This window comes from Chryseobacterium jejuense, assembly GCF_017877355.1.
In the GTDB taxonomy this organism is placed as follows: Bacteria; Bacteroidota; Bacteroidia; order Flavobacteriales; family Weeksellaceae; genus Chryseobacterium; species Chryseobacterium jejuense_A.
The window spans coordinates 285,583-400,925 of sequence record NZ_JAGIPR010000005.1; the positions used below are offsets into that span (position 1 = coordinate 285,583).

General features: G+C 36.7%; 106 protein-coding genes and 1 pseudogene (2 of these 107 only partly in view). 44 read left to right on the forward strand and 63 right to left on the reverse strand.

Annotated features, from left to right (window positions below; genetic code table 11):
* Window positions 1-675, forward strand: partial view of a DUF6268 family outer membrane beta-barrel protein gene (locus J2772_RS12420; RefSeq protein WP_209917076.1) — the 3' portion only. The gene continues 234 nt to the left of window position 1, outside the view; 675 of the gene's 909 nt are visible here — the last part of the coding sequence; the start codon falls outside the window, past its left edge; its stop codon occupies window positions 673-675.
* 85 nt (window positions 676-760) lie between these two features.
* Here J2772_RS12420 and J2772_RS12425 read toward each other — a convergent pair whose 3' ends face one another.
* From J2772_RS12425 to J2772_RS12440, 4 genes are all read right to left on the reverse strand, one after another.
* A complete protein-coding gene (locus J2772_RS12425; RefSeq protein ID WP_209917077.1) occupies window positions 761-1,495 on the reverse strand; it encodes a LytR/AlgR family response regulator transcription factor in 735 nt (244 codons plus the stop codon).
* Entirely contained in the window at window positions 1,485-2,537 is a 1,053-nt protein-coding gene (locus J2772_RS12430) for a sensor histidine kinase (protein ID WP_209917079.1), read from the reverse strand. The genes J2772_RS12425 and J2772_RS12430 overlap by 11 nt, the downstream gene beginning before the upstream one ends.
* 81 nt (window positions 2,538-2,618) lie before the next feature.
* A complete protein-coding gene (locus J2772_RS12435; RefSeq protein ID WP_209917081.1) occupies window positions 2,619-3,215 on the reverse strand; it encodes a porin family protein in 597 nt (198 codons plus the stop codon).
* A 162-nt stretch (window positions 3,216-3,377) separates the two neighbouring features.
* Window positions 3,378-3,611 carry a hypothetical protein gene (locus J2772_RS12440; RefSeq protein WP_209917083.1) on the reverse strand — a complete coding sequence of 78 codons (234 nt, stop codon included), beginning with the start codon at window positions 3,609-3,611 and terminating at the stop codon, window positions 3,378-3,380.
* Window positions 3,612-3,772: 161 nt separating this feature from the next.
* Here J2772_RS12440 and J2772_RS12445 point away from each other — a divergent pair, with 161 nt between their 5' ends.
* The gene (locus tag J2772_RS12445; protein WP_209917085.1) at window positions 3,773-4,120 is read left to right on the forward strand and encodes a hypothetical protein; all 348 of its coding nucleotides are present in this window, start codon (window positions 3,773-3,775) and stop codon (window positions 4,118-4,120) included.
* A gap of 154 nt (window positions 4,121-4,274) precedes the next feature.
* Here the strand turns inward: J2772_RS12445 and J2772_RS12450 are convergent, their stop codons facing one another.
* Together J2772_RS12450 and pepT are read right to left on the reverse strand one after the other, a co-directional pair.
* Complete coding sequence (locus tag J2772_RS12450) at window positions 4,275-4,841, reverse strand: hypothetical protein (protein ID WP_209917087.1); 567 nt, start codon at window positions 4,839-4,841, stop codon at window positions 4,275-4,277.
* A 4-nt stretch (window positions 4,842-4,845) separates the two neighbouring features.
* Window positions 4,846-6,093 (reverse strand): peptidase T, encoded by a 1,248-nt coding sequence (gene pepT, locus J2772_RS12455; RefSeq protein ID WP_209917088.1) that lies wholly within the window; start codon window positions 6,091-6,093, stop codon window positions 4,846-4,848.
* A 189-nt stretch (window positions 6,094-6,282) separates the two neighbouring features.
* On the opposite strand from pepT, the gene J2772_RS12460 reads away from it, so the two are divergent.
* Window positions 6,283-7,131, forward strand: coding sequence for a hydroxymethylglutaryl-CoA lyase (locus tag J2772_RS12460; RefSeq protein WP_209917090.1), 849 nt, complete (start codon window positions 6,283-6,285; stop codon window positions 7,129-7,131).
* 20 nt (window positions 7,132-7,151) lie between these two features.
* Here J2772_RS12460 and J2772_RS12465 read toward each other — a convergent pair whose 3' ends face one another.
* Window positions 7,152-7,886 carry a hypothetical protein gene (locus J2772_RS12465; RefSeq protein ID WP_209917093.1) on the reverse strand — a complete coding sequence of 245 codons (735 nt, stop codon included), beginning with the start codon at window positions 7,884-7,886 and terminating at the stop codon, window positions 7,152-7,154.
* Between the two features lie 87 nt (window positions 7,887-7,973).
* Here J2772_RS12465 and J2772_RS12470 point away from each other — a divergent pair, with 87 nt between their 5' ends.
* Window positions 7,974-8,804 (forward strand): sulfurtransferase, encoded by an 831-nt coding sequence (locus J2772_RS12470; protein ID WP_209917095.1) that lies wholly within the window; start codon window positions 7,974-7,976, stop codon window positions 8,802-8,804.
* Between the two features lie 196 nt (window positions 8,805-9,000).
* Here J2772_RS12470 and J2772_RS12475 read toward each other — a convergent pair whose 3' ends face one another.
* Genes J2772_RS12475 through J2772_RS12490 form a run of 4 tightly spaced genes read right to left on the reverse strand, consistent with a single transcriptional unit; the run spans window position 9,001 to window position 10,901 of the window.
* Window positions 9,001-9,327, reverse strand: a complete 327-nt coding sequence (locus J2772_RS12475) for an SUF system Fe-S cluster assembly protein (protein WP_027372057.1) — start codon at window positions 9,325-9,327, stop codon at window positions 9,001-9,003.
* Window positions 9,328-9,330: 3 nt separating this feature from the next.
* A complete protein-coding gene (locus J2772_RS12480) occupies window positions 9,331-10,032 on the reverse strand; it encodes a 3'-5' exonuclease (protein ID WP_209917097.1) in 702 nt (233 codons plus the stop codon).
* A gap of 15 nt (window positions 10,033-10,047) precedes the next feature.
* Window positions 10,048-10,395 (reverse strand): tRNA-binding protein, encoded by a 348-nt coding sequence (locus J2772_RS12485; protein WP_209917098.1) that lies wholly within the window; start codon window positions 10,393-10,395, stop codon window positions 10,048-10,050.
* On the reverse strand, window positions 10,392-10,901 hold the full coding sequence (locus J2772_RS12490; protein WP_209917100.1) for a hypothetical protein: 510 nt from the start codon (window positions 10,899-10,901) through the stop codon (window positions 10,392-10,394). Before J2772_RS12490 ends, J2772_RS12485 begins: the two co-directional genes overlap by 4 nt.
* A gap of 342 nt (window positions 10,902-11,243) precedes the next feature.
* Between J2772_RS12490 and J2772_RS12495 the strand changes: the two genes are divergently transcribed.
* The 3 genes from J2772_RS12495 to J2772_RS12505 all read left to right on the forward strand — a co-directional run bounded on the left by J2772_RS12495 (window position 11,244) and on the right by J2772_RS12505 (window position 13,512).
* The gene (locus J2772_RS12495) at window positions 11,244-11,750 is read left to right on the forward strand and encodes a Crp/Fnr family transcriptional regulator (protein ID WP_209917102.1); all 507 of its coding nucleotides are present in this window, start codon (window positions 11,244-11,246) and stop codon (window positions 11,748-11,750) included.
* A gap of 73 nt (window positions 11,751-11,823) precedes the next feature.
* Window positions 11,824-12,339, forward strand: coding sequence for a GNAT family N-acetyltransferase (locus tag J2772_RS12500; RefSeq protein ID WP_209917104.1), 516 nt, complete (start codon window positions 11,824-11,826; stop codon window positions 12,337-12,339).
* A gap of 303 nt (window positions 12,340-12,642) precedes the next feature.
* Entirely contained in the window at window positions 12,643-13,512 is an 870-nt protein-coding gene (locus J2772_RS12505; RefSeq protein ID WP_209917106.1) for a RimK family alpha-L-glutamate ligase, read from the forward strand.
* Between the two features lie 162 nt (window positions 13,513-13,674).
* Here the strand turns inward: J2772_RS12505 and J2772_RS12510 are convergent, their stop codons facing one another.
* Window positions 13,675-14,028, reverse strand: a complete 354-nt coding sequence (locus J2772_RS12510; RefSeq protein WP_209917109.1) for a winged helix-turn-helix transcriptional regulator — start codon at window positions 14,026-14,028, stop codon at window positions 13,675-13,677.
* 122 nt (window positions 14,029-14,150) lie between these two features.
* On the opposite strand from J2772_RS12510, the gene J2772_RS12515 reads away from it, so the two are divergent.
* A complete protein-coding gene (locus J2772_RS12515) occupies window positions 14,151-15,098 on the forward strand; it encodes an NADP-dependent oxidoreductase (RefSeq protein ID WP_209917111.1) in 948 nt (315 codons plus the stop codon).
* Between the two features lie 114 nt (window positions 15,099-15,212).
* On the opposite strand, the gene J2772_RS12520 is transcribed toward J2772_RS12515, so the two are convergent.
* Window positions 15,213-16,037 carry a universal stress protein gene (locus tag J2772_RS12520; protein ID WP_209917113.1) on the reverse strand — a complete coding sequence of 275 codons (825 nt, stop codon included), beginning with the start codon at window positions 16,035-16,037 and terminating at the stop codon, window positions 15,213-15,215.
* A gap of 290 nt (window positions 16,038-16,327) precedes the next feature.
* On the opposite strand from J2772_RS12520, the gene J2772_RS12525 reads away from it, so the two are divergent.
* Both J2772_RS12525 and J2772_RS12530 read left to right on the forward strand, forming a co-directional pair.
* Window positions 16,328-17,386 (forward strand): sensor histidine kinase, encoded by a 1,059-nt coding sequence (locus J2772_RS12525; protein ID WP_245365214.1) that lies wholly within the window; start codon window positions 16,328-16,330, stop codon window positions 17,384-17,386.
* Complete coding sequence (locus J2772_RS12530) at window positions 17,383-18,147, forward strand: LytR/AlgR family response regulator transcription factor (protein WP_209917117.1); 765 nt, start codon at window positions 17,383-17,385, stop codon at window positions 18,145-18,147. Before J2772_RS12525 ends, J2772_RS12530 begins: the two co-directional genes overlap by 4 nt.
* A 211-nt stretch (window positions 18,148-18,358) precedes the next feature.
* Here J2772_RS12530 and J2772_RS12535 read toward each other — a convergent pair whose 3' ends face one another.
* On the reverse strand, window positions 18,359-18,949 hold the full coding sequence (locus tag J2772_RS12535) for a porin family protein (RefSeq protein ID WP_209917119.1): 591 nt from the start codon (window positions 18,947-18,949) through the stop codon (window positions 18,359-18,361).
* A gap of 304 nt (window positions 18,950-19,253) precedes the next feature.
* Between J2772_RS12535 and J2772_RS12540 the strand changes: the two genes are divergently transcribed.
* The 7 genes from J2772_RS12540 (at window position 19,254) to J2772_RS12570 (ending at window position 28,896) form a co-directional block, all read left to right on the forward strand.
* The gene (locus J2772_RS12540; protein ID WP_209917122.1) at window positions 19,254-20,372 is read left to right on the forward strand and encodes an efflux RND transporter periplasmic adaptor subunit; all 1,119 of its coding nucleotides are present in this window, start codon (window positions 19,254-19,256) and stop codon (window positions 20,370-20,372) included.
* A 29-nt stretch (window positions 20,373-20,401) separates the two neighbouring features.
* Window positions 20,402-23,560 (forward strand): efflux RND transporter permease subunit, encoded by a 3,159-nt coding sequence (locus J2772_RS12545; protein ID WP_209917123.1) that lies wholly within the window; start codon window positions 20,402-20,404, stop codon window positions 23,558-23,560.
* Complete coding sequence (locus J2772_RS12550; RefSeq protein WP_209917125.1) at window positions 23,547-24,959, forward strand: efflux transporter outer membrane subunit; 1,413 nt, start codon at window positions 23,547-23,549, stop codon at window positions 24,957-24,959. Before J2772_RS12545 ends, J2772_RS12550 begins: the two co-directional genes overlap by 14 nt.
* A gap of 290 nt (window positions 24,960-25,249) precedes the next feature.
* Window positions 25,250-25,825 carry a DUF4840 domain-containing protein gene (locus tag J2772_RS12555; protein WP_209917127.1) on the forward strand — a complete coding sequence of 192 codons (576 nt, stop codon included), beginning with the start codon at window positions 25,250-25,252 and terminating at the stop codon, window positions 25,823-25,825.
* Between the two features lie 94 nt (window positions 25,826-25,919).
* A complete protein-coding gene (locus J2772_RS12560; RefSeq protein WP_209917129.1) occupies window positions 25,920-26,486 on the forward strand; it encodes an RNA polymerase sigma factor in 567 nt (188 codons plus the stop codon).
* The gene (locus J2772_RS12565) at window positions 26,479-27,888 is read left to right on the forward strand and encodes a porin family protein (RefSeq protein WP_209917131.1); all 1,410 of its coding nucleotides are present in this window, start codon (window positions 26,479-26,481) and stop codon (window positions 27,886-27,888) included. The genes J2772_RS12560 and J2772_RS12565 overlap by 8 nt, the downstream gene beginning before the upstream one ends.
* A gap of 42 nt (window positions 27,889-27,930) precedes the next feature.
* Window positions 27,931-28,896 (forward strand): T9SS type A sorting domain-containing protein, encoded by a 966-nt coding sequence (locus tag J2772_RS12570; RefSeq protein WP_209917133.1) that lies wholly within the window; start codon window positions 27,931-27,933, stop codon window positions 28,894-28,896.
* Between the two features lie 156 nt (window positions 28,897-29,052).
* Here the strand turns inward: J2772_RS12570 and J2772_RS12575 are convergent, their stop codons facing one another.
* From J2772_RS12575 to J2772_RS12615, 9 genes and pseudogenes are all read right to left on the reverse strand, one after another.
* Window positions 29,053-29,628 carry a Crp/Fnr family transcriptional regulator gene (locus J2772_RS12575; protein WP_209917134.1) on the reverse strand — a complete coding sequence of 192 codons (576 nt, stop codon included), beginning with the start codon at window positions 29,626-29,628 and terminating at the stop codon, window positions 29,053-29,055.
* Between the two features lie 10 nt (window positions 29,629-29,638).
* The gene (locus J2772_RS12580; RefSeq protein ID WP_209917136.1) at window positions 29,639-30,322 is read right to left on the reverse strand and encodes a siderophore-interacting protein; all 684 of its coding nucleotides are present in this window, start codon (window positions 30,320-30,322) and stop codon (window positions 29,639-29,641) included.
* Between the two features lie 44 nt (window positions 30,323-30,366).
* The gene (locus tag J2772_RS12585) at window positions 30,367-31,920 is read right to left on the reverse strand and encodes an MDR family MFS transporter (protein ID WP_317194505.1); all 1,554 of its coding nucleotides are present in this window, start codon (window positions 31,918-31,920) and stop codon (window positions 30,367-30,369) included.
* Between the two features lie 6 nt (window positions 31,921-31,926).
* Window positions 31,927-32,985, reverse strand: a complete 1,059-nt coding sequence (locus J2772_RS12590; protein ID WP_245365215.1) for an HlyD family secretion protein — start codon at window positions 32,983-32,985, stop codon at window positions 31,927-31,929.
* Between the two features lie 8 nt (window positions 32,986-32,993).
* A complete protein-coding gene (locus J2772_RS12595) occupies window positions 32,994-34,331 on the reverse strand; it encodes a TolC family protein (protein ID WP_209917138.1) in 1,338 nt (445 codons plus the stop codon).
* A 72-nt stretch (window positions 34,332-34,403) separates the two neighbouring features.
* Window positions 34,404-34,841 (reverse strand): universal stress protein, encoded by a 438-nt coding sequence (locus J2772_RS12600; protein ID WP_209917140.1) that lies wholly within the window; start codon window positions 34,839-34,841, stop codon window positions 34,404-34,406.
* Window positions 34,842-34,916: 75 nt separating this feature from the next.
* A complete protein-coding gene (locus J2772_RS12605) occupies window positions 34,917-35,678 on the reverse strand; it encodes a siderophore-interacting protein (protein WP_209917142.1) in 762 nt (253 codons plus the stop codon).
* A 12-nt stretch (window positions 35,679-35,690) separates the two neighbouring features.
* Window positions 35,691-36,364: pseudogene (gene ribB / locus J2772_RS12610) on the reverse strand (3,4-dihydroxy-2-butanone-4-phosphate synthase).
* 154 nt (window positions 36,365-36,518) lie between these two features.
* The gene (locus J2772_RS12615; RefSeq protein WP_209917144.1) at window positions 36,519-38,123 is read right to left on the reverse strand and encodes a Na+/H+ antiporter; all 1,605 of its coding nucleotides are present in this window, start codon (window positions 38,121-38,123) and stop codon (window positions 36,519-36,521) included.
* Between the two features lie 152 nt (window positions 38,124-38,275).
* Between J2772_RS12615 and J2772_RS12620 the strand changes: the two genes are divergently transcribed.
* The 3 genes from J2772_RS12620 (at window position 38,276) to J2772_RS12630 (ending at window position 44,573) form a co-directional block, all read left to right on the forward strand.
* Entirely contained in the window at window positions 38,276-39,235 is a 960-nt protein-coding gene (locus tag J2772_RS12620; protein WP_209917146.1) for a hypothetical protein, read from the forward strand.
* Between the two features lie 119 nt (window positions 39,236-39,354).
* The gene (locus tag J2772_RS12625) at window positions 39,355-40,890 is read left to right on the forward strand and encodes a YifB family Mg chelatase-like AAA ATPase (RefSeq protein ID WP_209917147.1); all 1,536 of its coding nucleotides are present in this window, start codon (window positions 39,355-39,357) and stop codon (window positions 40,888-40,890) included.
* A 572-nt stretch (window positions 40,891-41,462) separates the two neighbouring features.
* Entirely contained in the window at window positions 41,463-44,573 is a 3,111-nt protein-coding gene (locus tag J2772_RS12630; RefSeq protein WP_209917149.1) for a non-ribosomal peptide synthetase, read from the forward strand.
* 77 nt (window positions 44,574-44,650) lie between these two features.
* Here J2772_RS12630 and J2772_RS12635 read toward each other — a convergent pair whose 3' ends face one another.
* Window positions 44,651-45,871, reverse strand: a complete 1,221-nt coding sequence (locus J2772_RS12635) for a spondin domain-containing protein (protein ID WP_209917151.1) — start codon at window positions 45,869-45,871, stop codon at window positions 44,651-44,653.
* A 214-nt stretch (window positions 45,872-46,085) separates the two neighbouring features.
* Between J2772_RS12635 and J2772_RS12640 the strand changes: the two genes are divergently transcribed.
* Window positions 46,086-46,367 carry a hypothetical protein gene (locus J2772_RS12640; RefSeq protein WP_209917153.1) on the forward strand — a complete coding sequence of 94 codons (282 nt, stop codon included), beginning with the start codon at window positions 46,086-46,088 and terminating at the stop codon, window positions 46,365-46,367.
* A gap of 15 nt (window positions 46,368-46,382) precedes the next feature.
* Here J2772_RS12640 and J2772_RS24190 read toward each other — a convergent pair whose 3' ends face one another.
* Together J2772_RS24190 and J2772_RS12650 are read right to left on the reverse strand one after the other, a co-directional pair.
* A complete protein-coding gene (locus J2772_RS24190; protein WP_317194508.1) occupies window positions 46,383-46,646 on the reverse strand; it encodes a YdeI/OmpD-associated family protein in 264 nt (87 codons plus the stop codon).
* Between the two features lie 93 nt (window positions 46,647-46,739).
* Window positions 46,740-48,947, reverse strand: coding sequence for a S46 family peptidase (locus J2772_RS12650; protein ID WP_209917155.1), 2,208 nt, complete (start codon window positions 48,945-48,947; stop codon window positions 46,740-46,742).
* Between the two features lie 86 nt (window positions 48,948-49,033).
* Between J2772_RS12650 and J2772_RS12655 the strand changes: the two genes are divergently transcribed.
* Window positions 49,034-49,468: an META domain-containing protein gene (locus J2772_RS12655; protein ID WP_209917157.1), complete on the forward strand. Its 435-nt coding sequence runs from the start codon at window positions 49,034-49,036 to the stop codon at window positions 49,466-49,468.
* Window positions 49,469-49,557: 89 nt separating this feature from the next.
* Here J2772_RS12655 and J2772_RS12660 read toward each other — a convergent pair whose 3' ends face one another.
* From J2772_RS12660 to J2772_RS12675, 4 genes are all read right to left on the reverse strand, one after another.
* Window positions 49,558-49,971: a hypothetical protein gene (locus tag J2772_RS12660; protein ID WP_209917159.1), complete on the reverse strand. Its 414-nt coding sequence runs from the start codon at window positions 49,969-49,971 to the stop codon at window positions 49,558-49,560.
* A 6-nt stretch (window positions 49,972-49,977) separates the two neighbouring features.
* Entirely contained in the window at window positions 49,978-52,527 is a 2,550-nt protein-coding gene (locus J2772_RS12665; protein WP_209917162.1) for a beta strand repeat-containing protein, read from the reverse strand.
* Between the two features lie 5 nt (window positions 52,528-52,532).
* Window positions 52,533-53,012 carry a T9SS type A sorting domain-containing protein gene (locus J2772_RS12670; RefSeq protein WP_209917163.1) on the reverse strand — a complete coding sequence of 160 codons (480 nt, stop codon included), beginning with the start codon at window positions 53,010-53,012 and terminating at the stop codon, window positions 52,533-52,535.
* A 148-nt stretch (window positions 53,013-53,160) separates the two neighbouring features.
* Entirely contained in the window at window positions 53,161-53,868 is a 708-nt protein-coding gene (locus J2772_RS12675) for a LytR/AlgR family response regulator transcription factor (protein WP_245365216.1), read from the reverse strand.
* Window positions 53,869-54,059: 191 nt separating this feature from the next.
* Here J2772_RS12675 and hflX point away from each other — a divergent pair, with 191 nt between their 5' ends.
* From hflX to J2772_RS12720, 9 genes are all read left to right on the forward strand, one after another.
* Window positions 54,060-55,283, forward strand: a complete 1,224-nt coding sequence (gene hflX, locus J2772_RS12680) for a GTPase HflX (RefSeq protein ID WP_209917177.1) — start codon at window positions 54,060-54,062, stop codon at window positions 55,281-55,283.
* Window positions 55,283-55,912 (forward strand): DUF4919 domain-containing protein, encoded by a 630-nt coding sequence (locus J2772_RS12685; protein WP_209917179.1) that lies wholly within the window; start codon window positions 55,283-55,285, stop codon window positions 55,910-55,912. The genes hflX and J2772_RS12685 overlap by 1 nt, the downstream gene beginning before the upstream one ends.
* Before the next feature lie 23 nt (window positions 55,913-55,935).
* The gene (locus J2772_RS12690; RefSeq protein WP_209917181.1) at window positions 55,936-57,222 is read left to right on the forward strand and encodes a cation:proton antiporter; all 1,287 of its coding nucleotides are present in this window, start codon (window positions 55,936-55,938) and stop codon (window positions 57,220-57,222) included.
* An 18-nt stretch (window positions 57,223-57,240) separates the two neighbouring features.
* Window positions 57,241-57,957 carry a DNA alkylation repair protein gene (locus J2772_RS12695; RefSeq protein WP_209917183.1) on the forward strand — a complete coding sequence of 239 codons (717 nt, stop codon included), beginning with the start codon at window positions 57,241-57,243 and terminating at the stop codon, window positions 57,955-57,957.
* A 114-nt stretch (window positions 57,958-58,071) separates the two neighbouring features.
* Window positions 58,072-58,740 (forward strand): hypothetical protein, encoded by a 669-nt coding sequence (locus J2772_RS12700; protein WP_209917185.1) that lies wholly within the window; start codon window positions 58,072-58,074, stop codon window positions 58,738-58,740.
* Window positions 58,741-58,757: 17 nt separating this feature from the next.
* A complete protein-coding gene (locus tag J2772_RS12705; protein WP_209917187.1) occupies window positions 58,758-60,770 on the forward strand; it encodes a hypothetical protein in 2,013 nt (670 codons plus the stop codon).
* The gene (locus tag J2772_RS12710) at window positions 60,770-62,008 is read left to right on the forward strand and encodes a hypothetical protein (protein WP_209917189.1); all 1,239 of its coding nucleotides are present in this window, start codon (window positions 60,770-60,772) and stop codon (window positions 62,006-62,008) included. Before J2772_RS12705 ends, J2772_RS12710 begins: the two co-directional genes overlap by 1 nt.
* 19 nt (window positions 62,009-62,027) lie before the next feature.
* On the forward strand, window positions 62,028-62,366 hold the full coding sequence (locus tag J2772_RS12715; protein ID WP_209917191.1) for a DUF6122 family protein: 339 nt from the start codon (window positions 62,028-62,030) through the stop codon (window positions 62,364-62,366).
* 66 nt (window positions 62,367-62,432) lie between these two features.
* Window positions 62,433-63,503 carry a calcium:proton antiporter gene (locus tag J2772_RS12720; protein ID WP_209917193.1) on the forward strand — a complete coding sequence of 357 codons (1,071 nt, stop codon included), beginning with the start codon at window positions 62,433-62,435 and terminating at the stop codon, window positions 63,501-63,503.
* A gap of 35 nt (window positions 63,504-63,538) precedes the next feature.
* Here J2772_RS12720 and J2772_RS12725 read toward each other — a convergent pair whose 3' ends face one another.
* Window positions 63,539-63,919, reverse strand: coding sequence for a group III truncated hemoglobin (locus J2772_RS12725; RefSeq protein WP_209917195.1), 381 nt, complete (start codon window positions 63,917-63,919; stop codon window positions 63,539-63,541).
* Window positions 63,920-64,064: 145 nt separating this feature from the next.
* Between J2772_RS12725 and J2772_RS12730 the strand changes: the two genes are divergently transcribed.
* The 3 genes from J2772_RS12730 to J2772_RS12740 all read left to right on the forward strand — a co-directional run bounded on the left by J2772_RS12730 (window position 64,065) and on the right by J2772_RS12740 (window position 66,135).
* Complete coding sequence (locus J2772_RS12730) at window positions 64,065-65,036, forward strand: ion channel (RefSeq protein ID WP_209917198.1); 972 nt, start codon at window positions 64,065-64,067, stop codon at window positions 65,034-65,036.
* Window positions 65,037-65,525 (forward strand): YkgJ family cysteine cluster protein, encoded by a 489-nt coding sequence (locus J2772_RS12735; protein WP_209917200.1) that lies wholly within the window; start codon window positions 65,037-65,039, stop codon window positions 65,523-65,525.
* A 292-nt stretch (window positions 65,526-65,817) separates the two neighbouring features.
* The gene (locus tag J2772_RS12740) at window positions 65,818-66,135 is read left to right on the forward strand and encodes a hypothetical protein (RefSeq protein WP_209917202.1); all 318 of its coding nucleotides are present in this window, start codon (window positions 65,818-65,820) and stop codon (window positions 66,133-66,135) included.
* 44 nt (window positions 66,136-66,179) lie between these two features.
* Here J2772_RS12740 and J2772_RS12745 read toward each other — a convergent pair whose 3' ends face one another.
* From J2772_RS12745 to J2772_RS12760, 4 genes are all read right to left on the reverse strand, one after another.
* Window positions 66,180-66,548 (reverse strand): iron chaperone, encoded by a 369-nt coding sequence (locus J2772_RS12745; RefSeq protein WP_209917204.1) that lies wholly within the window; start codon window positions 66,546-66,548, stop codon window positions 66,180-66,182.
* A 133-nt stretch (window positions 66,549-66,681) separates the two neighbouring features.
* Entirely contained in the window at window positions 66,682-68,040 is a 1,359-nt protein-coding gene (gene gdhA, locus J2772_RS12750; RefSeq protein WP_045491849.1) for an NADP-specific glutamate dehydrogenase, read from the reverse strand.
* Window positions 68,041-68,230: 190 nt separating this feature from the next.
* Window positions 68,231-69,340 (reverse strand): DNA-processing protein DprA, encoded by a 1,110-nt coding sequence (dprA, locus tag J2772_RS12755; protein ID WP_209917206.1) that lies wholly within the window; start codon window positions 69,338-69,340, stop codon window positions 68,231-68,233.
* A gap of 34 nt (window positions 69,341-69,374) precedes the next feature.
* Window positions 69,375-70,142: a rhomboid family intramembrane serine protease gene (locus J2772_RS12760; protein WP_209917208.1), complete on the reverse strand. Its 768-nt coding sequence runs from the start codon at window positions 70,140-70,142 to the stop codon at window positions 69,375-69,377.
* A 249-nt stretch (window positions 70,143-70,391) separates the two neighbouring features.
* On the opposite strand from J2772_RS12760, the gene J2772_RS12765 reads away from it, so the two are divergent.
* Both J2772_RS12765 and J2772_RS12770 read left to right on the forward strand, forming a co-directional pair.
* On the forward strand, window positions 70,392-71,318 hold the full coding sequence (locus J2772_RS12765; RefSeq protein ID WP_209917210.1) for a DUF3078 domain-containing protein: 927 nt from the start codon (window positions 70,392-70,394) through the stop codon (window positions 71,316-71,318).
* 408 nt (window positions 71,319-71,726) lie between these two features.
* Entirely contained in the window at window positions 71,727-72,650 is a 924-nt protein-coding gene (locus J2772_RS12770; RefSeq protein ID WP_209917212.1) for a DUF3078 domain-containing protein, read from the forward strand.
* A 71-nt stretch (window positions 72,651-72,721) separates the two neighbouring features.
* Here the strand turns inward: J2772_RS12770 and sufD are convergent, their stop codons facing one another.
* From sufD to J2772_RS12795, 5 genes are all read right to left on the reverse strand, one after another.
* A complete protein-coding gene (sufD, locus tag J2772_RS12775; RefSeq protein ID WP_209917341.1) occupies window positions 72,722-74,029 on the reverse strand; it encodes a Fe-S cluster assembly protein SufD in 1,308 nt (435 codons plus the stop codon).
* Window positions 74,030-74,193: 164 nt separating this feature from the next.
* Entirely contained in the window at window positions 74,194-74,937 is a 744-nt protein-coding gene (sufC, locus tag J2772_RS12780; RefSeq protein ID WP_209917214.1) for a Fe-S cluster assembly ATPase SufC, read from the reverse strand.
* An 18-nt stretch (window positions 74,938-74,955) separates the two neighbouring features.
* Complete coding sequence (locus J2772_RS12785; protein ID WP_209917216.1) at window positions 74,956-75,462, reverse strand: GNAT family N-acetyltransferase; 507 nt, start codon at window positions 75,460-75,462, stop codon at window positions 74,956-74,958.
* 6 nt (window positions 75,463-75,468) lie between these two features.
* Window positions 75,469-76,917, reverse strand: coding sequence for a Fe-S cluster assembly protein SufB (gene sufB / locus J2772_RS12790; protein ID WP_209917218.1), 1,449 nt, complete (start codon window positions 76,915-76,917; stop codon window positions 75,469-75,471).
* A gap of 67 nt (window positions 76,918-76,984) precedes the next feature.
* The gene (locus J2772_RS12795; RefSeq protein ID WP_027372006.1) at window positions 76,985-77,314 is read right to left on the reverse strand and encodes a HesB/IscA family protein; all 330 of its coding nucleotides are present in this window, start codon (window positions 77,312-77,314) and stop codon (window positions 76,985-76,987) included.
* A 146-nt stretch (window positions 77,315-77,460) separates the two neighbouring features.
* Between J2772_RS12795 and J2772_RS12800 the strand changes: the two genes are divergently transcribed.
* A complete protein-coding gene (locus tag J2772_RS12800; RefSeq protein WP_209917220.1) occupies window positions 77,461-78,306 on the forward strand; it encodes a GLPGLI family protein in 846 nt (281 codons plus the stop codon).
* 149 nt (window positions 78,307-78,455) lie between these two features.
* Here the strand turns inward: J2772_RS12800 and J2772_RS12805 are convergent, their stop codons facing one another.
* The 13 genes from J2772_RS12805 to J2772_RS12865 form a co-directional block, all read right to left on the reverse strand.
* Window positions 78,456-79,319, reverse strand: coding sequence for a neutral zinc metallopeptidase (locus J2772_RS12805; protein ID WP_209917222.1), 864 nt, complete (start codon window positions 79,317-79,319; stop codon window positions 78,456-78,458).
* Window positions 79,320-79,434: 115 nt separating this feature from the next.
* Window positions 79,435-80,307: a hypothetical protein gene (locus tag J2772_RS12810; protein ID WP_209917224.1), complete on the reverse strand. Its 873-nt coding sequence runs from the start codon at window positions 80,305-80,307 to the stop codon at window positions 79,435-79,437.
* A gap of 149 nt (window positions 80,308-80,456) precedes the next feature.
* The gene (locus tag J2772_RS12815; RefSeq protein ID WP_209917226.1) at window positions 80,457-82,535 is read right to left on the reverse strand and encodes an LTA synthase family protein; all 2,079 of its coding nucleotides are present in this window, start codon (window positions 82,533-82,535) and stop codon (window positions 80,457-80,459) included.
* A gap of 213 nt (window positions 82,536-82,748) precedes the next feature.
* Window positions 82,749-83,267: a 6,7-dimethyl-8-ribityllumazine synthase gene (ribH, locus tag J2772_RS12820; RefSeq protein WP_209917228.1), complete on the reverse strand. Its 519-nt coding sequence runs from the start codon at window positions 83,265-83,267 to the stop codon at window positions 82,749-82,751.
* Between the two features lie 3 nt (window positions 83,268-83,270).
* Window positions 83,271-83,978, reverse strand: a complete 708-nt coding sequence (locus J2772_RS12825) for a tetratricopeptide repeat protein (RefSeq protein WP_209917230.1) — start codon at window positions 83,976-83,978, stop codon at window positions 83,271-83,273.
* 205 nt (window positions 83,979-84,183) lie between these two features.
* Complete coding sequence (locus tag J2772_RS12830; protein ID WP_209917232.1) at window positions 84,184-84,720, reverse strand: adenine phosphoribosyltransferase; 537 nt, start codon at window positions 84,718-84,720, stop codon at window positions 84,184-84,186.
* The gene (locus tag J2772_RS12835; protein ID WP_209917234.1) at window positions 84,721-85,926 is read right to left on the reverse strand and encodes a hypothetical protein; all 1,206 of its coding nucleotides are present in this window, start codon (window positions 85,924-85,926) and stop codon (window positions 84,721-84,723) included.
* Window positions 85,927-86,096: 170 nt separating this feature from the next.
* Window positions 86,097-87,428 carry a hypothetical protein gene (locus J2772_RS12840; protein WP_045491796.1) on the reverse strand — a complete coding sequence of 444 codons (1,332 nt, stop codon included), beginning with the start codon at window positions 87,426-87,428 and terminating at the stop codon, window positions 86,097-86,099.
* An 8-nt stretch (window positions 87,429-87,436) separates the two neighbouring features.
* Complete coding sequence (locus tag J2772_RS12845; protein WP_045491793.1) at window positions 87,437-88,123, reverse strand: c-type cytochrome; 687 nt, start codon at window positions 88,121-88,123, stop codon at window positions 87,437-87,439.
* Window position 88,124: 1 nt separating this feature from the next.
* Window positions 88,125-88,646 (reverse strand): DUF3341 domain-containing protein, encoded by a 522-nt coding sequence (locus J2772_RS12850; protein ID WP_045491790.1) that lies wholly within the window; start codon window positions 88,644-88,646, stop codon window positions 88,125-88,127.
* Window positions 88,633-90,030 carry an NrfD/PsrC family molybdoenzyme membrane anchor subunit gene (gene nrfD, locus J2772_RS12855; RefSeq protein WP_045491788.1) on the reverse strand — a complete coding sequence of 466 codons (1,398 nt, stop codon included), beginning with the start codon at window positions 90,028-90,030 and terminating at the stop codon, window positions 88,633-88,635. The genes J2772_RS12850 and nrfD overlap by 14 nt, the downstream gene beginning before the upstream one ends.
* 25 nt (window positions 90,031-90,055) lie before the next feature.
* Complete coding sequence (locus J2772_RS12860; RefSeq protein ID WP_209917237.1) at window positions 90,056-93,115, reverse strand: TAT-variant-translocated molybdopterin oxidoreductase; 3,060 nt, start codon at window positions 93,113-93,115, stop codon at window positions 90,056-90,058.
* Window positions 93,116-93,138: 23 nt separating this feature from the next.
* Window positions 93,139-94,497 carry a c-type cytochrome gene (locus tag J2772_RS12865; RefSeq protein ID WP_209917239.1) on the reverse strand — a complete coding sequence of 453 codons (1,359 nt, stop codon included), beginning with the start codon at window positions 94,495-94,497 and terminating at the stop codon, window positions 93,139-93,141.
* A 184-nt stretch (window positions 94,498-94,681) separates the two neighbouring features.
* Between J2772_RS12865 and J2772_RS12870 the strand changes: the two genes are divergently transcribed.
* Window positions 94,682-95,239: an SPOR domain-containing protein gene (locus J2772_RS12870; RefSeq protein WP_209917240.1), complete on the forward strand. Its 558-nt coding sequence runs from the start codon at window positions 94,682-94,684 to the stop codon at window positions 95,237-95,239.
* A 48-nt stretch (window positions 95,240-95,287) separates the two neighbouring features.
* Here the strand turns inward: J2772_RS12870 and J2772_RS12875 are convergent, their stop codons facing one another.
* The 6 genes from J2772_RS12875 to J2772_RS12900 all read right to left on the reverse strand — a co-directional run bounded on the left by J2772_RS12875 (window position 95,288) and on the right by J2772_RS12900 (window position 103,458).
* A complete protein-coding gene (locus J2772_RS12875; RefSeq protein WP_317194507.1) occupies window positions 95,288-96,565 on the reverse strand; it encodes a DUF6080 domain-containing protein in 1,278 nt (425 codons plus the stop codon).
* Window positions 96,566-96,642: 77 nt separating this feature from the next.
* Window positions 96,643-97,503, reverse strand: coding sequence for a T9SS-dependent choice-of-anchor J family protein (locus J2772_RS12880; RefSeq protein ID WP_209917241.1), 861 nt, complete (start codon window positions 97,501-97,503; stop codon window positions 96,643-96,645).
* Window positions 97,504-97,586: 83 nt separating this feature from the next.
* Window positions 97,587-99,128, reverse strand: coding sequence for a protein adenylyltransferase SelO (locus J2772_RS12885; protein WP_209917242.1), 1,542 nt, complete (start codon window positions 99,126-99,128; stop codon window positions 97,587-97,589).
* 75 nt (window positions 99,129-99,203) lie between these two features.
* Window positions 99,204-101,579, reverse strand: coding sequence for a transglycosylase domain-containing protein (locus J2772_RS12890; RefSeq protein ID WP_209917244.1), 2,376 nt, complete (start codon window positions 101,577-101,579; stop codon window positions 99,204-99,206).
* 6 nt (window positions 101,580-101,585) lie between these two features.
* Window positions 101,586-102,050, reverse strand: a complete 465-nt coding sequence (locus J2772_RS12895) for a gliding motility lipoprotein GldH (RefSeq protein WP_209917246.1) — start codon at window positions 102,048-102,050, stop codon at window positions 101,586-101,588.
* The gene (locus J2772_RS12900) at window positions 102,043-103,458 is read right to left on the reverse strand and encodes a stage 0 sporulation family protein (RefSeq protein ID WP_209917248.1); all 1,416 of its coding nucleotides are present in this window, start codon (window positions 103,456-103,458) and stop codon (window positions 102,043-102,045) included. Before J2772_RS12900 ends, J2772_RS12895 begins: the two co-directional genes overlap by 8 nt.
* A gap of 467 nt (window positions 103,459-103,925) precedes the next feature.
* Here J2772_RS12900 and J2772_RS12905 point away from each other — a divergent pair, with 467 nt between their 5' ends.
* The 5 genes from J2772_RS12905 (at window position 103,926) to J2772_RS12925 (ending at window position 109,900) form a co-directional block, all read left to right on the forward strand.
* Window positions 103,926-105,167: an OmpP1/FadL family transporter gene (locus J2772_RS12905; protein WP_209917250.1), complete on the forward strand. Its 1,242-nt coding sequence runs from the start codon at window positions 103,926-103,928 to the stop codon at window positions 105,165-105,167.
* A gap of 11 nt (window positions 105,168-105,178) precedes the next feature.
* On the forward strand, window positions 105,179-106,735 hold the full coding sequence (locus tag J2772_RS12910) for a G-D-S-L family lipolytic protein (protein WP_209917252.1): 1,557 nt from the start codon (window positions 105,179-105,181) through the stop codon (window positions 106,733-106,735).
* Between the two features lie 86 nt (window positions 106,736-106,821).
* On the forward strand, window positions 106,822-107,760 hold the full coding sequence (locus J2772_RS12915) for a ribose-phosphate pyrophosphokinase (RefSeq protein ID WP_209917254.1): 939 nt from the start codon (window positions 106,822-106,824) through the stop codon (window positions 107,758-107,760).
* 56 nt (window positions 107,761-107,816) lie between these two features.
* Entirely contained in the window at window positions 107,817-108,470 is a 654-nt protein-coding gene (locus J2772_RS12920) for a 50S ribosomal protein L25/general stress protein Ctc (protein WP_209917256.1), read from the forward strand.
* Window positions 108,471-108,679: 209 nt separating this feature from the next.
* Window positions 108,680-109,900, forward strand: a complete 1,221-nt coding sequence (locus tag J2772_RS12925) for a cysteine desulfurase (RefSeq protein WP_209917258.1) — start codon at window positions 108,680-108,682, stop codon at window positions 109,898-109,900.
* A 91-nt stretch (window positions 109,901-109,991) separates the two neighbouring features.
* Here J2772_RS12925 and hemE read toward each other — a convergent pair whose 3' ends face one another.
* The 4 genes from hemE to hemA all read right to left on the reverse strand — a co-directional run bounded on the left by hemE (window position 109,992) and on the right by hemA (window position 113,990).
* A complete protein-coding gene (hemE, locus tag J2772_RS12930; protein ID WP_209917259.1) occupies window positions 109,992-111,023 on the reverse strand; it encodes a uroporphyrinogen decarboxylase in 1,032 nt (343 codons plus the stop codon).
* A gap of 46 nt (window positions 111,024-111,069) precedes the next feature.
* Window positions 111,070-111,753: a uroporphyrinogen-III synthase gene (locus tag J2772_RS12935; protein ID WP_209917261.1), complete on the reverse strand. Its 684-nt coding sequence runs from the start codon at window positions 111,751-111,753 to the stop codon at window positions 111,070-111,072.
* Window positions 111,754-111,820: 67 nt separating this feature from the next.
* On the reverse strand, window positions 111,821-112,729 hold the full coding sequence (gene hemC / locus J2772_RS12940) for a hydroxymethylbilane synthase (RefSeq protein ID WP_209917263.1): 909 nt from the start codon (window positions 112,727-112,729) through the stop codon (window positions 111,821-111,823).
* On the reverse strand, window positions 112,716-113,990 hold the full coding sequence (gene hemA / locus J2772_RS12945) for a glutamyl-tRNA reductase (protein ID WP_209917265.1): 1,275 nt from the start codon (window positions 113,988-113,990) through the stop codon (window positions 112,716-112,718). The genes hemC and hemA overlap by 14 nt, the downstream gene beginning before the upstream one ends.
* 352 nt (window positions 113,991-114,342) lie before the next feature.
* Between hemA and J2772_RS12950 the strand changes: the two genes are divergently transcribed.
* On the forward strand, window positions 114,343-115,343 hold the 5' portion of the coding sequence (locus J2772_RS12950; protein WP_045491741.1) for a rod shape-determining protein. Its footprint extends 25 nt past the window's final position; only the first 1,001 of its 1,026 coding nucleotides appear in the window; its start codon is at window positions 114,343-114,345; its stop codon lies off the right edge, out of view.

A 115,343-nucleotide genomic window follows, 5' to 3' on the forward strand; every position in this document is an offset into this window, starting at 1 on the left:
TCTATGCTACTGAGCGGCTCCTATGCAAAAATGTCACACAAAAATTATGAAACTCCGTTATTTCCGGATCAGATGCTGAATGCTCAGGTTGGATTGCAGCATGTAAGACCTTTAGGGAAGAAATGGAGTATGATGATGATGGCTTCAGTTGGAGTATATACTGACATGGAAAAGGTAAGTTTTGATGATGTTCTGGGACAAGGAGGGGTTGTATTTATCAGACATTTTAACCCTAATCTCGCTTTGGGGGTCGGGCCGGTGCTTACGACAGCATTTGGGACTCCAATGGTTCTGCCATGGATCTATTTCGATTGGAAAACCAAAGGAAAGGTTAAGTTCAGAATTAATTTCCCAGAAGGTGCTGAAGCCGGATATCAGTTTTCAGATACTTTTACTTTAAAAGCTGTGGTTAACCTTAGTGGAATGACCGTAGAAAGAAACAAGGATGGGAAATCTATTATGTTTGGTTATCAGCAGATCACAGCGGGCCTTAAGCCGGAAATAAAGATCAGTGATAAGCTGAGCTTAGGGATCACAGGAGGATCAACCCTGGTGAGAAGTTTCACAGAAAGTGAGCGAAAGATTAAAAGCATTTTTAAAGAGAAAAAAATTGCAGATCCTAAGTTTTCCAGTACATTCTATGCCGCTGTATCCTTACGCTGGAATCTACCCTAAAATATGAGAAAAGAAGCCGGAATATATTTATTTGATCTATTTTTTAACTTGAATAATTCCCCCAACACCTTCCGGCTTCTTTCTTTTATTTACTAATTAACTTCTTATAAACTACCTGATTAAGCAATTCCTCTTTTCGGGTACGGGAAATAGGAAGCTCGGTTTTATTGATAAACAGTCTTCCGCCAGAGATCATATCAATATGGATGATATTAATTAAGAATGATTTATGAATCCTGAAAAAATGCTCGGAAGGCAACGATTCTTCAATCGCTTTCATAGTCTGATGAATAACCAGCGATTTATCCTTAAAATGCAGCTTGGTATAGTTCTGCATACTTTCAATATATAAAATATCCACCCAGGAAACTTTGATGAAGGAATCGGATTGTCTTACATACAGAAAAGGATCATCCAAAGGGGTGTTTTTCTTTAATTTTTCATTGATGATAAACTGTTGCTGCGCTTTATTTACCGCCTGATAAAAACGGTTAAAGGCAATAGGTTTTAAAAGATAATCCACCACCTGAAGACGGAATCCTTCCAGTGCATATTCAGAATAGGCTGTTGTAAAGATGCATAAAGGTGGATTTTCAAGCTGTTCCAGAAAATCAATACCATTCAGATAGGGCATGTTAATATCCAGGAAAAGAAGATCTATTTCGCTTTCCTTTACTTTAGCATCTGCTTCCAGAGCTGTAGCGCAGGTTCCTTCCACAGATAAAAAATCAATCTGGTCTGCCAATTCCTTAAGGTGGAATCTTGCCAGAGGTTCATCATCTACGATCAGACATTTCATTTTGGGAATATTATTGATCATTTTCAGATAGTTTTAAGGTTAAAGTTACTTTATAAACAAGATTATCAGACTCAATTTTAAGATCATAAGCATTGGGATACTGCAATTTCAGACGTTTCTGTACGTTTTGCAGCCCAATACCTCCGTCTTTCTTTTTATGAACAGCCATTTCCGAGTATGAATTTTCAACATAAAAGAAAAGGTTATTATTTTCTTCCTTACAAAAGATTTTCACGTAACCAGTTTGCCCCGGAAGCCTACAGACATATTTGAAGGCATTTTCAATAAAAGGAACGAGTAACAGAGGAGCAATGGAAGCCTTTGTGTTATTGATTTTGAGAGTTGCATCTACATTAAGCTCATTTCCCCATCTTAGTTTTTCTACCTCAACCAGATTTTGGAGATATTCAATCTCTTTGTCAAGAGGAACAAGGTTTTGATTGCAATGATAGAGCTGGTATCGTAAAATATCTGAAAATTTCATTAATAAAAAATCAGCAAGTTCTGTATCTGTTTTCATGAGAATATGAATGTGATTCAGAATATTAAATACTACATGTGGATTAATCTGGTCCTGAAGCAGTTTGAGCTGGTTTTCCAGATGGGCTTGCTGAAGGAGGATATGATCCCGTTCTATTCTTTTATGTTCAAGATAGAACTTAATACCACAGGCAGCTCCGCTTATCATAAAAGCAGCAGGAAGAGCCATATAAAACCCCTGCCATAAAATGGGTAAATGATCGTAGACATTGGTAGGTAAGTCAACTTTAGGAGCCACCTGAAGATAGGTGAAAATAAAAGAATAAATAATACTCAGAATTAAAACGTTCACTGTGGCCTGTATCAGGAAGGTCTTCATTCTTTTTGTCCTTAAAGCCTTGGGAAGAAGATTATGGGTCAGGTGATACGTAAAAATAACAGAACTTATTACAATGGCTATGGTCTGAAGCAGAGCAATAAACCGATCTGTATTTGCCTGAAAATTAATCCATATGGCAACAGCAAAAACACACCAGAAGATGAGAGAGAATATGTATTCTTTGAAAACAAAGGGTTTAGTCATAGGAGAAGTCTGAAGAGAGTTTATAAAAAATTAGAAACTGCAGATTCACAGTTTCTAATCAGTCAAAGATAATTCAAGTTTTTAGAATAAGAAATAACCGATTCCAAGACTAAAGCTGTGAGGTTTCGATTTAAACTCCTTACTGATGTTGGAAAGCCCGTGTTCATACCTAAGATCTATCGTGAAGTTTTTATAATCTAATCCTATTCCTCCAGTAACTCCGATATTGGACTTATCAAACTTATTAAAACCTTCCTGTAGTGATTCGGGAATTGATAACTTGTTGTTAAAAGCATAGCTGTACACGCCACCAGCAAATGCTCTTACATTGAAATCATCGGTTTTAATGAATTTGTATCCTATCACTACAGGAATATCAATTGCATTCCATGTTAGTTTTGCAGAATTCCCGCCATTTGCTTCGTAGGATGTTTTTCTTTTGTTGAATAGTGTTTCTCCTTGTACATACAGGCTTCCAATATCCAGTCTTGCCATTACCCCTGCCTGATAGCCGAAGCCGTATTTCCCTTCCAAGGAAGAAGATTCCGTTGAGGTTTTTGTAAAATTTGTTCCGCCTTTGATTCCAAAGTGGATAGCTGTTGTCTGCTGAGCCTGTGTTTCCATAGAGCATGTCATGCATAGTAATAATGAGCAGAATGCTAAAAATTGTTGTTTCATAAGTTGATTACTGTTATAAATTTGATGCAAAGCAAAGAATCCTGAAGGACGATGGGAATTTTATTTGATGAGTGGCAGAGATGCTTTGACGAGAATACGGTTTTGGATGAAAAAAAAACGGAAGCCATTATGGCTTCCGATAAATTGTTTTTCGATTTAAGTTTAATAAGGCTGTTCTGTACAGTCGTTCGGAGGAATACATCCGCCGCCAGTGCCACCGCCGCCACCGCCAACAGCAATGCATTGTCCCGGACTTCCGTCTTCATACATTTCACAAGCTTTCCCCCAGGCACACTGGCAGTCATTCTGGCAATTATAAGAATCTCCTCCCATATGACAGTTGTCTGTTCCGTTTCCAAGAATCGTTGAAAGATCCTTTCTCAAAAGTTTTTTCATTTGTTTCATAGTTTAGTCTGGTATTAAATGTTATCGTTTAGGATTGTGCATGCTTTGTAAATATAATAAAATAGTCTTAAATAATTGTAAATGAGTTGTATGTAAAAGATTTCTATGTAAAAAGAGAAAAAATAATAACTTTAAACCTTAAAAACAGCAATATGAAAGAAAAGAAAAATTTCCTAAGTACTTTTATTGTAATAGCATTGGTTATTTCAGGTTATCTAGGATTAAAAGTCTTTCAGAAATATAGTTTTAATAAGGAATATGAGAGCACATATAATGGAATTGTCACTAAACAGAAGCAAGGTTCCAGAGGATTTTATGATTTATATTTGTCTAATGAAAGTATTATCTATTTAGCTTTCTATGATGGATGGGATAGAGAAACATCATTAGTAGGTGATTCATTAAGTAAGGATAAAAATTCGAGAGAGATAAGAGTATTTAAAAAAGATAAAAGTGCTCAATATCAATATTATAAATCTATGGATATGATTTCTGATTGAAAGATAAGTCTACTTTTTTCACAGTGAGTTTATTTTTCATAAGATCATGTTCAAGAGTTAATTTTCAGTATTGTTTGTGTTTTGTTTCTTGATTCATCTTTGCAATTCAGGAAATGAGAAAAAGAAAACCCGCCATTATAGCGGGTTGTTTGTATTATTTTTTAAAACTTAATGCTAAGGGGAGGGAAACTGTAGATGAGACCGGTTTCCCATTAGTTTCTGCAGGTTTCCACTTTCCTTTTTCTCTGATACGATAAAAGGCAGCTTCAATAAATGAATTTACATCTTCATTATTTCCTTTGGCCTGAGCATTAAGAGCATTCCCTTTAGAGTCTACTACAAAGTTTAATGTTGCTTTATAAGAATCCGAAGCATAGTTTAAGAAAACAAGATCAACGGCATCATACAATGACTTTTGAAAAGCTGTTTTTCCAGCTTCATATTCCGCTTCTTTCGTCAATTTAGTTTTTACAGGCGGATCATTGACTAATATTTTCTTATCGTCTTCAGAAATTTTCTCAAGCGCATTTTTATAAGATGTTATTTTGTCTTCCGTAAGAAGCCACTCTAGCTTAGTTCGCAGATCGTTAGGCTTAGGGTATTTGTTGTACAATGCCGTTTTCTTTCTTTCATATTTGGAATCAGCCTTCTGAAATGCAGATACCTGAGCACTTCCGAAAGCAAATGATACTATGAAGGCTAATGCTAAGAGTCTTTTCATCTTATTAAGCTTTTACAATATTAATAATCACTTCTGTAGCTTTCTCCATGCTTTCCAGCGCTACATATTCGTATGGCCCGTGGAAGTTGATTCCTCCTGCGAAGATATTAGGACAAGGAAGGCCCATATAAGAAAGCTGAGCACCATCTGTACCCCCTCTGATCGCTTTGATCTTAGGTTCAATTCCTGCTTCAGTCATTGCTTTTGCAGCAAGATCTACGATGTGCATTTTGCCTTCAAACTGCTGCTTCATGTTTCTGTATTGTTCTTTAATCTCTACTTCAGCAGTTCCTTCACCATGTTTTTGGTTGAATTCAGCCACTTTTTCTTCCATGAATTTTTTTCTTGCTTCAAATTTATCAGCATCGTGGTCACGGATGATGTATTGAAGTTTTGCTTCAGAAATATCAGCTGTAATGTCCATTAAATGATAGAATCCTTCAAAACCCTTAGTGGTTGCAGGAGTTTCATTAGCCGGTAAGATTTGAGCGAACTCAGCAGCCAATAAAGCAGCGTTAATCATTTTACCATAAGCATATCCCGGGTGTACACTTAATCCATGGATTTTGACAACAGCACCAGCAGCGTTAAAGTTCTCGTATTCAAGTTCTCCAACTTCGCCACCATCCATTGTATAAGCCCATTCAGCACCAAACTTAGCAACATCAAACTTGTGTGCACCTCTTCCGATTTCTTCATCAGGGGTAAATCCTACAGCAATTCTTCCGTGCTTAATTTCAGGGTGAGCGATAAGATATTCAGCAGCCGTTACAATTTCTGCGCAACCTGCTTTATCATCAGCTCCAAGAAGGGTAGTTCCGTCCGTAGTAATTAGGGTCTGACCGATATATTTTTTTAAACTTTCAAATCTTGAAGGAGATAAAGTGAATCCCGTAGTCTGGTTTAATAGAAGGTCATTTCCGTCATAATTTTCCCAAACCTGAGGTTTTACATTTTCTCCGCTGAAGTCAGGTGATGTATCATAATGTGAAATGAATCCGATGGTTGGTCTGTCATCATTTTCAAGGTTAGAAGGAACATAGCCCATAATATAACCGTGCTCATCAATTGAAACATTTTCTAAACCGATTGTTTTCAGTTCTTCGGTAATGTAATTAGCAATATCCCACTGGCGCTCAGTAGAAGGAGTAGCTTCACTTTCTGCATCACTCGTTGAATATATTTTTACATAACTAAGAAAACGGTTCAGTAATTTCTCTTTCCATAAAGGATTGAATTCTATTGTACTCATCAGATTTATCATAAATTTTAACAAAGTTAGCAAATTTGATGCTCAGAATACATTATTTGCAGGTGAATATCAGTGATTGAAATTATAAATCAGATATAAAACTTTGAAAATCAAAATAATGTTAGATTTGTATGTAGAGTATACTAAGTAGTTTAGTTTTATTATATTTGAGAAAATCAAAAAGTAAAAATGTTTCTTACCGAATGTCCTAGAGATGCAATGCAGGGATGGGGAGAGTTTATCCCTACTGATAAAAAGATAGATTATATCAACTCCTTAATGGATGTTGGGTTCGATGTGTTGGATTGCCTGAGCTTTGTTTCTCCAAAAGCAATTCCCCAGATGGCTGACTCTGATGAGGTGGCTGAGAATATTGATAAGTCCCGTTCCAAGACCAAGGTTTCCGCTATTATTGGAAACTATAGGGGTGCTGAAAAAGCATTAAGACATCAGTCTGTGGATATTCTGGGATTCCCTTTCTCTATTTCTGAAACATTTCAGCATAGAAATACTAATAAGAGTCAGGAAGAGGCTTTTGATGAGATCATTAAAATGCTGGAATTGGTAAAAGGTGAAGGAAAGCAACTGAATATTTATTTCTCTATGGCCTTTGGAAATCCATATGGAGAAATGTGGAAGTGGGAAGATGTAGACCAGTGGGCCCAAAGATTTTCGGATATCGGGGTGAAAGACATCCTACTTTCTGATACAACCGGAGTGGCAACACCCGAAACCATTACACTTCTATTTGAAAAAATTCCTTCAAAATATCCTGAAATTAATTTCGGGGGACACTTTCATAATCGTTATGAAGAATCTTATTCAAAACTGAAAGCAGCTTATGACAAAGGATGCAGAAGATTTGATAGCGCTATCAAAGGAATTGGTGGATGCCCTATGGCTAAAGATGATCTGGTAGGAAATATGCCTACAGAACAGGTCATCAACTTCATGAGTGTTGAAAAAGCAGAGCATAAGCTGAATCTTTTAAATTTTGAAAGTTCTTACAATAAGGCTAAGGATATTTTTCATTTTTAAGACCAAGAAAATCATTTAAATTATATAGAATCACTGTCCGGACTGGATGGTGATTCTTCGTCTTCATAACGGGGATTTTTCATATCATCCAGCTCTTCTGTTGTATATTGATGGAACTCTTCAAAATTTGTGGTTTTTGAAATGTACAGAATAACACTTTTACGATATTTAAATTTGATGATAAGCCCATCTTCAGGAGCTGGTTGCAGTTGCTCAGTATCCATGAAGATCTTGCTTTCTTTTTTAAACGAATTGATAACCGGAAGTTCCCCATCATATCTTTTTTTGTACAGGACGTCTCCATTGCTGGAAATGATGAATAAAATACTGCTGCTAGAGTCTTCATTTTCCACTAAAAAGGCAAGATCTGCCTTGCCTGTTTCACTTTTCCCGGTAAAATTACCAAAGGCAAATACTTTGGGTGCCCTGTCTTTAATATTTGTTAGATGGAATCTCTCAGAGCGGTCTTCGGAATCGTAAAATTTATTGTTGATGAATGCCTGAACGATTCCTCTTCTGTATTCCTCAGGAATTTCATTATATTCATGTATTTTAAACGTGATGGTTTCCAGATAATCAAAATTCTCAATAATGATGGCTGGGCTGGCGTAATCTGTTTGTGGAGCATCTTCCGGAGTAAAATAACGCTGCCAGTTATATAAAAATGAGAAAGCTATCAAGAGAAGTACTGCTACCGCAGATAATATGATCCATTTTTTATTTGATTTTTTAGGGAGTTCCGGATTAGAATTCATATTTGTATTTTTTAATTACTTAAATTTATACAAAAATAATTCTCAGGGAAACAATTTTTAACCTGAATCATAACTTAATTACCTATTATGAAAACCCATCCGATTACGAAGAATATTGATGTTTTCCAGAATACGATTGTTTTAGATGCCAGAACTGGAAAAGATGCAAAGCAAAACTACTTAGAAAAACATATTAAAGGGGCAAGGTTCATTGATCTGGATAAAGATCTTGCTGAAATAGGAGAAAATGCCGCCTTTGGCGGAAGACACCCGCTTCCAGCCCCGGAAAAATTCACCGAAACGCTTTCCAATCTTGGGATTGCTGAAAATTCCCATATTGTTGTTTATGACGATAAGAATGGTTCAAATGCAGCAGCCAGAGCATGGTGGATGTTAAGATCTTTTGGATTTGAAAACGTGCAGGTTCTTGATGGCGGAATACAGGCTGCGGAAAAGAATAATATGGAATTTTCATCAGGAGAAGAGGTCTTTGAAAAAGCTCCACTGATTAAAAAAGAAAATTGGGATCTACCTGTTTCAAATCTGGAAGAGGTTGAAAATGAATTGAAAAGCAATTCTTCTACAGTCATTGATGTAAGAGATGCTTATCGATACAGAGGAGAATCTGAACCTATTGATCTGGTTGCCGGGCATATTCCTGGTGCCATCAATATTCCTTTTTCTGAAAACCTGGATGAAAACGGATTGTTCCTGAGTCCTGAAATTTTAAAAGAAAAATATATCCAATTATTACAAAATAAACCTGAAACCCTCATTATTCACTGTGGGTCAGGAGTTACGGCATGTCATACCATCTTAGCATTGGCTCATGCAGGATTTAAAATTCCAAATCTTTATGTAGGTTCATGGAGTGAATGGAGCAGGAGAGAAGGCAAAGAAGTAGCGAAAGAATTGTAAGAATAGCCTCAGGCTGGGGTTTCAATGATAGAAAAAAGGATGTCACAGTATGACATCCTTTTATATTTTCAGTTCTATATTACCTTTTGCTCAGTTGTAGTAATGAAATAACTATACATTCCCAAGAAAGCTGGTATTATTGCTCCTGAGTAATAGGGGTAATATTAATTTTATCTGTATAGAAAATGCTTAAGACTTATAGCATTCCAAGTTCAAATTTTGCCTCTTCGCTCATCATATCCTTATTCCAGCTCGGCTCAAAGGTAAGTTCTAGGTCAACACTTTTTACATGCTCTACTTCTGCTACTTTATCCTTTACTTCCTGAGGCAGTGTTTCTGCTACGGGGCAGTTGGGAGTGGTAAGAGTCATTATAATTTTTACGTCAGCATCATCGGAGATCTGTACATCATAAATTAGCCCTAATTCGTAAATATCTACCGGAATTTCGGGGTCATATACGGTTTTTAGCACGCTGATGATTTCTTCACCAATGTCTGCAATTTGATCGTCTGTAAATTTCATTTTTTAATCTAAATTGATATTCCTTTTCAACAAATCTTCCTGACGCATACGCCGGAAAATATTTGCCAAAGTTAAGACATCTTTTTCACAATAGTCAACAATTCGCTGCAAGTCTTTTTCTATGTAGTAAATTGATGAAACCATTGAGCCGTCGATATCATCCTTTGGAGTAGGAATACCAAAGACATGAGCCAATAATTCTAATGATACAAAACTTTTATAATCCCCGAATTTCCATAGTTCCATAGTATCTATATGAGGAATCTCCCAGGGCTTTTTTCCAAACATCTGGAATGGGGCAGGAGGCTGCATTCCGTTGATGAGATAACGCCTTGCAATCCATGGGAAATCAAATTCTTTTCCGTTGTGAGCACAGAGAATCACATTATAAAGCCTCGGACTGTTGAAAATCTCTCCAAATTCCTGAAGCATCTTTTTCTCATCATGTCCGGAGAAACTTTTAATCTTTAAGGTTTCATTCTTTTCCACCATTCCGATGGTGATGCAGATGATCTTTCCGAATTCTGCCATGATTCCGGCTCTGTCATAAAACTCTGCTGCGGAAACATCCTCTTTTCTCTGAAATCTTGTTTTCTTATCCCAAAGATGTTGATCAGTTTCAGATAAATCGTCCCAGGAGCCTGACTGTGGAACAGTTTCAATATCAAGGAATAAGACTCTTTCTAATGGTATGTTCTGTATCATTGTGTTTTTTATTTGCTATCCTACCTGCATCCCGTTTTTTGTGGGTAATGAAGGGGCTAAAAGGGTCACGTCATTTTTGTCTTCTCCATATAATCCTAAGACCAGACATTCACTGAAGAAATTGGCAATCTGTTTTTTAGGAAAGTTGACGACGGCCAGAATCTGTTTTCCTACCAATTCTTCTTTCTGGTAAAGTGAAGTGATCTGTGCGGATGATTTTCTGATTCCCAGTTCACCAAAGTCTATTTCCAGTTGATAGGAAGGATTTCTTGCCTTTTCAAAATCATTTACTGAAATAATTGTTCCGCATCTGATGTCTATTTTTTCAAAATCTGCCCAGGTTATGTCTGGTTTTACGTTCATGGTAATGTGTTAATTAAATGTTCTACTTCTATTTTCTGCTCTGCATATTTTTGTTGTAATTCTGAACCTTCGCCCATTCTTTTATAATATTCCAGGGCTTTTCCACCGAAGAACTTTTTATGAAAATCGGAAACGTCAGGAATCTGTGGGAAAACTTTATGAAAAAGCATTTCATAGTAGGCCTGAAACTCTCTTTCATTTTTGTCTTCTATCACATGTCCCGGAGCTTTTTGCCTTACATGAAGCATTTCGTGGGCCACCATATTCAGAACAAGGTTCAGATCAAAATCAAATAAATTTTTGGGAATCATTACGGTTTGAGGTCCTCCCAATTCCCCTTCTGCGGTAAGAAGCATAGAAGTAGGAGAAAGCTCTTCCCTGAATCCAAATCCTGCAAAATTTTCATGTTCCAGATCAAAAGAATGGATCAGATATTTTGCGGCATCCAGAATCTGATTATGTTCTTTATAGGCTTCAAGGTGGAGATTAACCTGCTCAAAATTCATTTGAAGTATGTTTTATAACAAATGTATTAAAATATTGAGAATTAAAAAGTATGTTTTGAAGAGGAACGTTGTCAAAAAAACTGAGATTTTGTATTGATTAAATTCTTCTCTTTTAATTGTACGCCTCCAAATAAAAAAATCTGTGTCTGTGCTTATTCATGCATTTTTCTGAAATTTATTTAAAAAATTATCCAAAAAATAAAATATCTTTTAGGCACCCATTCAACAAATGCTTAACTTGACTATTTTATGCCTATGGAAGAATTACTTATACAAAAGTTTAAAGAAAAAATAAACTCTTATTACCCTATTTCGGAGACCTCATTTGAAAAGCTTTTAACAATGGCAACGATCATAAACTTAAAAAGAAATGAGGTGCTCGTTCAACAGGGTTTTGTGGCACATCAATTTTGCTTCTTGTATTCGGGTTATATTATATCATATGTCAATAATGATATGGGGAAAACATACAACAAAAATATTGCAGTGAATTATGATTTTATTACCTCAACCGTTTCCTGTATTTTGAACCAGCCATCAAAGTTTACAATCAAAGCTGTAACGGATTGTGTACTTCTGAGTCTTCCTTATAAAGAATTCAGAAAAATATTTTTCCAAATAGATGATCTTAAATTGTTTTATTTGCATTACCTCGAAAAAAACTGGATTATAGATAAAGAAGAAAGAGAAGTTTCTATTATAATGGAGGCTGCTCAGATACGATATGAAAAATTATTGCAGAGCTATCCCAATATTGAAAAGTTTGTACCTTTACAGGACATAGCATCCCACTTAGGCATTACACCTACTCAACTTAGCAGAATACGCAAACAATTAAAATTAAAATAGTCGTCTCAACATATGTAAAAAGCCATCTGAACTAGGTATTGTAATTTAGCAATAAAAATAAAATTACAATCTTATGGATATGATAGTAAAAAGTAAAAAATTAGATTTTAAGGACATTTACGAAATTATCAACGATGCTTCTTCAGCATATAAAGGTATTATACCGGAAGACCGATGGAAAGAGCCTTATATGACGGAAGACGAGTTGCAAAACCAAATTGCTGATGGGGTTGAGTTTTGGTGTTACTTCCAAAATAATACTATTATTGGAGTAATGGGCATTCAGCATAAATTGAATGTAACCTTAATTCGTCATGCATATGTAAGGACAATAGCCCGAAACAAAGGAATTGGGAGTAAGTTGTTAAAACATTTATCACTACTTACTGAGAAGCCAATCTTAATAGGAACGTGGGCCGACGCTACATGGGCAATCAGATTTTATTTAAACAATGGGTTTAAGCAATCATCACATATGGAAAAAGAATATTTGCTAAGAAAATATTGGAATATACCTCATCGACAAATTGAAACATCGGTAGTTTTAACAAGCCCTGATTTCGTTATCAGGAGATTGGATGAGCAATAGCCTGTAAATATAAAAACTGATTTTTTGATTATAAGAATGAATAATGTATTTCTTTTGTACAGGGTCTATTAGCTGGTGCTGTAAAGTGTATATCTAATAATTTATTTCTCTATTTCGAATAATATAGCTCTAAAACACTATTCTGATAAAATCTTCCTTCACGAATTCGAGCTGATAATAAGACTTCATGCTTTCATATAATGATTATTTTTAACTGTGTCTATTAAATAGAAATAATTGTGTCTGTGCTTATTCATGCATTCTCCCGAAATTTATATGAGAAATTATTCAAAAAAACAGAACATGAAAATCACAGTAGTAGGCTATAAAAAAGAAGCGAAATTTTCGCAGGGAGTGACTAATGATGAAGATACAGACCTGATCAACTTTTTAAAAGATAAAGGGTTGGACGTTGTTCCCAGTATTTGGAACGATAAAAATGTAGACTGGAGCTGTTTTAATGTGGTTGTTATCAAGTCTCCATGGGATTATCATAACCATTTGCAGGCATTTCTGAACTGGCTGGATCATCTTGAAACATTAGGCGTTAAGGTTTTAAATCCTGTAGAAATTATCAAATGGAATTCGGATAAACACTACCTGAAAGATATTGCAGATAAGCAACTACCAGTCATTGCATCAGAATATCTTGAAAAAGGATCTTCCTTTGAGAATCGTTTCTTTGATCTTTTGAACGCTGATAAACTGGTGGTAAAGCCATGTGTAAGTGCCGGAGCACAAAATACAGTCACCATAAGCAGAGATCATTTTGAGGAACGGGCTAAAGAAATAGACCAGCTTCTGAAAGATCAGAATTATTTGATGCAGCCTTTTGTAGAAGAAATCAAAAATGGAGAATGGTCATTCCTGTTTTTCAACGGAAAATACAGCCATTGTTCACTAAAAACGCCTAAAGAAGGAGATTTCAGAGTGCAGCATTATCATGGTGGAAGTATCAGCTATCCAACACCTGATCCGTTTCATATAGAACAGGCAGGTACTTATCTGAAAAGCTTACCTCAACCCACACTATATGCAAGAGTAGACGGAGTGCTGATTGATAATATCTTCAATCTTATGGAACTGGAACTGATAGAACCATATCTGTTCCTGAACGGAGATAATACCTTATTAGAAAACTATTATCAGGCTTTAACCGAAATGATTTCATAAATGCTTATTGCCTTATAAAAGAGGTTGTTTCAAAAGTCATATATTTTGGCTTTTGTCATTTTGACGAAGGACGAATCTCATTAAAATCAATCATTTTGAGATTCTTCATTACATTTAGAATGATACTTTTTAGACAGCCTTTTCATTTTAATGTTTAAATAATCAGGCTTCGGCTTTTATTCTCTCTTTTTCTATCTGAGCCTCACCCCATTGTTTCAGATAATCAATAAAAGGCATCAGTTCAAGACCCGTCTCTGTTAAAGAATATTCCACTTTTGGAGGAACTTCGTGATAAACTTCCCGGTGTACAAGTCCGTCATCTTCCAGTTCCCGTACCGTTTGTGTAAGCATTTTTGGGGTGATGTCTGATAAAGCTTTTCTCAGTTCACCATAGCGCATCACACTTTGGGTATGAAGATACCATAAAATCCGGCCTTTATACTTTCCGCCAATGCGTTTGAATGCATAATCAACAGGGCAGGATGGCTCATTGGTTACTTTTTTTACTTTTAACATTTTTTCAATAAATTGATAATCAATAATAGTATATTTTAGGTATGTAGGTTACAAAAAAGTACATACTTGCTGTAAAGATACAATGAGATTACATTTGTTCCTTAATTTTAAAAAATAAAAATATGAAAGCTGTTATTATAAACGAAGCAGGAAGTGTAGAAAATCTTAAGTTCACAGAAATAGAAAAACCAACAATAGGTGACAATGAGGTTCTGGTAAAGGTGATGTCAGTAGGCATCAATCCGGTTGATGTAAAAGCAAGAGCATACGAGGGTGTTTTAAACTGGATCTTTGAAGAGAAACGATCTGTTATTTTAGGCTGGGATATTTCAGGAGAAATTGTGGAAACCGGAAAGAATGTAATAGATTTCAAAGCAGGTGATGAAGTATTTGGAATGGTCAACTTCTTTGGAAACGGAAGTGCCTATGCAGAATATGTTGCTGCCCCGGCGTCTCATTTGGCATTAAAGCCTCAAAATATCACTCATCCACAGGCTGCGGCAGCCTCAATGGCGGCAGTTACCGCATACCAGGCATTGGTAGATGTTGCTCACATTAAAAAAGGACATAAAGTAGTCATTCATGCTGCTTCAGGAGGAGTGGGGCATTTTGCCGTTCAGATTGCCAAACATATTGGGGCTTATGTGATAGGCGTTTCTTCAGCTAAAAATAGGGATTTTGTTCTTTCATTAGGCGCTGATGAACATATTGATTATACTACCGAAAATTTTAAAGATAAAATACAGGGTGTTGATATCGGGATAGATACCATTCAGGGTGAAACTTTATTGAACTCTGTGGAAATTGTACATCAGGGTGGAATCATTGTAACCCTTCCATCTCCGGAAATTCCTGAAGAAGTAAAAGATATGGCCAGCCAGAAAGGAATTAGTATTGAGTTTATGATGGTTGAATCCAAGACAGAAACCATAAAAGCAATTGCAGATTTATTGGATGCAGGAAGTCTAAAGCCTGCTGTTTATAAAACATTTGCGTTTGAAGATATCAGAAAAGCACATCTTGAAGTGGAGACCAATCGTGTAGTTGGAAAGGTAGTGGTTACTCTTTAAAAAAACAGGACCGGAAAGCAATTTCCGGTCCTGTTAAACAAGATTAAGTGTAAAATTTAACCTTTAAAAGGCCAAAAAGGATAATTCAAATATGTGATTTTTATTGATTGAGTCTTAATCTATGTTTAGGGGGATTGATAGTAATGGAACTTTATTTTTATAGGCCATGATGGCTGTTTTACTTCGGTGGAAAAGAGATTCTACAAGATTATAACGGTAAGGAACCATGGTGAGCAGGTCCGCATTGGTCAGTTTTACTTCCTCTTCAATAGCTTTGATGATTTCAATAGACTGTATCATCTTGAAACTGTATTTAATATCATCAAGATCATACCCGGAATTCAGATCAATATCATGGATAACCTCCACAAAATCCTCTACACTTTCGCTTACATTAAAAACCTCAATTTCTGCATTCAACTCATGAATGAAAGAATAAATATCATCCATCGCAGACCAGGTGATAGATTTATGAGTATCATAGGCAAAGAGAATCTTTCGTATTCCTGTATATTCTGTATGCCCCGGGATAATTAATATCGGTTTCTTAATTCTGTGAATAGCCTTGATGACATTATTTCCCAAAAGCCTCTGTTCAGGAGTTTTTTCTGCCATTCCCATAACAATAAGATCGCTGTTGGTGGCTTGTATACAGTTGTTAAGTTCCTCAATAAAACTTCCTGAAGCCAGATGATACTCTGTTTTTATGCCATATAGATGGGCTATTTCAATAGATTTATCAGTAAGCTTTTGTTGGTTTTTAAGCGTCTGTTCATAGAAAAAATCAGCAGAAACCTGAGCATTCAGAGCATGGATAGAAATGCTTTGCAAATTGAACAGAATGATATTATAATGGTTTTCCTTAGCCATAGAAGCCGCATAATGAATTGCATTTTCAGCTTCCTGGGAAAAATCTGTGCAGACAATTGTTGTTTTCATTGTACCGATTTTGATACTACAAAACTAAGATAGGGAAAGGATGTATTTTATTAAAAATAGGGTGATGTTGCATAAAATGATGATGAAATGTATTTTTCAGGTGATGAAACGTCAGGCTTCATTTGAACTCGCCTATTTTACGTTTCAGGGATGGTTTTGGCGGTCTCGTTGAAAATCGCGGGGACTCTTCTAAAATCTATTTCTATATTTACATTCACAAAGTCCCGGATATGAATAGGATTTCTACCATTAGAAAAAATTTAATACGAAGCAAAAAGATCCTTTCCGCAATGAAAAGGAGGCTGGTAATCTGGGCGGTAGCAGTAATTACCTTCTGTGGGTTTTCTTACCTCATTGATCCCTTTGATCCTGTTTGGCAGAGCTATTGGGAAACTCCATTGAAGATGTTCATTGAAGATGCTTTATGGATATTCTTTTTTTCCATTATTATTTCAGAGGTGAGTATTTTTATTGATTCTACTCTCAATAAGTTACTTCCATGGAAAGGCAGAACAGTTAAACGATTGCTTATTCAGGGATTTCTTCAGATTGTAGGAAGTGTCTTGATTGTGATGATTATCAATGCCATTGTGGACTGCACTTCAGACAATTTGCCGGAAATGGATTCCCGAAAAGAATATACTTTACTGGGACAGTGGGTTGCCACCAACATCGTGATATCCCTTATTATAAGCGGTTTTAATACCGTAGATTATTTACTGCAAAACTGGAAAAGAACTGCTGTAGAAGCAGCTCAGCATAAAATAAGAGCCTCCAAGCATAAACAGGCAGCCATGGTAGCCGAACTTCAGGCTCTCAAATTACAGATAGATCCTCATTTTATCTTTAATAATCTGAGCGTTCTTTCTGAACTTATTCTGGAAGATCAGCAGCTGGGATATGAATACTCCGAAAAATTTGCACGGGTATACAGATACCTGCTTGTTAACTCCAAGAAAGACATCATTGCCGTAGAAGAAGAACTGAAATTTTTAGACTCGTATATTTTTCTGATAGAAAAAAGAATTGGGGAAGGAGTGGTATTTAAAATTGATATTCAGGAAGAATACAGATCCATGTACACCCTTCCATTATCCCTGCAGTTATTAGTGGAAAATGCGATCAAGCACAATCAGACCTCAAAAGCAAATCCATTGGAAATTCACGTTTATACAAATTCTGAAGGCGAATTGGTGGTTTCCAATACCTTTTTACCATTGATTAATAAACCCGATTCTTCAGGGGTTGGGCTTACCAACATCATTGCGAGATATGAAATTCTGGGATATACAAAACCGATTATAGAAAAAACTGAAGATAAATTTATTGTAAAACTTCCATTGATATGAAGATTAATAAAATTTTAATAGTTGAGGATGAAAGGCCCAATGCAGACAGGCTAAAGAGACTATTGCAAAAGCTCAGACCTCATATTGAGATCCTTTCCGTAGAAGATTCAATAACCTCCACAGTCAACTGGTTGGAAAACAATGTCGTTCCGGATATTATTATGATGGATGTTCGTCTTGCAGATGGATTAAGCTTTGAAATTTTTAACAAGCATGAGATTAAAAGTGCTGTAATTTTTACAACTGCGTACGATGAATATGCAGTACAGGCCTTTAAATACAATAGTGTAGACTATCTTTTAAAACCAATAGAAGAAGATGAGTTGGATGCTGCACTAAAGCGCTATGAAACCTTTATGGAAGCTGTTCCGGTTGTTGGGTCAGCTATTGAAGGGTTACTGAACTATATCCAGCCTAAAGATTACAGAAAACGTTTCCTGATTGCTCATCGTGACGGATATAAAACAGTGCTGGCAGAAGATATTTTATATTTTTATACAGAACTGGGAATCAGTAAAGCAATGCTGAATACAGGTATTGTAGAAAATATTCCCCAAACACTGGAAGAGCTGGAAAAACAATTGGATCCGAAATTCTTTTTCCGTGCCAACAGACAATTTATTATTCATATAGATTCTGTAAAACAGATCTTTAATCATTTTAATGGAAAACTGAAATTAGAATTGAGAAAACAACCTGAAATGGAAGTGATTGTAAGCCGGGAAAAGGCTTCTGTTTTCAAATCCTGGATGGATTATTAATGAAAGAAAGCTGGAGGCCGGAAGAGGAAAGTTATTGAAGTCTGAAGACAAAAGAAAATCATTTTAATTATTTAGGAGTTTTTATAATGATCAGAAGTTCTTTGCACAATAGTAACTTCCAGCCTCCCTCTTCCAGCCCTATATATACCAAAACCCCCTCACGAATTGCTCATGAAGGGATCTGATATAAAGAAAAAGCTATGATTTAAGATTATAAAGGAATAGCATATCCTAAAGAGAGTGCAAAACCTCTGTTTTTCACATCTATGCCCTTCTCATCCGAGATATTATTTAATCCTAAATTATATCTTCCATCTACAATTACTTTTCCCGGTCCTGCAGGAATCGCTACTCCAGCTCCCATCTGCAATCCGAAATCTATTGATTTTGTTTTACCGTATGCAGCCTTCACTTTATCATTTTTTCCCATAAGGATTCCTATAGATGGCCCCGCATTCACGTATACCGGACCGAAGCTGTATTTCGCCAACACCGGAACTTCTATATAATTGAAGTTGTAGGTTTCACTTCCCAAACTGTTTTTAAACTTTGTCCCTTTGCTGATAAAATTAACCTCAGGCTGTACAGAAAAGTTTTTAATACCTGTCTGGATATTTACCCCTAAACCAGCCTGGAAAGATGTCTTTGATTTCTCACCATTTACATTCTTAATAGATTGGTTAGCAATATTGATTCCAGCCTTTGGAATTAATTCTATCCCTGACTCCTTTTTTGGATTTGTGTTTTGAGCTTGTACTCCTAATCCTAATACGATCGCTGTGATTGCTAAAAACTTTTTCATTTGATAAAATTTAAATTATTGACTTATTTTTTGATGTTTTGATACTGCGAAATTAGACCGGGAAATAACCTGAGCCGGTAATTTTAAAACTGAAACGTATAAATTGAAACGTCAACCGTATTTTTGAAATATTAAAACGGAAAAAACCTTTTTTATCCATCTGAATGGTGGGAATAACCGCTTTTCTTTTCATTTTTAGTATCGTACGTTTCACCTGCGATTAACTACGTTTCACCTGATTTTTAGCTAAACTTCCTTATTATATGAACTTATTTTGCTCCTGTAAAATTTAAAAACAAATGTTATGAACTACAGAAAAGGATATCTGGCACTTTCACTTACGGCTGCAGCAATACTGTACTCCTGCGGTTCAGGAAATGGTCAGGAAAATGCCCAGCAGATGCAGGCTCTTCCTACTGACTTTATTCAAGTGACAACCGGGAATGAAGACGTTGCAACCGGTTACCCCGGAAGTATAGAGGGGCAGGATAATGTGGAAATAAAAGCCCAGGTAACAGGATATCTGGAAGCTGTATATATAAAAGAAGGACAGTTTGTCAGCAAAGGGCAAACGCTGTTTAGAATTAACCCATCCGTGTACAATGAACAGGTAAATACCAATGAAGCAGCGTTGAAATCTGCTTTGGCAGCTCAGGAAACGGCAAGGTTGGAAGTTGAGAAATTGAAACCTCTCGTAGAAGGAAAAGTAGTTTCTGATATGCAGCTGAAAACTGCTCAGGCTAATTTAAAGGCAGCCTCAGCACAAGTGGCTCAGGCTCAGTCTTCGTTAGGTTCTTCAAAGATCAATGCGAACTTTACTTACATCAAAGCTCCGGTAAGCGGATATATAGGAAGAATCCCAAATAGGGTAGGAAACCTCATCAGCCCTTCGGATGCATCACCATTAACAACGCTTTCCAACATCAGCAGTGTAAATGTATATTTCTCAATGAACGAGGCGGATTTTATCGCCCACAGCAGAACAGCAACTTCAGGAGAAAATGCTGAAAATGTAGAACTTATTTTAGCAGATGGTTCCACCTATGGATTCAAAGGGAGATTGGAGAATGCCAGTGGGAACTTTGACAGAAATACAGGAAGTATTCAGATGAAAGCAGTTTTCCAGAATCCGGATAAATTATTAAGATCAGGAGGAACAGGAAGAGTAATGATTCACAATGCGTTGGATGGCGTGGTGAAGCTTCCTAAAACCTCTGTAAAAGATATTCAGGATAAATTTTTCATTTATAAACTGGAAGGTAAAGATAAAGTGAAAATGATGCAGATTGAAGTATCCGGAAGCACTTCTCAGGATTACTTTGTGAAAACAGGAGTGAAAGCAGGAGACAAGATCGCTGTCAACAGGATAGATGCTCTTACAGATGGAGCGCTGGTTGTGGCTAAAGTAACTCCTTCGAAATAATTTTATAATCATTCTTAGAAAATTCGAAAATGTTAAAAAAGATAATAGACCGTCCGGTACTGGCAACGGTAATATCCCTTATCATTGTCATTTTGGGGATCATTGGATTAAACCAGCTGGCAGTGACCAGATTTCCGGACATTTCTCCACCTACCATTACGGTTTCAGGGTCTTATCCGGGAGGAAACAGTGAAACGGTAATCCGTTCTGTAGTAACCCCTCTGGAAGAACAGATCAACGGGGTGGAAGACATGAGCTACATGAAATCCACCGCAAGTAATGACGGAACTTTTACCATTTCTGTGATATTCAAACAGGGGGTAAATGCCGATCAGGCTGCAGTAAACGTACAGAACAGAGTACAACAGGCTACGCCAATACTGCCTCAGGAAGTGGTAAGAATGGGGCTGACTACCTCAAAACAGCAGAACAGTATGGTATTGATTTTCAATATTTATACTGAAGATAATAAACAATATGATGAAACCTTTCTTCAGAACTTTGCCAATATCAACCTTATCCCACAGATCAAAAGGGTAAAAGGAGTAGGACAGGCACAGATCTTCGGAATCAAGGATTATTCTATGAGGATATGGCTTAATCCGCAGAAGATGGCTTCCTACGGATTGGAACCCTCCGACATTTCCAATGCTATTGCAGATCACAGTTTAGAATCTGCTCCCGGTAAATTGGGTGAGGAATCAAATGCCGCTTTAGAATATGTAATCCGATACAAAGGAAAAAAGAATAAGCCGGAACAATATGAAAACATGGTCGTTAAAAATGACGGAACCAATGTGATCAGGCTTAAAGATGTAGCCAGAATAGAATTTGGGTCCATCAATAATACCGGAGATAACCTCTCCAATGGTAAAAGTGCGGTTACGGTTGCCATTATGCAGACAACGGGGTCTAACGCCAATGAAATTGAAATAGGAGTCAATAAAGCGATTGACCAGCTATCAAAATCTTTCCCGCCGGGTATTAAATATACCAAGGTGATGAGTACCAAAGAAAGATTGGATGAAGCAACAGGCCAGGTGAAATCTACGCTGATAGAAGCATTTATCCTTGTATTTATTGTGGTATTTGTCTTTTTACAGGATTTCAGATCTACCATTATTCCAGCCATTGCTGTTCCGGTAGCTATTATCGGTACCTTCTTCTTCCTTTTGGTATTAGGATTTACGATTAACGTGTTGACACTATTTGCCCTAGTATTGGCGATCGGTATTGTTGTAGATGATGCGATTGTAGTGGTAGAAGCCGTCCACAGTAATATGGAAGGAACAAACCTTTCGGGGAGAGATGCTACGCACAAAGCGATGAGTGAAATTACAGGAGCTGTTATTTCCATTACATTGGTAATGTCAGCTGTGTTTATTCCGATTGGGTTTATGTCTGGTTCTGCAGGATTATTCTATAAGCAATTTGCTTATACACTAGCCATTGCGATTATTATTTCTGCGGTAAATGCCCTTACTTTAACACCTGCTTTATGTGCGGTATTTTTGAAAAACCACCATGGAGAAGAAAGTGGAAAACCAAAAGGATTCGGACAGAGATTCGCTGTTGCCTTTAATGCAGGTTTCAATAATATGACAGAACGTTATGCGAAAGGAGTAAGATTTTTAATCGGGAAAAAATGGATTGCAGCAGGATTGGTAGTGGGAATTATAGGACTTTCAGCATGGCTGATGTCAAGTACAACCAAGAGTTTTGTTCCGATGGAAGATGACGGATTCTTCATCTATTCATTGAGTATGCCACCAGGAACCGGATTAACAAAAACAACAGAAGTTTCCAATAAGATCAATGCAATCCTAAAAACGGTAGACGCTGTTCAGGAAAATACATCCATTACAGGATATAACCTGTTAAGTAACAGTGCCGGTCCGGCATATGCGATGGGGTTTGTTAAATTAAAACCTAAAAAAGAAAGAGGAGCCGTTCAGGATATTGATGAGATCATGAATATTGTCAACGGAAAACTGTCTGTTATCAAAGAAGGAAGCGTCATGAGTTTCAGAATGCCACCGGTAGAAGGATATGGAGTAACCAATGATGCCGAGATCGTCCTTCAGGACCGTATGGGTAGAGACCCTCAGGTTCTTAAGTCTAAAGCAGATGATGTGATCGGACAATTGATGCAGGTACCGGAAGTAGCTTATGCATACACTATGTTTAGAGCAGACTATCCTCAGCTTGAACTTGAAGTGAATGAAGATAAGGCGAAGCAGCTGGGAGTAAGTATTGCCAATTTATTAGGAACGGTACAGACTTATTTCTCAGGAGATCAGTCTCAGAATTTCTCCAGATTCGGGAAGTTCTATAGAGTAAATATTAAAGCTGACGGTGTTTTCAGGATGGATGAGCAGGCGTTCAATGATATTTTTGTGAAAAATAATAAAGGAGAAATGGTTCCTGCCAATACCTTAATTACTTTGAAAAAAGTATATGGTCCGGAATCCGTTCAGCGATATAACCTTTATAATTCATTGAATATTAACGTAGTGCCGAAACCGGGAATCAGTAACGGAGCTTTAATGGATAAAATTGAACCAACCTTGAATAAACTTCCATCTGACTACAGTTTTGAATGGACCGGATTAAGTTTGGAAGAAAAATCAGCTGGCAGCCAGACTGCTGTGATCCTTGGATTGTGTTTACTTTTCGTTTATCTGCTTCTTGCAGCACAATATGAAAGTTATATTCTCCCTTTAGCAGTAATGCTTTCCATCCCAACGGGAATTGTGGGTGCATTCCTCGGAATTAAAGCGATTGGATTGGATAATAATATCTATGTACAGGTAGGATTGATTATGCTTATTGGGTTATTGGCGAAAAACGCGATCCTTATTGTAGAATTTGCTGTCCAGAGACGAAAATCAGGACTTTCTATTCTGGATTCCGCATTGGAAGGAGCAAAAGCAAGGTTACGTCCGATCATCATGACATCATTGGCCTTTATTGCGGGGATGATTCCATTGATGATCTCAACAGGAGGAATGGCCTCAGGAAACAAATCTATTAGTGTGAGTGCTGCCATAGGAATGTTGAGTGGAGTGGTATTAGGAGTATTTGTAATTCCTGTCCTGTATATGTTCTTCCAATATCTGGATGAGAAATTTTCATCCAAAAAGAAGTATCCTGTAATACAAAATCAATTGACAAATGAGAATATTTAATATAAAGAATTTCCTTATCTCAGGCGCAATAGCATCAGTGCTGGTGTCTTGCGCCGTGGGAAAACCCTATGAAAGAACAGATCTTCAGATACCGGAAACTTATAAATCTGTACAGGTAACAGGAGATACGGTTGTGCTTCCATGGAAAACGTTCTTTAAGGATCCTAAACTGATCGGTTTAATAGATAAAGCTTTAACCAGAAATAATGAAGTAAATGTTGCGCTAAAGAATATAGAGCAGTTAGACCTGATCTACAAGCAGGCTAAATTATCTCTTCTTCCAACACTCGATCTCAGTGCAGGGGCCAGCAGAAGCTGGGCTTCTACCAATACCCTGAACGGATCACTTAATGAGCAGTTTGCAGGAACAACACATATGGATGATTTCAGTGCCAGCCTGAGACTTTCGTGGGAAGTTGATATCTGGGGTAAAGCCAAAATGCAGAAAGAATCTGCCGCTGCAGAATACTTTGCCCAAAAAGAAAATTTAAACGCTGTAAAAAGCAGAATCATTGTTCAGGTAGCGCAGGCTTATTATAATCTGATAAGCTTAGATGAACAGATGAAAATCGCAGAACAGAATATTGAGCTAAGTAATAATACCCTTAAAATGATGAATCTTCAGTTTAAGGCAGGGCAGATCAATTCATTGGCTGTACAGCAATCGGAAGCGCAGAAGAAAACTGCTGAACTTTTGATTCCTTTGGCTAAGCAGAATATATCTATTCAGGAAAATGCTTTGAGTATTCTTTGTGGAGAATATCCAACCAAAGTTGAAAGATCAGGAACCCTGAAGATGATGATCCCTGAAAATAAACTTTCAGAAGGGCTTCCGGCACAATTATTAAGCAGGAGACCGGATCTGAAAATGGCAGAATTCAATGTCATCAGCCTGAATTCAAAAACAGGACTGGCTAAAGCTGCCATGTATCCAAGCATCAGCCTGAGCCCACAGATTGGGGTTAATTCCAATAAATTCAGTTCATGGTTTGATATTCCAGGATCCATTACGAAGGCTTTAGCAGCTAATCTTGCAGCTCCTGTTTTTCAGAAAAAACAGTTGAAAACAGCCTATGAAACGGCATTAATTGAACAGGAAAAGGCGGCTGTCAACTTTAAACAGTCTGTAATGACAGCTGTAGGAGAAGTTTCTGATGCTATGGCAAGAACTCAGGGGACCTCAGAAAGATTACAGCTTTTGGAACAGAGAACAACCATTTTAGACAAAGGAATTGGCGATGCTCTGAAACTGTATAAAAGCGGAATGGCAACCTATCTTGAAGTGATTACGGCTCAGAACAACAAGCTTCAGAATGATCTGGAAGCCATTAATGTAACATTGGAAAGATTAAATGCTGAAGTTGATCTTTACCGCGCATTGGGTGGTGGAGTACAGTAAAAAATAATTGGAAAATAGTAAAAATGAAGGAAGTTGCATCAGGCAGCTTCCTTTTTTTGTTATAAGATACTGAAGGTTCTAAAATTAAATCGCCGAAATATGAAATTAAAAACAATTGTCATTTTTTATTGAATAAATATTTATTTGAATTGATTTTTTTTGTACATAAAATCAATGAGTTATGAAAAATGTTGATTTTTTTTTGAAAAAAGCATGCAAGATTTCCGAAAAAGGAGATTTATATCAATGAGTACTCAAAATAATTAATGTTTAATGAAAAAAATAATGCAATGAAAAAATTTACAGTATCTCAATTTTTAACAGCTATTTTACTTGTATTAACAGGTTTTACTCTGTATTCATGTAGTGTTGATGGTCCGGAAATCCGTCCTGTAAAACTGGAGGATGTTAATGGAAACTATAAAGGAAGACTGATTACGATACAGGGAGAGGACAGAACTGAAAAAATAAAGAATTTTAAAGCAAAAAAAGATACGATTATGTTTTCAGAATTTCCCGTGGATGAAATTGTGAAAACCGTAATAAAAGACCCGTTAAAAGCAGAGGAGGCTATTAAAGCAATAGGAAAGGTGAAGTATGAAATTAAATACACTGCTTCCGTAAATACCGTCAACAATGTGGTAGAATTATCTTTCGCCCCTAAACCATTGGAGATTCAGATTCCTGTGGATGGAGTAACCAAAAAGACAGAGGTAGGATTGATCGCTAAGCAGAAAGGGTTTTATGTAGGGATGGATGGTTCATTGCGATTTGCTTTGACTGCAGAAAAGATTACCGTAGACGGTACAGTACTTGCCCCTTATGAAACGATTAATTATAATTTTCCATTTTGTGTAAAATATTAATTAATGGTTATTACTATAAATAGATTGTATTTATACGATGCAATCTATTTTTGCTTTAAAATTTTAATCAAAATATCGTATACTGGAGCAGTACATGGGAGAAAGTAAAGAACAGATTTTGGTAAACCGCCTTCTGCAGAAGGAGGAAGCCGCCTGGAAAGAGCTTTTTGGAGCTTATTCAGGTAATCTGGCCTATGTATGCTCCCGCTATATAGCAGAAAAGGAAGATGTACATGATGTCCTTCAGAATAGCTTTATCAAGATGTTCCGTTCCATAGAATCATTTGAATACAGGGGAGATGGCTCTCTTAGAGCGTGGATTACCCGTATTGCGGTGAATGAATCCCTAAAGCATATCAGGCAGAAAGGAGATCTTAAATCTTCTGTTGAGGTAGATGACCTTCCCGATATTCCCCAGGAAGAAGAACCTGATTTTGAGGAAATTCCGAAAGAAGATATTATGAGATTAATTCAGTCTCTTCCAGGCGGATACAGAACAGTTTTCAACCTGTATGTGTTTGAACAGAAAAGTCATAAAGAAATTGCATCACTGCTCGGAATTGCAGAAAATTCTTCAGCATCACAGTTTCACCGTGCAAAAGGGCTGCTGGTTCAGAAAATAAAGGAATTTAAAATGTCAAAAAAAGCACAATATGAATAACGAATGGCTCAATAACCTGCGAAGCAGAATGGAGAACCATGAAGAAGAGGTTCCGGAAGGATTGTGGGATGACATCAGGGACGAACTGTTCTCAGAAGAAGAGGAAAATAAATGGGCGGCAGGCTTTATTCCTGTAATTGATACTGAAAATGAAGAAAAAAAGATAAATGCAGTAAGTTCTGGGAGTAAATTTTGGTTTTATCGTATCGGTGGTGTTGCCGCCGCAGCCGTTTTGATTTTTATGATGATGAAAATAGTGCCGGAAGAGAATCAGAATACACTTTCACGGAATCCTTCAGATTCTCATAAAAATAATAAAAGAACAGATACAAATCTACCTTTGAAGAAAGTGGAACAAGAAGATAGTAAAAAGGTTTTGGAAAATTCAAAGGCAGATATTTCTTTAGCTCAGAATGATTTTAATACAATATATCCTTCGGTTAAAGATATAAAACTGACAAAGTCTGAAAAGGCAGGAGGAAAAGAACCCGGAAATGATGGGAAAGTTCAGGATGTTATACAAGTTCCTGGATTAGAGCAGTCTATCTTGATTCCAGAAGAGAGTAAAACCAAAGAAATGCCTTTGGTTAATAATAACATAAAGAATGAAGAGGCTGAAAAAGCAGCAAATAAGATAGAAAAAGAATTATCTGAAAAATATGCAGATCATACTAAGACTAAGAATGTAAAATCTAAGTCTGAAAAGAAATGGATGCTAAGTATGCTTACCGGAAATGCATCATCCAATTCTGCAGAACAGCAGTTTCATGGTTATGCTTCTGTCAGCGGGAAACCCATGAATTTTGAACAGGTCTGGAGTGCTTCTGAATATGTAGATGATCCTTTGACTCAAATCCTATTGGCCAACCAGAGTAAACCGGTAGAAGCCAGAATCAGACATAAAGTTCCGGTAACATTCGGATTGTCGGTGTATTATAATCTGGGAAAAAGGTGGGGAATCGGAACCGGGCTGAATTATACCAAACTGGCTTCTGAGCTTCATTCCGGAAGCAATGATAATTATATTAAAGGAGAGCAGAAAGTTCACTATATCGGAATTCCTGTTCAGGTTAATTATAATGTCATCCAGAAAGGGAGGTTTACGGGGTATGTTACAGGAGGGGCGTTGGTAGAAAAGCCTATATCAGGAAGTATTACAACAAGTTATGTAGTAAATGATGAGGTAAAAAAAACTTCGAAGGAGAATTTGGATCATAAACCGCTGTCGTTTTCGGTGAATACTGCAGTAGGGCTTCAGATGAAGGTGGTAAATAGATTAGGGATTTATGCAGAGCCGGGGATTGGATATCATTTCAAAGATGAGAACTCTCCCAATACCATTTATAAGGAAAAACCCCTGCATTTTAATATAAAATTCGGGATCAGATTGTTGATTGATTAATGCTGATGACTTTTAAATAGAAATCAACTTAAATGTCAATATATGAAAACAAAACTGATTTTTTTAACATTTTTATTGTTTAACCTTCTGATTATAAAGGCGCAATGTGATCCTGTAATAACCAGTCCCAGATTAGGTGCTGTGTTTGCGGATAAGATCTTGTTCTGTGAGAATGAAGATGAGATACTTTCCACTACACAAGCGTTTGCTTCTTATCAATGGTACAAGCAGGAATGGACTTGGCAGACTCCTAATAACAATCCATGGGAGGCAATTCCTGGAGCTACCTCACAGCAGTTAACCATCAATGGAGGTGACCAGCTGTATTATTTTAAGGTAGCAGTTACACAGGGAGATTGTACGGCAGAAAGTCCGGCAGTGATGGCAGATGGATATGTGTATGGTCTTCCTGCAATGATGTCCACTTTTGTTCCGGGAACTTATGAGATTGTAGACGGTGGAATAGTGCATGTATGCAATGAGGCTCCTGTGAAATTTGATAATGTATTTCCTGTAGTATACGGCCCTCATACATGGTTTAAATGTGTTCCGACAACTACGGCACCATTTACGGGAGATCCTTGTGTGATTCCCAATGTGACGGGAGATACCTATACCACTTCTGAAGCTGGAGAATATGGTTTCTATGCATGTACAGAATATTGTCCTAATCAGTGTCAAATGTTAGACCCCTTTGCTTTCGTAAAATTAGAATATGATAATTGGGACTTCTGTCAGGAATTAGGAACAGGAGAAGTAGCAAAGCCTAAAGAAAATAAATTAAATATATATCCAAATCCTACAGCACAATTCCTTTATATCGGAAAAGAATCAGAGGAATATAAAGAGGTTGCCATTATGGATATGTCCGGAAAATTGGTTCTTAAGAAAGATAACCATCAATACAGACAGGCCATTGATGTAAGCCATTTGGTCCCTGGAAATTATATCATCGTTTCCAAAAGCATTAAAGGAGAGGTCTATAGAAATAAATTGATAAAAAAATAAAGGATTAAATAATCTTTTCGTTAGTTTTTAATAGTGGTTAAATCGGCACAATCTGTTTTGTGCCGATTTTATTTTGTACCAGTTTATATTGATACACAAAACCAGACCCAATTATGAGTCTGGTAAAAAAAATTAAAGATGTTAGTTGGTTATTTTTTATTTATAGAGTCTTCCTTTCAGTCTGCTTAAAGATTCCTGTGAAATACCCAGATAATTAGCGACCATTCTGTTAGATAACCTTTGTACTACAGCTGGGTTCTGCTCCAGCAGCTGTTTGTATCTTTCGGTGGCATCCATGGTTAAAAAGCTCATCAGATGGCGGGTATTATTCACGTAAGCGTTTTCCAGATAATAGATGTAAAACTTTTCCCAACCCGGAACCCTGCTCAGAAGACTTTGAAAATCCCTGAAGTAGATATAAAGAAGTTCGGAACTTTCCAGAGCCTGAATATATTCTTCAGAACCTTCGCCAGTGATTAACCCAACAAGGTTACTGGCAAAATTATTTTCAAAAGCAATATATCTTGTCGCCTCTGTACCATCCGCCTGCAGAAAATAAATTCTGAGGCAGCCTTTCACTACAAAATAGATTCTGGAAGAATGTTCCTTTTCATTCAGAAGAATCTCTTCCTTCTTGATCTGAAAATACTTAAAATAAGACAAAACGATTTCCATTCCTTCTTCATCAATTGAAGTGACCTGAGAAATTCTTTCAGCCAATAATGAATACATAATAGAAATATTAATGATTGTAATTTGCAATTCTGATCTGGTTTTCAGTAGCTTCCCACTCCTTTTTGAAATATTGTGAGAATAACAGATTGACTTCGTGTTCACAGAAAAGCAGGATAGTAAAGTTCTCGTTCTCTTTTATAAGTTCTTTTCTAAAAAGATGAAGTACCCGCTCAGGGCTGAAAGGATAAATAATGTGATAGTTGAGCGGGTAGCTTCCATCAATATCCGGGAAAAATTCTCCCGTATTTTTGCTGTAAATAAAGCTGTTGACCGTACTTGTAAAAGGCAGGCTTCTGTTGAACTGATAGAAAAATGCCTGTGCATCAGTATTGCCGATAAGGTAATAGTTTTCAGTATGTAAGCCCTGCATAATGATTTCTTCCGGATCAAGGTACTGGATGATTTTTCTTGGGGATAGATTTTCCAGCCATTCCTCGTTATTTTTCCGTGTATAAATAATCATTTCTACGGTATTTCGTACTACATCATAATTCCATAAAGTAGATCTGATGATCAGAGTATTTCCCTGTTCTTCATCTCCCGTTAATAGAGGAATAATGTATCCCGGATTTCTATCCATATCCAACTCTATATAAAAAGGAACTTTGAGTTTAATATGCCATGCTGTAGAGGTGAGCTTTTTCAACGAAATTATTTCGCCGTTGTTGATATTGGTTAATTCTGATTTCATTTTGTGGCCGTTTTGGAGTGATATATTGTTTTTAAAATCAAATATTAATGGGCATCTGCCGGGATTTCTACCTTTTTCTTTTTAAATCCTTGCAGCAGCACAAACGGAATACAGCAAAGCATTGCAATTCCAAGATATTGGTAAGCATCTGTGAATCCCATCAGCATCGCCTGCTTGTTGATAACTTTATCTATGGCATGTAAAGCCATTTCAGAAGCATCAGAATGAGAGAAACCTTTAGCCATAAAGCCTGAAATATAATCCTGAGTTCTTTCCCAATAAGCAGATCCGTACTCATTAATGTTTTCCAAGAGATAATTTCTGTGCTGCCCCTTTCCGATATGCACAGATGTGGCAAGCCCTGCAATTCCGAAAGAACCACCTAATTGACGCATCATATTGTATAATCCGGCTCCCTGTCCGATTTCCGAACCTTTCAAATCTTTAATAGCCAAAGTAATTAACGGGACAAATAAAAGTCCTATTCCGATTCCTCTAAAGTAAAGCGGGAAGTAGAAATCTGTATTTCCTGAAGCGAGAGTAGCCTTGCTCATAATCATCGGGAAAATAAAGAAGCAGAGGAATCCGGCAATCACAAATAGCTGTGGTGGAACTCCTTTTTTCAATAGTTTTCCTACCGTTGGCATCAGTGCAATGGTAAAGATCTGTCCCGGGAGCAGTAGAAATCCTGTCTGTTGTGCCGAAAAGCCCAGTAAACTCTGGCAGAACTGCGGAAATATAAATACCGATCCATACAAGCCGATTCCAAAAAGGAATGAGGTAACCATTCCCGCAGAGAAACTTCTGTATCTGAATAATTTAAGATTCACAACAGGATGTTCCGTTGTAGTTTCCCGCCAGATAAATAATAAAATACCGATGACTGAAGTAACGCAAAGCACAGTGATATAATTGGTGGCGAACCAGTCTTTTTCTTCTCCTTTTTCAAGCACAGTCTGTAAACTTCCCACGGCAATGGTTAGCAATAAAATTCCCCACCAGTCAACGGGTTTTCCTGTACTTTCTTTAGGCGTCTCTCTTACATACTGATAGGTAAGAATAGCCGCTAAAATTCCCAAAGGAAGATTGATATAAAATACCCACGGCCATGAGAAATGATCCGTAAGATAACCTCCCAGAGCAGGAGCCACTGTTGGCCCAACTACAGCACCAAAACCAAAAATCGCTGTTGCTGTACCTCGTTCTTCAGGTGGCCAGGTTTCCAGCAAAATAGCCTGTGCAGTAGAAATTAAACCTCCTCCGGCCAATCCCTGCAGAATCCTGAAAGCAACAAGCTCAACCAATGTATGTGAGTTACCACAAAGCATAGAAGCAATAGTAAAAACAATTATGGAAAACAAGAAATAATTCTTTCTTCCAAAGCGGTTTCCCAGCCATCCGGACATCGGCAAAATAATCACATTGGCAACAGCATAACCAGTGGAAACCCATGCTACATCTTCTAATATCGCACCCATATTTCCCTGAATATGAGGGATTGCAACGTTCACAATGGTGGTATCCAAAAATTCAAGCATACATGACAATACCATCGTAAACGTGATCACCCATTTTCTAAATCCTTTCTCAGCCATCATGTTGAGTTATTTAGTTAATACACTTACCTCCACATTCATCCCCGGACGAATTTTTTTAAGCAGTTCCGGTGTAGCGTTGATTTTTATTTTCACAGGAATACGTTGTACAACTTTCACGAAGTTACCTGTCGCATTATCAGGTGGTAACAGAGACATTTTTGCTCCTGTAGTACCCGCAAAGTTGTGTACAATCCCTTGTATAGGCTCATTTGGGTAGGCATCAACAATGATTTCAGCTTTTTGCCCCGCACGGATGTGCTGCATCTGAGTTTCTTTGAAATTCGCGGTTACATACAGATTGTTTTCATCTACAACAGCAAATAAGGTCTGTCCGGCCTGAAGCAATTGTCCCATTTGTACACGGCGTTTCGTTACAATTCCTGAAACAGGAGCTTTAATCGTTGTGTAGGAGAGAAGAAGTTTAGCATAATCTACATCTACCTGTTGCTGGCCTGTTGCTGTATTCGTTACAACCAGTTCTGATTGGCTGTTTCCAATCTGAGCAATCGCTGTTTTGTACTGTTCTTCTGCAGATTGTAGCGCTGCCTCTGCAATTTGACGTTCTGCTTTAGCCTTATCAAAAGTTTGTTGCGGAATAGATCCGTTTTTAATCAATGCTTCATAACGATCATAATCCTGATTAGCTTGCCATAATTTAGCTCTCGCTTCATCTACTTTTGCTTTAAATCCCAATGATGCAGAATGAGTGGTTGAAACTTGGGTTTGAGAAACGCCAATTTTTGAGCCTGCTGTTTTTTGAGCCGCAATAGCCTGTTCCAGTTTCAGTCGGTATTCATGGTCTTCTAGTTTAACCAGAACCTGTCCCTTGCTTACACGTTGGTTATCCTCAAATCCAATAGAATCAATATAACCGCCTACACGGGTTACCACGGCGCTTAGATCGCCGTCTATCTGTGCATCATCTGTATCTTCATGGCTTTGGTGGTAAAAATATTGCTTAATTCCGAAAATACTTCCGGCGACAATCACGATCAGAAGAATGATGGGAACAATGTATTTTTTTTGTTTAGAGGGAGTAGCTTCCATAGTATTGTTAGTGTTCATAGTTGTTATTATTGAGTAATCGTTGAAATTTTTCCTGAAACCTTTAGAAGATTATACCATGCCATAGAAGCGTCGGCACGAGCGATCTCTAAATCTGTCAGCGCCTGATAAAGTTTTGCATCTGCATCAATACGGTCTGTGACGGTGGTTACATTGTTTTTGTAACGGTCTGCCTGCATACGGTCATTTTCAGTAGCCTCTTCAATAGAGGAATGAAGAAGATTAACTTTATTTAAGGATCTGATATACAGTTGATAAGCCTGATTTACTTCAGTTCGGATTTTATCTGCCCAGATGTTCTTTTCTATTGAAGTCTGCCTCTGATTGATCTGAATTTCAGATAGTTTGTTCTTATTCGTCCATAAGGTGGAAAAGTCCCATGAAACCGTTGCCCCTAAAGAAAACGGAGCGATAAAAGTTCCATTGGAAGGAATGAAAGTAGACCCTGCATGGTTGTAACCCATTCCTGCACCCACGGATAATTTGGGGAGTTCATCTGCTTTCAGAGCTTTAAATGAAAAATCATGAACCTTGGATTGAAGGGTGTTTTGTTCCAGTTCCTTTCTTTGAGAGAAAGCCATATCCAGATATTGTTCCAATGAAAAAGGAGTTTCTTCTTTTAAAAGCACCGAATCTGTCTGCAAGTCAAGGCTGTCCGGAAGCCCGAGAAGGACATTCATATTATAGCATACAATTTTGCGGTTGGCCTCAAGATCAGAGGCTGTAATCTCTATTCCGGATCTTTGAAGTTTAAATCGCAAGACATCATTTTTAGTAACAATGCCATGACGGTAAAACTGTTCCGCCTGCTGGATAAGATTATCTACTGCTGTGAGATTCTGCTGTACAATTTTTTGGCTTTGAGAGATTTTGTACAGATCAAAATACATTTGAACGGCAGTGTAGATTACCTCATCCTCAGTAAGAGTCACATTGGTTTTCGCAATTTCAGAAAGGAGTAGGGTAGACTGCCTTGCATACTTCAGCTTAAAACCATTGAAAATAGTTTCATTAAGAGAAGCATTTCCTACATAAGATTCGGCCCTTTTAGGAAGTACCCAGTCAAGAGATCCCAGTTTTATATGGTTGGCGACATTTTCAGTATGAGAAAATGCTCCGCTGACGCTTCCTATGGGAAGAGCTTGATCTTTTGCCTGGTTGTATTTATTGATGGCAAGGTCTACAGAACCCCTTTTCAGTTTCAGGGCATTGCTGTTAGAAAGAGCCATTTCTACCGTTTGATTTAAGGTCAGCAAACGGGTTTGTGCATATCCGGGAATACTCAGTGCTGTACCAAGACATAGCAGGAGTGATTTCCAGAGAAGTGGGTTAATTAATGTTTTCATTTGTTTTTAAGACATAGCTCCGCCAGGCAGGCGGTGAGCTTGCTTTAAGAGGTTAGTTATGATGAATAAGATTTAGTGTGTTTCGTGGTTGTACGGAAGAACCAATACCGGAGTGGTAGAGTGGCGGATGATATATTCTGCGGTACTGCCACTGATGAGGTGGTCTAACCCGGTCCTTCCATGGGTGCCTACAATTAATAGGTCTGCACTGTTGTTAGTTATGAATTGAATGATCTGCTCCTGCGGATCCCCATTGAGTATTGTAGTTGAATGTTCTATCAAACTATATTTTTCGGTAACCTGTTTTATTTTAGCCATTTGCCTTTCCATTGAGTCATCATTTTCTATAAAGGTATTTGCCAAGGAGGCATTAATAATGGCTGTGTTGTTTCTTACAAGCAGCAGCTTCACCGTAGCATTAAAAAAGACAGCGAGTTCAAAGCCCCGGGAAGCAATTCGTGGAGAAAAAATGCTTTCATCCAGGGCAATGACAATAGATTGAATGTTCATAGTTTATATTTAAATCGTGTTGCAAAATTCCGTTATCGGAGGAGTAAAAACTTTGATCTGGGTTAAAAAACAACTTTATGATGACTGTTTTTTATGCAATCCGGCTTGGTCTTCCGATTCACCAGCTTTCCAATAAGATACGGCATGCAAGGCACGGGAGTCCAGAGAAGGGTCCGTTCTGAAATAATCGCGCAGTTCTTTTACGGTAGAATATTCTGCAGCTACATATACATATTTTCTCTGCTCATTTTCCAGGAATTTAAATTCTTTGGCTTTCTCTGCAAGTCGGCTTCCTTTTTCCGGTGTCGGATTATAAAGCCACTCAATATCTACATTGGCAGCAGAGCAGCAGAGTATTTCATCTTCTTTTCCGAAGGTTTCCATAATTATTTTAGCATTCACTCCTTCAGGAAGTTGTTCCGCAATTGCACTGATGACGGGTAGGGCGGTAGCATCACCTACCAGCAGATAAGAATCTGCGTCAGGAACTAAAGGTCTTGTGCTTTCTTTCATTCCTATGCCTAAAAAATCACCCTCCTGTACTTGTAATGCCCATGCTGATGCAGGGCCATTGTCTCCATGTGCTACGAAATCAATGCTCAGTTCCCTGTTTTCAATATCAATTTTCCTGTTGGTATAGGTTCTTACGATTTCCTGTGTATCTGGCTCATCTGTAGGTATAAATATCTTGTTATTTGAACCTGATTTTACATTAGAAAGTATTTCTGCTTGATTATCACTAATATTGAAAATAACCCTGATAAAATGGGGGGTAATATATTCTTTATGTTTCACATGAAACACTGAACGGATTTTTTTTGTTTCGGTTGAATTCATTGTGGCTAAATTTTATTGTAGAACATTTTCTTTTAATAAGTTATATGAAGTGTTCGTTTTTCTGTATTGTATGATATCTTCTATAGATAAAATCATCAAATCATGCTTTAATGCAAAAACTACAATCTGTGGAAATCTGGACATCGTTCCATCATCATTCATCAGTTCACATAAAACTGACATAGGTTTTAATCCAGCCAAGCGCATGAGATCTATACTTCCTTCCGTATGTCCGTTTCTGCCCAATACACCATCGTTGTGAGCCCTTAAGGGAAATATATGTCCGGGACGAACCAGATCTCCGGTTGGGCATTTTCAGCAAAAGCTGCTTTTACTGCTGCAATTCGATCTGCTGCTGATAAACCCGTTGTAGCTCCTTTTTTTGCATCTATTGAAACTGTAAAAGGGGTTTGATATGGACTCGAATTATCAGTTACCATATAGGGAAGCTGTAGCTCATCAGCTTTTTCATGGGTGAGACATAGGCAAACGACTCCGCTGCAATATCGGATCATTTGAATCATATCTTCCTCATTCATGTGTTCTGCAGAGAAAATAAGATCGCCTTCATTTTCACGGTCTTCATTGTCGATCAGTAAAACGCCTTTTCCTGTCTGCAATTCCTGGATTGCGTTTTCAACTCTTTCTTTGGAATTTTCGCCAAATATTTTTAACATATTTTCCATAAGTAAATATTTAAATTGTATATAATAACCAATTGGTTATCTGTTTTCTTTTAGTAGTATGATATTTGTGTTTGTTAGTCTGTATTTCAAATTGGTGATGCAAAGTTGGGCATGCCTGAAATGAAAAACTTTGACTTAGGTTAAAAAAGTAAGATCAATCCTTATTTTTATATTCCAGTGTTTCCATTTCATGATAAACGGTAGTGGCCCAAAAGTCTAACTCCCACTCTTTTTTGCGGATCACTTCAAGTGAATATTCACCTTTGTAATAATTTTTAATAAGCTCCTTCCGCTGGAATTCTATAAGCTGAAGTTCCACATTGAAATAAGTTTTTCTCCATTCTATACGGCCGACAGGCTCAGAATTTCCGGTTTGATACAACTCCGTTTCTTCTTTTTTCAATTTTTCGATCATTCCGGAAACAATTCCTTCAGTGATTGAACGATCTCCTTTCTTATGCTCTAAAAAGGAAAGTGACTGGTCAATTAAAAGCATATTCAGTTCTTTTTCATTTTTTTCTTCCTCTTCAGCAGGCTTGATAAGCTTTATCAGATTGGGCAAGGTCAAACCCTGGATGAGCAAAGTAAAAATAATGACCACAAATGTGATAAAGAGAATGGTGCTTCTCTGGGCAATTAAAACTCCATCATTATCCTCTAAAGGCATTGCAAGGGCGGCAGCTAATGATACAACGCCCCTCATTCCGGACCACGATAAGATGATATATTCCTTTTTGGCCTGTGAAAAGAAACTTGTTTCTTTTTTGATTTTATCCCCTGAAAATAAAGGAAATGTAAAGATGGCAAATAGCCTGATAACGATCAGAACTCCAAAAATAAGAAGACCATACAGAATTAAAACAGGAAGTTCGGAATGAGGAATATCCGCGATAATCTGGGGAAGCTGCATTCCAAGAATAAGGAATACCAATCCATTCAGCACAAAGACGATAACGTCCCAAAAGTGGCTCATCTGTATTCTGCTGTTAGCACTAAAAAGAGAAAAGGAATTCCATGAAAGGAACATTCCCAGGACTACAACAGCCAGTACTCCGGAGCATTCCAGACGCTCAGCCATGCTATAAGTGGCAAATGGTAATAAAATAATCACAAAGGTTTCTGCATTACTGTTTCCGTTCAAAAATCTGTGCAGTTTCAGGAATACATATCCTATCACAAGACCAACGATAATGCCACCTAAGCTGATGGTTACAAATTGAAATCCTGCATTCCAGAAAGAAAAAGAGCCACTTATGATTGCAATTAATGCACATTTATAGGCAATAAGGGCTGATGCATCATTCAATAAACTTTCTCCTTCAAGGATGGTAACCAGTTTTTTAGGTAATGGAAGCCCTTTGGTAATACTGGTTGCCGCTACAGCGTCCGGTGGTGAAATAATGGCTCCTAAAATAAAAGCCAGTGGCCACGAAAAACCGGGAATAATACTGTGAGCAATACATGCAATGATGGTAGTGGTTAAGAAAACCAAACCTACCGCAAGAAGTGATATTTTGGAAAATTCTTTTTTAAATTCGGGAATAGAAGTATTCCAGGCAGCATCAAACAAAATAGGAGGTAAAACAACATAAAAGATCATCTCCGGACTCATGTCTATAGAAGGAACCAGCTTTGTAAGACTTAAAATAAGACCTGCGGATAAAAGTAAAAGGGGAAGTGCTAGTTTAAGCCTTTCTTTTACCGAAATAATGATTATCAGAATAATAGAGATCCAGATGATTTTTTCAAGTTCTGCCATGCATTTTTTATTATGCTGCAAAATTAGAGTGCTGCAAAATGAAAAACTTTGATCTGAGTCAAAAAACGATTCAAGAGGAGCGGCTTTTGGGTATTAGGATAATTTTATATTTTTCCCCAACATTTTCACGATATTTATCAAAATATTTAATGATGAAATTGAATAAAATACTTTTCTCTTTAATGCTAATCTGTGCCATGTTGGTTCATGCTCAAAAGAATGTAGAAAATATTGACGGAGTTTATAAAGGAAAGGGAGCCGTTTTCATTATCAATAAAAATAAAACGTTTCTGATTATGGCTTATGCAACGCTGATAAAAGGGACATGGAATATTGAAAAAGACCTTATCTATCTGAAACCTAAAAACCCGGAAGATAAATTCTTTGTATATGCCCGTAAAAATCCTGATATTAAAATAGGGATGCGGATTAATTTTTCAGGAGACGGTATTGGAAACAGTAATATTGTTGTTGGTGAATTTCCGAATAAAATGCAGGCCCTTTTTAATGATGATGCCAATTGCCTGGATTATCCTAATGTTCATGTTTTTAAAGAAAAATGGTCTTCTGTTACATTGTTGGAAGACCAGAACGAAGAAAATTGGAAAGTATCAGATATTCCAAGGGTAATGTATAGTTTTCCAACAGGGGATTATAATGATTTTATAGTACAACATATGCAGGATAGCCTGTACCACAATGATTTTGTTTTTAAAATTACCAAAAAAGGATTGTCGGATGTGAATAGCGGTTCAGGAGATGTCCTTAAAAAATCTACAATAAAAGATGAGTTTTCTAATGAAAAAGAGTTAGAGTTTATAAACCAGTCTTTTGATATGGCCTTTGCAGCAGATTATAAATTAGTGAACAATGCCTATAATACGAATGATGATATGAATGGTAAAATAGATCTGAATTATTATAAATATGATAAATTAAAGAATGTTTATGTAAATCCTGCTGTATCAGCTAAAGAACTTAACTATAAAAGCAAAGACTATCATTATAATGATGTGCTGATGAAGTTTGATAGGATTACAGGAACTTCAAAACCATGGATTGCAGTAAAAAAATTACCGAAACCTTTGTTTATTGCAAACTGTAATAACTAATATCTACCTTCATTTACCTTAAAATCATTTTCAAAATCTTTTTTTCTATAGGAAATTATCAGTATAACTATCAGATTTTTAAAATAGTATATTAATTATATTTACTTCAAAAACACACCATGCTGATCAAAATTTATGGCAGCGCCATTCATGGCGTTGCAGCCCAAACAATAATTATTGAAGTAAATGTAGATACCGGCGGAGTAGGATATCATTTAGTGGGACTTCCTGATAATGCTATCAAAGAAAGTAGTTACAGGATTTCTGCTGCATTGAAAAATGTAGGATATAAAATCCCCGGAAAGAAAATCACCATTAATATGGCTCCCGCAGATCTGAGAAAAGAAGGTTCTGCCTATGATCTGAGTATAGCTATTGGAATTTTAGCCGCATCAGATCAGATTCTGGCCGAAGAAATTCAAAACTATATCATTATGGGGGAGCTTTCGTTGGACGGCAGCCTGCAGCCAATCAAAGGAGTTTTACCCATCGCAATTCAAGCCCGTGAAGAAGGTTTTAAAGGAATTATTCTTCCTATTCAAAATGCAAGAGAAGCAGCCATTGTTAGTGATCTTGATGTGTATGGAGTGGAAAATATAAAACAGGTTATTGATTTTTTTAATGAAGGAAGACCTATTGAGAAGGTGATATTGGATACTAAAAAAGAGTTCCATGAAAGGATTAATGATTTCCCGTTTGATTTCTCAGAAGTTAAAGGGCAGGAAACTGCAAAAAGAGCTATGGAAGTAGCTGCTGCTGGTGGTCACAATATCATTCTGATTGGTCCTCCCGGAAGTGGAAAAACAATGTTGGCAAAAAGGGTTCCTAGTATCTTACCTCCATTAACCTTGAAAGAGGCGCTGGAAACTACAAAAATACATTCTGTAGCAGGAAAAATAGGAACAGAAGCTTCATTGATGACCGTTCGTCCTTTCAGGTCCCCGCATCACACAATTTCAGACGTTGCACTTGTTGGTGGGGGAAGTTATCCCCAGCCGGGAGAAATTTCATTGGCTCATAATGGCGTTTTATTTCTGGATGAAATGCCGGAATTCAAACGAACGGTGCTCGAGGTGATGAGACAGCCTTTGGAAGATCGGGAAGTAACAATTTCAAGAGCTAGATTTACAGTTAACTATCCTGCAAGTTTTATGCTGGTTGCTTCGATGAATCCAAGTCCGAGCGGTTTTTTCCCGGATGACCCCAACAATACCTCCTCGGTTTATGAAATGCAGCGGTATATGAATAAGCTTTCTGGGCCGCTTTTAGACCGGATTGATATTCATATCGAAGTTCAGAAAGTAGAATTTGAACAGCTTTCAGAAAAGAGAAAAGGAGAAAAAAGTAAGGACATCCGGGAGAGGGTTTTGACAGCAAGAGAGATTCAGAATGAACGCTATAAAAATCTTAATATCAGCAGCAATGCCCAGATCGGACCAAAGGAAATCGAAGCTTTCTGTGAATTGGATGCAACCTCTTTCAATCTTATTAAATTGGCTATGGAAAAACTAAACCTTTCTGCCAGAGCATATGACAGGATTCTTAAAGTTGCCCGTACCATTGCTGATCTTGAGGAATCCGAAAAAATTCTTTCCCATCATATTTCTGAAGCCATACAGTATAGGAGTTTAGATCGTGAGTTTTGGAATGCTTAGTGATATTTCATTTGTATTATTAATTTTATAAAATCTGTTTAGTGTGCTTTTTCTTTTAAAGCAAGACTTTGTTGTGAATTTCTGTTGCTTTATTTGCGGTTTTTTGAATGTATTTTATTATAATTCAGTATGTTTTTATATTTATTGAATTTTTAATGGGGTATAATCTTATAATTATGTAACATTTTATATGATTTATTATGTTAAATTTGATTGATGAATTATCATTCATATTTTGTTATGGGTTTTAAATTATTAATTAATGATTTTGTTATAAAATCATATATAGAAGAATAAGACATTCTTTTGAGGGTAATAAGTAAGGCTCAGCCTTACTTACAGTTCTGTTCACTGAGCAGATCATCTGAACTTTCTCTGCAATTGCCATTTACAAGGCTGTTGTCATTACAAGTTGAAATCATCATTTTACCTATTTTTTTACTCTATTATCTTATTTGTTTTTTAGTTGAATAATAAGGTAATATTTACATTAACAATTGGTTATCTATGGATGGTGTTTGTTAGAGGGGTCATGAGAAAAAGTAAACTTTTAACCAAATTATATCATTATAATGTCAAACTCAACACGAACATTAGAAACCCAATCATTGGGGGCGTCTGTATTGCTGTCTTCCAAAGACAGGGAAAAACTTTTAAATGACTTCAATAAAACTGGATGGAATTACAAACAGGAAGAAACACTGGTGTCTCTTTTTAGAAAACAGGTTGAGCTTCACCCTGATCACATTGCAGTTGTATACAGGGATCAGGTACTCACTTATCAAGAATTGGATCAGAAAAGTAATCAGCTTGCCAATCGATTAATAGATAAAGGAATAAAAGAAAATATGTTTGTTCCTATATGGCTTAACCGCTCTCTGGAGTGGGTTGTGGCTGTTCTAGGAATTGTAAAAACGGGAGCCGCTTATGTCCCGATAGATCCTGCATATCCGGTAAAAAGGGTAGAATATATTCTTTCAGATACCGCTGCTCAAATAATGATTACCAACCAACATCTAGGTTCACTCTTATCAAAAAATGAAAAAACTGAAATATTTCAGTTGAATGCGGTGAAGTATCTTGATTCTTTCTCTCCGCAGCAACCGAATGTTGAAAAAATACATCAGAATGCACTGGCGTATACAATTTATACATCAGGCTCAACAGGAAAACCTAAAGGAGTAATGGTTGCCCATCTTGCCATTCAGCATTTGGTAACATGGCATAATCATTACTTTCATGTAGATCATACTTCGAAGGTAAGTCTTGTTGCCGGGCTGGCATTCGATATTTCTGTGTGGGAAACATGGTCCGGGCTTACTTCCGGGGCTGTACTTTTTATTGCTGAGAATGAAGAAAGAACGGATGTCTCTGCTTTGGTGGAATACTTCCGTAAAAATAATATTACCCATGGTTTTGTACCCACAGTCCTTGTTCCTTCTTTTATAGATAAGACCAGAAATCATAATGATTTATCACTCAAATATCTTTTCACAGCAGGTGAAAAACTAAAACCGATACTTACTACAGAATTAAGCTATGAACTCATAGATTATTATGGTCCTACTGAATGTACAGTATATGCTACGTTTAGGAAAGTTAAAGATGTAGAAGGCAAATATGTATCATCTATAGGCAGGCCTATAGCGAATGCCCAAGCCTATATTTTAGGTGAAAACAGGGAACTGTTGCCAGTAGGAGCTATTGGAGAATTATATATAGGCGGAGAACTGTTGGCTAAAGGTTACCTTAATAATGAAACGCTTAGCACTGAAAAATTTATTGCTAATCCTTTTAAAGATGAAGAAAAACTGTACCGTACCGGAGATCTCGCCAAGTGGCTTCCCGATGGAGAAATTGAATTTTTAGGCAGAATAGATAATCAGATAAAAATCCGCGGATTCCGAGTGGAATTGGGAGAGATAGAACGCACCCTGAGCCAACAGGAAAATGTGCAGGAGGTTACCGTTATTGCAAAAGATACAGTAGGCAATAATAAATATCTTATTGCCTTTATTGTGCTTAAACCAGGTTCTGAAAAGGATATTGCTGTTGTCAGAAATCTGTTGAAAGAAGAATTACCGGGGTATATGATCCCCGCCCAGATTATTTTTATAGACAAAATTCCCCTTACAGCTAATGGAAAAACAGATGCCATTTCTTTAAAAGATCTTGCGGATAAAGAAGCTAAAGATTTGATTTCCTTTGAACCGCCAACCAATGAGACAGAGCGGACTATTGTAGATATCTGGTCATCAGAACTGGAACGTCCTGTCATCAATATTACAGATAATTTCTTTGATATTGGCGGAAATTCCCTGTTGGTTGCTGTTGTAGCAGTAGCATTGGAGAGAAGACTTGATGTGAAAGTATATTTGAGGGATATCTATCAGTATCCTGTATTACAACAGCTATCAGAGGTTTTGATTACCAGATCTAGAGAAGCAAGAGAAGCAGTTCCGGTGGAAGATGTGGAACCTTATGTAGAGCTTCAGCAGGATGTGTATCTCGCTCCGGGAACTGTATTTGCAGGGGGATTTGATCCTAAGCAATTGGAAAATCCATCAGCTATATTTTTAACCGGAGTTACAGGGTTTGTAGGGATTCATCTTTTACAGGAGCTTTTAGATACAACAGAGGCTGATATTTATTGTCTGGTAAGAGCTCAGGATGATTTTCATGCTAAAGAAAAAATTGACCGTTGTTATAAGCAGTTTGTTATTCCTCAAAAAGAAGAACAGAGGACAAGAATCATTCCTGTGATGGGTGATCTTGCACAGCCATTATTGGGCCTATCAGAGGAAACATTTAAAATGCTGGCGCAAAAAACAGACTTGATTTACCACTCCGGAAGCTCAGTAAATTTTATAGAACCTTATTCTTATATGAAAGAACCTAATGTTGAAGGATTGAGGGAGATAATAAAACTAGCTGGGGCGGAAAGAACAAAGTGTCTGGCGCTGCTGTCCACAATATCTGTATATAGCTGGGGGCATATATTCACAGGAAAAACAGTTATGCTGGAATCTGATGATATTGCTCAGAATCTGATGTCGGTAAGCAAAGATATTGGCTATGTAAGGAGCAAGTGGGTAATGGAAGCTGTTGCAGATCTGGCTGCGAAAGAAGGGTTGCCGCTCATTACCTACAGATTAGGATATGCGATGTGCCATAGTGAAACAGGAGCAAGTGCTCCTTATCAATGGTGGTCGGGGTTAGTTAAAAATTGTGTGGAATTCCAGTCTTATCCGGCATTAACCGAATTGAGAGAAGGTTTAATTACGGTAGATTATATGACCCGGTCTATGGCTTACATCACAAGGAATAAAGAAGCGATAGGGAAGAAGTTCAACCTAATTGCCAGCCCGGAAACGAATCTTACTTTAGAGGAGTTCTTCGGGCTAATGAAGAAATATTATCCATTTACATTGAAAAGTCTTCCTTACAAAGAATGGAGAAAACAATGGGAAGATGATAGTAAAAACCGACTGTATCCGCTAACCAGCCTTTTCAGAGATAATATGCATGAAGGATTGTCTACAGTGGAGCTTTATCAAAATACTTATATCTGGGATTGTTCCAATGTAATTCAATTTTTGAAAGGATCAGGTATTAAAGAACCTGTATTTGATAAAAAGATATTGGATGTGTATTTACAATATCTCGGAATTTCAGATTTGTAACTTTTTGAAATATAGGCATAAACATAAAGAAACCAGACTAAATTTTCGTCTGGTTTTTTAATTCCTATTACAAAAGTTTAATTCACAGTCACTTTAATCACATTCTGCACAGCCGGAACAGGATATTGAGTTCCAACCTTTGAAATAACCATCGTCTCACTTTGTGGAGTTCCACCAAATAAAGCCTGATGGTTTCCCGCTCCTGGATACTGATCTACTCCTGTACCGGAATCAAATAAAGCTGTTTTTGAACTAAGATCACCCTTTATAGTAGCATCAATATCTGTCTCATTCGCGTAGAACCAATCATTGGAAAAACCAAACATGGTGACATAAGTAATTTTGTCGCCTGGATCTGCCCTGAAGCTGGTCATGACCTTGTTTCCCGGTGGAACAGGAGCATTTCCTGCAACGTAGATTCCTTTAATGCCTGGAAAAGATTTTAAACTGTTTTGAAGTTTACTTACATTTCCAAATTGTGCAATTTCCTTTAATCCCATTCCGTTATCCATTTTTCCTAATTCATAGACTGGGTTTTTATCTCCACGATAAATGACTACCAAAGCAGGAGAAAGACCTGTCATAATCCCTGTATTAGTGCTAAGCTTTGCTTTCATCTTATCAATATTTCCCATCTGAGCTATATCTGTAATTTCCGGATTGGATAAAGAGTTAGGAGTAAAGAATGGGACACTGTTAAGTAGCTGAGAGCCGTTGTAATTGGAAACAGCCCAAACTCCGGGAGAAAAAGGTGTTTCATTGGCTGTTCCACCTGAAGTATTGGTGATGGTTAGTGTAAACTCAGAAATCATCTCATTGTAGTTAAGATTAAGTTTCATCAGTTGTGAGGCGTTCACATTGGGAACCTGAGCGATGGGTTTGCTTTCCGCCTGGCCGGTATTGTCCTTTGTTCCGTTATCCCATAGTACTACGCTTGAAGAAACATCTCCCGTAATAGCTTTTCCACTGGTATCAAAAAGTTTGATTCCCGGTTGCTGAGAAGCAAAGAACCAATCTTTAGAGGCTCCGTACATAGTAGCAAACATAAGAGCCTGTGCTTTTCCCGCACTAAATGTTATGGATACAGATTGTCCGGGTAAAATAACGGGTACTGCTCCGGTTCCTTGAAAGCTTCCGCTTTCTACAAAGTCTTTAGGAGTAACAATATTTTCAAAGGTAATAGTTCTTTGAAGAGAATTGTCCATCATATTGTTGTCTGAATCGTTGCATGATAAAAGGGTAAATGCAGCCATGATTCCTGTAGCGAATGCTGTGATTTTAAAAAAGATTTTTTTCATAAAATAATTTTTTATAGTTATAACTTGCTGTTAAACATATAGTCGGACACTTTTTAAAATCCTGACAAAAAAAGATCAACTATTTTTTACAATGATGAAAATGAGTAGGGTTTGTAGAGGTTTTTACTTTATAAAATAATACGTCGAGTTCTGTCGCTACAGATAAAGATCTTTGACTAGGATAAAGAAAAATTGATAATCAAAAGAATAGCAAATGAATAATTTTATGGTATTAGCTAAGGACTTTGTGGCCAATGAAAGTGTAGTGATAGATCTTAAATCATCTGGAGTTGAGGATAAGTTGAATTCACTGGTTTTTCAGAATCAAAAAGGACAGTCTGCTCAATTTCTATGGCAGCCTGATAATGTAAAAATGAAAGGGTATTTTAAAGAGATAATTAATGACCTTGGGGTAAAGGTTGCTCATTATGATGGTTTTCTGACAATAACCAATGGCGGGGGAAGTCAATTTTTGGAAGCTGAAGTAAAAGAGTAATGGGAAATAAGAGGTTTATATTCCCTTTTTTCCTTCCAAAATCATCTGAATCATTTTAATCTTTCTGTTTTCTCTTGTTTCAGGCTTTTTAGCTTCTTCAATCCGGCGGATATATTTCTTTTTGTGAGTATAGCTCATTTTATCGAATAGTCCTTTTTCATCCGGATTTTCATTAAAGACGGATACAATATCATCAGCAATCTCAACAATTCGCTCTTCCTTATCTTCTATAAGAGAAACGGTAACCTCCGTTTTGCTTGATGATAGCTGTGAATAAATATAGGCTGAGAATTCATGAGCATTATTTTAATATTCAAAAATAAAAAAACCGTGAAAATTACTTTCACGGTTTCAAAAATATATCAGATAAGATTATTTTTTCTTTGTTTTCTTAGGTGTTGTAGTAGTACCTGAGTTTTTAGTTTTTGTATCAGCCGGAGTATTTGCATCTCTTACAAGCTTTAATTCATCAACTAATCTTCTTGCACCCGCAAATTTATCAATGGTCCAAAGAACGAAACGAACGTCAACATTGATCGTTTTTTGCCATTCTTGTTCAAATACGATATCACCGCTTAATGCTTCACTGTTTCCGTCAAAAGCAATACCGATAAGGTTTCCGTCTCCATCAATTACCGGAGAACCAGAGTTACCTCCTGTAATGTCATTGTTAGAAAGGAAGTTTACAGGCATATATCCTTTTGCATCAGCATACTGTCCGAAATCCTTAAGGTTATAAAGATCGATCACTCTTTGAGGTAGATCAAACTCTTCATCACCTTTCTTGTATTTTCCAACAAGACCAGACATATCTGTATAATAGTTATCAGTAACTCCGAAGTAGTTTCTGTCTTCTCTGATAGGAAGTTTATCTACAGTACCATAAGTTAATCTCATCGTAGAGTTTGCATCTGGGTAGAATTTCTTCTCAGGCATAGCTTTTACTAAACCAGCTAAGAATAGACGACTGTTTTTTGCGAAATTATCATCTATTTTAACAAATCTTTCAGTACTTATTTTCTGATCTGCAACAATACCGTTTGCTGCTTTCCAAAGTGGATCTGCATCAAGTTTTAATGCATCAGGGTTTAGTAAGAAGTTGGTAGCAGATGTTTTGTTTGCAAAAATAGAAGAATATGCAAGGTTAGAAACTGTTTTAGCATCTAATCCTAAGATTGTAGCAGAAGCTACTTCACTATTTTTTACTCTTGCCTGATAAAGGCTGGTCATTGCAGCAAGCATTTCACCTTCTAAAGAAGGACTGAAGTTTTCATAAGCAGCCTTAATAGCAGCTTCAGTTTTAGCTTTCATTGCTAATCTTCCTTGCATATCCTGAGCAGCATAAGCTTTTAAAACAGAACCTACCTGTAAAGCAAGAGATATATATTTAGCGTTTCTCGAGAACTGAGAAGCATAGTTTCTTTCAACATTTCTGTCAGAAACTTGCTTATAATAAGCTTCGATATCAAGTAAAATACCATCATAAGCTTCATTTCCTGGCATTGCAGACCATTTTTTATAAATGTCTTCAATTTTTTGTTTGTCAGAGATTGTTCCGTTTTTGTTAACAGCATCAATTGTTCCCTGTCTGTTTTTCCAGTAGTTAGCTACAGAAGCATATTGAGAAGCATAGTTAAGCTGAGTAGCTTTATCTTTATCCATGTACTTCTTCATTACGTCCATTGCCGTTTTAGAAGCTTCAACCCAAGCCGGATAGTCTTTGTTTACCATCTGCTGAATTCCGTAAGAAGTCAAATAACGGTTTGTTCTACCTGGGTATCCAAGGATCATTGAGAAATCACCAGGCTTAATTCCTTTAAGAGAAACCGGTAAGAAATGCTTAGGCTTCATAGGAACGTTGCTTGGAGAGTATTCAGCAGGATTTCCTGCAGCATCAGCATATACTCTGAAAACCGTGAAGTCTGCAGTGTGTCTTGGCCACTCCCAGTTATCAGTATCACCACCGAATTTTCCTAATGATGAAGGTGGAGCACCTACTAATCTTACGTCTTTATAATCTTGGTATACGAAATAGTAGAACTCGTTTCCGTTGAAGAAATCTTTTACCACTACAGTATATTTTCCGTTTTCAGAGTTTTCTGTTTGGATGGCTTTCGTTTCAGCATCAATTATAGCTTTTCTCTCTGCTCCGGTCATGTTGTTGTTTAGCTTGGATGTGATTCTCTGAGTGGCATCATCCATTCTCACTAAAAATCTTACATAAAGATCCTTTGCATTGAATTCGTCTTTCTGTTTCATGGCCCAGAAACCATTTTTCAGATAATCTTTTTCAGGAGTAGAAGCAGCAGCAACAGCTCCATAACCACAATGGTGGTTCGTGAATAAAAGTCCTTTATCAGAAACAATTTCCCCAGTACAGAAACCGCCAAAACTTACGATAGCATCTTTTAAACTGGAATTGTTAACTGAATAAATTTCTTCAGGCGAAAGATGTAGACCCTCTTTTTGCATATCAACACCGTTAAGTCTTTTGATGAGCATAAGCAGCCACATCCCCTCATCCGCCCTCATCTGAGCAAAGCTCAGCAAGAAAGTGAATAGTAGAAATAGTCTTTTCATTTTATAAAATAATTTTTGTGTTGCTAATTTACTAATTTTTATGAGATTCTGTCTCGGATTGGTACGAAAATGGGATGATAATCAGCATGAAAAAAATACTATTCCCCCTTTTTACCATTTTATTCTTAGGACTTCTTTTCAATTGCTCTGCAGTGCCGGATAAAAACCCTAGCATTCAAAGGCAATGGATGCTGGTTTCTTTAGATGGATTTTCTAAGGATCAGTTAATGGCTCATAAAGCTGAAATTAATCTGACCGGAAAGATGGAAAAAGGTAAGATTCAAGGGAATGCATACATGGGTTGTAATCAGATGTCTTTTACTTCTGAATTTAAAAATGGTGGAACACTGAAGGTTTCCCAGGGAGTAAGCACCATGAAAGCCTGTCAGGATATGAATCTGGAAACCTCTTTTCAGAAGAAATTTGAAACCATGACAAAATATGCTGTAGAAGGGCACTTTCTGACGTTGTCTGACAATCAGGGAAACATAATGAAATTTGTAGCTGCCGATTGGGATTAATCATCTCGATGTTGAAATATAAAAGTCCGCCTATGAGCGGACTTCTTTTGTTTGAAAAATCTAGTGAGGTTACTAGTTTTTTAGGGCTATTAGTTTTTAGGAATTGTCTTTTTTATTTCTTCTAAAGTTGCGGTATTGGGTAGTCCGGTAATTGTTTTTGTGTTCTTAGAATATATGGTGTTTCGAGATGCCTGTCTGTTGGGAATTGTTCTTTTTATTTCTTCGAGTGTTGCTGTGTTGGGAAGAGGTACTCCTGAATTGTTAGACGCTTTAGGTTTTTGTTCCTGTTTTTTTACTTCCAGCCCTTGGTCAGAGGTTAATCCTGTATGAACTGTTTGCTTTTCTATTTTTTCTTTGGAGTCCTGCATCAGTTTTGCTTCTTGTTCTTTAATCTGTTTCAAAGCCTGTGTCTGATCTTCCACAAGAGTGATCTGCTTATTTTCCTGAGCATAAATAATAGTGCTTAAGAATAATAATGGGATGATGATATATGCTGTTTTCATAATGGTTTATTTTATGTTGACTAATACTTGAATTTTTCCAACTTCTTTTTGGTTATAATCCTGAAGAGCTTTTCCGATGACCTGTCCTATTTTTACCTTTTTAGGATTGGCTTTCATGGCAATGCCGGCTTGGGATGAGGTAACCAGAAGATCGCCTCTTTTTATTCTTCCGTTCTCAAGACATACCTTGGTTGGGATAACCCCAATAACCCCCATAGGAACTTTATTGGAAATGTCGGTATCAATATGTTCCTCTGTTAAAAGTACTCCAGGTTTGGTTGCGTATACACCGGCAACAAGGGTGGAATAAGGGGTTGAAGATTTTTCTACAGTTCTGTCAGAGTTTGTGGAAATAACCAGTATATCACCAGCTTCATATTCAGAAATGACTCCTTCTACATCAAATGCTTCTGCTACGTCTGCACCGCTATTTTGTGTTCCTCCGTTGAAGAATCCTGTTCCGGATTTATTGATACGGGCAACATTAACTGATGCACTTTGATAGACAGCAATATTTCCAGATGGCCCCTGATGATTGATAAGCAGAGTAGAGCCTGTGCCAGTTGTGGTTACATGTACTACTGGCTGACCATTACTATTGTTGAAGTTGGCAAATCTACCCGCTTTACCAGTACCAAAGTTGGGGATAAAACCTGAGATAGCATTTCCAGTTCCATCACACGAAGCTTCAATACCATCACCACTTCCACCTGCATTAGCCGTAATCCCATTTCCGTTTCCTTCTGATAATGCTAATAACGCAGGACCGTTCCCGGCAGGATTGCTGGAATAAAATACTCCACCATATCCTCCTGTACCCGAAGACAGACCAAAAACACCTGCAGTTCCGAAATTAGCAAACTGTGAATTGACTTCACCTTTTACTGCAGCGGAGGTTCCTGTTATCCTGTCAACTTTGAAATTTCCTGCAATACCATTTCCTACAGTTTTTACCGTTACTACGTCACTTGTATTATTTTCATTGAAAATTTCAAATCTACCGGCTCTACCGGTTGCAAAAGTAGGCACCCATGCATAAAGTGCATTTCCTGCACCATCAATATTGGTTTCAACACCGTTTCCATCTTTTCCTGCATTGGCAGTGATAGCATTTCCGTTTCCATCGGTTAAAGCGATAAGTGATGCTCCGTTTCCGGTAGGATTACTTGCATAGAATAACCCAGCCCGTCCTCCTGTACCTGAAGAGACTCCAAAGATGGCGGCGGCCCCAAAGTTTCCGAAAATAGTATTTACTTCTCCTCTTACAGCAGCTCCAACACTATTGTTATTATCGAGTAGGAAAGAGGCTGCATTTCCTTTGGTATTATCGGGGATGTTTCCATTTCCATTAGATAGTACTTCAAAAGTATTAGCGTCAGTATTTGTTTGATTAAAATTTTCAAATCTACCAGCCCGTCCTGTGCTGTTATTTAAACCTACCTGCCCATAAACCCCAACACCTGTTCCTGCAGTATTGGTAGCTACAAATCCTCTTACTCCATATCCACCACCATCATTTCTGCCTACCACAGCTCCGGCAATATCACTGGTTGTCCTACCAACAATAGCTTCACCGGCTCCAGTATTATCACCTACAATACCTGCGGAAGTTTGGGCTGAGGTACTTCCGTGTATCGCAAAACCGCTTCCTGTAGAGCTGTTTACCCCAGCTCCATTTCCTGATGTTGTAACATTTACAACTGTTCCGTTTCCTACGGTAGAAACACTAAGTGCATTATTGTTATTGGCATTATTGAATATCGAAATACTGGCAGGGATTCCATTGTTACTAGTTGCTGTAAGCCCTGTTCCTGTATTACTGTTAGCATATACTCCCGTTCCGTTAGCGCTTGCATTTCCGTATACTCCCAATCCATTAGGGGTTACTCCATACACTCCCCATCCGCTTCCTGCCTGGCTTCCCCAAACACCAACGCCTAAACCGCCCGTTCCATTATTGATCCCGCGAACCCCAGAGGAAAATCCGCCAGGGGCTGTATTGCTTACAATCCCTCTCATAGCAGCAATACTTGAGGTGGTTGTATTGTTGACTCCTTCCAATGAAGTTCCGTCTCCATCATTTGTTAATGAGAATAGAGTAGAAGCATTATTTACGGTATTGGAATATGGAATGGTAAAGCTGCCTCCACCACCTCCTGCAGATTTTGCATACATGGCATAAGGAACACTTAATAGCTGACTGGTTCCTGCTATCGTATAGTTTGTTCCACCTGAAGGATCCGTTTCTGTTTTTAAATAATAGTTTCCCAAAGTCCAATCAATGGAAGAAAATACTCCTGAAAGAACTGTTCCTGTTCCTATTTCCATAGTGATAAGGCCGTTGGCATTTGTATTTCCGGTAAGGCGTTCCGAGTAGACAAGCGTGCCTGCAGGAGATCCCTGTAATAAACTTACTTTAATGGCAATTCCTTGATTGCTTAGCAGTTGTCCGGATCCGTTTCTTACAACTGCTTGATAACTCATTTTTTCAGGAGCCTGTGAAAGCCCCATAAAGAGACCTGACAGAATCCAGAACATTAATAATATTTTTTTCATGGTGATTATTTTTTGATGATTTTAAAAGTTTTTAGGTTTTCTCCATGCTGATTAATCCTGATGATATACATTGCAGAAGGGATGTCGGAGAAATTGAGTTCAGATTTGGACTGTAAGATCACATCTTTTCGGATTAATTTACCCTGCGCATCAAATAGCTGGTATTCTGCTTCTTTGAAATTATTGGTAGTAAAATCCAGGTATAGATAATCCTTGAAAGGATTAGGATACAGTAAAATATCTTTCAGGTCTGATGTTGCTGTTTCACGAGTGGTAAGTGTAACGATTTCATAAGGCTGTTGAACACCTTCCAGAATTTGGCTTCCGGCTCCTTTATAAAGATAGGCCACTTGCCCGATGCTGTAAGAAACAGAGCCATTGCCTCCTGAAACATCCATTCCGGTTGCGAGAATTGCAGATTGAGCTTTCAGGGATGAAAAGGAAAAGGCAAACAAGAAGAGAAAATAAATAGATGTTTTTTTCATGGATAACGGTTTTTAAGGTGATGAATTCAAATTTTCCCATAAGAAATTTGGGAAGACTAAATTACTGCCTATCATGACCTGATAACCGAAAAATAGACCAACGGCAGAAATAATCGACCAATGGCGTTTTGTGAATTATTGTTGAATTTTAAGGTTCAAAGAAAGACAGATTATTTTTATATGTTCTGCCTATGGGAAGCTTGATATGATGGATCAGCTCTATTTCATGACAACTTTTTCCACGAATGAGATGTTTGGGTACAGCATAGCTTCTGTGGATTCTTACAAAAGAATCAAAAAAGTTTTTGTGAAGAAGATTCCCCAAAGAATCAAGAATACAGTGTTTTTTTTCAAGAGTGATGATTCGGGTGTAATCTTTGAGTGCCTCCAGATAAAGAATATCTGCCTTTCTGATCTGAGAAATGTTCCCACTTTCTTTGATATTAATGCATTCTTGTCCCAGTATAGCATCATAGCATTCACATTTTTCTTTTATTTTAAAAAAGTCTAGAAGCCTCTGCATGGAATAATGAAAACGTTCTGAAGTGAGGGGCTTTGTGATAAAATCCAGTGTATTGATCTCAAAAACACAGGCTGCCAGTTCCGGATGGGAGCTTATAAAGATACAAGCAGGAATTTTATGAGCTAATTTTCGGAACTCCAAGCCACTCATGCCTTTTAGATTGGTTTCGGTGATAAGAAGGTCAATGGGAAGTTCGAGATATGGAATTGCCTTTTCCGCCGAATCAAAAGAAGCGACAATTTCTATATTTTCATACTGTTTAATATAATGCTGAAGAACCAGCCTGTCCAGTTCATCATCATCAATAATCATACATTTAATATTGGTAATCATGATCTTCTGGAGATTTTTTTAAGTTAAATATTTAAAAATCAGAAAACTATTACATAAAGTTATTGCTTTTTTACAAAACAATCTGGCATAATCTTAAATTTATATTAAAAAATATTATTAACTAAAATTTGATTTTGTTTTTTTTCTGAAAAATATTATCTTGTAAAAATCATAAACATAGACAGAACTTAATGTTAGAAAAAAAAGAACATAATTATGAGAAAGCGGTCTTGGTAGGGATTATTACTCAAAATCAAGATGAAGAAAAACTGGTGGAGTACATGGATGAACTTGAGTTTTTAGCTTTCACGGCCGGAGCAACCGTACAAAAACGCTTTACCCAAAAATTAACACAACCTGATTCCAAAACCTTTATTGGGAGTGGAAAAGCACTCGAAATAAAAGAATATGTAAAAGAAAATGAAATTGGAACCGTAATTTTTGACGATGAACTTTCTCCTTCACAGCTTAAAAACCTGGAGAGAGAAATGGAGGTTAAAATTTTGGACCGTACCAATCTTATTCTCGATATTTTTGCACAGCGGGCACAAACTTCCTATGCAAGAACTCAGGTAGAATTAGCTCAATATCAATATCTCTTACCTCGATTGACCAGAATGTGGACTCACTTGGAACGTCAGAAAGGAGGTATCGGGATGAGAGGTCCCGGAGAAACGGAAATTGAGACTGACCGTCGTATTATTCGTGACAGAATTACTTTATTGAAAGATAAATTAAAGACGATTGACAAGCAAATGGCTACCCAGCGTAATAACCGTGGGAAAGTAGTTCGCGCTGCTTTAGTAGGGTACACCAATGTTGGAAAGTCTACTTTGATGAATTCCCTTTCAAAATCTGAAGTTTTTGCTGAAAATAAGTTGTTTGCAACCCTTGATACTACTGTAAGAAAAGTAGTGATTGGAAACCTGCCGTTCCTGCTTACTGATACAGTAGGATTTATCAGAAAACTACCAACTCAGTTAGTGGAGTCATTTAAATCTACGTTAGATGAGGTTCGTGAAGCAGACCTTTTGATTCATGTAGTGGATATTTCCCATGAAAGTTTTGAAGATCATATCGCTTCTGTTAATCAGATCTTAATGGATATCAATGCCCATCAGAAGCCAATGATCATGGTATTCAATAAAATTGATGATTTCAGCTATGAGAAGAAGGATGAGGATGATTTAACACCAAGTTCAAAGAAGAATATTTCTCTGGATGAATGGAAAAAAACCTGGATGGCTAAGTCAAAATACCCAACTGTTTTCATTTCTGCTTTAACGAAGGAAAACTTCCCGGAAATGAAAAAGATGATCTATGATGAGGTAATGAATATCCATATTTCCAGATTCCCATACAACGATTTCCTCTTCGAGTACTTTGATGACGATGAGGAAGAAAATAACAATTAATGAAATATCATTTTTTCCTTTTATTCACTTTGTTTTCGGTTTTTGGGTTCAGCCAGAAATCGAAAGTGGATTTTAAAGCCATTGAAAAGAGCCTCAAAAGTTCCGACTCTCCGTACAATTATGAGAAACTTCTTTTCAAGTACAAAGGGTATCCAAAATCTCTGGATAGTATAGAAGCACAATATCTTTACTATGGAAGGAGTTTCAAAGAGGGTAAAATAAGTACTTCAGATGAGGGTTTCAAAAGTTTAGCGGAAGCTTTTAAGCAAAACAATTCTGAAGAGTGTATCAAGCAGGGAAAGGTTCTGTATGATAAAGACCCTACGAATCTGGATATTCTGCTCATTCTGCTCAGAGCTTATGATTCTTTAAAAGATGGAAATAATTTCATGCATCACCTAAGCCAGTTTCGTGCTTTGGCAGATGGAATTAAGAGTTCTGGAGACGGCAAGTCTGAGAAAACGGCGTACCTCGTAAATTCGGTGGGGGATGAATACATTCTGCTGAATATTCTGAATATAGGAAATGATTATACCAGAGGATCGAAACCTTCGAAGGACGGCATGTTCGATATCTGGGAAAAAGGAGGTCAGAAAATATACATCAAGGTCCTTTACTTAGACTTGTAAATTAATTTAAAAAAGAACACTTAGTGGAATTATATTATTCATTTTCAGCATTAATTGTATTAGCATCCATATTTGCCTATCTTAATTACAGATTTTTAAAACTTCCGAGTACCATAGGGATCATGGTGATTGCCATTGTGGTTTCCATTTTTCTGGTATTATTCGGAGAAACGATACTTCCAAGAACTTTCGGGCATCTTAATAATTTAATGGAAAGCATTGACTTTACAGAAATTCTGATGGGAGCCATGCTTAATTTCCTTCTTTTTGCAGGGGGAATTCACATTAATATAAATGATCTTAAAGAACAATTTAGGCCCGTACTGATATTTTCCACTGTAGGAGTCGTAATTTCTACATTTGTAGTAGGTTTTGGGATGTTTTACCTACTTCCGTATGTCGGTATTCAGCTTCCATTTATTTATTGTCTTGTTTTTGGAGCCCTGATTTCACCTACCGATCCGGTGGCTGTTCTGAGTGTCCTGAAACAGGCCAAAGTTTCCAAATCACTGGAAACAAAAGTAGCTGGTGAATCTCTTTTCAATGATGGTATGGCGGTTGTGGTCTTTACAGTAGTACTGCAGCTTGCCGTTGGAAAAGAAGTAGATCTTGGAGTAGAAAGTATTGGATTGCTATTGCTTCATGAAGCAGGTGGAGGTCTTTTACTGGGAGTGTTGCTAGGTTGGGTTACTTCCAGATTGATGCGTGAAGTGGATGATTATATTATTTCCGTACTGGTAACACTTTCTGTGGTGATGGGTGGCTATCTTATTGCAAGACAGATGCATATTTCAGGACCATTAACGATGGTAGCCGCAGGATTATTTATGGGGAACTTTAACATGAACTTCAAAATGAAATCTGTTACCCAGGACTATCTTATCAAATTCTGGGAGCTGATTGACGAAATTCTGAATGCTGTATTATTCCTGTTTATCGGATTTGAACTTTTAATGATTAAGGATCTGAAACACTTTATGATTCCTGGCTTACTGGCTATTCTTGTAGTTCTGTTGGCAAGATTTATTTCCATCTGGGGACCTACGAAGTTTACTTCTCTGAGAAGGAGTTTCAGCCCGCAAACTGTAAAAGTATTGGTTTGGGGAGGAATCCGTGGTGGTGTTTCCATTGCATTGGCGATGTCTATTCCTAAAAGTGAGTATAGTGAAACGATCTTAAGTATTACCTATTGTGTAGTAGTATTCTCCATTATTGTTCAGGGGCTTACCATAGCGAAGGTTGCGAATCCTAAACAGATTGTGAAAGAAGAAGAGGAGCAGGAAAGTAGTGCTTTAGAGCATAAAGCTTAGTTTTAAAATCAGATTTTCATGAGTATTGTTAAAGAAATACAGGAAGCTCTTGCAGTGTTGTCCATTCCTGAAAAAGCAGAATTCTTTCCAAAGTTTTTCAAAACAGGAAAAGGAGAATACGGTGAGGGAGATCTGTTTCTGGGTGTAAAAGTTCCCGATCAGAGGTCTGTTGCTAAAGAATATTACTCAAAAATCAGTTTAAAAGAACTGGGTGAAGTACTTTCTTCAAAATACCATGAGCATCGGCTGACGGCTCTTTTTATGCTGATCTCAAAGTTTGAAAAAACAAAAGATATAGCGGTAAAAGATGAAATTATAGATTTTTATCTTAATCATTTACAGTATATTAACAATTGGGATCTGGTAGATTCCAGTTGCTATAAAATTCTTGGCAGATATGCTTATGAAAATAAGAAAGAAAACCTGTTGAGAGATCTTTCGGAAGCGGAAGAGATGTGGCATAAGAGAATTGCCGTGGTAGGAACTATGCACTACATCAAAAAAGGCTCTTTTGACCTTACCAAGGAATTTGTAACCAGAAATCTGAAACATCCCCATGACCTGATGCACAAAGCGAATGGCTGGCTGCTGCGTGAAATGGGGAATAAAAATGAACAAGAGCTTATTGGCTATCTAAATGAATACTATAAAGAAATGCCAAGGACTTGTCTGCGCTATGCTATCGAAAAGCTGGATGAGGATCTTCGGCAGGATTATCTGAAAGGACGTATTTAAAATATAATTTTCTGTCTGAAAAAGTACCGGAAAATAGCTATTTATGCTCGAAATATCAAAGATTATAAGGATTTAAGGTCAGAATTGAGTAATTTTGTGGTTTTAAACCCAATCATGAAAAATTTTCTTAGATTATTTCTTCTATTTATTCCTTTGTTACTCCTTACAAGTTGTTTTGATATTCTTGATAAAGTGAATATAAAAACTGACGGTACCGGAGAATATACTATTATTCTTAACGCCAGCAAGAGCAAAACAAGACTGGCTTCAATCTCCAAGATGGAAACCATCAACGGTAAAAAAGTTCCCAAAAAAGCTGAAATTGAAAACAAGATCAATGAAGCTGCCAAAATTTTTAAAGGAACCCCAGGAATCAGCAATGTGAAAACCTCCATGGATTTTGACAATTATATCATCAAACTGAGCTGTAATTTCAAGAAAATTGAAAACATCAATGCAGGCCTGGAAAAACTGAAAGCTCAGAAAATATTGGGTAAAATGATTCCAACGCAAGTTTACAGTCATAATCTTGAGAAAAAGACATTAACGAGAAATAAAGTCAATACCTTCAAAGCAGATTATGATAAGATGAGTAAAGCAGATAAGGAGGTTTTCAATGATGCAAGCTATACTTCCATCATGCAATTCGAAAGTGCTGTGAAATCACAAACCAATAGCACTTACGTACTTTCTCCCAACAAAAAAGCACTTAAATTGGAGGCGGATATTCTGGATCTTATCCTTCAGAAAAAACAAATACAAAACACAATTCTTTTTCAATAAAGTTCTAAACTATAGTCATGAAATCTATCTTAATAAAAACACAGAAAATTATTTTCTTACTCTTTGGCTTTACCTTGGTTTTTGCCCAAAACAGCATGAAAATCCCGTCTGATGCCATATTTTATATGGAAGTCAACGGAAAACAGCTTAATAATAAAATCAACTGGAATAAACTGAATCCTTTGCTGCATGAACTCAGCAAAAAAGACAAAGAAAAACCTTCATGGACGGATTATTCCAAGACAGGAATTAAATATGATGCTGTTCAGTATCACTATGCAAGTTTTAATGACTCCATTAAGACCTACAATACCCATTTTATCATTGATAATAAGGAAAAGTTCGAGCAGTTCGTTAATTCTATGAAGAAAAAGGGGCAGGAAGTTTTCAACAGAAAGAACTATTCTTATGTAGATATCGATGATGATATTTTTGTAGCCTGGAATGGAAGTCGTGCTGTTCTCAGCATGATTAGCTATACCAGACCTTATAAAGATGATCTTTGGGCCGCAGAGGCCGTTACAGATAGTACTGCCGTTGCTGCTGCCGATTCTGCTGTTGCAGTAGATGTTTATGCTGATGAGCCGGAAAAACCTTTTGATTATAAAGAGGAAATCAAAAATTTGAAAGACGACATTAAATATCTGAAAGAAAGTATCAAAGATAACAACAACGAGATCGCAAGAATTCAGAAAGATATCAAATACCTTCAAAAACATCATCAATATCCTAAAGAAAAAGAAAGTGTTGAGATTCCTGAAAGTGAGGGAGAAATGCCTAATGAAGCTTATGATGATGAAGAAGAAAAAGCCTTCCAGAAAGAACAGGACTCTATTCGCAGAGAAAACTTTAAGATCGTTCAAAAGGATGCTGAAGACAGGTTTAACCAATACTTCAGCTCAAATTTAGAAATTGAAGTACCTAAAGAAATGCTGCCATTCAGAGATGGTAATTCTGATGTTTTTGTCTACACAGATTATGGAAGGATTGTAAATGAAGGAATCTATGGCAAAATGACAAAGTATTATACTTATGGACAGCTCTTCAAAAATATGTACAATTCCAACCATTCATACAATCTGTATTTTGATAAAGACAAAGTAAGACTGGTTAATAATTATCAGCATAAAAATTCTGAAATTCAGAAGAGTATGTCTGCTATTTATAAAGGGAAGAAAAACAGAAAACTGCTGGAACTTATCAATGAAAAAAGCGTTGGCTACTATGCAATGAATGTAAATGGAGCCAAATGTTTTGACATGATGTACAGTCTTCTTCAGAATTCCGGAGTCAGTGAGTATAAAAAAGAAATGGAACTCATCATGGAAACCATGAAAATTATTCTTGATGAAGAAGCCATTACCAAAATAGCACCAGGAAACGGAATTTTTGTTTTAAATGAGCTGAAATCTAAAAAAGTAGAATACACAGATTATGAATATGATGCTGATTTCAATGAAAAAGAAGTAAAGAAAACCAAGGAGATTGCTGTTCCTAACTTCACATTTGCTTTTGCAACGGAGAATGAAGGTTATTGGAACCGCATTTTTGATATGTTGGCAACCAATAAAAAACTGTCTAAAAGATTCTCTAAAAAGGGGAGCTTATATACTTTTAAAGAAGAGAAGGATGGGGGATATATAGACCAGTTGTTTTTTACGGTAAAAGATGGAGTGGTCTATCTGATGAGCTCTGCAGATAATATGTTATCAGTGAACCAATCTGATATTTCCAGAAAATGGGCGAAAGATTCCGCTAAATATCCTTTATCAGGAAGATTGGATATTCAGAAACTTTTAGCAGGTCTGGATAAAGAATTTAAAAGTCCTAAAGAAAGAAAAGCATTGGATGCCATCAGAAAAAATGTTGGAGAATTATATTATAAAACTGAAGTGAAAGGAGAAAGCATCCAGACGGAAATGGATTATAATATTAAGGATTCCTCGGAGAACAGCCTAATGTATTTCTTCGATGTATTCGATCAGGTTTTTAAAACAAAAGAAACAGAAAAGAAGGAACCAATACTATAATGAAAAAAAAGAAGATTATTGTCCCGTTACTTTTATTGCTCGTTGTTGCTATGTATTTTGTGGTTTTTCATAAAGACAAGAACCTCAGATATATTCCTCAGAACGCAGATGCAATTGTTTTAATTGATAGTAAGAAACTTACGGGACAATACCTCTTCAGCATAGCAACGCAGCCTTCACAGTGGTTTGAAGGTAAAACAAAAAGTAAAAGTTCCGGGTCATTTAAAGATTCGGGAATCAGAATTCCGGATTTTTTACAGATTTTTCATGTTAAAGACACTCAATTGTCTGAATGGTATAGCGTTTTAGAACTTAAAAATCCACAGCAATTTATTGCTTTTTTAAAGAAGAAAAAGTTTATTGATAAAGGAAATAACAGCTTTCAGAAAGATCAAATTTTCCTTATGATAGAAGGGAATCACTGCATTGCAGGAACTTCTGATCTTGCTTTTGAAACGATTAAGAAGCAACTTCTTAATACCTCTGCCAACCCTGTTCGGAATGCGGGTGAGTTTATTCAAAATACATTGGGAAGTATTTCATTCATTTCAGGACAGAAAGTTCAAAATTTTTCTATTGAATTAAGTGATGATGAAATTGAGATCAAAAATAATTCAAATCAGGAAGTTTTTAATTCAATCGCTTCAAAACTTCAGAAAGGGAATCAGTTTCTGGAATTGGAATTAGACCAGCAGAATTTCAAAAATTTCACTCGTTTTTTCAATAAGAGTATAGCAGATTCTACCCATGCTATTTCTTTAAAAGCCATTGCAAATCTTGAGCAGGTTAATGATACCATTATCAGCTATGAATACGATGATAATTTTAATGAAGTTGAAAAAAAGACCTTTCAGAAGATTACGCAACCTAATTATAGTATTGATATTCAAAGTAAAGATGTTGAAAAAACCTGGGCCTATTTCCAATCTAAAAAGTGGATTAATGGAGAAAACCAATTCACAGCAATTCCTTTTCAACCCAACGAAATTATTCGAAATAATAACGGAGTTGTCATAAAATCAACCAGAAAGTCTGTAATAGAATCCCCTCAGTTAAAAGAAAATTACATTTTGTTCAGAAATAATACTCTGCTGTATTCTTCTTTGAAAACGCTGAGTAACACAGAGAAAAGAATCCTTTCTGATATTGATTATGTGTTGTATGGAAATAAGTCAGATAATTATTGGCTGAAAATAAAAGCGAAGAAAGGAGATTTACCCTTAATTTTACGATGGTAACTGATAAATATATCGATTAATGGCTCCGTCGGAAATTGCTTTACTCAAAACATGTACACATTATTTTTTACATTTTGTATTTCCAGTTTTTATTGCGCTGGTCTTTTATCCTAAAAACTGGAAGAAAGTATATCTTATATTATTGGCGACAATGCTGGTAGATCTGGATCATCTTTTTGCCAATCCTATTTTTGATCCCTCAAGAGAAAGCATAGGGTTTCATTTTTTACATTCCTATTATGCCATTGCGGTGTATTTTTTGATGCTATTTTTTAGAGGAAATATCAGAATTATAGGAATTGGATTATTATTCCATATGTTGACAGATTATCAGGACTTTAACCTATGGCCTCATTAAAATATTATTAATATTTTCTTTTGATATTGAAAACATTATAGATTTTTTGTATTTTGTAGTCACTTTATGAAACTTAAAGAACTTTTACACTACACCTATATTTTTCCTGTCTTTGCGGTAGGTTACTACTTCTCAGGACTGATGGGAAGTGGCGTTGTTTATGATGTTATTGCTGGAATTTTACTCATTGGAAGTGTTTTATCGGCAGTCCACCATGCAGAAATGGTTGCTCATAAAGTAGGAGAGCCTTTCGGAACTATTATCCTTGCTCTGTGTATCACCATTATTGAAGTAGCGTTAATCATCTCACTGATGGTTGCCGGCGGGGATCAGGCGATCACGCTGGCCAGAGATACCGTTTTTGCCGCCGTAATGCTGATCCTGAACGGAATTCTAGGAATTTGTATTTTGGTAGGTGGTGTAAAATACCACGAACAGTTCTTTGCAACAACTTCAGCAACTACTTATTTGGTAAGTATTGTTTCCATTTTAGTGCTTACCCTTGTGCTTCCTAACTTTACTTCAAGTGTTAACGGACCTTTTTATAACGAAGCACAACTTGTATTTATTTCTATTGCATGTCTTGTGATCTATGGGGTCTTCCTGATGGTACAGACTGTAAGACACAGAAGTTATTTCATTGTTCCTGATGAACATACTCAAGAACATTATATTCCTACTTTAACAAAAACTCTAATAAGCTTTAGCTTCCTGGTTGTTTGCCTGGTCATTGTTGTTTTAATGGCAAAAGAACTCTCAGATACAATTGAAGGGATGGTGCAGAGTGTAGGAGCTCCGAAATCTTTGGTAGGGGTTATTATTGCAGCGGTTGTTCTTCTTCCGGAAGGAGTAGCTGCTATTAGGGCTGCTAGAAGCAATCAGATACAATCCAGCTTAAATCTGGCTTTGGGATCTGCTTTAGCCAGTATTGGATTAACGATTCCTGCAGTTTCTGTAGTGTGCATTATGTATGATATTCCATTGGTGTTGGGACTGGATAAGAAAGATGTGATTCTTCTTTCTCTCTCTGTTTTTATCGTAATGCTTTCCTTAAGCCGTGGAAAAACAAATATTTTATACGGAACTGTACTATTGGTGAATCTGGCAGCATATATTTTTACTGTAATTGTCCCTTAACTAAGAGGAACTCGTAATTCGAATTCCGGATTTTACTAAAGCCTTCTCGCCAATTCCATTTTAAAGGCCATCAGTTTGGCTATATTTTCAGATTTGTAAATAGCCATATCAGCATTTTCACCTACGAAATTTTCTTCTATGGTTGTTCTCCATAGTTCAAGCCATTTGTTGAAATGTTTTTGCTCCATAGCCTGTATTTCATTGATCGGAAAATGTACTCCCATAGGATTTCCTTTGTAAGTCATCTGTCCGAAAAGAATAGATTCCCAAAAAGAATACATCTTGGGAAGGTGTTTGTCCCAGTCTACTTTAGCAATATCATTGAAGAAGAAACTAATGGTTTCGTCCTTTACTACTTTGGTATAAAATGAATTGACAAGGTGTTCAATATCCTCTCTTGATTCAAGCTTTTTCATATTCCAAATTTACTGTAAAATCAAATTGGATAAGTAAAGGATTCAATTGATAAAATTCATGAAAACAATATTTTATCTTTGTATCCGGAAACAGGAAAAGATGAATGCTCAATAACTAAGCTATTCAAAAAACAAATGATATAAGATGACACGAGGTTTCAGAAAAAAGATCCGCCAGAAAAACACGGAGAACAGTGGCTTTGGAAGCAATGCCTCAGGAAGATTCATCAATAAGGATGGTCTTCCCAATGTAAAGAGAACAGGGGTGAATGTTTTCAATAGCCTGAGCTGGTACCATACCATGCTGAATTTATCTTCATTTCGATTTATTTCCTATCTCGTCATTGCCTATATTCTGATAAATCTTGTATTTGCAATGATTTACTATCTGATTGGAGTGGGACATCTTACAGGAATAGATAAGAGCGATCCATTGAATGAGTTTATTGATGTCTTTTTCTTCAGCTCGCAGACCTTTACTACTGTAGGATATGGAAGAATTGCTCCTGTAGGTTTTTTAGCTAGTTTAGTCGCTACTTTTGAAGCGTTTCTGGGATTGCTTACCTTTGCCATTGCAACAGGTCTTTTTTACGGAAGATTTTCAAGACCGAGGGCTTATTTAAGATTTTCTGATATCGCAGTGATTGCGCCTTTTGAAGAGGGGAGAGCTTTAATGTTCAGATTAGCACCTTATAAAAACAATGCACTCACAGATGCTGATGTCATTGTATCTACGGCCATTGAAGTAATTGAAAATGATGTTCCTAAAAGCAATTTTTATAGGCTGGAAACACAGTTAGGTAAGATCAATACTTTGGCCCTGAACTGGACTGTGGTTCATAAAATAAATGAAAGTTCACCATTTTACGGATTCTCTGAAGATGATTTTAAAAGTACGGACATTGAGATTATTGTTCAGATACGGGCATTTGATGAAGTGTTCTCCAATACAGTAGTTCAGAGGTCTTCATATGTGACTGGTGAGATTGTGTACGGAGCGAAATTTGTTACCATGTATTATCCTGATAAAAATAATCTTGCTACCGTTTTGGATCTAGATAAGATCAATGAATATCAAAACGCTGATCTTCCGGTTCAGGCAGGAAATAAAGAATAAATGAATTTAGATTTTTATAAAAAACAAGCTTTACAAAAGCAGAAAGAACATAAAAAGTTTCTGGACGGATTAAAGAAGAAACCGCCCAAAAACCTCGATTATATCGTGCAGGAAACCCATGATGAAGTTTTTGATGAAATAGACTGTTTACAGTGCGCTAATTGCTGTAAAACAACAGGCCCGCTGTATACTGAAAAGGATATTGAACGTATCGCTAAGCATCTGCGTATGAAATCAGCCGATTTTGAAGCTAAATTTTTAAGAGTGGATGAAGATAATGATAAGGTGTTGCAGAATCTTCCTTGCTTCTTCCTGAACAGTGATAATACGTGTTCCATCTATGAAGTAAGACCAAAAGCCTGTAGAGAATATCCACATACAGACCGTAAAAAGATATACCAGATCAATAATCTCATGTTGAAAAATACCGTTATTTGTCCGGCTGCTTTCGAATTTGTAGAAAAGATGATGAAGAATATAACGAAGTAAATTTTAAGATAAAAACTAGAGAGATTAGAAATGGATGCCTTGGCTGGAAATAGCCTACCTAACATTCCTTGTCAGGGTTCTAAACCTTGACAAGGGTTTGAAAGAAGATATAAAAGCTCTTTTATCAATATAAACTTCCATCTTTCAGTTTGGATTTTTTAGCTCAATTCGGATGGAAAAACTTTTGTAAATTCTTCTTAAATAATTATAAAGTACGTTAAATAAGTTACTTACGCATAATTTTTATAAATGATACTCCGTTTAGTTTAAACAATCATTTAAATATTACATTATGAAAAAGTTATTTTTAACGGCAGCGTTTACATTAGTCGGAGTAATCGCAGTATCGGCTCAAACCCAAACCCAGAAGCCAGCTGAAAGCACTACTAATAATCAGACAACAACAACTCAAACACAGCCGCAAACATCGGAAACCAAAACAGATTGGAATTCTACCACTTCCACAACAAGTGGACAAAATACCACAGCAACGGAAGCTTCAACAGCAACTCCGGCAGCTGAAGCCACTGCAAGTGCAGGAACTACAATGGAAGCCACTAAACCTGCAGAAGCAACAAAAGAAGAAAAAAAATCTAAAAAGAAAAAGTGATAGTACTTTAGCAAACACTAGTCTGAATCCTGAAATATTGTATTTCAGGATTTTTTTTGCTCTATTTCTTGGGTCCTGAATGTTACAATTTCGTGAATAAGATCTAATGGGATATCTTCCTCTATAGGAAACTGTACTGCGCCTTTGGAAAACTTATAGTTTCTTTCTTCAAAATCTTTTTCAAAATTTTTGATTCCCTCAGCGCCGGGATAAAATCCAATATGCTTTTTATATCCTGCAAAATAGACTAAAGGCTTTCCTTTGTACTTAAAAGCAGGCATCTGATATCCAATATATTCCTCAAGATCCGAAGCTTGGGAATGGATGGCTTTTCTCAGTTCAAGAAGCTTTTCCTGAACCTTGATAGGGAATAAAAGGATGTAATCATCAATATTTTTGAAGGTGTTTTTCATGCCTATAAAAATAAAAAAAAGCGCTGCACATGGCAACGCTTTCTCCTTTCACTTTTTACTTTTTTCCCATTATCCCGGGAACAGGCTATATCAAAAAAGGTCGGGAGTTTTTCCCAACCTTTATTATTTTTTGTTACACCACTCCTTGAGCTAACATTGCTTCTGCTACTTTTACGAAGCCTGCAATATTTGCACCTTTTACGTAGTTTACATAACCGTCTTCGTCTTTTCCGTAGTCTCTACAAGCTTTGTGAATACCAATCATGATTTCCTTTAATCTTGCGTCAACTTCTTCAGAAGTCCAGTTAAGACGGATAGAGTTCTGAGTCATTTCTAATCCTGAAGTAGCAACACCTCCAGCGTTGGAAGCTTTACCAGGAGAGAATAATACTTTATTGTCTAAGAAATAGTTGATAGCGTCTAATGTAGAAGGCATGTTAGCAGCTTCAGTTACACAAAGACATCCGTTTTCAACTAGTTTTCTTGCATCATCTAAATCTAATTCGTTTTGAGTTGCAGAAGGGAATGCTACGTCACACTTCACTTCCCAAGGACGTTTTCCAGCGTGGAATTCAGCAGATGGATATTTTTTAGCATAGTCTTCAGCTCTGTTGTTTCCAGAAGCTCTAAGTTCTAATAAATAATCAATTTTTTCTCCGCTGATACCATCTTTATCATAAACATATCCGTCAGGTCCGGAAAGCGTTACAACTTTTGCTCCAAGCTCAGTTGCTTTTTTGATAACTCCCCAAGCTACGTTTCCGAAACCTGATACAGTTACTGTTTTTCCTTGGAAATTTTGTCCGATTGTTTTAAGCATCTGCTCAGCGAAGTATACCACTCCATATCCTGTAGCTTCAGGACGGATTAATGAACCTCCGTAAGCAAGACCTTTTCCTGTAAGAACTCCTGTAAATTCGTTTCTGATTTTCTTGTATTGTCCGAATAGGTAACCAATTTCTCTTGCTCCTACACCAATGTCTCCTGCAGGTACATCTGTTTCAGGACCGATATGCTTACATAATTCTGTCATGAAAGCCTGGCAGAAACGCATTACTTCCATATCAGATTTTCCTTGTGGATCGAAATCTGAACCTCCTTTACCACCACCCATTGGAAGAGTAGTTAAAGAGTTTTTGAACACTTGTTCGAAAGCTAAGAATTTAAGAACGGATAAGTTTACAGTAGGGTGGAAACGGATTCCTCCTTTGTATGGACCAATAGCAGAGTTCATTTGGATTCTGAAACCTCTGTTAACCTGAATCTCTCCTTTATCGTCAACCCATGGAACTCTGAAGATAATAATTCTTTCAGCTTCAGCCATTCTTTCAAGCAGCTTCATTCCGTTATATTCTTTTCTCGTAGCAATGAATGGAATTACAGTTACGGCAACTTCTTTTACAGCCTGTAAGAATTCCGGTTCGTTAGGATTTTTTGCTTCAATTTTTGCAATAAACTCTTGGATTTTCTGGTCAATATTATATTGTTCCATATATTAAGGTTGAATATTATTGTCAACAAATTTAATTTTTTTTTCAAGATTCACAACACTCTATTTTAAGATTGTTAAAAATTAAATAATAATGTTTTGAAATATTATTAAATTGATAATTTGTGATTAAAATTTATTAAAAATTAAATGTTATGTATGAAATAATGCAGTATTAAGAAATCGTTAATTCTTAATTTGCGATAAATTGCCTCCCGGAAAATGATTTTACTTTCCCTAAAAGTTCTAATTCTAAAATTATAGGTAAAATTTTGTGTGAAGGAAGGTCAGTTTCCTGTGCAAGATCGTCTAGAGAAATTTGAGGATTCTGTTTGATGAATTGATAAATAGTTTTTTGATTATCAGTTAATTGTATTGTTGTTTCACTGTAGGGGAAAAGCTCAGCAATTTTTTCTTTTGGATTATTGAAGCCAAGCATACTTATCAGATCTTGGATGGTTGAAATGGCTGTCGCTTTGTTATGCAAAACCAATTGATTACATCCCTGGCTAAGAACATCGGTTATTTTTCCAGGAAGTGCAAAAACATCTCTGTTATAATCATTGGCAAAAGCAGCTGTGCTTACAGATCCTCCTCCAAATCCTGTTTCCACTACAATAGTTGCAGGAGAAAGTCCAGCCACAATTCTATTTCTCTGAATAAAGTTTTCCCGATCCGGTTTTCTTGTTGAACAAAATTCTGTTAATAAAATACCACCTTCCTGAAGAATCTTCTCTGACAGTTTTCTGTTTTTAGCAGGATATAAAAATTCGAAACCATGAGCAAGAACAGCAATGGTAGGTTTTTGATTTTGGATAGATTGTTCGTGAACTTCTTTGTCTACCCCTAATGCAAGGCCGCTTACAGAAACATATTGGGAAGATTGAGTCGCTTCAAAAAAGTCTCCGATAAACTGTTTCCCGTAAGAAGTCATATTTCGGGTTCCAACCATGCTTATTTTTTGAAGTGAATCGTCAATGTTTCCTTTTTGGTAGAGGATAGAAGGTGCATCTGTGCATTCATTCAGAAGAGCTGGAATCTCATTAAGATGTCTTATTCTGATTCGGATATTGTTTTTTTGGCAAAACTTAATTTCTTTTTCTGCAAACTTCAGATGGTTCTCATTTCCAATATCAGCAACTGTTTTTTGCCCAATTCCCTCTAGTTTTTTGTATTCTTTTTTTGCTTTTTTCCATGCATTTTCTGCACTTCCAAACGTTCTTACAAGTTTATGGAAATTGATGTCACCAATCTGGCTGCTTTCGCGTAAAGCGATAGCATATAAATATTCTTCGGAGATCATGTGTGTTTTTTATCAAATGTAATGAAATAAGTTTTTATTTTCTTCTTAATTCATCCAAATGATTCCAAATGTCGTCTCTTTTTTTGTAAGGAAGTTCCATGAAGTCTTCCGGGTGATTTTCTTTGTATTCCTGCCATAGTTTATCATCTTTTTCACTGTAGTAATTAGGATATTCCCAGATGAATTTTTTCTTTTTCTCACCTACATTTTTAAAAGCAAACGCGATGATACTGCCTACAGCGGCTCCGGAAAGGTGAGCCTGCCATGAGATTTTGCTAGGCTCCTGCATATTATAAAACAGTTCTTCGGGTAGCATGCCCCATACTAAACTTCCATAATATAAAACAACGAGTAAAGAAATGGTGAGAAGCTTCATATTCCATTTAAAAACCCCGCTGAAGAAGAGGAAAAAGGCCAGAACATAAACTACACCACTGGCTCCGATGGTACAGGTGTACATATATTCACCGGTCATGATGTCAATAGGAGGAAGGAGCCACACCAAAAGCCCTGTTGCTATCCATCCGATGAAAAAAACTTTATTAGCCACCAATGGATAGAATTGATACAACAGAAACATCAATGCTGCTATAGGAATAGAATTTCCTATAATATGGTCTGTATTTCCATGTAAAAGCGGAGAGGTGAGAATTCCGAGTAGTCCCTCGGGAACAAGGGGAATAATGGCTCCGAAGCAACTTCCAAAAAAGCCATGCATTTGTAAAAAAAAACCGAACCACATTGCAGATAGCATCAGCAAAGGATATAAAATTGCTCTTTTGGAAATTACATTTTTAAACATGGAGATTGTACGTCAAATCAAAAGCCAATGATAAATTTCGGAAAATTTGTCGATGAAACCTCTTATACACGCCTGATTTTAAGACAAAAGGTATCAAATTTAATTTTTGAACCTATTATTTTGGCATTGATTGTATTGAAGTGTTTTGATGTCAGCAGGTTAAAATCCAAAAAAAGTATATTGTTTAAGGGAAAATTTGCCGTTAAAAAAAATATATTAATATTTTTGCATTGAAAATTATTTAGAGTAATGAAGAAGTTTTTATTGATTCTTTCCATGTTTATTGGGATTGATGCAAGTGCACAAGAAGAATTAAAAAAAGATTCCGTTGTGGTAGACACAGTAAAAAACTGGTCAGTGTTAGGGAAAAACACTTTAATGATTAATCAGGCTGCCTTTTCGAATTGGGTAGGAGGTGGAGCCAATAATGTAGGTTGGCTTGCCGGTGTCAACTACAATATCACCTATGAAAAAGAGAATGATCTTTGGGAAAATATTGTTATTCTTGGATACGGACAGAATGACACCAAAGGGCAAGGAATAAGAAAAACCCAGGATGTTATTAATGTTTCTACCAATTACGGGCGAAAGTTTTCCAAAAGTTGGTATTTATCCTTAGGGGCGGGTTTACAGTCTCAGTTTGCTGCAGGATATGAAGACGGAAATAATCCGGAAGCCAAGAAAACTTCGAACTTTATGGCGCCAGGTTACATTAACGTCGGTATGGGTATCACTTATAGGCCTAATGATGATCTGACGGTAACCCTGCGTCCTACCAACGCCAGATGGATTCTTGTAATGGATAAAGAACTTCAATTTGCTGGAAGTTATGGTTTGAAAAGGGACGGAGATTCTTCATTATTACAGTTCGGTTTTTTGGGAACAGCCATATATAAGCTGAAAATAATGGAAGATATTTATTTAACAAATACTGCTTCTGTTTTTTCCAATTATCTAGATCATCCGGACAGGCTGGCTCTTGCCTATGGGGCAATTTTGAATTTAAAAGTGAATAAATATATTTCTTCTAATATTACCCTAGATCTGCTATATGACCATAATCAAATTGCAAAAACTCAGTTAAAACAAACGTTGGGAATTGGTTTTGCTTATACCCTGGACAATGGCGTGAAGCGATCTGAGCGCAAAGACAGCCAATGGTGGATTAAAAAATAAGGTGACTATATAACAATTTTACACCACTGTCATTGACTACGTCGAATCTTCGATTTCTGACGAAGGAAGAATCTCATAATATGGCTTAGATTCTTCATTTCACTTCGTTACATTCAGAATGACAGAATTATAATAATAAGATAACCGCATTAGTGTAAAATTGTATATAATTACCAAAAATAAACTATCAGGAGAATTTAATTTTAAAAGCGTTTCAATAATGAAGCGTTTTTTTATTTTAAAGATTCCGGACTTAAGTTACTTTAAGTTTGCTAGGTATAAATGGTTATTTAAAGGTTTTATTTTCATTGTTTTATAATGATGGAAACGCGTGAATTCAATTCATTTTAAGGTGAGTTTTATCTTGGCGTAAATTATTATTTATACATTTGTAGTAAATCGTTAATTATGAAAAAAGTTTTATTGATCGCTTCTGTTTCTTTTGGAGTTTTGACTATGGCTCAGGAAGCGAAAGCTGATGCTCCTGCAACAGACACAGTTAAAGCCTGGTCTATTCAAGGACAAAACACTTTAATGCTTAATCAAGCTGCTTTCTCCAATTGGGTTGGGGGTGGAGCCAATAACGTCGGATGGCTTGCCGGTGTCAATTACAACCTTACTTATGAAAAAGATAAAGATCTTTGGGAAAACATCATTATTCTTGGTTACGGACAAAACAATACGCAAGGTACTGGAGTAAGAAAAACTCAGGACGTTATTAACTTGTCTACAAACTATGGTAGAGAGTTTGCTAAACATTGGTATATCTCTGGAGGTGTTGGTCTTCAGACTCAATTTGCTCCAGGTTATGAAGATGGTAACAATCCCGATGCAAAGAAAATCTCAAACTTTATGGCACCAGGTTATCTAAGCGTTGGAGCGGGGGTTACTTATCGTCCAAATGATAATTTGACAGTGACATTACGTCCCGCGAATGCCAGATGGACTTTTGTGTTAGATGAAGACCTTCAAAAAGCAGGAACTTACGGACTTAAAAATGATGGAGATTCTTCTCTTTTCCAATTCGGTTTCTTGGGAACAGCAATGTATAAGCTGAAAATTATGGAGAATATCACTTTGCTTAACACGGCTTCGGTGTTCTCAAATTATCTGGATCACCCGGAAAGATTAGTGCTTGGATATAGCGGAGTGCTAAGTATGAAGATCAATAAATATATTTCTACCAATGTAACTTTGGATCTATTATATGATCACAATCAGATTTGGAAAACTCAGTTGAAACAGACGTTAGGAGTAGGTTTGGCGTATAATTTTGATAACGGAAAGAAACGTTCAGAAAATAAAGACAACCAAAGCTGGTTTAAAAAATAATTTCAAAGAGATAAAACAATAAAAAAGCACTTCAAAATGAAGTGCTTTTTATGTATCAAATATATATAAGATTAAAATTCTATATCTACTTCAAGTTTCTCAGCTAAAAGCTTTGAAATCTTCTCTTTTAGAGGCTCAATATCGATGTTTTGCATCGCATCATTAGCAAATGCGTATAGAAGTAACGCCTGAGCTTCTTTTTTAGAGATTCCTCTAGCTCTTAGATAGAACAAGGCATCTTCATTAAGCTGGCCTACTGTACATCCGTGAGAACATTTTACATCATCTGCAAAAATCTCTAACTGAGGTTTAGTATCAATACTTGCTCCTTCACTTAGCAAAACGTTATTGTTCTGCTGGTAAGCATTGGTTTTCTGAGCGATTTTATCAACAAAAACTTTTCCATTGAAAACTCCGTGGGCATTACCATCGAAGATTCCTTTATAGTTCTGGTAACTTTCACAGTTAGGGAAATTGTGGTGAACCGCTGTATGATGGTCTACCAACTGATCTTTTCCGATAATTGTAATTCCGTTCATGAATGAATTGATATTCGATCCATTCTGAATAAAATCAAGGTTGTTTCTTACCAGTTTTCCTCCGAAAGAGAAGGTATTTACAGTGGTTAAACTGTCTTTCTCCTGTCTTGCAAAGGTATTGTCTACAAGGTAAGAAGTATTATTATCGTTCTGAAGCTTGTGCCAGTCTGCTTTTGCATTTGGATACGTAAAAATCTCTGTTACAGAGTTGGTGAACACATAAGTATCATCAAAATTGTGGTGGCTTTCAATAACCTCAACCTTAGCTCCTTCTTCTACAATTAATAAATTTCTTGTATTGTAAAATGTATTTTCTTCCTGATTCTGAGAAATGTAGAAAACATGAATTGGCTTTTCAATCACTACATTTTTAGGAACTTTCAAAAAGAAACCATACTTGCAGTATGCAAGATTTAAGTTTGTGAAAGCTAAATCTTTGGAAGCAATTGTATTGAAATACTTTTCAAATACCTCTTTATGTTTGTCATCATTCAATGCATAATTGAATGAAAGGAACTCTACATTTTCAATAGAAACTTTTGAAAGTTCTTTGTGAAGTTTACCGTTTACGAATACAATCCAATCAAAATTTTCTTCTCCAAGGTGCAGTTCATCAAACTGTTCTTTAGTGATGTTGTGGTTTTCTTTCGGGAAGAAGTTATAGCTTTTTTCCGTGATCTCCTTTAGATTGGTATATTTATATTCTTCGTCTTTTTTTGTCGGAAAACCTATTTTTTCGAACTTCTGAAGAGCAGCTTTTCTATTGTCATCCAGAAATCTGTGACGAAGGCTCTCCAAAAACTCATTATGGTTTTCGATGATTTGTTCTTTTAATGCCATTACTGGTATATCTGTGGTTTGCACCATTTTTTCTTTTTATTTTGAACTAAAAATATTGCTATTCCGAGGAACAGGGAATCCAATTTTTAATATTAGAGATTCTTCTTTTTGCTACGTTTCTGAATGACCGCGAAAATTTTTAATCTCTGAAGTACTCCTTCTTATTAGTTAAGAAGCCAGTCGTACCCTTTTTCTTCAAGCTCTAATGCTAAAGATTTATCACCTGTTTTGATGATTTTTCCATCAGCAAGAACGTGAACGAAGTCAGGTTGAATATAGTTAAGCAATCTTTGATAGTGTGTAATCAAAAGAACTGCGTTTCCTTCGTTTTTAAAATGATTTACCCCATCAGCAACAATTCTTAATGCATCGATGTCTAATCCTGAATCTGTTTCGTCAAGGATTGCCAATTTAGGGTTAAGCATCATCATTTGGAAGATCTCATTTCTTTTCTTTTCACCTCCGGAGAATCCTTCGTTCAGCGATCTTGAAAGGAAATCTTTTTTGATTCCTAATTTTTCAGATTTTTCACGGATTAATGCAAGCATTTCTTTTGCAGGCATTTCTTCCAATCCATTTGCTTTTCTTGTTTCGTTTAAAGCTGCTTTGATGAAGTTCGTTACAGAAACTCCCGGAATTTCCACTGGATACTGGAAAGATAGGAAGATTCCTTTGTGTGCTCTGTCTTCCGGAGCATCTTCAATGATGTCTTCTCCTTGGAAAAGAATCTCTCCACCTGTCACTTCGTAATCCTCTTTTCCTGCGATTACAGAAGAAAGAGTAGACTTACCAGCTCCGTTTGGCCCCATAATAGCGTGAACTTCTCCTGGTTTTATTTCAAGGTTAATCCCTTTTAATATTTCTGCGCCATCTTCAATTTTGGCGTGAAGGTTTTTAATTTCTAACATTTTATTTGCTTAAACAAATTATTTTTGAATTCTATATACTAAACTTTCAGGCTGACCAGGAACATCATTTAGGGTCCCGACTTTGATCATACCTGCCTTTTCCAAAACTTTAACAGAAGCTAAATTACTGGGGCGGACAATAGCAAATATCTCTTCTTTATTATCCTCATTCAACCCAAAATCTATAGCTTTCTTTGTGAATTCTGTAGCGTATCCTTTCCCCCATGCCTGGGAAGCAAAACGATAGCCTAAATTCAATTTTTCTTCTTCTCCGTAGAGTCTGTAGCTCAATCCGCCATAACCTATTATATTTTCAGGATTGTCTTTTTCAACAATCGCCCAGCTTCCAAAATGATAGGTTTCCCAATGATCAAGCATTCTGGTAAATGTACTTTCTGCTTTTTCAAAACTCATAGGTCCGCTTGGGTTATGAATATTGGTTTCAGGGTCATGATTAATTTCAAAGAATCTCTCAAAATCTTCTTTTGCGGGTTTTCTTAAAATTAATCTTTCTGTAGCTACCATATCTTTTTATCCTACTGATCCTTCTAATGAAATTTCTAGTAATTTCTGTGCTTCAATAGCAAATTCCATTGGAAGCTTATTGAGAACTTCTTTACTGAAACCGTTTACGATCAAAGCAATGGCTCTTTCCGTATCAATACCTCTTTGGTTACAGTAGAAAATCTGATCTTCTCCAATTTTTGAAGTGGTTGCTTCGTGCTCCAATTGAGCAGTAGGATCTTTAATTTCGATGTAAGGGAATGTATGTGCTCCACATTCATTACCCATCAACAAAGAGTCACACTGGGAGAAATTTCTTGCTCCTTTTGCAGAAGGCATTACTTTTACAAGCCCTCTGTATGAGTTTTGAGATTTTCCAGCAGAGATTCCTTTTGAAATGATCGTTGACTTGGTGTTTTTTCCAATGTGGATCATTTTTGTTCCTGTATCTGCATATTGGTGATTGTTGGTTACAGCAATAGAGTAGAACTCTCCGATTGAGTTATCACCTTTAAGGATACAAGAAGGATATTTCCATGTTACAGCAGAACCTGTTTCAACCTGTGTCCATGAGATTTTTGCGTTTCTCTCACAAAGACCTCTTTTCGTTACAAAGTTGAATACTCCCCCTTTTCCTTCTTCATTACCCGGGTACCAGTTTTGTACCGTTGAATATTTAATCTCAGCATTATCTAATGCAATCAGTTCTACTACTGCCGCGTGAAGCTGGTTTTCGTCTCTTGATGGAGCTGTACATCCTTCAAGGTAAGAAACATAACTTCCTTCATCTGCAATGACAAGTGTTCTTTCAAACTGTCCTGTTCCTGCCTGATTGATACGGAAATAAGTGGAAAGTTCCATTGGACATCTTACGCCTTTAGGAATATAACAGAAACTTCCGTCAGAGAATACTGCGGAGTTCAGTGCTGCATAGAAATTATCTCCTCTAGGAACTACTTTTCCAAGATATTTTCTTACTAAATCTGGGTGATTTTTAATAGCTTCAGAGATGGAACAGAAAATAATTCCTTTTTCTGCCAATGTATCCTGGAAAGTAGTTTTCACAGAAACTGAATCTATTACAATATCTACAGCAACTCCTGAAAGTCTTTTTTGTTCCTCAATATTAATTCCTAGCTTTTCGAAAGTTTTTAATAATTCAGGATCTACCTGATCAAGGCTTTCCAATTCAGGTTTTGCCTTTGGAGCTGCGTAGTAACGGATAGCTTGAAAATCCGGTTTTTCATATTTGATATTAGCCCAAGTAGGTTCTACCATTTTCAACCAGATTTTGAAAGATTCCAAACGCCATTCAGTCATCCATTCCGGCTCTTCTTTTTTAGCAGAGATGGCACGGACGATATCCTCATTTAAACCAATTGGGAAATCTTCATAATCAATTTTGGTTTCCCAACCGAATTCATATTTTTTATTTTCTAGATCGACTCTTAAATCGTCTTCAGTATATTTACTCATTATAATTTTTTAGATTTCAGATTTAGACTTCATATTTTTCTGATGTCTAGGATCTTATGTCTTTTCTCTAAAGACTAAATGATTCTCCACATCCACATGTTCTGGATGCGTTCGGGTTGTTAAAAACAAACCCTTTTCCGTTCAATCCTCCTGAATATTCAAGAGTGGTTCCTGCTAAATAAAGGATGGACTTTTTATCGATAATAATTTTAATGTTATTATCTTCGAAAATCTGATCTGTGTCTGTTTTTTGGTTATCAAACTTTAAAACATACTCTAAACCAGAGCATCCGCCGCTTTTTACCCCAACTCTTATATAATCTTCAGCAGGGTTAAAACCATCTTCTGTCATAAGTTGGATGGCTTTCTCCTTTGCATAGTCTGATACTTTTATCATTGTATTTATTTAGAATGATTTAATGACGCAAAAATACGAACAAAAATCAGGATATAAAAATCAGCATTTTTATTTTATCGATTTTTATCATTGATGAGTTTAACCTTGGTAATGTTTTGAAATCCAAAACATAAATTGACTCGAATATGAAAAGAATAGGCATTATTGCTCTGGCACTGTTTATACAGCAGGTTTCTGCACAAACTAACCGATTTGTATATCAGGTAACGATGAAGCCGGATGCTGAAAATAAAGCAGATACTAAAACTGAAAATGCATATCTTGATATTTCTCAGGACAAATCGATTTTTTATTCTGAAAACAGGATCAAAAGAGATTCTATCATGCAGAAAGCCTTTCAGGGTGGCGGCGGAAGAGGAAGTATCAATAGGGATCAGATGGAAGGTCTGAGAACCAATATCAATTATTCCGTAGAAAAAGATAAAACCAATCAGAAAACTTATTTTAAAGATCGAATAGGACGAGATATTTATTCTTATGAAGAAGATAGGCCTTTAAACTGGAAAATTTCTTCGGAAACAACAAAAATAGGGGAGTATAAGGTTCAGAAAGCAGAAACAGATTTTGCGGGAAGAAAATGGACTGCATGGTTTACGACAGATCTGCCTTATCAGGATGGACCGTATAAATTTGGTGGTCTTCCGGGGCTGATTGTAAAAGTTGAGGATGATAAAGGAGATTATTCTTTTGATCTGATGAAGAACTATAAGATTGGGGAACTGCCTGCATTAAATCAGTTTGGAAATACTTTAAAAGTAAAAAGAAGTGATTTTGTAAAACAACAGCAAAAGTTTAAAACTGATCCGATGTCATTTATGAACCAGGGGTCTGGTCTGGCCACTACCATGAGAATAGGCGGCGGAAGAGGCCCGGGAGGAGGAAATCAGGATCCTGCTGAGATGAGAAAACGAATGGAAGAAAGGGTGAAAGAAGAAGCCAAAAAGAACAGTAACCCGATTGAACTACAATAAATAAGAATGTATTCTAAATAAACCTAACAGGTTGTTAGGTTTAAAATTAGCATAAAAACGGGAAGATAAGCTTTATTCAATCCAATTGAAATAAAAAATAAACGCCAGTGAACAGATATTCACTGACGTTTATTTTATAATGTTTATTGTTATTTCAAAAGCTGATTGAAAGTATCTCCCTGTCTGATATCTCCAGTGTTATATCCTTTCATAAACCATTCTTTACGCTGTGCAGATGACCCATGAGTAAAGCTTTCCTGATTCACATATCCTTGTGATCTTTTTTGGATATTATCATCACCTACAGCTTGTGCCGCATCTATAGCAGACTGGATATCTCCCGGTTCCAGAATTTTTCTAGAGTCATCCGTGCGTTTTGCCCAAACTCCGGCATAGAAATCTGCCTGTAATTCTGTAGCTACGGATACCCTGTTCATTTCTGCTTCGGAATATCTTCCGCTTCTTCTCAAGGCATCTACTTTTTGGGTGGTTCCTAAAAGAGTTTGTACGTGATGGCCCATTTCATGAGCAAGAACATAGGCTACTGTAAATTCAGTTACTTTTGCTCCGAATCTTTGTTGAAGCTCACTGAAAAATTCCATGTCCATATAGATTTTCTGATCAGCCGGACAATAAAAAGGCCCCATAGCAGATTGTGCAGTACCACATCCAGAATTGGTAGTGCTTTCGAAAAGTACAATTCTAGGTTCAGAAAAAGTCATACCATTTTCTTTAAAGATCTGATCCCAGGTTAGGGTATTCCATCCGGACATCATATCAACCATTTCCCCGATTTGTTTTTCCTGTGCAGTAAGCTCTCTTTTTTCTCCTGTGTTTCCTGAAGACTGTATGCTGCCGGAATTCAAAATACCGGAAGGATCACCTCCTAAAAAGAAAACAATGGCTGCTATAATTAAAGTTCCGAGCCCGCCGCCTACAATCATACCACCACCTCCGCCTCCGGAGCCACGGCGATCATCAACGTTACCGCCTCTGTCGTCTGTCCATCTCATAATAATATCTTTTTTTGTGTCGTAAATTTATAAAATTAAACCTTACAATAACTAAAATGTTATGACAGGAAAATTTTTATCAGGATAATTATCAAACTTTTGGATCAGATTTTTTCTATTCTTCATTAAACTTTTCTCTGAGAACTTTTTTATAATATTCTTTATTATGCCCATTGATATGTTCCAGGTAGTTGTATTTCTCCTGAAAATATTGTTTTTGGCAGTTTTGTGGTAGGTATTTGTTAATATTATCATTATCTGTATGTTCAACAATAGGGTAAGTAGGAAGTTCTGTCTGCAATAAAGATCTGTTTTTTGCTAAAACTTCAATGACACTATAATGTAAAGATGTTGTACAGCTGAATCTGGAAATATCTGTTTCTATATATTTTTTGAAATAATAATTAATGGCTTCTTTTTTAAAGGCTGTTTCTCTTCGGTCAAGTGTAGAGAATATTGTATAAAGCCAGTTATATTTGATATAATTTTTTAACCTTCTGATTGACATTTTATCTTCCGGAGAAACAACAATGTTAGGTAATTGGACTTTCTTTAAAACATCCAGAAAGAGTAACTCTGTTACATTTTTTAATTCACCAATATTTTTCTTCTGACCTATTAGCTCATAAGTATTGATTTTGCCGAAAGTATCCACATTTAATGTTTCAGTAAGGTACTTGTGAAGTGCGGCTTTATCTCCGGAGTAAATCATTTCATCATTTTTACCCATGGTTGTCTTGAGCTTATCTGTAGGGTCAAGAAATAAATTAATATACCTAAACTTATTGTCTGATATTTTTATCTCAATTCTATTAGTCTCAGTAAACTCTTTCTTATCCCGATTATTGAGGGTTACTTCGTTTTTGCCATTTTTTATAATGATAGCTCTGCCCGTGTTATTGGTAATGATAAGCGTCTGGGCTCTTACTGCTGAAAATAAAAATAAGAGGATGAAAAACATCCTCTTATGTATAAATGAATACTTCATATTTTAAAGTATAAAATTCAATCATTACTTAAATTCTGTTTTTTTTATTCACAGTTTTTAAATTCTCTTCCTGAATTTTTTGATTAATGCTCTCCTCCTTCAAATATAATTAAAATATCTACTGGGGAAGGGTTTTATTAAGCCTGTTCTTATCGGTTAAGCTGTTTGGTTTTCAGCCAATAAGAAGTTGACTGGTACGCTGAAATAGCATCATCTACCAGCTTTTGATCTGTGTTTTTAAGCAGCTTTTCATCATAATAAAGCTTAAATTCCGGAGCAAGATCACTTTTTTCCAGTTCCAGAGAGTATTGTTTTGCTTTTTTAACCGGAGAAATAATGGTTAAACGATTGTCCTTTACAAAACCAAGATCCTGATAAGTGGCAATATACGCCTTAGGCTGGAATTCTGGTTTGAAAACATCCTGACCTAGGAATTTTGATTGATAATTGAAATTCAGTAATCCGAAAAGGGTAGGCATCACATCAATCTGAGACATCAGAGTATCAAACTTTTGTGGCTGAATAAATCCTTCTGAAAAGATCATGGCAGGAATTCTGTACTTGTCCATCGGAAGCTCTGTTTTTCCGGCGCTGGATGCACAGTGGTCTGCAATAATAACAAAGACTGTGTTTTTATACCAATCCTGCTTTTTTGCCATATTGAAAAACAGTTTCAACGAGTAGTCTGTATATTTTACACCACCTTCACGGGATTTTGAAGTTCCTGGAATATCAATTCTTCCATCAGGATAAGTGAAAGGTCTGTGGTTGGAAACGGTCATCCAATGGTTGAAGAACGGTTTTCCTGATTTAGCTTCAGCATTCATAACCTGAATGGCTTTTCTGGCCATATCTTCATCTGCAACACCCCAAACATTGGCAAAGGTAATTTCTTCCGGTTTAAAGTTGTTTCTGTCTACAATATCATATCCGTTTCCACCGAAAAAGTCCTGCATATTATCAAAATAGCTGTATCCGCCATATAAGAATTTAACATCATATCCTTTTGATTTGAATACATTTCCTGTAGTGAATTTATTCTTGTTGTCATTCCTTTTGATGATACTTTCTCCAGCGGTAGGAGGAATACAAAGTGTTAAAGCTTCCAGTCCGCGAACCGTTCTGTTTCCTGTAGCATAAAGGTTAGTAAACATCAGAGATTTATCTGCAAGGCTATCCAGAAATGGAGTAATTTTTTGTGTATTTCCATAATGTTCAAGGAAGTCTGCAGAAAGACTTTCAATAGAGATCAATACTACATTTTTCTTGAGTTCCGGTTGCTCTGCTACAATGTTTCTTGATAAAGTATGTTGTGGATATTGGCTTAGGAAATTCTTCTCTGCCTGTTGTTGATTAAGCTGTGAATAAAACTGGAAATAATCAAGTTCATTATGGGTGAAAGCCCAGTAAAACTTAGGAAGTCCATTGGCTTCGATTTCATCAGCAAAAACATTGTCAGATTTGATTTGCATTAATGATGGAAGAGTCAACAAGCTGATGCCACAAAGTACAGCAAAAGACCCCAGTAAAATCAATTTCTGTTTAAAGTTAGGAAGCTCTAGTAATTCATCTTTAGTCTTTTTGTAGATAAACCAGGTAATGGTTAATGTAACAAGCATTATACCTGAAAACAGAGGAATAACAGGATAGCTTTCCATGATATTTCCAATAACTTCATTGGTGTAGATTAAGTAATCTACTGCAATAAAGTTATAACGCACTCCGAATTCATTATAGAAGAAGTATTCACTTACCCCATTGAAGATGATCAACAGTACATATAGTAATAATGTGATGAAATATAAAATATTTCGGATTTTAATCCTTTGAGTTGGAAGGAAAAGCATGATCCCAAACAGGAAAGTTTTTATTCCTACAAAAGAAAGAGCTACTTCTGTTACAGAGCCTCCGTATTGCTTGAAAATATTGTTTGGAATAAGCCAGATATAAAAGAAAAAGGCAACCAATGTTCCAAAAATAATATATCCGTATGGTTTTTTATATTTAGAGTTGGAAAGGAATAAAAAGTAGAGTGCAAGAATGGCACTGGCGAGGATAAAAACAAAAATATCGTTGATAAGACCTACAAACAGTACTTTAATGATCTCAAAAAATCCGAAACTGGCTGTGGTGATAGGATGGAAAAAGAATATTGTCCTTACGAGCAGGGAAATAATCAGATAAAAAACTCCTAAATATAGGAAAGGTTTTATTTTTTTTAGAAACATGGATTTATGGTCTATACGATTTTCACAAAGATAGTTGTTGTATACAACTTTTGGGTGAAAAAAAGCAAAACCTGATATTTATTAATAAGATTTTAAGAATTTAAAGATGTAATTTAAACAAATGTTTAATGAATTTGTCTTTGTCCTGAAATTTTCCAATAAAAAAGGACTATTAAAAAATAGTCCTGATATATTGTTAAAATAGGGCAACGATTAAGAATGTCCAAAACCGATGTTTCCTTTTTTATCAGATAATTTCTTTTTGAAATCAATCATTCTTAAGGCTGTTACTGCTGCTTCTACACCTTTATTTCCAAGGTCGCCACCGCTTCTTGCGATGGATTGCTCTTTGGTATCATCTGTCAGAACACAGAAGATGGTAGGAGTATCAGTCATGATATTACAGTCTTTGATTCCCTGTGCTACAGCTGAACAAACATAATCGAAATGAGGCGTTTCTCCACGAATTACACATCCAATAGAGATTATAGCATCATATTTTTTTTCTTTGCAAAGCTGCATACTTGCATAGTTTAATTCAAAGGCTCCCGGAACGGGGAAAAGTTTGATGTTTTCTGGTTTTACTCCTTCTTTTTCAAGAATTTCCAAAGCTGCATCACGAAGATTGTACGTTACAAAATCATTCCACTCAGAAAAAACAATGCCGATAGAAAAATCTTCGGCATTCGTTATATGAAGTGGCTTGTAATCGGAAAGATTAACTGTTGCCATTTTTTAGTAATATTTAGTCATTTCAATGTAAGAATCAGACATTCCGTTGTCATAATCCTGATATTTCTCATCAATTGAAGAGAAGTATTTTTTAGCTTCTGCATTTTTCTTTAATCCTAATGCTAGGATACCTGCTTTTCTTGTGAAGAAGTAAGTTGTATAAGGATCATCAGAAGCAGTAGCTGCTTTGTCTAATAATGATAAAGCTTCATCATTTTTATTCAATCCTGATTTTGCATCAGCCATAGCTCCATATTTCATTGCCATCAGCGTTTTGTTGTCAGAAGAGAATTTATCTAATAGATCGTAAGCTTCTTGGAATTTACCTTCTTTGAACTTCAATAAACCAGCGTTGTAAGCAGATAGCTGACCGATGCTTGTACCTGAATATTCGTTAGCCGTTCCGATGAACCCCGGGTTTGCAGCAGACTTTCCTCCTAAAGCTTCAGCATTTTTATTTTCTGTAAGGTTTTTCTGAGCAGCAAGGAAGCTTTTTACAGCTTCAACATTTTTAGGAGCAACTACAAATTGCTTATATCCGAAGAATCCTAAAACTCCTAAAACTAAAACTCCAAATACAATCCCTAAAGGTTTTGAATATTTTTCAAGAAATCTCTCAGTGTTTAAGGCCTCTCTGTCAAGATCTTTGAAGAACTCAACCGTTTCTTTACCTTCTTGCTCATTCTGAGCATTCTTTCCCAATTTTGCCATAAGTTTTTAAAAATTGAATTGCAAATTTAATTGTTTCTTAGAGATTTACAAAATACTTTATGGGTATTATTATTTAAATCTTGAGAATTTGTTCTTATTTATCATAAAAAACTTCGACTCTGCTCTGCGTGACATTTCTAAACCTATAGTTTTTCTAGTAGTTGTCATGCTGAGCAGAGTCGAAGCATATTTCGTATTCTGAATTTTAATATTCTAAAATGTGGTAGACCTCTGCACCAAACTTTTTTAGTTTTTCATCTCCATTCAGTCCTTTTAAACCAATCAGGAAGCTGAATTGAGAAACGGTTGCTCCTTGTTTTTCTACCAACTTAGCGGCTGCCTCTGTTGTTCCTCCTGTTGCTAGAAGATCGTCATGGATTAAAATCCTTTGTCCTGGTTTTATCTGCCCTTCTCGGGTTTCAATAATGGCACTTCCATATTCCAAGTCATATTTTTCTGAAATGACAGGTGGTGGAAGTTTTCCTGCTTTTCTGATTAAGATAAAAGGAACTTCCAGTGCTACGGCAATCGCAATTCCAAAAAGATAACCACGACTTTCTATTCCGCATACTGCATCTACTTTTCCTTTACTGTTGGCTGCAAGGTCTGTAATTACATCTTCATAAAGTTTTGGATCTAAAAAAATAGGTGAAATATCCTTAAACTGAATCCCTGGGATAGGAAAGTCCGGAATATTTTCAATTGTATCTTCTAGTCTTTTGATTAATTCTGCTGAAGCCATTTATGGGTTGATTTTATAGCTGGAAATTTTCCAGTCTCCGTTTACATTTTTAAGTCCGAAAGTTACTTTTAGTGAAGTAGTCTTTCCATTTTTATCCGTTACATCATAAGTAGCGTTTACACTTGCCCCATTAGCATTATTTGCACTTGTGGTAATGTTTTTAACGCTTACATTTTTTACTGCTCCAAAACCTGAATTTGGATTTGAGAAAGATTCATAGCTTCCCCAGCTTGGGTTATTGGATGTATCATAAGCTGCTTTTAGGTTCTGAGAACTTACGCTGCTTAGAAATTTACTTACTGTATTTTTTGGATCTGCAGTTGGCTGTTTTGGAGCGGCTGGTGCTGCAGGAGTTGTTGTACCAGGGTCTGTAGTTGTAGATGGAGTAGTAGTGGCTGGGTTATTAGGGTCTACTACTGCACTTGGTTGCTGTTGTACTGCTGTTGTATCTGTTTTTGGAACGGCAGGAACTTTAAGAGCTGCTGCATTTACATCCAAGCCAATTTTAGACATTTTGAATGTCTTTGCTGTTGTTTTTACAGAAACGGTGATATCAATTTTATTGTCTACTACTTTTGAAGCAGGAATAGAAGAGAATTTAAGGTTGAATCCTTTAAAGTTGTTATCCTGCATCAGGTTTTTAGCTGTTGAGAGTCTTACCCCATTGCTGAAAACTTCTAATGTAGCTTCCAAACCAGCCCCTGTAAATGACACTGGTTTTCCAGCAGCATCTACTAATCTTGGAACAATCTGGATTGCTGTTGGTGCACCATTTCCGTCATCTCCTGTTGGTCTTGTAACAATAGATAATGCTCCTGCTTTTACGTCATTAGGATCACTTTCCTTGGCTTTATCATCACCAAAGATATTCATTTCACCTAATGAAGGTGGATTAGTACTGGCCCATTCAATTCCGTTTTTCTGTGCAACTTCGTCTGCCAGGGTCATAATCTCAGGAACTTTTTTCCCGTTAATCAGTTTTCCAAGAGCTTTTAGCTCATTCACATCCCCATCAGCTTCCACGCCAAATGTTTTAAGGATATAAAGAGCCTCATTAAACTTAATCTGTTTAATGGTAGGCAAGCTGGAAGTCATATCATTGATACTTGACTGCAGCGTTTTAGTATTCGTAGCATCTACATGATCTTTCTTACATGCTGTAAAAAGCAACAGACTGAAAACAAGTAGAAAAGAAAACTTTTTCATTTTTATTTGGTTTGTTGCAAATTTACTAAAACCTTTATTAATACTAGATTTTATTTTTTGATTTGTTTTCCTGAGCATGATTATAACCATAATTCCTGAAAGATTGTGCATAAAAAAAGACTGATCGTTTTAACAATCAGTCTTTTATGGTTTTATTTTATGACAAGTCCTTAGAAAGGATACTCATAAATTTCAGATTCGTGTAAGTAAGGGTTTCCTGTAGGGATCAACTTCAGTTTAGATAAAGCTGAAAGTACAGTAAACATAAATAGTCCAGCTACAAATAGAACTGCTCCTAGGATTAACAAGAATACTTCAGGAGTGTTCCAGAATGGTCCTACCGTTCCTGGCATTACCATGTTGAAGTAATCTAAAAGGTGTCCTAAGATAACGACTACTGCCATTGTGGTAACCACTTTATAGTTTCTCTTGATGCTGCTACTTACTAATACCAATAGTGGTAATAAGAAGTTAATAATCAGCATTGGTAAGAATGTAGTTCCATAGTGTTGGAATCTTCCAAAGAAGTAGTTAACCTCTTCCGGAACGTTTGCATACCAGTAAAGCATGAACTGAGCGAACCATGTATATGTCCAAAGCATACTTGTAGCGAAAAGGAAAACTCCTAAATCGTGTAAGTGGTTGTCATTGAACTGTGGTAAGAAACCATTTTTCTTAAGATAAACACTTAATAGAATGATTACAGCAATACCACTTGAAAGGCAGCTAACCATTGAATACCAGATATACATTGTAGAATACCAGTGAGGGTCAATAGACATCAACCAGTCCCAAGCCCAAGCAGCAGAAGCAAATCCGAAGAATGCAATATATCCTACTGCCCATCTGTAAAGCATTTGATACTCAACTTTAGATTTAGTATCATCCACTTTTTTAGACTGAGCTTTAAGTTTCCATGCGAAGAAAGAAGCACCTACTACATAAATGATCGTTCTGATAGCATAGAAAGGTATGTTTAAGAATCTTTTCTTTTCGAATAAAATTACGTCAAAGTGTGCCGATTCAGGATTCGTTAATTCCGGATCCATCCAGTGGAATAGGTGGCCATTGTGAGTGATATTTAAAATCATCATAATAACCAGAATAGCACCTCCGTAAGGAATATAAGAAGCGATAGCTTCCATTACTCTTGTAATAATAATTGGCCAACCTGCGTGGGCAGCATGCTGAATACAGTAAAAAAACAATACAGCACAACTTACTCCAAAGAAGAACACAGCTACAAAGTGTAACGATGCTAAAGGCTGGTTGTGAACTTGCATAGTAGCATGCTCTAAGTGAGCAGCATGATCCTGCGGTCCAACCATTTCACTTGAGTGTGTAGGAGCATCATGTCCAGAAGCATGAACAGCTTCCATCATATGTTCTATTTGCTCAGTAGAAAGTCCTTTGTTCATAAAGAAACCAATACCAAACAGAACTAAACCTACAACAAGAAGTATGATAGAAGTTGATTTTAATTTTGGTGAAAAACTATACATTTCTTTTCTTATTTTTTAGTTTCGGTAGTCGTTTCAGTTGCTGGTGCCGCCGCTGTAGCTGCTGCCGGTGCTGCTGCTCCTTTTTTGAAAGCACTCATCACATACATAGCCACTCTCCATCTATCTCCTGCGTTTAATTGTCCCGCATAAGATCCCATGGCATTTCTACCGTTTGTTAATACATAATGAACAGACCCTACTGTAAGCTCTCTATCAGCATAGTTAGGCACTCCAGAGAATGCTCCTGTTTGTACAATTGGTCCTTGTCCATCACCTCCTGTTCCGTGACATGCAGCACAAGTGTGGTCGAACAATACTTTTCCTCTTTCAAGATCCTTAGCTGCATTAGCTGGGTTTAGAGGAGAAGCTGTTAGTTTTTTAGAAGCATCATAACCTGCGTTGTACTCGTCAACATTCTTTGGTTTTAATCCTTCTTCAAAAACTCCATCTTTATTTTGAGCAACTGATCCTTCTACTGGAGAAAGACCTGTTGCACCATTATTTCTAACAAAAGCCGGAATTTCATTTTCATGATCTGAATACGCATCCTGAGCCTTCATCAATGGATCATAAGCTACCGGAAAATACATGTCCGGGAAATATACCAACGGAGTGTTCTCCTTTGGTCCGCAAGAGTTAAGTAAAACTGTTGTTAAACCTAAAACTGCTGCAATTCTTAATACGTTCTTTTTCATTTTAAGCGTCTTTAACAGTTATTTCTTCAACTCCAGTTTCAATTAGCAACTGCTTTACAGATTCTACATCTTCAGTTACGAATTCCATCATGAATTTATCGTCAGTAGTTCTTGGGTCTGGATTCTGAGCTGGAGCTCCTGGATACATTTTGTTTCTAACTAAGAAAGTTAAAGACATCATGTGAGCTGCACAGAATACCATTAATTCAAACATTGGAACTACGAATGCCGGCATGTTGTGTGCCCAGTCAAAAGCAGGTTTACCACCGATGTTCTGAGGCCAGTCATGATTCATCACATACCAAGTTATTGTAGCACCGATAGTAACACCATAACAAGCATAGATGAAAGCTGCATCAGAAATTCTAGTTTTCTTTAACCCTAAAGCTTTGTCTAGTCCGTGAACCGGAAACGGAGTATAAACCTCGTTTATTGCGATTCCTTTATCGTTGAATGCTTTAACGCCGTTCATTAAATCGTCGTCGTCAGCATAAAGTCCGTATACAATTTTAGTGGTGCTCATCTCCTTCTTTTGCTTTATAAGTTTCACCTGAGATTTTCAAAATCGATTTTAATTCAGCCTGTGCAATTACAGGGAATGTTCTTGCATATAATAAGAATAATACAGAGAAGAATCCGATTGTTCCTAAGTATACACCCACATCAATGATCGTTGGCTTAAACATTGTCCAAGATCCTGGTAAGTAGTCTCTAGAAAGGTTGATAACGATGATATCAAAACGCTCAAACCACATACCGATGTTAATGATCAATGCAACAATGAATGTCCAGATAATGTTCGTTCTAGCTTTTTTGAACCAGAAAGAAGCAGGAACCACAAGGTTACAGATGATCAATGACCAGAATGCCCACCAGTAAGGTCCTACTGCAGCACCTGGAGAAAGGTAAGTAAAGTCTTCAAATCTAGATCCGGAATACCATCCGATGAAATATTCAGTAGCATAAGCTACAGTTACCATACCACCTGTAAGTACAATTACGATGTTCATAATTTCGATATGATACATTGTAATATATTCTTCTAAGTGACATACTTTTCTAGCAACTAATAATAGTGTCTGTACCATTGCAAATCCTGAGAAGATCGCACCAGCAACGAAGTAAGGAGGGTAGATAGTTGAGTGCCATCCTTTAATTACTGAAGTCGCGAAGTCAAAAGATACGGTTGTGTGTACCGAGAATACAAGTGGAGTTGCTAACCCTGCAAGAACCAAAGAAAGTTCTTCGAATCTTTGCCAGTGTTTTGCTTTACCACCCCAACCGAATGCAAGGAATGTATAAATCTTCTTAGTCCAAGGAGTTTTAGCTCTATCTCTGATCATTGCAAAGTCAGGGATCAATCCCATGAACCAGAATACAGTTGATACTGAGAAATACGTAGAGATCGCAAATACGTCCCAAAGTAGAGGAGAGTTAAAGTTCCCCCAAAGAGAACCGAATTGGTTTGGTAATGGGAATACCCAGTATCCAACCCAAACTCTACCCATGTGAATTACAGGGAAGATTGCTGCCTGTACAACCGCAAAGATCGTCATCGCCTCTGCAGATCTGTTTACAGACATTCTCCATCTCTGTCTAAATAATAATAATACTGCTGAGATTAGGGTTCCGGCGTGACCGATACCTACCCACCATACGAAGTTGGTAATATCCCAACCCCAGTTAATAGTTCTGTTAAGCCCCCATGATCCAATACCTGTCCCGATAGTATAAGCGATACATCCGAATCCATAGATGAATAGAACTAAGGCTGCATATAATGAAATCCACCATAATTTACCTGCTCTTTCTTCGATAGGTCGTGCAATATCTTCTGTGATATCGTGATAAGTTTTGTGACCAATAATTAGAGGTTCCCTTATCGGAGCTTCGTAATGTCCTGACATTTTTTACCTATTTATTATTTAAACTTTATTTTTCTACTCTGTTTCTTACTTTAGTGTGATAGAACACGTTTGGTTTTGTGCCGATCTCCTCTAGTAAATAATATCTTCTGTTAGAGGCATATACCTTTCTAATTGAAGAATCTTTATCATTCATGTCTCCAAATGTCATTGCACCAGTAGAACAAGCTTTAGAACAAGCTGTCTGGAATTCTCCATCCTGCACTCTTCTTCCTTCTTTCTTAGCCTCAAGAATAGTATTCTGAGTCATTTGGATACACATTGAACATTTCTCCATTACCCCTCTAGTTCTTACAACTACGTCAGGGTTAAGTACCATTCTTCCTAAATCGTTGTTCATGTTGTAATCGAACTTGTCATTTAGGTTATAAGTAAACCAGTTAAAACGTCTTACTTTGTACGGACAGTTGTTTGCACAATATCTTGTACCGATACATCTGTTGTAAGCCATATGGTTTTGACCTTGCTTACCGTGTGAAGTAGCCGCTACCGGACATACAGTTTCACATGGAGCGTGGTTACAGTGCTGACACATTACCGGTTGGAAGATTACATCTGGATTATCAGCCGGGTGGTTCAATGCCCCTCCGTCTCCGAATGCAGTACCATACAATTCAGGTACAGCCATTCCTTCTTTTAATCCTTCGTATACTTCAACTTTCTGTCTTGAAGAGTAGTAACGGTCAATTCTTAACCAGTACATATCTCTAGACATTCTTACTTCTTCTTTACCTACAACAGGAACGTTGTTCTCAGCCTGGCAAGCAATGATACATGCTCCACAACCTGTACAAGAGTTCAAGTCAATAGATAAGTTGAAGTGAGGACCGTCAGTATCATCAAATGCATCCCAAAGGTCAATTTTTCTTGCTGGAAGAGCTCCACTGATGGTGTGGTATTCCAAAGGTTTATTCCATCCTTTGTGTTCATCATCAAATGGTACGTTGATGAATTCAGCTAAAGGAACTTCCTTAGCGATTTCATAACGACCCATTAATGTATTTTGAAGCTGGATACCTGCGAATTCGTGATCTTCTCCTGTTTTCTCAATTTTAACACCAGAAAGAACAAGGTTAGAACCATCGAATAAAGGATAAGCATTTACCCCTGTATCAGCAGTTGCTCCTGAGTTTTTCTTACCATAACCAAGAGCAAGACCTACTGATCCTTCTGCTTGACCTGGCTGTACGAATACAGGAACGTCTTTTATTGTAACTCCGTTTACAGTAAGGTTTACGATAGAACCATCTAACTGCATTCTCGCGTTAAGATCGTTATCGATAGCAAACTTTTCTGCATCTTTTGGAGAAATTGTCAAGTAGTTATCCCAAGACATTCTAGTGATTGGATCAGGTAATTCTTGTAACCAAGGGTTGTTTGCCTGTGTTCCATCTCCCATTGCAGTCGTAGTATACAATACTAATTCTAATTCGGAAGCTTTGAAGTTTCCTAATTCAGCAACAGCCTGAGCAGCGTTTCCACCAGCATAAGATAATGTTGTTGAGTTAGTAGAAGCATTGATACCGTTATATAATGCTTTGTTGAAAGAAGTACTACCTAAAAGAGAAGCAGAGCTTGCCTTTAAATAATCGTAGTAGTTGTTTGCAGCGTTGTTTTTACCATTCTTCCAAACCAATAGAGATTCTTCAATCTGTCTTGATTTGTAAATCTTCTGGATCGTAGGCTGCATTAATGAATATACTCCTGTCTGTGGTTCGATATCTCCCCAAGACTCTAACCAGTTAGCTACTGGAATAACAGCCTTAGCTGCCTTGTACATTTCATTTTTCTTATCAGCAACAGCAATTACATAAGGAACTTTAGATAAAGATTTTTTGAAATCTTCTCCTTTTGGATGAGCATAGATAGGATCTACATTGTTGGTAACTAATACCCCAACTTGTCCACCGTTTACCCAACCTAGGAATTCCTGATATCTTGCACCGTTGAATTCTTTTAGGAAGTTTGCTTTACCAGTGAAAGCAACTGAACCTAATTTTTGGTTGATTAAGTGTGCTAAAACCTGTGCTCCTTTAGAACCATCAGCAAAAACAACAGCTTTGCTTCCTTTTGCTTTCAATTCGTTTGCAATTTCAGTAGCAGTCTTATCAGAAGTACCACCACCTACGATTGCATTGTAAACTTCAACTAAAGTTTTGTTTACTGCACTTGGTTTTAATCTGTATCTTGAGTCAGCGTTAGCACCAGTTAGTGACATGTTAGATTCCACTTGGATGTGTCTCAACATGGTTGCACTTGGTTTTCTAGCCGCTGCGTAAGAAGACTCTAAACTTGAAGCATTATAATCTCCTAAGAAATCAGCTTGGAAAGAAACTACCAATTCAGAACCGTTAAGATCATAAACAGGTAATGCTCTTTGTCCGAATACTTCCTGAGCAGCATCTAATCCTGCAGCATACGGATATGCATCGAAAGTTACTAATTCAGCTGTAGGATATTTAGCTTTGAATTCAGCGAATAACTTTTTGAAAGTTGGTGAAGCAAAAGAGTGTGATAAAACCACAATCTTTTTGCCTGACGCTTTAGCTTCTTCCAACCCTTTAATAACGAAACTGTCTACTTTATCGAAAGTTTCATCTTTACCGTCTAGTTTAGGCTGTTTTACTTTATCATTATCATAAAGAGAAAGTACACTTGCCTGAGCTCTTGCGTTAGTTTTACCTAAATCACCACCAGCCGGGTTTGGTTCAATCTTGATTGGTCTACCTTCACGAGTTTTTACTAAAACACTAGCAAAGTCGAACCCATCAAAATATGTTGAAGCGTAATAGTTAGGGATTCCCGGAATAATATCATGCGGCTTTACCACATAAGGAATCGTTTTGATTACCGGAGCTTCGCAGGCAGCTAAAGTAACTGCTGCTGTTGAGAATCCTAATAATTTAAGGAAATCTCTTCTTGAAGTACTTGATCCGTTCGTCTCAGCATCTCCAAGGAAATCTTCTACCGGAATTTCTTCCTGAAACTCTTTCTGAGCCAGCTTATTATTTAAAGCTGGATCTTTAAGTTCATGAATACTTCTGAATTGTATTTTGTTTGAAGCCATTTATACTTCTAATTTTTTAGTTATTAATAATGACATTTACCACACTCAAGACCTCCAATAGCATCTACAGTGATTTTACCTCCATCTTGTGGATATTGTTTTTTCAACTTGTCGTGTAGATTCTTGAAGTACTCTTTATTATAACCGTTGTTCATATCAACCTCAGTAGTTCTGTGGCACTCGATACACCATCCCATAGTAAAGTCGTTAGCCATTTGAACAACATTCATTGTATCAATTTTTCCGTGACAAGCTTTACAAACAACATCAATTTTGTTGTTAGGATTCTTTTTGTTGAAAGAATTGATGATCGCTTGTTCACCGGCAATTACGTGCTGTGAGTGGTTGAAGTAAACGAAGTCTGGCATGTTGTGGATTCTTGTCCACTCAACCGGCTGTGTTTTTCCTGTGTACTGTTGTTTTGCAGGATCCCAGCCTGTTGCCGCGTAGATCTTCTGGATTTCTCCATCATAGAATGCCTTATCTTTTCCTGGCTCCATGTAGTGATCTGCGTTGTATTCAGAAATTGTTCTGTGACAGTTCATACAAACGTTCATAGAAGGAATCTCAGATACTTTTCCGTATTTAGCACTAGAGTGACATAATTGACAGTCAATTTTCTGTTCTCCAGCGTGGATTTTGTGAGAGAAGTAGATAGGTTGCTCAGGCTTATAACCTTTGTAAACCCCAATCCACATTAACCAGTTCCAAACTCCGTAAGCAGCAAGAATAGCAAGAACAGCTATTATACCTTTTCCTACATAGTGGAACTTCTCATACATTTCCTTGAACGAACGAACTCTCGTTTCGTTAAGCCCTGTTAATTCTTCAGATTGACCTAGTTTAACTAATTGTCTTAGTTTAACCAAAATCCAAACTAATAAACCAGCGATGGCTAATAGGGAAATGATTACAATGTTTGTAGTAGATTTGTCTGCAGGAGCTGCCGCATCAGCGCCAGGTGCAGGAGTTGCTTCCGTTTTTTTCTCTTCCGGAGCAGGTGGGTTAGTAGTGAAAGCTAAAATGTCATCAATATCCTTCTCCGTAAGGTTAGGAAACTGTAACATCTCAGTTTTATTATACTTTTCAAAAATTTCATTGGCGTATTTATCCCCTGAAGCTCTTAAAGCTTTGTTATCTTTGATCCACTTGTGAAGCCAATCTTTGTCTACACCGCCTTCTGTCTTTACACGTTCTACAACCCCCTTCAATGGTGGTCCTATAACTTGTTTGTCCAGCGCGTGACATGCAGTACAATTCGCTTTGAAAAGTTTCTCTCCGTTTTTAGGATCGCCGTCTTGCCCGTAAAATGAAGCACTGGTTGATAGCAATAAGCCTATTGCGATCAACGTTTTTTTATAATGCTTTCTCCAACTAATCATTTAAATTATCTTATGTTAGTAAATTATTGAACATTCAATCAATTCCGCAAAAATAATATTTTTAACAGGAATTTAACGGTATATAGAAAGGGGAAAATATCATTTACGTTTAATTTGTATTGATTCTAAATAACTCGTTTGGTATAGTTTTTTAATTTGTATAAATTTGCGGAAACAAGTTTAAATGAGAAATTTGATTAAAATATTTTCGATATTATCATTGTTTGGTTTTTATAGTATTGAAGCACAGCAGGTTGTTAAAAAGGATACGCTTTCAGGAACAGAGCTTGTCATCACTATGGATTCCAAAATAAATGCTGCTTTGGAAGGAGTGGAAGATAAATGTTCAAAGGTTGTTACCTATAATCCAACGAAAGATTATAGTAACAATGACTCTGGTATTTCTTCAGGAACGAGTACAAAACCTAATAAGATTTATGTACCGAATAGGGAATTAACCAATGCTGAAATTTGTAGAAAAAATCCTCGAATTTTAGGATATAAAATTCAGATTACAACGGTTAAAAGCAATGAGGAAGCTAACGAAGTGAAATCTTATTTCAGAAAAAGATTTCCTAACCTGAAGGTGGAAACAGATGCTTCGTTAAGACCGAACTATAAAATTTTAGCAGGAAGCTATTTTACTAAACAAAGTGCGGCAGGTGATCTTTCGAGAATAAGAGAGTACTTTAAATCTGCAGTAGCTGTACAATACAGGATTTTCTGTTCAGAAGCAAAATAATATTGAAAATTTCAAAAATATAAAAGCCGAGACTCTTCTCGGCTTTCTTTATTGATAGTAGGTTTCTAAAAACCAAAAAAACTCTGACATTCTAAATAGATTATTTGAAAGTAAATAAACAAATAATAAGCTGACAATAAGTGTTAAAATAGCCATTATTTTAGGAGTGGATTTATATGCATAGAACAGCCATCCAATAAGCAATGGGTATACAAAAATAAAGTGCCCACCATAGATGTATGAAGTATGAAGTCCGAATCTCATGATGCAATGGATGAGGATATCAAAGAAGAATGATATCATAATAATCTGGACCCATTTGTTCTTAAAATTCTTAAGATAACTCCAACTTATCAGTATCAATAATATCACTATAAATATATAAGGAATTATTGATGAGTAAAGATCCATATAAAGACCTTTAAAGGTAAAGCCTTTCATATTATGTTTATCTGAAATAATAAAACCTGGGAATAGGATATTACCTCCAAAAAAGAAAGATAAAACCATGTCCCATGTCGGCATGGATTCTACATTTGAGAATTTTTCGTACTGCTGATTCGTCTTTGAGAAAATATTCTGGTATTTGAAATCAATCCTATAGAGATAAAGCAAAGTATATATGATGACGGCTATTATCCCTCTTAAAATGGCATTACCTATTTTTTTCCAACTTTTAAAAAGATTTTTTTCAAAGAATACTGGAATAAAAGCCTTTATAATATTGGTGATGGTGAGTCCTCCTATAGTAATACTCGCTAATGATAATGCTGCTGCAGGAGTCTTTTCTTCCTTTTTGAGTTTTATTGCTGCATAATAGTTATATAATGAAAGTAAAAATAGGGTATAGGTAAAATTCTCTGGAGTGAAGGAAAGAATAATATTAGTTGAAAATATTCCGAAAAATAATGTAATTAAAAGACTGTACGCTAGTGGAAGTCTGATGATATTTTTAAGATATTTGAAAATCTGTACAACATTTAGGGTAATGACAATATTACTGAGCCATGCCAGGGTTAGCCTGAAGGTCATATCCATTTTTCCTCCCGAAATAAATAAACAGAATTCTCTTATCCAGTTAAAGAAATAATAGGATAGCGGATGTCTTTCAAAGCTACCGCCGGTCATCAGGATAGATTTGTTATCAAAGCTGAAGTAAGCATCCCATGGAATTCTGCTATCAAAGATGACTCGGTAATGGATGGCAATATAAGAGCCAAGGATTCCGTAGCAGGTAATGAAGAATAGGAAAATACCCAGTTCGGTATAAGAGGATGGAAAAACCAACCTGAAAAAGTGTAAAAATTTTGTTTTAATAAATGACACGTGTCGTTTTTTTTGCAAAAGTAAAATAAAAAACCACCAGAATTGGTGGTTTTATGAAGATTGTATATACGCCGTGATTATTGTTTGATTATTTTTTCTGTAGTAGAAGTTCCATCAGCAAATTCTACTTTCATCAGATAAATTCCTTTTGGAAGAGCTGAAATATCTGTATTCCCGGCCTCACTTCTGTTAAGGGTCTTTCCTGACATATCAATAACTGAAGTTGCTTTTACTTTTTTGTCTGTTTTGATATTTACTTCTCCTTTTGTAGGATTTGGATAGACAGATGTATTGGATTTTGCTTTTAAAACTTCAGACGTTCCAAGAGATCCGGTGGCTATAACCTGTACATCATCTATTGAAACAGCATCTGCATTATCTGCAACATATTGGAATCTTATTTTAACATTCGCTTGCCCTATATAAGCTGCTAAATCTCTTTGTACGGTAACTGTATTGTATAGATCTGTATCTACATTTCCATCTCCGTCATCAATGAATCCTGTTTCGCTGTCTTCATTCCAAAGAGTTGTCCAGTTTGTTCCGCCATTGGTTGATATCTGTGCAAGAAGATTTCCTTCATTTAAGCTTATCATATATCCCCAGCCTAGTTTTACTTTAAAGGTTAGCTTTGGATTCGTTACTCCTGCTAAGCTAAAAGATGGGCTAACCAAACTTGCGTCGTTAGCTCCTGCAACCCAGTCAATCGTTGCAGAATTGCTTCCATTTATAGTGAATCTATTTCTTAATTCAGTAGAAATAGCAGATGTTCCGGAAAAGACAATGCTTGTAGAGTTCCACGCTCTATCTGTGTTAGTATTGGATTTTGTCCATCCGGTAGGGGGGAATGTTGCTCCATCAAAATTTTCAGAAAGTAATGTCTGCGCATTACTGTAAAAGCATGATACTGTTGCTAAAGAAAATATAAGTTTTTTCATATTAAAAGATTTCTCTAAAATTAGTGAAAATATTCAATATGGTGTAAAAAATTTATTATTTACTATATTTTGTAGTATATTCGTTAAGAACTACAAGAAAGTGTAGAACATCCTGCGGTGTCGTCATAGCCGGAAGGTCTTTTGGTGGAAAACTCAGGATATATTTCTTCGTAAGGGTTTTTCAGTGCTTTAATGAGTTTCTTCAGCATTTCTTTCTGGCCATTATTGATTTCCTCAATACACTCATAAAGCAGATAGTTTCTTAGAATGAATTTTGGATTTGATTGTGCCATCATTTGTAAAGACTCCTCTCTTGAAATGGTATTTGAATTCAGTCTGGATTCATAATTTTCAATAAAGTTCTTAAGTTTTCCAAGCTTTTCTTCATTCAGGAAAGAGTAGGAGATATTACTGAATTGTTCTTTTAAATCTACGCCAGGTGTTAATTTTTCCAATTCATTAAAAAACAACGTGTGATCCAATTCCAGTTCCTGCATTAATCCCTGCCAGTTGGTGAAAAACTCTTCATCCTCTTTTCTTAGTTCATCAAACCCAAACTTTCTGCAAAGCATTTTGTCATGGGCTTCCCAGAAATAGGTGCCATATCTGTTGAGTGTATTCTCTAAAAACTTCTCATCCTTGATTAACGGATGAAGTGCGTTGGCAAGTTGCCAAAGGTTCCATTGAGAGATCTGTCCCTGTTTTCCAAAGGCATATCTTCTTCCTGGAAGATCAGTCGTATTAGGAGTGAAATTTAAATCATATTCATCCATCATAGAATAAGGTCCGTAATCGATAGTGAGTCCCAAAATCGACATATTATCTGTATTCATCACTCCATGAACAAATCCAACCCTGAACCATTCAACCATAAGATCTGCTGTTCGGGTGCATATATTTTCAAAGAAATCTTTATATTTTTGGGTGTCTGATGATGTAATTTCCGGATAATAATTTTCAATAATAAAATCCAAGAGATCCTGTAGGGTTTTATATTCCTGTTGGGCAGACATCAGTTCAAAATGGCCAAAGCGAATAAAACTTTCTGCAGTTCTAATTACGACTGCTCCTTTCTCCAATTGTGGATTTCCGCTATACATAATATCACGAACAACATCTTCTCCTGTAAAAGCAAGGCTTAAAGCTCTGGTTGTGGGAATGCCTAAATGGTACATGGCCTCACTCATCAGATATTCTCTTACGGAAGATCTGAGTACGGCTCTTCCATCTGCATGTCGGGAATAAGGAGTTGCTCCAGCCCCTTTCCACTGGATTTCTGTTCTTTTTCCTGAGGTAGTAGTGATTTCACCAGCAATGATGGCTCTTCCGTCTCCAAGCTGTCCTGCCCAGTTTCCAAACTGATGTCCTGCATAGGCAGTAGCATAAGTCTGAACATTGTCGGGAAGGTTATTTCCAACCAGAAAATCAAGGTCTTTCTCTTCGAACGTGCCTAATCCTATTTCTTCTGATAGCGTTTCATTAAAGGCGATTAACTGAGGTTTATCAAAGTCTGCGGGTTTGATTGTTGAAAATAAAACCTTTGGAGTATTCCTTTGCATAGGGTTATTGGAAAAGTCTCCCGGAAATTTCTTGATAAAAGGCTGGCTGATGCGTTCGATATTCATACTTCAAAGGTATTAATTATAAAAGAAAAGACCTTCCAAATTACTGAAAGGTCTTGTGTATTTCTAAAAGAGAATTTATTTATTAAAATCTACCTCATCATTAGAGTGAAGGTTTTCGTTGATATTTTCCTCTTTCTTTTCTGTTGGTTTCTTAGGCGTAGGATCTGCCGGCCTTGGATTCTTGATCTCATCAATGGTCTGAAGACTTCCATCATCTCCATATCCGCCACCTAATCCTTTAAGGTTTGAACAGCCGTCTTTCCAGTCTGAAGGTTTGATAAACTTATCATCCGGAGTAATTCCTAATGTTTTGTCTGCCCAAACTTTTTTCATGAAGATCGCCCATATCGGTAATGCCATTTTCGCACCCTGACCTTCACCAGTTCCGAAGAAGTGGGTTGCTCTGTCTTCCCATCCTACCCAGGCTCCTGTTGCCAGTTTTGGCGTGATTCCCATAAACCAACCATCGGAGTTGTTCTGCGTAGTACCTGTTTTAGCTGCAATCTCAACACCTTTTGAAATTCCTCTTCTTCCCAGTTCTCCTGAAGCTGTACCATATTGTGCAACACCTTTCATCAATTCAATCATGGTGTAAGCATACATTGGGTTCATTACTTCTTTAGGTTCTACGTTAACTTCCTTAATTACTCTACCGTTGGCGTCTTCAATTCTCCAGATCATTTCCGGTTTATTGTGATTCCCGTAGTTAGCAAAAGTACTGTAGGCACCTAACATTTCATAGATTGTAATATCTGATGAACCAAGGGCAATCGTATTGTTTCTTGGAATATCTTCTGTTACTCCCAGATCTCTTGCAGTCTGGATAACGGCATCTACACCTGTCATTTCAATAAGTCTTGCAGCAATCGGGTTTTGAGAGTGTGCTAAACCGTCTTTTAAGGTAAGCATTCCTCCTCTTCCCGGTACGCGCCATCCGTTATGGTCATAAGTTCCGTTAGAAACAGTTGAGCAAGGAGTCATCCCCAGTTTCATAATTGCAGTTGCATACACGAAAGGCTTGAATGTAGATCCTACCTGTCTCTTACCTTGTTTAATGTGGTCATACTGGAAGTGCTGCCAATCGATACCTCCTACCCAGGCTTTGATCTCTCCGGTTCCTGGAACCATAGACATTAAACCTGCCTGTGCAATTTGTTTGTGATATCTGATAGAGTCCCAAGGTGACATTTCAACCTCTTCTTCTCCTGCCCATGTAAATCTTGAAGTTTTGATTGGTTTTTTGAATTCCATCATAATAGAATCATCAGGCATACCGTCTGCTTTTAACAGTTTGTACCGGCCGGTTCTTTTCATAGCCTGAACCATTACATCTTTGATTTGTTTGTCTGTAAGATAGTAGAAAGGTCTGTTCTTTCTTCCCCTCTGTTCAGCATCGAATCTTTTTTGAAGGTCGGTTAAGTGTTCCTTGATTGCTTCCTCTGCATACTTCTGCATTTTAGAATCAAGAGTAACATAAATTTTTAAACCGTCTTTATAAAGATTTAGTTTTTTACCAGTTTCTTTTTCGTGAGACTCAAGATATTTATCAATCTCTTTTCTCAGATAAAATTTGTAGTAAGCAGAATATCCGTCAGTAATACTTTTAATTGGGTGGAAATCTACTTCTACAGGAGTATTGATTGCTTTTTCATAGGTGGCAGCATCAATATATCCGGTTTTCTGCATCTGATCCAATACAACATTTCTTCTTTCCTTTGCCTTTTCAGGATATCTGTAAGGATTGTTCTTTCTTGGGTTTTCAAGCATCGCTACAAAAGTAGCAGCTTCCGGAAGGGTAAGTTCAGAGGTTTTTTTATTAAAATAAACCCTGGATGCCATTTCAACACCGTTTGCATTGAATAAGAAGTCAAACTTATTGAAATAAAGAGTGATAATCTCTTCTTTGGTATATCTTTTTTCAAGACTTACGGCCACTACCCATTCTTTCAGTTTCTGGAATGCTCTTTCAAATTTATTCTGAGAAGCGGTTCCTGTGAAAAGAAGTTTTGCCAACTGTTGAGTGATGGTAGAACCTCCACCACGTCCTCCACCATAAGCAACGGCTCTGGCAATAGAGTATAAGTCGATTCCTGAATGTTCTTTAAAACGCTCATCCTCTTTTGCCTGAAGGGCATAGATAAGGTAAGGAGGAAGGTCCTTATAAACGATAGGCTGAGTTTTTTCTTTCTCAAATTTACCTAACGTTACCCCATCTGAAGATATGATTTCAGAAGCTACGAAGATGTCCGGGTTCTCAAGTTCTTTTACATCGGGCATCTCTCCAAGGAATCCCTGAGAAACCGCAAAGAAAAGTCCTGAAATCCCTAAAACTACCGCAATGAGTCCAATCCAAATAAATGAGACCCATTTTTTCCAAGAGGTGTTCTTTTTTTTGGGAGGCAGAGGAAATGTTTTCCCCTTGTTTCCTGCATTTTTATTGTTTACTTCCATTTATGGTTACGGTTTAGCCGTTTCTATTTTTATCCCAACATCCTCAATTCCAGTAAGGTTATCGTTTCTCATTGCCTGAGTCAAGCCGATTTCATATTTTCCTTTCGCTGGAAACTTGTAATTTACCTTATATTGAAAAAATGTTTCCTTTGTGTCACCAAAGCCTGTACCAAGCCATTCTCCGTTCGGTTTAGCCAAAACGTAATTCAGGGTATCGGTTTCCTTTTTCTTGTTCTGAAGGTTGGTGAAATTCACAATAAACCTTATATTGCTGTAAGGGTAATTGTTGTTATTTCTTACGACAAATATAATATTTTTAGGATTCTGCGGATCTGAAATTTCAAGATTAAATTTTTGTTCACTTTTCTTATTCCACTTATTATCAACGGAATTCATAATAACATCTTCTCCTGAAGAAGAGTTACAGCTAAAGAAAAGGATAAAGGTGAATAATCCTAAAATTTTACGCATTTTTATCTTTTTTTGGAGGATACTTCTTTTTAAATTTTTTCTTGTGTGGGTTGCTTTGTTGCGCTTTATCTGCATCAGGATTTACTTCAGCTTTTACCTTTTCCACAGGAGCTTTTTGTTGCTGTTGCGGCTTTGGTTGTCTCGGCTGGTTTCCGGAATTTACATTAGGGTTTTCAGGTTTCTCAGGTCTGTTAGGTCTTTCCTGTCTTTCAGTCCTGTTTTTCTTTTGTCCCTGAGGTTGTCCTTGTCTTTGTTCCTGCCCCTGATTTTGATTGTTGTTTGGTTTATTCTGGTTGTTTCTGTTTCTATTGTTTCTGTTTTTCTTCTCAAAGCGGTCAACATTATTTTCCTGAATCAGGTCAATGCTTTGAGATGGTGTTTCAGGCTGTTTCAGATCTTCTAAAGGAAGAATTTTTTCTCCTCTTTTGTTCTTTGAAATCAGTTTTTTAACAAGGTCAATATCGAAATCATACCATGCAATGGAGTTATCCACATAGGCAAACCACATTTTCTTTTTGAAAACATCTATTTTAATACAGAATGCTTTTCCTTTTTCTGTATCAAGTGTTGTAGAAGAAGATGGGAAGTTGCTTAATGCATCCAGATAACTGTCAAGCTCGTAGTTAAGGCAACATTTAAGCTTACCGCACTGTCCTGCAAGTTTCTGAGGATTAATACTTAATTGCTGGTATCTTGCTACGTTTGTGTTTACAGATCTGAAATCTGTTAACCATGTAGAGCAGCAAAGTTCACGTCCACAAGATCCTATTCCACCTACTTTTGCAGCTTCCTGTCTGAACCCGATTTGTTTCATATCAATCTTGGTTCTGAAAGCTCCGGCGTAATCTTTAATCAGCTGTCTGAAGTCTATACGGCTATCGGCCGTATAATAAAACGTGATTTTTGAAGAATCACCCTGATATTCAACATCAGTTACCTTCATTTCAAGGCCTAATCTTTGAGCAATTTTTCTTGCTTCAAGCTTTACACCGTCTTCTTTTTTTCTTGCTTCCTGCCATACCTCAAGATCCTTTTGGTTGGCCTGTCTGTATATTTTAAGGGCCGATTCTTCAGAAAACTTTTTCTTTTTCATCTGAATCTTTACTAATTCTCCCGTAAGGCTTACTACGCCTACATCGTGTCCCGGACTAGATTCTACTGTAATTACGCTACCTATATGTAAAGGGATATTATTTACATTCTTATAAAACGATTTTCTGTCATTTTTAAACCTAACTTCTACAAAATCACACCTGTTTGGTGCTGGATTGTTGATGTTAGAAAGCCAGTCAAAAACACTTAATTTATAACTATTCCCGCAGGTATTTACATTTTCACAGCCATTTGCGGTTTTTTTAGGACCACAAGAATGTGCAGAATCGCCGGATGTTTTGCATCCACAACTCATATTACTATTATTTATAATCTTGCAAATTTATGTATTTTTATCTTTATGCAATTCTAAAATACTTAAATAACCCGAATTCTGGGTAAAACATTTCTATATTTTAATGAGATCATGATTAAGGAGTTGTGAAAAAGTTAGGTTGAGTGGGTTTTACGAACGTTTTTTGAATAATTTAAATTTGCTGAAAAGCCCTGCGGATAATTTTAACATTTTTTCAGACTTTATCTCATCTTGGAATTTATTACGATGATAATTCACTTATGTTAAACGTTTGTTTAATATTAAACAATTTTATCATTGTTTGATTTATCTGTTTATAATCATTTGTTAATTATTGTTTTGTGGTTTATTATGTCTAGAATGCTATTTTAAACATAGTTTTCTTTTTGTATATTGTTTAAAATGTTATGAAATATTAACAGGTGTATTCAAAATAATTTTATATTTGGGTTATATAATAATAGTCTATGAAAAAAATATTAGTATCAACTGCTTTATTGGCGGGCGTTTTATCTTACGCAGGGGGCTTCAGAGTTTCTTTGCAGGGGGTAAAGCAATTGGCAATGGCGCATACTAGTGCTCATGCCGAAGATGCGAGTGTGACATTCTTCAACCCGGCAGGTATGTCATTTATTCCTTCCAAGCTGAGTGTAGTAGCAGGAGGGTTTGGTGCAAGTAATAAAATTACTTTTCAAAACTTAAATACTTTGCAGAGTACAGAGACGGACAACCCTATGGGAACTCCTTTCTATGCTGCGATTACTTATAGACCTATAGAGAAGTTAACCGTAGGTCTTAGTGTTACAACGCCTTTCGGAAGTACGGTTAAATGGCCGGAAAATTGGGAAGGTAAAGAACTTGTACAGAAAATGGAACTGAAAAGTTTCTACTTTCAACCTATGGTTTCCGTTAAGTTAGCTCCTTGGTTGGCTTTTGGTGCGAGTTATATCTATGCAAAAGGAAAAGTAGATTGGGATAAAGCTGTAACCCAATTTAACGGGCAGGTCAATATCAATGACGAAAAAGCAAGCGGCCATGGATATGGGTTCGGTTTCTATTTCAGACCTGATCCAAAATTGGATGTGAGTATTGCTTATCGTTCAGCAATTGATATGAAGGCTAAAAATGGAACAGCTACATTTAAGTTCCCAACTCAAACACCTTATTCATTATTAAAATTAAATGCTGCAGGTCAGGACGGATTCTCAGCAACACTTCCATTAGTTGAAGAGTATACAATTGGTTTAACGTATAAAGTAACACCAAAATGGCAGGTTTCTGCTGATTTCAACTATCACGGATGGGAAAGATATAGTAAACTTACTTTGGATTTTGACAATGCACCACTTGCACCTAATAATCCAGCTGATCCAACATTACTTGTTAACCCTAAGAACTTTAAAAACTCTAAAACCTTTAGATTGGGAACTCAATATGCATTCACCAATGTGATTTACGGACGTTTGGGAGCATATTATGATGAGTCTCCTTATACTAATGAGAACTTTATTCCGGAAACACCTTCTTTTGATACCTATGTAATTACTGGTGGGGTAGGATTTAAACTGAAGCAGTTTGGAGTTGACATTGCTGGAGGATATGCAATGCCTCAATATAGAAATGTAAATAATGCTAATCTTGGATTCTACGGACAAGCAAAAGCAAGAGCGTTCTATTTTGGTCTAGGTTTATCTTATAATCCTTTTTAATTTAAAAGACTATGAAAAAAATTATAATATCAACAGTAGCAGTTTCTGCGCTTCTTTTTACCGTAACAAGCTGTAAAACTGATTTTGATACCGATGTAAAAGATATACAAGTGTCAAAAGGAAGTGCTGATTTCTCAAAGTATGTTGCTTTAGGAAATTCACTGACTTCCGGATATAGAGATGGAGCTCTTTATATAGATGGACAAAATGAATCTTATCCTTCAATGTTAGCAGGGCAAATGAAACTTGTAGGTGGAGGAGAGTTTAAGCAACCTTTAATGGGGGATAACAACGGAGGATTACTTCTGCCTATAGGAGGTGGTGCTACAGCTCAGATTCAGGATACAAAGCTTTATATAAAAGGTTTTGTTGATGGGGCACCTGATATTGGTCCAATTAATGATAATAAAGCAGCAAATTTAGTTAGTAATATTCTTAAGGGGCCTTTTAATAATATGGGGGTTCCCGGAGCAAAAGTAGCTCATTTGTTAGCTCCAAAATATGGTGATATTGCAGGAATAGCAGGAAAAACTGCAAATCCTTATTTTGTTAGATTTGCTTCATCACCTAATGCTTCTGTAATAGAAGATTTTGTAAACCAAAACCCTACGTTCTTCTCATTATGGATTGGGAATAACGATGCTTTACTATATGCTTTAGCAGGTGCAGACAATTCTATTGAGACTTTAACACCTCCCGCTCAGTTTAAAACATATTATGATATGTTGATTTCTAAAATTGAAGCGACAAAAGCGAAAGGAGTTATTGCTAATATTCCAAGTGTAACATCTATTCCTTCTTTAACAACAATACCAACAAATCCTTTAACAGCAGCTGTTTTAGGAAAAGGAAACGTTGCTGCTGGAGAAGCTGCAATTGATGATTTAAATAAAAACGTATATGGGCCATTAAGCCAGATTTTAACAGCATTAGGAGCTGGAGACAGAATTAAACCTCTTTCTAAAACAGCAGCTAATCCATTATTGATTAAAGACGAAAGTATTCCAAATTTAAGCGCGCAAATTACTGCTGCAGCGGCGGGTTCTGGAAATCCAACTTTAGTAATGCTTTCTGCTTACCTTGGTGCTACTTATGGGCAAGCAAGACAGGCGAAATCTGGAGATCTTGTTCCTTTAACAACAAAAGCGGCCATTGGTACAGTTGAGACACTTCCTCCAGGTATTCCGGCATCTCTTGGTGCTAGGGGGGTAGCTTATCCGTTTGCCGATAAATATATTTTGATTCCGTCTGAGATCAAGGATATCAATGATGCTATTGATGCTTATAACGTAACCATTAAGGCAGCAGCTACTGCAAAAGGGTATGCTTTTGTAGATGCTAATGCTAAACTTAAGCAGTTAGCTGGAGATTCTGGTATTTCATGGGATGGAGTAAAATATACTGCTAAGTTTGTTTCCGGAGGGGCATTCTCACTGGATGGAGTACACTTAACAGGTAGAGGGTATGCTGTTATTGCCAATGAATTTATTAATGCAATTAACGCAACTTATAAATCGTCATTACCTCTGGTGAATCCTAATAATTACTCAGGAGTTAAATTCCCATAATTATTTGATTAAATAAAAACTTAGAAACCACAGGAGTAAATCTTGTGGTTTTTTTTTAAATTTGCAAAATCTTTTAAAAAGTAAAAATGGCCGATCAGTTAAGTTATCTATTTTGTACAAGAACCAGCAGGGACTTGGCAGAGAAAATTGCCCAGAGTTATGGGAAAGAATTAGGAAAAATCAACTTTCAGGAGTTCAGCGACGGGGAATTTGAGCCTGTTTTGGACGAATCTGTAAGAGGAGGAAGGGTTTTCCTAATCGGATCTACATTCCCGCCTGCAGACAATCTTTTAGAACTTCTTCTAATGATTGATGCAGCGAAAAGAGCTTCTGCAAAGAGCATTACCGTTGTAATTCCTTACTTCGGACTTGCCAGACAGGACAGAAAAGACAAACCAAGAGCGCCGATCGGTGCTAAGTTAGTTGCAAACCTTCTTACAGCAGCGGGAGCAACAAGAATAATGACAATGGATCTTCACGCAGATCAGATTCAAGGGTTCTTCGAAATTCCGGTAGATCACCTTTATGCTTCTTCGATTTTTGTTGATTACATCAAGTCTTTACATCTTGATAACCTTACGATTGCTTCTCCGGATATGGGAGGTGCAAAAAGAGCAAAAAACTACGCAGGTCACCTAGGAGCGGAAGTAGTAATTGCTTATAAGGAAAGAAAAAAAGCAAACGTTGTAGAAGAAATGTTCCTTATTGGAGATGTTACAGGTAAGAACGTAATTCTTATTGATGACATGATTGATACTGCAGGAACACTTTGTAAAGCCGCTGATATCCTTATTGAGAAAGGAGCAAAAACAGTAAGAGCTATGGCAACTCATGGAGTGCTTTCAGGTAAAGCTTACGAGAATATTGAGAAGTCAAGACTTTTGGAAGTTATTGTAACTGACTCAATTCCTGTTAAAAATAATTTGTCATCTAAAATAAAAGTGCTATCTTGCGCCCCATTATTTGCGGACGTTATGACGATGGTTCATGAGCACAAATCAATCAGTAGCAAGTTTGTTATTTAATTGATTTTAAGTAGTTTGCAGATTAAAATAACAACAATTTTTTAAATTTTTTATAAATGAAATCTATTACAATTCAAGGTACAAAAAGAGAAAGCGTGGGCAAAAAGTCTACAAAAGCTTTACGTGATGCTGAATTAGTTCCTTGTGTTGTTTATGGAGGTGAAGCACCTTTAAACTTCTCTGCTGAAGAGAAAGCTTTCAAAGGATTAGTATACACTCCTGAAGCACACACGGTATCTATTGAAGTTGACGGAAAAACAATTCCAGCAGTTCTTCAGGATATTCAGTTCCACCCAATTACTGACAAAATTCTTCACATTGATTTCTATCAATTATCTGACGATAAGCCAGTGGTTATGGAAGTTCCAGTAAGAATTACAGGACGTTCTAAAGGTGTTGTTGCTGGTGGTGTTTTACGTCAGTCTTTCAGAAAGCTAAAAGTAAAGGCTATTCCTGCTAACCTACCAGACGAAATCGTTGTAGATGTTACTCCATTAAGAATCGGTAACAAACTTTACATCGGTGGTATCAAAACTGAAGGATATTCTTTCATGCACCCAGACAACGCAGTAGTAGTTGCTGTTAAGATGTCTAGAAATGCAATGAAAGGTGGTGCTGCTGCAATGGATGATGAAGATGAAGAAGAAGCAGAAGAAGTTGCTACTCAATCTCCTGACGTTCCAACAACAGAAGAAAAATCTGCAGAATAAGCATTGCTTATTTAATGATATAAGACCTGCCAATTTTTTGGCAGGTTTTTTTTGTTTTTCATCGGGCTATCAGTTTTACTTACTTGATATCATTGAATATTTCTATTAACTGACAAGTATCAGCTTACAGCCAGATGCTTCCTTTCAAAAAAAAAGCCGTAAATTTGAAGAGTTCTAAATAAGGACGTTTTAATTTAAAAAATAAATAAATGTTTGACATTCAGGAAATAAGAAGCCAGTTTTCTATATTGGAAAGAGAAGTGAATGGTAAGCCATTGGTTTACTTGGATAATGCAGCTACATCTCAAAAGCCAAATTCGGTTTTAGACGTCTGTCACGCATATTATACAGAACTTAATGCAAATGTTCACAGAGGGATCCATACATTAAGCCAACTAGCAACAGAAGAAATGGAGCTTTCCAGAAGAAAGATCCAGAAGTTCATTAATGCAGAATATGACTTCGAGGTTATTTTTACAAAAGGAACAACAGAAGGATTGAACCTCATCTCTTATATTTTAACACAGAAATTGCAAAAAGACGATGAGATCATTATTTCCTACCTGGAGCACCATTCCAATATTGTTCCATGGCAGTTGCTTTGTGAAAGAACCGGCGCAAAACTTCGTGTGATTCCTATTGACGAGAATGGAATTCTTCAGTTAGATTATTTTGATAAGTTTTTAAGTGAAAAAACAAAAGTAGTTTCTGTAAATCAGGTTTCTAATGCATTGGGAATTGTAAATCCTATTGAAGAAATCATTGCAAAAACAAGAAAAAATACGGATGCTTATGTGGTTATTGATGGGGCACAATCTGCTCCTCACTTCAATATCGATGTTCAGAAACTGGATTGTGATTTCTTTGTGTTCTCAGGGCATAAAATGTATGCTCCGATGGGAACTGGGATTCTGTACGGAAAACGTGAGATACTAGAAGCCTTACCACCATTCCATGGAGGAGGAGAGATGATTGCAACATGTTCTTTTGATGGAACAACATATGCAGGACTTCCGTTTAAATATGAAGCAGGAACACCCAATGTAGGTGGAAATATTGCTTTGGGAGCAGCGGTTGATTTTATGAACAGAGTAGGACATGAAAACATTCAAAACCACGAAAATGCTTTGTTGGAATATGCTCAAAGACACCTTTTAGAAATTGAGGGCCTGAAAGTATATGGGGAAAAAGCGAAGAGAACAGGGGTTGTTTCCTTTAATTTAGAAGGAGTCGGGATTGCTTCCGATGTAGGAATGATCCTGGATAAAATGGGGATTGCTGTAAGAACTGGGCATCACTGTACACAGCCTATCATGGAGTTTTTTAACATTGCCGGAACCGTAAGAGCCAGTTTTGCTGTTTATAATACCTTTCAAGAGATTGATCTTTTGGTGGAAGGCGTTAAAAAAGCACAACGAATGTTGAGCTAACGATATAAAAACATATAAAAAAGCCCTGTCAGTTATATGATAGGGCTTTTTTATTATCTGAACTTTCGGTGGGAAAGTTATAATTCTTGTTTTAAATAGTTGGTTTCCAATCAACAACTGCTCTGATGAACGCTTCAGCATTTTCAACAGGAACGTTTGGAAGAATACCGTGTCCAAGATTAGCAATATATCTGTCTTTTCCGAAACGGTTAATCATTTCATTCACCATTTTTTTGATGGTTTCAGGTGTTGAATGCAATCTTGCTGGATCAAAGTTTCCTTGTAAAGTCATGGTGTGGTTGGTTAATGTTCTTGCGAATTCCGGCTTAATCGTCCAGTCAACACCAAGGGCAGAAGCTTTAGACATCGTCATATCTTCTAACGCAAACCAGCATCCTTTCCCGAATACTACCACATGGGTAAGTGGACTTAATGCTTCAACAATCTGATTGATATACTGCCAAGAGAATTCCTGATAATCCGTTGGTGAAAGCATTCCACCCCAAGAATCAAAAACCTGTACAGCAGAAACCCCTTTTTCTACCTTTCTCTTAAGGTAAGCAATCGTAGTATCAGTAATCTTTTGAAGTAATAAATGAGCGGCTTCAGGCTGTTGGAAGCAGAAAGACTTAGCAATATCAAAAGCTTTACTTCCTTTTCCTTCTACACAGTAGCAAAGAATTGTCCATGGAGAACCGGCAAAACCGATCAATGGAATATCATTGTCTAATTTCTGAAGAGTTAATTCAATAGCATCAAAAACGTATCCTAAAGTATCGTTCACATCCGGAGTTTCGATATTCTGAACCTGTTCCATTGTTCTGATCGGAGTATCCAACCAAGGACCAACGGATTCTTTCATTTTGAAATCAATTCCCATAGCCTGTGGAACTACCAAAATATCAGAAAACAGGATTGCAGCGTCTAGAGGAAATCTACGGATAGGCTGTAATGTAATCTCAGCAGCAAGTTCAGGTGTCTGACATCTTGTAAAGAAATCATATTGGTCTCTTAAAGCAATGAATTCCGGCAGATATCTTCCAGCCTGCCTCATCATCCAGACAGGAGGTCTTTCAACGGTTTCTCCGCGAAGTGCTTTTAAATATAGGTCGTTTTTTATCATAATCTATTTAAACTAATATCACCGTCTAAATCCGGTAACAGATATTCTAAAGTTTGCTCACAATTTCCTGTCTTATCAGCTCAAATATAGAGCTCAGCGTGTTTTCTTCAGACGTAAAAATGTTCTCGTGAGTATAATTTCTTAATTCCCCGGATGTAGTTTCTCCAATCGAAAACAACTTCATATCTTTCAGGGAATTTTGCTTTGCAAAACTACGAACTCCGCTTGGACTAAAAAATACTGCGGCATGATATTTTTCAGGAATTAAAGGATTGGTTTCCTCTGTGTTGTAGATCGTAATTTTTTTATACTTAATGTTTTGCAAGGGAAGTTCCTTATCCAGTACGTTAATAGCAAGATTGCCACAGAAGTGCAGGAATTGCTCATGCTGGCAGTTTCCTATAATGAATCTGGAAAGTGCATCTGCATTCCTTAAAACTTTAAATGTTCCAAAGCCGTGTTTTCTTAACGCTTTCTTGGTTTTTTCACCCACACAGTAGATCTTGTTGTAGTTTTTGGCCGTAAAATTTTCATTAGGTTTAAATCTGTTTTTGAAAAAAGCAGCTACACCATTTACGCTGGTAAAAATCAAGGAATAATTTTTCAGTTCAAACGGGCTAATTAGGATAGGCTTGGTCTTAATTACCTCAACACAGTCAACCGAGATATCCTCTCCTAATTCTTTGGATATTGTTGCTTTGTCTATATTTTTGGTAAATAAGATTTTCATGTCTGTGAGTTAGAAGATGAAAAAGAAGTTAAAAAGAAATATAAAATCTAAATAGAATGAAATAATCCTAGATCTGGCTTTTGATTTCTGCCATCATTTCCTTTCCGCCATTTTCGAGCACTACTTTTGCAAATTTTTCTCCAAAATTTTCTTCCGGGTTGTACTCGAAGTTTTCATCAAGAGCAATGCAGTTTTTACCATCTAGTGAGCAAAGTGCTGCTGTAAAGCGGATCTGATCCTCAATAATTTCTGCAAAAGCTCCAATAGGTGCTGTACATCCGCCTTCTAAAGTACTTAGGAAGTTTCTTTCAATCTCTACACAGACCTGGGTTGGCTGGTGGTTGATTTGTCTTAGTATTTCATTGATCTCCGGTTTGTCGGAATGTCCTGCAACAGCAATAACGCCCTGAGATGGGGCAGAAATCATTACTGGGAGCATTTCATAATCAATTTCCATTTTCATTCTTTTGATCCCGGCCAAAGATAAAATGGTCGCGTCGAAGTCTCCATCTTCAAGTTTTTGAAGGCGGGTCTGGATATTTCCACGGATATCTGAAAATTCAGTATTTGGGAAATGTCTTAACCAGAAAGCCCTTCTTCTCAAGCTGCTTGTAGCAAGCTTTAGCTCGTGAAGTTCTTTGTTTTTTGCAGATTCTTTTCTGATCAGAATGTCCTGTGGATAATCTCTTTCCAGATAGGCAATCATCTCAATATTCTGAGGTAACAGGGTAGGGACATCTTTTAAAGAGTGAACAGCAATATCAATCTCATCATTCAATAAGGCTACATCAAGGTCTCTTGTGAAAACCCCGGTTATTCCTAATGAATATAAAGGCTGATTAAGATTCTTATCGCCAGAAGAAACGATAGGAACGATTTCTGTTAAATAATTGTTGTTCTGAAGGTGCCTCGCAACCTCTCTAGCCTGCCAAAGTGCAAGTGCGGAATTTCTTGTTCCGATTCTAATGCTTTTCATTGAATTCGTTGTTTGGTTGTTCAACTAATATTTCGTGCATTAATTTACTAATTTCTTCGGCTTTTAAAGGGTTATCGATGATATATTTTGCAAAACGGTTGGTGATCTTCTGGATCATTTTGTCAGAAAGTTCCATGTCCGTGATGTCTATATATTTATTTTTCTTGTAAAAGTTATGCATTTCATTGCGCTCCATGTTCTTTAAAACAGCTTTGAAATGATGAATGTTTGGTGCTAGTTTTCTTTTTTTCTCCCATTCAATAAAATCTTTCATCAGCTCCTTAATGATCTTTTCAGCTTTAGGAATTTCTTTTTCCCTTTGTTGAATTGTTTCCTGGATCTGTTTTGAAAGCTCATCAACATCAATTAAGGTTACATTTTTATTTTCTGTAACATTCTTTTCAACGTTGTGAGGAATAGAAAGGTCAATCACCAATGTTTCTTTTCCGTTCGGGAAATGCGACTGGTTGATGATTGGGTGTTTTGCCCCAGTAGCAACAATAAGAATATCCGTGTTTTTTAATTCCTTGTCGACATCAGAATAATCAACGTGAGGAATATTATATTTCTGGGAAATCTTTTCAGCTTTCTCCTGAGTTCTGTTGGCAATTTTAATTTTCGGCTGATAAACATGTTTTACCAGGTTTTCCACCGTATTCTGTCCAATCTCACCCACTCCAAGAAGAAGAATGTTCTTTTCAGTAATTTTCTTTTGGCTGTTTAGGATATAATGAACAGCGGCATAAGAAACGGAAGCGGCTCCATTGGAAATTCCGGTTTCGTTCTTTATCCTTTTGGAAATCTGAATAGCAGCATTAATGGCTCTTTCAAGATAGGGATTAGAATTCTGTCTTTCCTTTTTAAAACGGCTGTATGCTTTTTTGATCTGACCGATAATCTCAAAATCTCCGATAATCTGGCTTTCAAGACCGGCAGCTACTCTGAAAAGGTGTATTAATGCCTCTTCTTTAGTCAGGATATTAGCAAATTGAAGAAAATCTGTAAGGTTTACTCCGATGGTTTTGCAATATTCTTCTGCTACTAAAAGATAATTGGAAGAAGTAGTGTAGATCTCGGTTCTGTTACATGTGGAGACCACAAATGCATCCCCCAGGTCTTCCTGATGGACGCGGGAAACAAAGTTTTTGATGTTTTCATCAAAGAATGCAAACTTTCCTCTCGTTTCTACATCAGCTTTTTCGTAGCTTATTGAAAGCACGGCAAAATTCGATGTTTGATGGATATTGGAATACTGTAACATAAGCAGTCGCAAATTTACGTTTTTTTTAATTAATCATCCTCTGATAGTGTATATGATAATTATCGTAAAAAACTATAGAAGTGGAAGTAAATCGTACAAAGAAAGAGAATGCTCAAAACTAAGACTGCTAGAGAAAATTTTACAAATCCATTTATTTTCAGCTTTTCTTTATGTTTTTATAGTCAAAATTCCCCGGTTAATTTTAGTTGAAATCAAACTCTGTAATTATCTAAACAGAAAGTTAATAAAGAATTATAAATTTTAATAAAATTTTAACCAAATTAAGTTGTGATGAAATTTCTTTAGTAGTGTTTAATTTATATCTTTGTAAACTTAAAATCAGAAGAAAAATATGAGTTTATTCGATATGTTTACGCAAGAAATTGCGATAGACCTGGGAACAGCCAATACCCTTATCATCCATAATAATAAAATTGTTATAGATCAACCGTCAATTGTTGCAATTGAACGCTCTACGGGTAAACCCATTGCTGTAGGTGAACAGGCGAAACATATGCAAGGTAAAACTCACGAGGATATCAAGACGATCCGTCCATTGAAAGATGGGGTTATCGCAGATTTCCACGCTTCTGAACATATGATTAAGGAATTCATCAAAAAAATTCCTGGAATCAAAGGTAAATTCATACAGCCTGCATTAAGAATTGTAATCTGTATTCCTTCTGGTATTACTGAAGTTGAAAAAAGAGCGGTAAGAGATTCTGCTCAGAAAGTAAACGCAAAAGAAGTAAGATTAATCTACGAACCAATGGCAGCTGCTATAGGAGTTGGGATCGATGTACAAAAGCCTGAAGGGAACATGATTATCGATATAGGTGGAGGTACTACTGAGATTGCTGTAGTAGCTTTAGGGGGTATCGTATGTGATAAATCTGTAAAGATTGCAGGAGATGTATTTACTAATGATATTGCATATTACTTAAGAACTCACCATAACCTTTATATCGGAGAAAGAACTGCTGAAAGAATTAAAATTGAAGTAGGTTCTGCAGTAGAAGATCTTGATGTAGACATCGAGGATATCCCGGTACAAGGGAGAGACCTTATTACAGGTAAGCCTAAAGAAATTATGGTTGGATATAAGGAAATTGCCCGTGCATTAGACAAATCTATCATCAGAATTGAGGATGCTGTAATGGAAACGCTTTCCCTTACGCCACCGGAATTGGCTGCTGATATTTATAAAACTGGTATTTATCTTGCCGGAGGAGGTGCATTGTTAAGAGGTCTTGCGGACAGAATCCACAAAAAGACAGGTCTTCCTGTATTTGTAGCAGAAGATCCGTTGAGAGCTGTAGTTCGTGGAACTGGTATTGCCCTTAAGAATATGGA

What these genes read in the sequence shown, in the direction of transcription:
- J2772_RS12425 (WP_209917077.1), bottom strand. Translation starts at nt 1,495, where the DNA reads ATGATCAATAATATTCCCAAAATGAAATGTCTGATCGTAGATGATGAA.
- J2772_RS12430 (WP_209917079.1), bottom strand. Translation starts at nt 2,537, where the DNA reads ATGACTAAACCCTTTGTTTTCAAAGAATACATATTCTCTCTCATCTTC.
- J2772_RS12435 (WP_209917081.1), bottom strand. Translation starts at nt 3,215, where the DNA reads ATGAAACAACAATTTTTAGCATTCTGCTCATTATTACTATGCATGACA.
- J2772_RS12440 (WP_209917083.1), bottom strand. Translation starts at nt 3,611, where the DNA reads ATGAAAAAACTTTTGAGAAAGGATCTTTCAACGATTCTTGGAAACGGA.
- J2772_RS12445 (WP_209917085.1), top strand. Translation starts at nt 3,773, where the DNA reads ATGAAAGAAAAGAAAAATTTCCTAAGTACTTTTATTGTAATAGCATTG.
- J2772_RS12450 (WP_209917087.1), bottom strand. Translation starts at nt 4,841, where the DNA reads ATGAAAAGACTCTTAGCATTAGCCTTCATAGTATCATTTGCTTTCGGA.
- pepT (WP_209917088.1), bottom strand. Translation starts at nt 6,093, where the DNA reads ATGAGTACAATAGAATTCAATCCTTTATGGAAAGAGAAATTACTGAAC.
- J2772_RS12460 (WP_209917090.1), top strand. Translation starts at nt 6,283, where the DNA reads ATGTTTCTTACCGAATGTCCTAGAGATGCAATGCAGGGATGGGGAGAG.
- J2772_RS12465 (WP_209917093.1), bottom strand. Translation starts at nt 7,886, where the DNA reads ATGAATTCTAATCCGGAACTCCCTAAAAAATCAAATAAAAAATGGATC.
- J2772_RS12470 (WP_209917095.1), top strand. Translation starts at nt 7,974, where the DNA reads ATGAAAACCCATCCGATTACGAAGAATATTGATGTTTTCCAGAATACG.
- J2772_RS12475 (WP_027372057.1), bottom strand. Translation starts at nt 9,327, where the DNA reads ATGAAATTTACAGACGATCAAATTGCAGACATTGGTGAAGAAATCATC.
- J2772_RS12480 (WP_209917097.1), bottom strand. Translation starts at nt 10,032, where the DNA reads ATGATACAGAACATACCATTAGAAAGAGTCTTATTCCTTGATATTGAA.
- J2772_RS12485 (WP_209917098.1), bottom strand. Translation starts at nt 10,395, where the DNA reads ATGAACGTAAAACCAGACATAACCTGGGCAGATTTTGAAAAAATAGAC.
- J2772_RS12490 (WP_209917100.1), bottom strand. Translation starts at nt 10,901, where the DNA reads ATGAATTTTGAGCAGGTTAATCTCCACCTTGAAGCCTATAAAGAACAT.
- J2772_RS12495 (WP_209917102.1), top strand. Translation starts at nt 11,244, where the DNA reads ATGGCAACGATCATAAACTTAAAAAGAAATGAGGTGCTCGTTCAACAG.
- J2772_RS12500 (WP_209917104.1), top strand. Translation starts at nt 11,824, where the DNA reads ATGGATATGATAGTAAAAAGTAAAAAATTAGATTTTAAGGACATTTAC.
- J2772_RS12505 (WP_209917106.1), top strand. Translation starts at nt 12,643, where the DNA reads ATGAAAATCACAGTAGTAGGCTATAAAAAAGAAGCGAAATTTTCGCAG.
- J2772_RS12510 (WP_209917109.1), bottom strand. Translation starts at nt 14,028, where the DNA reads ATGTTAAAAGTAAAAAAAGTAACCAATGAGCCATCCTGCCCTGTTGAT.
- J2772_RS12515 (WP_209917111.1), top strand. Translation starts at nt 14,151, where the DNA reads ATGAAAGCTGTTATTATAAACGAAGCAGGAAGTGTAGAAAATCTTAAG.
- J2772_RS12520 (WP_209917113.1), bottom strand. Translation starts at nt 16,037, where the DNA reads ATGAAAACAACAATTGTCTGCACAGATTTTTCCCAGGAAGCTGAAAAT.
- J2772_RS12525 (WP_245365214.1), top strand. Translation starts at nt 16,328, where the DNA reads ATGAAAAGGAGGCTGGTAATCTGGGCGGTAGCAGTAATTACCTTCTGT.
- J2772_RS12530 (WP_209917117.1), top strand. Translation starts at nt 17,383, where the DNA reads ATGAAGATTAATAAAATTTTAATAGTTGAGGATGAAAGGCCCAATGCA.
- J2772_RS12535 (WP_209917119.1), bottom strand. Translation starts at nt 18,949, where the DNA reads ATGAAAAAGTTTTTAGCAATCACAGCGATCGTATTAGGATTAGGAGTA.
- J2772_RS12540 (WP_209917122.1), top strand. Translation starts at nt 19,254, where the DNA reads ATGAACTACAGAAAAGGATATCTGGCACTTTCACTTACGGCTGCAGCA.
- J2772_RS12545 (WP_209917123.1), top strand. Translation starts at nt 20,402, where the DNA reads ATGTTAAAAAAGATAATAGACCGTCCGGTACTGGCAACGGTAATATCC.
- J2772_RS12550 (WP_209917125.1), top strand. Translation starts at nt 23,547, where the DNA reads ATGAGAATATTTAATATAAAGAATTTCCTTATCTCAGGCGCAATAGCA.
- J2772_RS12555 (WP_209917127.1), top strand. Translation starts at nt 25,250, where the DNA reads ATGAAAAAATTTACAGTATCTCAATTTTTAACAGCTATTTTACTTGTA.
- J2772_RS12560 (WP_209917129.1), top strand. Translation starts at nt 25,920, where the DNA reads ATGGGAGAAAGTAAAGAACAGATTTTGGTAAACCGCCTTCTGCAGAAG.
- J2772_RS12565 (WP_209917131.1), top strand. Translation starts at nt 26,479, where the DNA reads ATGAATAACGAATGGCTCAATAACCTGCGAAGCAGAATGGAGAACCAT.
- J2772_RS12570 (WP_209917133.1), top strand. Translation starts at nt 27,931, where the DNA reads ATGAAAACAAAACTGATTTTTTTAACATTTTTATTGTTTAACCTTCTG.
- J2772_RS12575 (WP_209917134.1), bottom strand. Translation starts at nt 29,628, where the DNA reads ATGTATTCATTATTGGCTGAAAGAATTTCTCAGGTCACTTCAATTGAT.
- J2772_RS12580 (WP_209917136.1), bottom strand. Translation starts at nt 30,322, where the DNA reads ATGAAATCAGAATTAACCAATATCAACAACGGCGAAATAATTTCGTTG.
- J2772_RS12585 (WP_317194505.1), bottom strand. Translation starts at nt 31,920, where the DNA reads ATGATGGCTGAGAAAGGATTTAGAAAATGGGTGATCACGTTTACGATG.
- J2772_RS12590 (WP_245365215.1), bottom strand. Translation starts at nt 32,985, where the DNA reads ATGAACACTAACAATACTATGGAAGCTACTCCCTCTAAACAAAAAAAA.
- J2772_RS12595 (WP_209917138.1), bottom strand. Translation starts at nt 34,331, where the DNA reads ATGAAAACATTAATTAACCCACTTCTCTGGAAATCACTCCTGCTATGT.
- J2772_RS12600 (WP_209917140.1), bottom strand. Translation starts at nt 34,841, where the DNA reads ATGAACATTCAATCTATTGTCATTGCCCTGGATGAAAGCATTTTTTCT.
- J2772_RS12605 (WP_209917142.1), bottom strand. Translation starts at nt 35,678, where the DNA reads ATGAATTCAACCGAAACAAAAAAAATCCGTTCAGTGTTTCATGTGAAA.
- J2772_RS12615 (WP_209917144.1), bottom strand. Translation starts at nt 38,123, where the DNA reads ATGGCAGAACTTGAAAAAATCATCTGGATCTCTATTATTCTGATAATC.
- J2772_RS12620 (WP_209917146.1), top strand. Translation starts at nt 38,276, where the DNA reads ATGAAATTGAATAAAATACTTTTCTCTTTAATGCTAATCTGTGCCATG.
- J2772_RS12625 (WP_209917147.1), top strand. Translation starts at nt 39,355, where the DNA reads ATGCTGATCAAAATTTATGGCAGCGCCATTCATGGCGTTGCAGCCCAA.
- J2772_RS12630 (WP_209917149.1), top strand. Translation starts at nt 41,463, where the DNA reads ATGTCAAACTCAACACGAACATTAGAAACCCAATCATTGGGGGCGTCT.
- J2772_RS12635 (WP_209917151.1), bottom strand. Translation starts at nt 45,871, where the DNA reads ATGAAAAAAATCTTTTTTAAAATCACAGCATTCGCTACAGGAATCATG.
- J2772_RS12640 (WP_209917153.1), top strand. Translation starts at nt 46,086, where the DNA reads ATGAATAATTTTATGGTATTAGCTAAGGACTTTGTGGCCAATGAAAGT.
- J2772_RS12650 (WP_209917155.1), bottom strand. Translation starts at nt 48,947, where the DNA reads ATGAAAAGACTATTTCTACTATTCACTTTCTTGCTGAGCTTTGCTCAG.
- J2772_RS12655 (WP_209917157.1), top strand. Translation starts at nt 49,034, where the DNA reads ATGAAAAAAATACTATTCCCCCTTTTTACCATTTTATTCTTAGGACTT.
- J2772_RS12660 (WP_209917159.1), bottom strand. Translation starts at nt 49,971, where the DNA reads ATGAAAACAGCATATATCATCATCCCATTATTATTCTTAAGCACTATT.
- J2772_RS12665 (WP_209917162.1), bottom strand. Translation starts at nt 52,527, where the DNA reads ATGAAAAAAATATTATTAATGTTCTGGATTCTGTCAGGTCTCTTTATG.
- J2772_RS12670 (WP_209917163.1), bottom strand. Translation starts at nt 53,012, where the DNA reads ATGAAAAAAACATCTATTTATTTTCTCTTCTTGTTTGCCTTTTCCTTT.
- J2772_RS12675 (WP_245365216.1), bottom strand. Translation starts at nt 53,868, where the DNA reads ATGATTACCAATATTAAATGTATGATTATTGATGATGATGAACTGGAC.
- hflX (WP_209917177.1), top strand. Translation starts at nt 54,060, where the DNA reads ATGTTAGAAAAAAAAGAACATAATTATGAGAAAGCGGTCTTGGTAGGG.
- J2772_RS12685 (WP_209917179.1), top strand. Translation starts at nt 55,283, where the DNA reads ATGAAATATCATTTTTTCCTTTTATTCACTTTGTTTTCGGTTTTTGGG.
- J2772_RS12695 (WP_209917183.1), top strand. Translation starts at nt 57,241, where the DNA reads ATGAGTATTGTTAAAGAAATACAGGAAGCTCTTGCAGTGTTGTCCATT.
- J2772_RS12700 (WP_209917185.1), top strand. Translation starts at nt 58,072, where the DNA reads ATGAAAAATTTTCTTAGATTATTTCTTCTATTTATTCCTTTGTTACTC.
- J2772_RS12705 (WP_209917187.1), top strand. Translation starts at nt 58,758, where the DNA reads ATGAAATCTATCTTAATAAAAACACAGAAAATTATTTTCTTACTCTTT.
- J2772_RS12710 (WP_209917189.1), top strand. Translation starts at nt 60,770, where the DNA reads ATGAAAAAAAAGAAGATTATTGTCCCGTTACTTTTATTGCTCGTTGTT.
- J2772_RS12715 (WP_209917191.1), top strand. Translation starts at nt 62,028, where the DNA reads ATGGCTCCGTCGGAAATTGCTTTACTCAAAACATGTACACATTATTTT.
- J2772_RS12720 (WP_209917193.1), top strand. Translation starts at nt 62,433, where the DNA reads ATGAAACTTAAAGAACTTTTACACTACACCTATATTTTTCCTGTCTTT.
- J2772_RS12725 (WP_209917195.1), bottom strand. Translation starts at nt 63,919, where the DNA reads ATGAAAAAGCTTGAATCAAGAGAGGATATTGAACACCTTGTCAATTCA.
- J2772_RS12730 (WP_209917198.1), top strand. Translation starts at nt 64,065, where the DNA reads ATGACACGAGGTTTCAGAAAAAAGATCCGCCAGAAAAACACGGAGAAC.
- J2772_RS12735 (WP_209917200.1), top strand. Translation starts at nt 65,037, where the DNA reads ATGAATTTAGATTTTTATAAAAAACAAGCTTTACAAAAGCAGAAAGAA.
- J2772_RS12740 (WP_209917202.1), top strand. Translation starts at nt 65,818, where the DNA reads ATGAAAAAGTTATTTTTAACGGCAGCGTTTACATTAGTCGGAGTAATC.
- J2772_RS12745 (WP_209917204.1), bottom strand. Translation starts at nt 66,548, where the DNA reads ATGAAAAACACCTTCAAAAATATTGATGATTACATCCTTTTATTCCCT.
- gdhA (WP_045491849.1), bottom strand. Translation starts at nt 68,040, where the DNA reads ATGGAACAATATAATATTGACCAGAAAATCCAAGAGTTTATTGCAAAA.
- dprA (WP_209917206.1), bottom strand. Translation starts at nt 69,340, where the DNA reads ATGATCTCCGAAGAATATTTATATGCTATCGCTTTACGCGAAAGCAGC.
- J2772_RS12760 (WP_209917208.1), bottom strand. Translation starts at nt 70,142, where the DNA reads ATGTTTAAAAATGTAATTTCCAAAAGAGCAATTTTATATCCTTTGCTG.
- J2772_RS12765 (WP_209917210.1), top strand. Translation starts at nt 70,392, where the DNA reads ATGAAGAAGTTTTTATTGATTCTTTCCATGTTTATTGGGATTGATGCA.
- J2772_RS12770 (WP_209917212.1), top strand. Translation starts at nt 71,727, where the DNA reads ATGAAAAAAGTTTTATTGATCGCTTCTGTTTCTTTTGGAGTTTTGACT.
- sufD (WP_209917341.1), bottom strand. Translation starts at nt 74,029, where the DNA reads ATGGCATTAAAAGAACAAATCATCGAAAACCATAATGAGTTTTTGGAG.
- sufC (WP_209917214.1), bottom strand. Translation starts at nt 74,937, where the DNA reads ATGTTAGAAATTAAAAACCTTCACGCCAAAATTGAAGATGGCGCAGAA.
- J2772_RS12785 (WP_209917216.1), bottom strand. Translation starts at nt 75,462, where the DNA reads ATGGTAGCTACAGAAAGATTAATTTTAAGAAAACCCGCAAAAGAAGAT.
- sufB (WP_209917218.1), bottom strand. Translation starts at nt 76,917, where the DNA reads ATGAGTAAATATACTGAAGACGATTTAAGAGTCGATCTAGAAAATAAA.
- J2772_RS12795 (WP_027372006.1), bottom strand. Translation starts at nt 77,314, where the DNA reads ATGATAAAAGTATCAGACTATGCAAAGGAGAAAGCCATCCAACTTATG.
- J2772_RS12800 (WP_209917220.1), top strand. Translation starts at nt 77,461, where the DNA reads ATGAAAAGAATAGGCATTATTGCTCTGGCACTGTTTATACAGCAGGTT.
- J2772_RS12805 (WP_209917222.1), bottom strand. Translation starts at nt 79,319, where the DNA reads ATGAGATGGACAGACGACAGAGGCGGTAACGTTGATGATCGCCGTGGC.
- J2772_RS12810 (WP_209917224.1), bottom strand. Translation starts at nt 80,307, where the DNA reads ATGAAGTATTCATTTATACATAAGAGGATGTTTTTCATCCTCTTATTT.
- J2772_RS12815 (WP_209917226.1), bottom strand. Translation starts at nt 82,535, where the DNA reads ATGTTTCTAAAAAAAATAAAACCTTTCCTATATTTAGGAGTTTTTTAT.
- ribH (WP_209917228.1), bottom strand. Translation starts at nt 83,267, where the DNA reads ATGGCAACAGTTAATCTTTCCGATTACAAGCCACTTCATATAACGAAT.
- J2772_RS12825 (WP_209917230.1), bottom strand. Translation starts at nt 83,978, where the DNA reads ATGGCAAAATTGGGAAAGAATGCTCAGAATGAGCAAGAAGGTAAAGAA.
- J2772_RS12830 (WP_209917232.1), bottom strand. Translation starts at nt 84,720, where the DNA reads ATGGCTTCAGCAGAATTAATCAAAAGACTAGAAGATACAATTGAAAAT.
- J2772_RS12835 (WP_209917234.1), bottom strand. Translation starts at nt 85,926, where the DNA reads ATGAAAAAGTTTTCTTTTCTACTTGTTTTCAGTCTGTTGCTTTTTACA.
- J2772_RS12840 (WP_045491796.1), bottom strand. Translation starts at nt 87,428, where the DNA reads ATGTATAGTTTTTCACCAAAATTAAAATCAACTTCTATCATACTTCTT.
- J2772_RS12845 (WP_045491793.1), bottom strand. Translation starts at nt 88,123, where the DNA reads ATGAAAAAGAACGTATTAAGAATTGCAGCAGTTTTAGGTTTAACAACA.
- J2772_RS12850 (WP_045491790.1), bottom strand. Translation starts at nt 88,646, where the DNA reads ATGAGCACCACTAAAATTGTATACGGACTTTATGCTGACGACGACGAT.
- nrfD (WP_045491788.1), bottom strand. Translation starts at nt 90,030, where the DNA reads ATGTCAGGACATTACGAAGCTCCGATAAGGGAACCTCTAATTATTGGT.
- J2772_RS12860 (WP_209917237.1), bottom strand. Translation starts at nt 93,115, where the DNA reads ATGGCTTCAAACAAAATACAATTCAGAAGTATTCATGAACTTAAAGAT.
- J2772_RS12865 (WP_209917239.1), bottom strand. Translation starts at nt 94,497, where the DNA reads ATGATTAGTTGGAGAAAGCATTATAAAAAAACGTTGATCGCAATAGGC.
- J2772_RS12870 (WP_209917240.1), top strand. Translation starts at nt 94,682, where the DNA reads ATGAGAAATTTGATTAAAATATTTTCGATATTATCATTGTTTGGTTTT.
- J2772_RS12880 (WP_209917241.1), bottom strand. Translation starts at nt 97,503, where the DNA reads ATGAAAAAACTTATATTTTCTTTAGCAACAGTATCATGCTTTTACAGT.
- J2772_RS12885 (WP_209917242.1), bottom strand. Translation starts at nt 99,128, where the DNA reads ATGAATATCGAACGCATCAGCCAGCCTTTTATCAAGAAATTTCCGGGA.
- J2772_RS12890 (WP_209917244.1), bottom strand. Translation starts at nt 101,579, where the DNA reads ATGGAAGTAAACAATAAAAATGCAGGAAACAAGGGGAAAACATTTCCT.
- J2772_RS12895 (WP_209917246.1), bottom strand. Translation starts at nt 102,050, where the DNA reads ATGCGTAAAATTTTAGGATTATTCACCTTTATCCTTTTCTTTAGCTGT.
- J2772_RS12900 (WP_209917248.1), bottom strand. Translation starts at nt 103,458, where the DNA reads ATGAGTTGTGGATGCAAAACATCCGGCGATTCTGCACATTCTTGTGGT.
- J2772_RS12905 (WP_209917250.1), top strand. Translation starts at nt 103,926, where the DNA reads ATGAAAAAAATATTAGTATCAACTGCTTTATTGGCGGGCGTTTTATCT.
- J2772_RS12910 (WP_209917252.1), top strand. Translation starts at nt 105,179, where the DNA reads ATGAAAAAAATTATAATATCAACAGTAGCAGTTTCTGCGCTTCTTTTT.
- J2772_RS12915 (WP_209917254.1), top strand. Translation starts at nt 106,822, where the DNA reads ATGGCCGATCAGTTAAGTTATCTATTTTGTACAAGAACCAGCAGGGAC.
- J2772_RS12920 (WP_209917256.1), top strand. Translation starts at nt 107,817, where the DNA reads ATGAAATCTATTACAATTCAAGGTACAAAAAGAGAAAGCGTGGGCAAA.
- J2772_RS12925 (WP_209917258.1), top strand. Translation starts at nt 108,680, where the DNA reads ATGTTTGACATTCAGGAAATAAGAAGCCAGTTTTCTATATTGGAAAGA.
- hemE (WP_209917259.1), bottom strand. Translation starts at nt 111,023, where the DNA reads ATGATAAAAAACGACCTATATTTAAAAGCACTTCGCGGAGAAACCGTT.
- J2772_RS12935 (WP_209917261.1), bottom strand. Translation starts at nt 111,753, where the DNA reads ATGAAAATCTTATTTACCAAAAATATAGACAAAGCAACAATATCCAAA.
- hemC (WP_209917263.1), bottom strand. Translation starts at nt 112,729, where the DNA reads ATGAAAAGCATTAGAATCGGAACAAGAAATTCCGCACTTGCACTTTGG.
- hemA (WP_209917265.1), bottom strand. Translation starts at nt 113,990, where the DNA reads ATGTTACAGTATTCCAATATCCATCAAACATCGAATTTTGCCGTGCTT.